The organism is Bacillus sp. FSL W8-0645, from assembly GCF_038007905.1.
Classification (GTDB): domain Bacteria; phylum Bacillota; class Bacilli; order Bacillales; family Bacillaceae; genus Bacillus; species Bacillus pumilus.
The window spans coordinates 1,901,893-2,017,235 of the sequence record NZ_JBBOYC010000001.1 but is presented as its reverse complement, the minus strand read 5'-3'; the positions used below and the strand labels follow the sequence as shown (position 1 = coordinate 2,017,235).

Below are 115,343 nucleotides of genomic sequence, written 5' to 3'. Positions count from 1 at the left end.
TCGGTGAATCTGTTTGGTGTGATTTTGACTTTGTGTACAGTTCTCTAACAACGAGCAGGACTTACATACCTCTGAAACGGACGCATATTGTTTATAACCCTCTCTAGTCGTTGTACGATAAGAGAGGATTTGCCCGTTTGGGCAAATGTAACAATCAAAATGTGCGTCATACACATATTCATTCTTTTTCAAGTAACCAGCTTTTGTTCTCGGACGAGTGTAAGGCATGACAGGTCTTATCTCTTGATCCATTAAAAACTTAGCAATGTAAGGTGTTTTATATCCAGCATCTACTGCGACTACATTTGGTTTTCCGACTTTCTCTGTCACCTTTGATACAAGTGAATCCAACATACGACTATCATGAACATTTCCACCTGTGACCAGTGATCCTAAAATAAATCCTTTTGAATCACAAGCTGTATGAAATGAATAAGCAAATGATTTTTCACGTTCATCCTTTACATAATAGCCACTCTCTGGGTCAGTCGTACTGATCTTGATTTCTTTTGTTTCTTCTTTATTCTGTAGGGGTAAAGGCTTTTTTCCATGTTCTTCACGATCAATATTGATCTCCTCATGAAGCTGATTTTGATAACTTCTCGTCTCTACTCGAACGATTTTCTTTTCAAGTTTTTTCTTATTAGCGTTCGCTTTTACATGAGTTGAATCAATGAAGGCGATAGAAGGGTCAACGAGCCCTTTTTTCATCGCTTCTCTTAAGATTCGATAAAAAATTTGTTCAAATAAATCTGTATCGTGGAAGCGTCTCACATAGTTTTTACCGAAGGTAGAAAAGTGCGGAATTTTCTCGGAAAACCCATACCCAATAAACCAACGATAAGCCACATTGGTTTCGATTTCTTTAATGGTTTGACGCATGGAGCGAATGCCAAATAGATATTGAATTAAGACCATTTTAATGAGAACAACAGGATCAACACTTGGTCTACCATTGTCAGAACTATAATGATCTTTGACAAGATCATAAACGAAGTCAAAATCAATCGCTTGATCAATTTTTCGCACAAGATGATCTTCAGGCACTAATTCATCTAAAGCCACTACTTCTAATTGGTTTCGTCTTTCTTCTTCACGTTTCGATAACATGTTCATCCCCCACAGAATTGTGTTATTACCCTTATTATACAAAAAAGCTTGTAGACTTTGTCTACAAGCTGAGCACTCCTCATAAGAGGTGTGCTTTTTTGACGCTATTGACAAAAAAAGCAGGAAGTTGCAAGGAAAAAGCGAAACATGAAAGGACAGGAGAACGTGTGATGAAGATGATCAAGCCGCTGAAAATCCGGCAATAGATGCCGGTTTTTCGGCACTGAAAGTGAGGGGGAAAGAATGGGGAAGGTTGTCGAAAGAGCGGACTGGTTTGAATTAATTTTAGAAGCCATTGATGAAGCCATCCATGTTGTAGATGATCAAGGAATGACGATCTTTTACAATCATAATGCCGCTAAGTTTGACTGTTTACAAAAAGAAGAGGTGATTGGCAAGTACATCCTTGATGTGTATCCCTCTTTAACAGAAAAAACAAGTACACTCATGCATGTTTTGAGAACAGGGAAGCCCATTTATCATTCACTGCAAACCTATTTGAATAAAAACGGCGAAAGAATTGAGACCGTCAACACGACATTGCCTATTATTGAAGACAGTCAGTTAATAGGTGCGGTCGAAGTCGCAAAAGATGTATCGAAGCTGTCAGCCCTTTCTAATCGTTTAGATCAAAAAAAACGAATACACGATGCGGCTGGGGCTGAACAAATGCATGATTTTTCTTCATTTTTAACAAATGATCCACTCTTAAAAGAAATGCTTGAAAAGGCAAAAAAAGCTGCTGCTTATCCGTCATCAGTTGTTGTCTACGGGGAAACAGGGACAGGGAAAGAAGTGCTCGTTCAAGCCATCGTTCATGAATCTGACCGGAAAAACAAAGTGTTCATTCCGCAAAACTGTGCAGCACTCCCAGAATCGCTACTTGAGAGCCTATTATTCGGATCTGTCAAAGGGAGCTATACAGGCGCAATTGATCGCAAGGGGCTCTTTGAATTGGCTGATGGAGGCACGCTTTTTCTTGATGAGCTGCAAGCGATGCCGATCACGTTGCAGACGAAATTATTACGTGTGTTAGAAGATGGCGTGGTGCGTCGCATTGGGGATGCAAAAGCGATTCAAGTAGATGTAAGACTCATTACGGCACTCAATATGGACCCATTTGAAGCGGTGAAAAAGCAAATATTAAGAGAAGACTTATTTTATAGACTGCATGTGTCATCTTTTCATATCCCGCCACTTCGTGAGAGAAAGCAAGACATCCCGCTGCTTTCCCGCCATTTCATTCAAACCTATCATCAGCAGTTTTCAAAAAACGTCAAACGCCTTTCTGAAGAAACAAAGCAATTGTTTATGGCTCACCACTGGCCAGGAAACGTTCGAGAATTAAAACATACCATTGAGCATGCCGTATTGATGATGCCAAAGGAAGCGGAAGACATCACACCTTCATACCTTCCTGCTCATTTACGTACGCAGAATCTTGAGGAAGAAACACTCGATGCCTCCTTAAAAAGTCAGGTTTCTTCATTTGAACAAACACTTATTCAAGAAGCTTTAAACAAGCATCATGGCAATATTAAAAAAACCGCTGCCGCTTTAAAAATCCCTCGACAAACACTGCAATATAAACTGAAGAAATATGCAGATGCCGAAATATAGGCATCACCATCCATTGAATACCACGGGTAAAGCTCCTTTTATAAAGAATAGGGGCATTTCCCCATGTTGGCACATAACTTGCATAGTATAAGGTGAATGCTGATAGGGGGAATGGATATGAATCAAAAACTATATGAACCGGCGCGTCATTGGAAGGACATTGAGCTTTGGAAAGATGTCCCTGAGGAAAAGTGGAACGACTGGATTTGGCAGTTGACGCATACCGTTAAGACGCTTGATGATTTAGAAAAAATCGTAAACTTAACAGAAGAGGAAAGAGAAGGGGTGAAGATCTCCACCAAAACCATTCCACTCAACATTACACCCTACTATGCCTCATTGATGAATCCAGACGATCCAAGATGTCCAGTACGTATGCAATCTGTGCCAATTGCAGAGGAGCTTCATAAAACAAAATATGACCTGGAAGACCCACTGCATGAAGATGAAGACTCACCTGTCCCGGGGTTAACGCATCGGTACCCAGATCGTGTGCTCTTTCTTGTAACAAATCAGTGCTCCATGTATTGCCGCTATTGTACGAGAAGACGTTTTTCCGGCCAGATCGGTATGGGCGTGCCAAAAAAGCAGTTAGATGCTGCCATTGGATATATTAGAGAAACACCTGAGGTGCGGGATGTGTTAATTTCCGGCGGAGATGGACTCTTAATCAATGATCAAGTGCTTGAATACATTTTGAAAAACTTACGAGACATTCCGCATGTTGAAATCATTCGCATAGGCACACGCGCGCCGGTCGTCTTTCCGCAGCGCATTACAGATGAGCTGTGCGAAATTTTGAAAAAATATCATCCGGTTTGGCTGAATACCCATTTCAATACAAGCATTGAAATTACGAAAGAAGCAAAAGAAGCGTGCGAACGACTTGTAAATGCCGGCGTTCCTGTTGGTAATCAGGCCGTCATCCTCGCAGGTATTAACGACAGTGTGCCGATTATGAAGAAGCTGATGCACGATCTCGTGATGATACGGGTCAGACCTTATTATATTTATCAGTGTGATTTATCTGAAGGAATTGGCCACTTTAGAACACCAGTATCAAAAGGCCTTGAGATCATTGAAGGCTTAAGAGGGCATACGAGCGGCTATGCCGTGCCAAGCTTTGTTGTGGATGCACCAGGAGGCGGAGGAAAGATCGCCCTGCAGCCAAATTATTTATTATCGCAAAGCCCTGACAAAGTCGTTCTTCGTAACTTTGAAGGTGTCATCACCTCTTACCCTGAACCAGAGCATTACGTCGCAGGCCAGGCAGATGCGTATTTTAATGAAATTTATGAAGAGAAACAAGATCCCGCAATTGGTATTACCGCACTTTTTGAGGATGAAGCGAAATCGTTTACGCCAGAGAATTTAAGCCGGATGAAACGAAGAGAAGCATATGAGACAAATCCTGTGCATGACACACTCAAAAACAAACGTGAAAAACGAGATGAATTAAAAGAGAAAAAATATCAAGCGCAGCTCAAAAAAGATCAAACTGTAAAGGAGGAGAAATAACCTTGCTGACATGTGATTGGTGTGAAGAAAATAAAGCAAACGCAGAGCAGACAACCGTCTATTGGGAACTGATCACTGGCACACAATCCATTGAAATCATCGAAACACCGTCCATTTCCTGCATGCACTGCGGTATGACATATCAAAAGGATGAGACGGTCAAAGAGATAGAGGATCAATTAATTTTAGTGGATCAGACAAAACTTCCAGAAAAAATTTCATACGAAGAATTAATGAACATGGAGCGGTTATTAAAGCGAAATTACTTTGACTTTTCATCATAAGTTGTACCTCCGCCTATACAAGTCATCAAATTGCTGTATAATATAACAACAAAATAGAGTGTCGCGGAGGGAAAAACAGGTGAAGTCGTTTTACCATTATTTAATGAAGTACAGACATCCAAAACCGAAAGATGAAATCAGCCATTTTGCAAATGCTGCTTATGAGGATCACAGCTTCCCGAAAGCGTCCACTGATTATCATGAGCTGTGTGCCTATTTAGAATTAAACGGCGATTATTTAAGCTCAATGACAACATTTGACGAAGCGTTTGAGCAATATGATGTAGAAGTCAAAAAAAAATAACACACAACCGCTTTTTCCAGATGGGAGAAGCGGTTTTTTGATGAGAAATAAAATGGCGTTTTGCATGGTGTGGTTGCCCATGCAGAATTCCTTGCGCCGGCATACGATACGTTAAGACCAAAAGTCGGGCAAGGGGGAGACAGAATGAAGGCGAAAGCACCAAAATATCAAGTAGGGGATATTGTCGTCGTTGTCATGTACGGCACAGTCGGAACGATTACAAAAGTCCATCAAATTGACCAGCACTATTTGTATGAGGTCAATCATAATGAGGTGCTTTATTTTGAAACATCACTTCAGCTTTACGATGAGTACGAAGGGGTGATTGTGGATACAGAAAAGCTGGACATTGAATATGAGTTCCTCATTGGCGATGTTGTATATGTAAAAGATTACGGAAAAGAGCTATTTAAAATTATTGGTCATCGGACTGAAATATGGCGATACCTTGATGATGGCTGGGAAGATGTCATTTACGAACTCACAAGGCTAAAGGACGGAGAGTGGCTGGAAACAGAAGAGGAAGACTTAACGCTTGTCCTGAGGAAATATGAGATGGACCAGTTCGTGCATCAGCTTCTTTTTGTGCATTACGTCGGAGAAACCTCAAAAGAAATGGAAGAAGATATGGTGCAAACGGCTCTATTACAATTAGAAGAGAAACAAGAAAGCGAAGCATCACTAGAATTTCTCGCTGTATCTATAGTGGATGAGCTTCTTGATATTTATAATGACTATAAAATTCTCTACGAATTTTTCGAAGATCCAGAATACAAGGACATGATGGATTTTATATTGGAAAGTTTACACGAGCATTTTGGTTAAAGAAAGACTTGTCCTAACACGAATAAAAAATAAGGCACACAGAAAAAAACAATCACATAAAACCATCCCCTCAAGATACGGCCCATCACCTGATCAAACGTTTCTCCATCTAATATGCTGAACCATTTCATTGCCTCAAACCCCTTTTCTTTTTGTTTATTGCATTTATATGTATGGAATGAGCCATTATGACAAACTGTAATAAAAAACAGGCGTCGTTCATACATCATAAAAAAGGAGGCGGAATGTCATGAAAGAAGCAGATTTGGTGATCGATACAGAGGAAATTGCGGAATTCTTCTACATGGAGCTGGTCAAAAGAGGGTACATACCTGCTGAGCTGGAAACGTTTGAGCTGGCTGACATTACGTTTGAATATATGCTGAAAAAAACAATGATAGTTGAAGAAGAGGCGTGGTAGGCACTATACTTTGAAGAGATTCTGAAGAGAGAGGGAGGAGAATCTTTCGCGTGTATATCCTATTTCTTTTGATTTTATTTGGCGCCATAGCTGCGCTCATGGTATCTGGAGCGGGTCAAGCATTGGACAACCAGATCATCTTATGGTTTGAGAGCATCAGACTCCCTTTTTTAAATGATGTCATGCTGACTTTGACGGACTTTGGCATTAGTGCGCTTCTCGTGCCCATCATGCTCATTTTTAGTGTCGTCCTATTCATGTATAAGCGCTATTACTCTATCATGATGCTTTTTCTATTATATCTCACAGAAAAAACCATCAATCATGAACTAAAGGGGCTGTTTGCTAGAGAACGCCCGGCCTTTGATCATCTTGTCAATGAAACGTATTACAGCTTTCCGAGCGGACATTCGATGAATGCAGCCACAATCTATCCATTTATAGCTTATCTATTCGTTGAACTGATTCCATGGCTGAAAGAAAGACAAAAAATCGTCTACTTGATCACAGGGATCTGTGTTCTTATGATTGGGATCAGCAGAATGTATATCGGCGTTCATTTTTTGACAGATGTTGCAGGCGGTTTTGCGATAGGACTTGCTTTATTTCTCATTTGTAAAAAGATTGACGGAAAATTGTCTGTCATTCGACAAAAATAGAAGAAGGAAATTGACAGATCCCAGCCAATTTTATATAAAAGGGGAGGGATTTGAATGCAATTGACGTTGAGATTTTTTCAAAAGAAACCTTCAGCATTTCACTTAACCATTTATCAGACACCTGAATATGGCGCTGCAAGCGGGCATCAGCCTGTGTACCGGACAAAGATTGGCGGCAGAACACACCTGGATGTTCTGGAAAAAGCATTCTCGACATTTAATGTACATGATACAGTCCCTAGTGATTACAATGCACGGTTTATGACAACAGGCGATATTGTTGTGATTGATGATAAGAAAAAAGGAAAGTGCTATTATCAGCTTTTTCCGGCAGGATGGAAACGCAGTGAGCGACTGTTGACGATGAGTTAAATAGAGATTTTCGATGCCAGCTTGAGCTTCAGCTGGTATTTTCTTTTTTGGGCTCAATCGTTTATACTAAATAGGACAAATCACATAGTAAACGTAAGTGGAGGCTAAAAAAATGAGTGTACATATTGGAGCAGAAAAAGGACAAATTGCAGAAACGGTATTGCTGCCAGGCGATCCGCTTCGTGCGAAATATATTGCAGATACATATTTAGAAGATGTCGAATGCTATAACGAAGTGCGCGGAATGTATGGTTATACTGGGACCTACAAAGGAAAGCGCGTTTCTGTACAAGGGACCGGAATGGGCGTACCTTCTATTTCGATTTATGTGAATGAACTCATTCAAAGCTATGATGTTCAAAACTTAATCCGCGTCGGATCTTGCGGGGCTATCAAAAGGGATGTCAACGTACGTGATGTCATTTTAGCTCAGACATCTTCAACAGATTCACAAATGAATCGTGTGGCGTTTGGACCGATTGATTACGCACCTTGCGCTGATTTTGGACTGCTTAAGAAAGCATACGACACAGCAGAAGCAAAAAATGTCGCTGTACGTGTCGGTAATGTATTTACAGCAGACCAATTTTACAATGAAAAACCACTTGAGCTCATGGCTCAATACGGAATTCTAGCAATTGAAATGGAAACAACCGCTCTATATTCGCTTGCAGCAAAATTTGATCGAAAAGCGTTATCCATTCTGACAGTGAGTGATCATGTTCTCACAGGAGAAGAAACAACGGCTGAAGAGCGTCAAACGACATTTGACGAAATGATCTTAATTGCGCTAGACTCCGTTTTATAATAGTATAAAGGGTGTGCTACGATGTAGCGCATCTTTATTTTTTTAGAAGAGCAAAAGGAAGGTATGTCATGAAGAAAAGCTATAAAATACTCTCAATCGCATCGATTCTTGGTTTGACAGCCGCACTATCGGGCTGCCAGTTGCTGGATCAAAAAAGCGGTACATCTGAATCGAACAAAACAAACGAACAAAAGAGCGCAGCAAATTCATCTACCCAGCAAAACTCAAACAATACAGCAGATTCATCGGATCAAGAGCTGACGTTAAAGAGTGAATATTTCAATGACATCAAAGTGGTAAGCGGGCTGAAAACCATTCAAAATCCTGCAAACGTGCTAGCACTTGTCAACAAAGAATACGCATTACCAGGAACCTATAAACCTTCTGATCTCGTTGTACCAAAAGTAGAATTCTCTTTTTCAGAGAATATTGAAAAACGATATATTCGTAAAGAAGCAGCGGAAGCACTTGAGACATTATTCAAAGATGCGAAAAAGAAAAACTTCGAGCTGGCTGCCGTATCTGGCTATCGCTCCTATGACCGTCAAAAGGTCATTTTTGATAGTGAAGTCAAGTTAAAAGGCAAAGACAAAGCGCAAGAAGCAGTAGCTTTACCAGGCGAAAGTGAGCACCAAACAGGCCTTGCAATGGACATTTCCTCAAAAAGTGCCGGTTTTGACATCTCTGAAAAGTTTGGTGAAACACCTGATGGCAAATGGGTGGCTAAAAACGCCTATAAATATGGTTTTATCATTCGTTATCCAAAAGGAAAAGAAGACATTACAAAATATGAATATGAACCGTGGCATCTGCGCTATGTTGGAAAAGAAGCAGCAAAAGCGATGCATGATCACGATTTAACATTTGAAGAGTACATGAACAAAGTGAAGAAAATTTAATCAAAGTAAAAGGCCTCCCAGCTATTCGGGGGCCTTCCAGATTGTTGACAAAGGGCTAAAATGATTTTTATTTTAGCCCTTTGTCTTCTTTTTCAGCGTGATAGAAAACCTTTGCAGTCTAGGAAGGACGAGCACTGGCGCGGAGCGAATTTGTCATTCGTGAGCACCAGCGCGCAGGACTGACACCGAATGCGAGGGTTTGTCTACACGCTGAAAGGCCTCCCAGCTATTCGGGGGGCCTTCTTTATTCTTCTTTTAAAAAAAGAACAATCCTGCTAATGCGAAACCTGTAATGAAACCAAGCCCGATGCCATAAGCGGCACCCCAGCCGTAATACCCTCCGTAATAACCAAAGCCAAAGCCGCCGCGAGAACCGCCGACTGGACGAATATACACTTTGCGGTTTGTCACCCGCTCAATGCGTCCGACATGTACTCTGCCATTATGATCTGTGATTCTAGCGACTTTCCCCATATGCTGCTGACAAAGCTTTTGATAGCGCTCCATATTTTTCCTCCTTATGACAAACTCTATTCACTCTTATCCTATGCGAGAGACCTCATAGAGTTTGGACAAAACATATAGGAGATTCGCTCATTTTATACGGTACATTCAAATAGAATGTGGCTTAGCTGCTTTCGGTGCGCTTGAATCAGATCGTAGTGTGTTTGCATCGTTTCGTAAAGAGAAGGTGGGATATATTCAGATAATTCCATTTCTGTCGGCTCCTCTTGTACCATGTGTTCATCAAATGAGAGAATGCGAACGTCATGAAATCCTGCTGCTTTTAGCTGCTCCTTCCATTCTTCAAGTGAAAAGAGTGCGTGAAACCCGTAAAAATCTCGAACGGCGGCAAGCTCCTTCTGTGTAAGGGGAGCTTTTAATACTGCTTCATTTGCAATCAGTTGACTTCCAGGGGCAAGCACGCGTTTGACCTCAGCAAGTGCAACAGGAAGGTTGGTGAAGCTCAAAACAGATTCACTGATCAGAAGAGTAAACGCTTCATCTGGAAATGGCAACTGTTCAATCGATGCTTGCAATGCGCGGATCGGCAGTTCTTCTCGCTCAAATCGCAAATTGGCCTTTTCAATCATCAAAGGGTGTGTATCAATCGCCTCCACCTGATAACCGATATTGCCTAAATATGCCGCCGTTTGTCCTGTCCCGCATCCCGCATCCAGTATGCGCGCATCCGGCGTCAATTTTATATGCCCAAGCATCGTTTTTGTTAACTCAATTCCACCAGGATGGGCACTAGATACGCCAAAATAGGCAAGCATTTCTACATAATCACTCATAAAATCCCTTCTTTCCTTATCAAGTTCCTCTTTAAAGATTATGCAATGTAAGGTCAAATGGCTTATCTTTTCAAAGAGAACTTCGATCCTTTGGTTGACGGATGATGCATCGTCCTTGATAATAATGAAAGGAGATAAAGGTGGTGTTTTTTTGAAAAAACAATTTAAGATCGTCATCGCTATTTTGGTGACAGCGGCACTGTCCTCAGCGATTACATTTGTGATCACAAAACAAGGGACTGTCAATGTCTCAGGAGATGAGAAGTTTAGTAAACTCATGGCTGCGTATACGAAAGTAAAAGATGAGTATTACGAAAAAACGGATGATCAAAAACTAGTAGATGGTGCGATTCAAGGAATGATCGCATCACTTGATGATCCATACTCTACATATATGGATCAGGAGGAAGCCGAAGGATTTAACAACACCATTTCTTCATCATTTGAAGGAATTGGTGCACAAGTAGAAGAGAAGGATGGACAAATTTTAATTGTCGCACCGATAAAAGGCTCTCCTGCTGAAAAAGCCGGGTTGAAACCTCATGATCGTATTTTAAAGGTGGATGGAAAAAGCACAAAAGGCATGTCGGTCAATCAAGCAGTCTCTCTCATCAGAGGGAAAAAAGGAACGGATGTCAAGCTGCACCTTAACCGTCAAGGAGTGGGAAATGTTGATGTGACCATCACAAGAGACACCATTCCAGTTGAAACAGTGTATGCAAAACTCACAAAAGACAAAATAGGGGAAATTCAAATTACGTCCTTTGCTGAAACAACGTCAAAAGAGTTAGATAAAGCCATTGATGACCTCGAGAAAAAAGGGGCAAAAGGGTTTGTCATTGACCTGAGAGATAATCCAGGCGGCATTATGACAGAAGCGATTGAAATGAGTAATGACTTTATCGATAAAGGGAAAGTCATCATGCAAGTTGAAGAAAAAGGGAAGAAAGAAGAGTACAAGGCTGAAAAAGAACGTAAAGTTCATCAGCCGGCAGTTGTCCTTGTAAATGGTGGCTCAGCCAGCGCTGCAGAAATCATGGCGGCGGCTCTGCACCAATCTTCAGGTATCAAAATTATTGGTGAAAAGACATTTGGTAAAGGAACTGTTCAAAATGCACAAAGCTATAATGATGGTTCTAGCGTCAAATTAACCATTGCCAAGTGGCTGACACCGAATGGTTCATGGATTCACAAAAAAGGAATTGAACCACAGGTTAAAGCATCGCTCCCAAGTTATGCAAAGCTGCCATACTTAAGCCCGAAAAAAACGTATCAGTTGAATGACAATGGAGATGAAGTCAAAGCGGCTCAAAAAATGTTTCAAGCGCTTGACTACAAAGCAAAAGCAAATGGTGAGTACGATCAAGCCTTCCAGACGATCGTCAAAAGCTTCCAAACAGACAACGATCTGAAAGCAGACGGAATTCTGACGGGAGATACAACGACAGTACTGATGACAAAGATCCAAAATAAGCTAAAGAACAATGATACTCAAATGAAAAAAGCGATTGAAGTCTTGAAAAAAGAAATGAAATAAAGAAAGAGCAGTCCTCTTAGGGGGACTGCTCTTTCTATGTTTACGCGTTGTTTCCAATCGCTTCTGTTTTGTCTTGATCTTTTTCAAATAGATCATTCATGACAGAATTGGATGTGACCTTCTTTTGGAAGAATGGATTTAAGATTAGGATGACCACAACGTTTGCTAGTAAACCAAGAAAACCTTCATAAAGACCGAACGTGACTTGTGAGATATTGGCTGTAAAGGTGACAATGATGCCAACAACTAGCCCCGCAATCGTTGCTTCTCTCGATTGTTTTTTCCAGAACAAGCTGATCGCAATGGCTGGGAAGATTTGAACCATCCCTGAAACACCAATGAGCTGAAGCGTCACAAGTGCTGTTGGGAAGAGCATTCCGAATAGAAGAGCCAGTCCGATCACGATAAACACCATTGAACGAGTGATGATGGTCAATCTTTTAGGTGATACATTCGGATGAATTAAGTCACGATATAAATTATTGGCAAATAAATTCGATGCACCAATGGCCATGATCGAGCATGGAATAAGGGAAGCCAGTGCAATCGTTGAATAAGCAAGACCCTGCATCACGCCGCCATATGATGTTTGAATTAAATGAAGAAGTGCAAATCTTGGATTCGTATCTTCTGGTAAGACCAAAAAGGCAATAAATCCAAGGAAGATGACCAAAATCAATACGATGTTATAAAGAGGCAAAAACATGCTGTTTTTACGGATAGCATCTGCACTTTTTGCTGTAAATACGCCTGTTGCCGCATGTGCCCACATAAACAAAGCAAGGGCAGAAACACCTGAAGCGGTAATGAACCATAAAATGCCTTTAGGACCCCCGTCAGGAATTGTCAGAAGCTGTGGCGCTTCCTTAGCTAACGTATTCATCATCGGAGTCCAGCCGTTAAAATGAATGATTGGCAGTGAAACCACCATAAACAGCATGATGACCCAAACGAGAATATCCTTAATAATGGCTGTATATGTAGGGCCTTTAATCCCGCTGAAAAATGTATAAAGTGCGACTAAAATAAATGAAATAATAACAACTGCATTCACATTAATATAACTAGTTCCAGCGACAGTTAACGTATCTTGAATCCCGCTCAGTTGAAGACAAATATAAGGAATGAGCATAAGTACTCCAATAATTGCAATGAGACTGGATAACAGCTTGCTGTCAAAGCGCTCACGTGCATAATCAGCGAGCGTTGTGAGATTGTGATTTTTCGCCACCGCCCATAGCTTTGGTAAGAAGAAATAAGCAATAAAATACGCTAGAACTGAATAGGGGATAGCGAAAAAAGCGACACTTCCAGCTGTATAGGCTGTACTAGTGAGCCCTAAAAAGGTATAAGCTGTATATAAATCTGCACCAACGAGGAACCAGACGAGCAGCCCGCCAAATTTTCTCCCGCCGACAGACCATTCCTCTACTGACTGTCTGGATGATTTATCACGGCCAGCGGCAAATCCAATGACCACGACGATGAAAATGATACTTGCTGTAATCAATAAAGCTGTCAAATTTCCTTGCATTAGTCAGTTCCTCCATTTGAATGTTGCATCCGGTAAATGATGAATGTACAGACTGGTGTGAGAACAATCCATAGTAAGAGCCAGAAGTGGAAAAAAGGCAGGCCTATTACAAATGGATGGATACGATTCGCAAAGGGCAGCAGTGCGAGCTGTCCGATGAATGGAATCGCTATAAGTAGTGCGAGCATCAATTTTTTATTCATGATTTCCTCCTGAATTTTTTGTAATTTCATAATAATAGCAGTTGTCAGATTAGATCACAAGACCATTTTCAGAAAAAACAATCATTTTGAAGAATAGCATACTAATATAACGCTTTCATTCTTAAAAAGGAGAAAAAGTGGAGGTGAAAAGGGATAAAGCGAAAAGAAAATATGCAGAAATAATATTTAAACCAAATAAAAAAAGCCCCAGCATGAAAGCTGAGGCCTTGCCATTTTTTAAAGAAAATCAGATACTTCTTCGATGTCGAAACGATTGCTTTTATGAGCTTCTTTCGCTGCTTTACCAACTGAAATCAGCATGACTGGCTCATAACGGCCGCTTACATTGAATTCTTTGATGAAGGCTTCTTTACTGAAACCACCCATTGCACATGTATCATAGCCCATAGCTTTTGCAGCAATCATTAATTGCATAGCAGCTAATGAAGCATTTGAATACGCAGCTTCACGTGCATACTGCTCGCTTTGGTATGCGCCATTGATTTGAGTCATCAATGTTTCTTTGATGTCCTCAGTAATGAACCCTTGTTCTGCCAGCTCACCATAGATTTTTTCTCCATTTTGATTCGCTTCAAGATCACCTAGTACAGCAATAACAGCTGATGCTTGTGAGATTTGCTTTTGGTTATAAGCGATTGGAAGTAACTTCGCTTTGGATTCAGCACTGTGGAAAACAGTAAAATGCCAATGCTGAAGGTTCCACGCAGATGGTGCTTTTGTTGTGATATCAAGTAGCTCTGTTAGCTCTTCTTTTGTCATTTCATGAGTTGTATCATACTCTTTTACTGAAGCTCTTTGTTTTAAAATGTCAATCGTTTTTTGATCAGTCGCCATATGGATATTTCCTCCCGTTTTTGCAAATAGTATGGTACAATAACTAAAAAAGTGAGAAACTTACTTATTGTAACTAGAGATATTTTAAATTGTATACCGTTAGTTTGTCAAACAATCATGAAAAGAAAGGCTGAAATTTATGGAATTTCAATTATGTCCACACATTCAGCAAGCTTTTTTACTGCTAGGCAAAAGGTGGAATGGTCTCATAATTCATGTATTGCTTGATGGTCCAAAGCGATTCAAAGACATGACGGACATTATCCCATCTATCAGTCAAAAAATGCTCGCAGAGCGTTTAAAGGAACTTGAGCAAGAAGGGATTATAAAGCGAACTGTATTGCCTGAAACGCCTGTTAAGGTCATTTATTGTTTAACTGAAAAAGGAAATGCGCTAAATGATGTGTTTCATGAGGTATCTAGGTGGGCAGGGGAATATACAGAATCTCATGAAAAAAAGGAACAAGCCTAGTTTCAGGTTTGCCCAAACGTTTTGACTCCTGATGAATATGCTGATCTTAGGCACATGACAAAGGAGGAGAAATGCATGTACCCTCATACTCCGTATTTCCGAGGCGGCGCCCCTGGCATTCCGCCATATGAATCCAGAGTCCCTTTGTTTTTTGGTTTTGGCGCTCCTTTAGTCGGCGGACTGCTTGGCGGATTTTTAGGAAGTGCGATTTTTAATTATCCCCGTCCCTATTACCCACCACCACCACCGCCTGTTCCACCACCTTATGGCGGAGGATATCCACCATACTATTAAGAAAAAGAGTAAGCCTGCTTCTATATCAAAGCAGGCTTTTTATAATGGAATATCGATTTCAGAAATCCCCGGATCATCATGCTTTAAAAACATAATCTCCAAAATACCGTCCTGATACGAAGCCTTCGTTCCTTTTCTTTTGACAGCTGCAGGGAGGACGACTTTCTTCTGCGTGCCTTCCTCAGGAAAATGATCAATAAACAGCAGGTTGGCTGTATGTTTGATTTTTACTTTTTCTGTGCTCGGCCGAGCAAGCTCAATCTTAACGAACACGTGATCAGTGGTTTCGAACACTTCCACTTCGGGTTCTTTTTCTTTTTTAACGTCTGTTTCTCTCGTTTTTTGATGTTGAGAGAGTGGGTCCTGAAAAGGGAACTGAGCAGGATAATTGGATCCGAATACACTTTCCATCACTTGATTGACGTACTGCTCGACGTCTTTAGGGTCTGAATTCTTTAAGGCTTCTTTTGAAAATTGCTTTTGAAAAGGGAATAATCGGTTCCAGTCAAACATGCAAATCATCCTTTCTAAATGCCCTGAATTAGTATATGCCCATTCGCTTGAGTGCGTGCTATAATATACGATAGGTTTAGAAAGGAATGGTTAGATTGAACGAACAACAGCAATCAAAAGGTGTTCTCTACACGGCAGCATCTTTTACATTGTGGGGATTATTCCCGTTATATTGGAAACTGATGGAACATATTTCGTCAGGCGAAATTTTAGCGCACAGAATTTTATGGTCATTTGTTTTTATGTGCGGTATTCTTCTGTATTTAAAACAAGTCCGGCCGGCAATGCAGACAGTGAAGGGTCTCATGCTCGATGGTAAAGCACTTTTTTCATTACTATTATCTGCTATTTTAATATCGGTTAACTGGTATGTGTACATTTGGGCAGTCAACCATCATCTTATGCTAGAAGCTAGTTTAGGGTATTATATTAATCCGCTTGTCTCTGTTTTACTAGGGATCATTTTCTTGAAAGAACGGCTCAATAAATTACAAACCGTTGCAATTCTAATTGCCGCCGCTGGGGTGATTCTTTCTACGATTCAGTACGGTTCATTTCCTGTCGTTGCAATATTACTTGCCTTTAGCTTCGGTTTTTATGGATTGATTAAAAAAAGAATGAGCTTCACGAGTGCCATTGGTTTGACAATTGAAACGCTGCTTCTAGCCCCGGCAGCTCTTGTGTACTTATTGTTCTTCTTAAAAGAACCTGTGGTGACAATGAATCCTAACAGCTTCGGATCGCTTGGTCTCTTATTCTTTGCAGGGGTCTTTACTGCGGTGCCGCTTCTTTTATTCTCTGAAGGGGCAAAAAGAATTCCTCTTTATCAAGTGGGCATTTTGCAATACATTGCACCAACGATTACGCTGTTTTTGGGATTGTTTGTGTATCACGAGCATTTATCTTCAGCTAAAATCGTGACGTTTCTTTGTATCTGGGTGGCGATTTTATTGTTTACGACCTCTCAATTACGCATGAAAAAAACAGCGAATTCTCATTAAGTCCTACGAGCAGTTTGCTTTTTTTTGAAGGCGGATCATGTCATAATAAGTTGTTACCAAAACTGTAGAGGTGATTACATGTCATCAGCCGAGCTTACAGCTGCTTATCAATCTTTATGGAAAAATCGTCAGCTTGATGTCGATGATATGTCTTCTTTACACGAGGCAATATGTGATGATTTAAGCGATGCGCGCACTCATCCGAGGGCGAGAAAATCATTCCATCAAAAATATGTACTCGCTGTAGAGAGAATATTAGAAAGTGGGCTTCGGCATGATCATCAGCTGCAGCTGATCAGCTTACATACAAAAAAGCTGCGCGAATTAATTCAAAATGAAGGAAGGAACCACTCATGAAACCAATTCAAACGGAAGATGTCACAGCACATCTTGAATCGTTTTTAAATCGTCCAGTCTTCGTTCATCTTGAAACGACCACTGGTTCTTATTCAGCTCATGTAAATGAACAAAATATGACGGTCGTTGCCTATATCCGCAATGCGAAAGTCGTCTATTCACAGGCGAAAATAAAAGGACAAGGTCCGTACCGTGTTGGAATGAAAACAGAAGATGGCTGGATTTATGCAGAAGGATTAACCGATTATGAGTTTGATGACCATGGCCGCCTGCTGTTAGCAGGGCACTTGCCAGACGGGAAACTAGCGATCTCATTACAAATTAGTGAAACACCATTTCAGGTGTAGAAGAAAGGGTGACGAGTCATGAATGAACATGTACTAGTGATGCTGCCTCACCCAGATGATGAATCGTTTGGGGTTGCAGGTCTCATTGCACAAAGCAGAAAACGCGGCATCCCAGTCACGTATGCATGCGGGACACTTGGGGAAATGGGCAGAAATATGGGAAGCCCAACATATGCCAATCGCGAAACACTTCCTGAGTTAAGAAAACAGGAATTAATCAATGCCTGCAAAGAAATGGATATCACAGACTTACGTATGCTTGGACTTCGTGATAAAACATTGGAATTTGAAGACGACGAGTATTTAGCTGATGTGATGGAAACCATCATTGATGAAGTCAAACCTACACTGATTGTGACGTTTTATCCTGGACACGGTGTACACCCTGATCATGATGCGACAGGGGAAGCAGTTATTCGCGCTCTTTACCGTAAGAAAAAAGAAGACCGTCCTGTCACATACTGCATGGCCATTACGAAAAATAGAGAAGAAGTGCTGGGTAATGCAGACATTACGATCGACATTACAGATGTAGCAGATATCAAATTAAATGCACTGAGAGCACATAGAACGCAAACAGAAGGCATGCTGAGAGAGCTTGAACAGAAGCTGAAAAACAAAGAACCTGTTGTTCAAAAATGGTTCGATGAAGAAATTTTCTGGACGTACCAATGGAATGACTAAATAAAAAAGCAGCTGACATTGATCAGCTGCTTTTTTTGTGTCGTATTTAGTGATTGGGCGCTTGCTGAAGCAATCGTTTTTCCATCAATCTGAGACGGATAAAGAGGACAATGGCACCTGCGGCAAGTCCGGCAATGAGACCAATCCAATAGCCAAATGCTCCAAATGAAGTATAGGTGCCAATCAGATAGCCGGAAGGAAGACCGATCACCCAGTATGAAACAAATGCGGCAATGAGCGTATAGTTCACATCTTTATAGCCTCGCAGTGCCCCTTGAATGGGTGCAGCAATAGCATCTGACAGCTGGAAAAAGATCGCATAAATCAAAAAGTGCTGTGTCATTTGTAAAACAGCCGATTCAGCTGTGTATAAACCAGCAATCTCTGGTCTAAATAATAAAATGAGTGCTGCCGTACACAAGGAGAATAATACCGCCGTTCCAATTCCGATATAGCTATAGCTTTGCGCGTCTTTATAACGCTTGGCACCGGCTTCAAACCCAACGACAATCGTTAAAGCCATCGAGATACTGAGCGGTAAAATATATAAGATAGAAGCAAAGTTCATTGCAGCCTGGTGACTTGCAATCGTCACAGTATCAAAGTGACCCATTAATAGTGTGACTGCTGCAAAGATACTCGTTTCAAAAAAGATCGCAAACCCTATAGGAAGACCGATTTTCAGTATTTGTCCCATACGGGAGATATTGATTCGAGGCAGTTTTTGAAACAAACAAAATGAGGCAAATGGTTCTGCTTTCATGACAATACAAATACTCATGATGAAAATCGCCCAATATGTCATCGCAGAAGCAAGACCAGCTCCCGCGCCGCCAAGCTTTGGGAAGCCGAAATTCCCAAAAATAAATACATAGTTTAAAACAAAGTTAATAGGAAGTGCTGTTAACGTGATGAACATCGTTACACGTGTTTTCCCCAATGCATCAATAAATGACCTGAGCACCGAATAACCAAACAGCGGGATGATACCAAAAGCAAGAAAACTTAAGAAATGCCGCGCAATATCTTCTACGGATTGCTCAAGTCCAAGTCCCCCTAATACGTAAGGGATGCTAATTGTTCCAATAGCAATCACACAGATACTTAAAAGAAAGGATAAATAAAGCGCCTGAAAGACAGCCTTGGGAACATCCTTTTTATGCCCTGCGCCCATCAGCTGAGCGACAATTGGCGTAACGGCCATTAATATACCAGCAAGCCCTGTATAAACGGGTGTCCAAATACTTGAACCGATCGCAACACCCGCAAGGTCTTCTGCACTCACTTTTCCAGACATCACAGTGTCTAAAAACGTAATAAGCGAAAGACCCGCTTGAGTGATTAAAATCGGAATTAAAATGGTTAAAAATAGTGTCACCTTGGCTCGAATGCTATTTGTTTCTCTCATCATAAGTTCCTCTCTGAACAGAAATAACGAGAGGATTATATCATGCTATGTAAAAAAATCAATTCTCTGTCGGATTATTTTTCTTAGTTGGCTTCGTTTTTTTAAACATTTGGGCATAAATAAAGGAAAGACTGACAACACCTAAAATGCTGCAAGCATATTGAATCACTTTCTGAATGGTCATATTAAGTCACCTCCATAACAATAGAATGCGCATAACTTGTTATTTTATGACAACGAAAAGGAGGAGGGAAAAGGTCCAATGATCAATCGTACGAATGAAGAAGTCCAATTTAAAGTGGGCATGAGAACACACTTGATGAAAATCATGAAGGAGGCAAGTGACATTATCGATTCCCTTGATGAGATTGAGCAATGTCTACTTTGTGATCTCGAATCATTACATGATGAGTTTAATGAAATGCATGCAGAGGCTTCCTCGTTTTATTTGCAATCGTATATGGAAGAATTCACACCTGGATTTGCGCAATTTTCGTTAGCCATTGAGAATTTATCAAAACAAAAGCACGGGGCACTGATTGTGATTCAAAGGCGGGATGAGGTCGAGGATTTTATTCAAAAAGGGACAAATCTTCATGCGAAAATTAGTGCTTCATTAATAGAAAGTATTTTCTACCCAGGAAATCCACTTCATGATGGTGCTCTTTTAGTCAAAGAAAATACACTTGTATCTGCGGCAAATGTGCTGCCGCTTACTTCAAAAAAAGTCAGTCCTTCTCTCGGGACAAGACACAGGGCTGCGATCGGACTCTCTGGTATGACCGATGCACTTGTTCTCGTCGTTTCAGAGGAAACGGGAAAAATGTCATTTGCGAAAGAAGGAATCCTTTATCCGCTCACTGTAAAAGAACCTGAAATAAGGAAATAAAAATGAATCGCTGCATTCTTCATTCGGAAGAATGCTTTGTTCATTCAAGGAGAAAAAACAGGCAATTGAGTAAAAAGTCATTTGATACAGAAAAATTTGTCATGTAGAATAGAACTATGAAACTAGCAGTGTGCTTGTTTTGACAAATTTCTAAACGTCAACTTAAAAATTCCTTAAAAAATGTTTATAAATAAAGCAAACTGCCGATAGAAACGATATGGCTTTGTTTTAGCATTTTGAGTTGACTGCTTTAGCCTATTTGTTATTGCCCAACGTCTACATGTCTAGTAATATAATAGAAATAAAGATAAAATAGTGCAAGAGAAGCAGAATCATTAAATGCCAAACTTAAAACTAGTACATAAGTCTTATTGAATGAAATCATGAAAGGCGGAGATTCATCTATGAAGAAAAAAGTAGTAACCGGCCTCACAGTTTCAGCGATCGCTGGCTCAGCTGTGTTTGCTGCACCGGCAGAAGCACAGACGATCAAGGTGAAAAGCGGTGACTCACTTTGGAAGATTGCCGAACAGTACAATACAAGTATTTCGGAGCTTCAATCTCTTAATCAACTAAAAACGACGATGATTTTTGCAGGACAAAGCTTGAAAATTCCTGGCGCAAAAAGCAAAAAATCTAGCTCGTCAACTGGATCAAAAGCAACGAAATCAAATGTTTCAACGACATCAAGCTACACTGTAAAGCTTGGAGATTCTTTATGGCTCATTGCAAAAAATCATAAAATGTCAGTCGCAAGTTTGAAAAGTCTAAACAGCTTAAACAGTGACTTAATTCGTCCTGGACAAAAGCTAAAGGTATCTGGAAGCACGAAGACAAGCGGGGGCCAGTCATCAAACTCCTCTTCAAATTCCAGCACAAACAATAAGACAACGAACTCAAATAGTTCATCATCAAGTACATACAAGGTCAAATTAGGGGATTCTCTCTGGAAAATTGCGAATTCGCTCAATATGTCGATTGGTGAAATCAAAACATTGAATGGGATAAAATCTGATATGATTTATCCAAATCAAGTATTGAAAGTAAAAGGGACGGCTGCATCAAAACCAAGTCAGCCGAAAGCACCTGCTAAACCAAGCAACCCGCCTTCAAACGGGAAAGCGACATCTTATACTGTAAAATCAGGCGATTCTTTATGGAAAATTGCGAATCAATTTAAAGTGCAGGTTCAATCCATCCGTACAGCTAACAGCTTAAAAAGTGATGTGCTTAGAATTGGACAAGTTCTCAAAATTAATAGTGCAGCTTCAGGGTCGAATGGTTCTACGTCTAACGGTTCGACAACGCCGGTCAACAATAACAAAAATGATGTGCCGATGAATGCAAAAATCACGACGATGATCCAAGAAGGGAAAAAGCTGACAGGCATTCCTTACAGATGGGGCGGCAATACACCATCTGGATTTGACTGCAGCGGCTTTGTTTATTACCTCATTAATAAAGTTTCGTCTGTATCCAGATTAAGCACAGCAGGCTACTGGAGTATGATGAAACCTGTGAGCACACCTCAAGTTGGCGATTTTGTTTATTTCACAACGTACAAAGCGGGTCCATCTCATATGGGGCTATACCTTGGCGGAGGAGATTTCCTTCATGCAAGTGACAGCGGTGTGGGGATCTCGAACTTAAGCAACTCATATTGGAAAAAAGCCTACTTAGGTGCAAAACGTTTCTTCTAAAAAAGCCGATTTTCGGCTTTTTTTGTTTGCCTATTGATCAGGTTGTCCATACTGATATCAAAAGGGGGCAGTCATATGAAAAAGTCAATGTGGTTGATCATGATGTGTCTGGTCTTTGTCGCAACAGCATGTCATGCACCGCCGAAAAAAGAAACGACAGAAGAAACCATTGAAGTTGCAGCGCCTAAACAAGCACCAGTTACCACGTCACTCATCAATGAAAACGGCCAAAAAATAGGAAGTATCGAAGTAAGAGACTCCTCAGAAAACGGGCTGGATTTACATGTGAAAGCGAAAAATCTGCCGCCAGGTCCTCATGGCTTCCATATTCACGAAACAGGAAGATGTGAAGCGCCAGATTTTGAAACGGCAGGGGCTCACTTTAATCCAACACACCGGGAGCATGGCTTTGATAACCCAAAAGGCCACCATGCTGGAGATATGCCTAATTTAGAAGTTGGGGCAGATGGACAAATTGATGTTGTCGTGAATGTACCAGATGTGACGTTAAAGGGAGGGCCAAACCAATTAATCGATCAAAATGGGCGAAGCTTTATCATTCATGCAGAAGCAGATGATTACTTAAGCAACCCTTCTGGAAACTCAGGGAAACGCATCGCATGCGGAGCGATCACAAAAGAAATGGTAAAATAACAGATGTCTAGCCTTTATGTATTGAGTGCATAAAGGTTTTTTTAGTATACTTGGTGAGGAAAATGATCGAAGAGAGGAATTAATCATACATGTTTAACGAACAATCGCTCCCAGAAGAAATTCAAGCAATGATTGAAGCAAAAGCAAAAGGACTAGAAGAAGAATTCCGTCCGCTTATTGGAACAGGCGGCTATGAATCACAGGACACGTCTATCATACAAGATGCGATGATTGCACTAGCACTCGGCAAAAACGTTCTTTTAAAAGGGCCGACCGGTTCAGGTAAAACAAAACTAGCAGAAACTTTATCTGCTTTCTTTCAGCAGCCGATGCACAGTGTGAACTGCTCGGTTGATCTTGATGCAGAAAGCTTGATTGGCTATAAAACCATTCACAATGATGGTCAAGTTGCTTCTATTGAATTTATTGAAGGACCCGTAACGAAAGCAATGAAAAAAGGCCATCTTTTATATATTGATGAAATCAACATGGCAAAGCCAGAAACTCTGCCTATTTTAAACGGTGTACTCGACTACAGAAAAATGATGACAAATCCATTTACAGGAGAGGTCGTTCGAGCAGATGAAGGCTTTGGCGTGATAGCGGCAATCAACGAAGGCTATGTCGGCACAGTGCCTCTAAATGAAGCGTTAAAAAACCGTTTTGTTGTCATTGACGTTCCATATATCGGCGGCGGCATCTTAAAGGATGTACTGCAATCTCAATCTGTATTAAAGGATGAACGTTTAATCGATCAATTCGTGCAGCTCTCATCAGACCTCATTACACAGGCGCACAACGGGCAGGTAAGTGAAGAAGCAGCATCCATTCGCGCACTCCTAGACACATGTGATCTTGCGCAATACATCCCGCCACTCCGTGCAGTTGAACGAGGGATTGTTGAAAAACTAGAAGATGACCGGGAAAAAGCAGCGGTAAGAAATATTGCCCAAACATTATTCGAGTGAGGTTCTGAGTTTTGAAATTCATCAAATTTAATGACAGCAGAATCGATTCATTTTTATTTATGGAATTAACGGATTTAGCCAAAACGTTAGCAAAAAGTGATGATGTCGAGCTTGAATACGGGGTGCAGTCCTACTATGATCCTTTTGAAAAGAAAATTTTCATCAGTCATTTTTGGGATGACCGTAAACAAGAAGACATGACAGCCGGACTGAAAAGTGATGTATTCCTCCGTGCAGTAGGAACCGTTTATAGTGATCTGACTGTCTTTCAGGAAATCATTCGCTATGCTCATACAATGTCCATTCCTGGCCTGTGTAAACAATTGTTTATGCTCTTTGAAGATATCCGGATTGAAGAGCAGATTAAACGAGACCGCCCAGGAACAAAAAAGGTATTTAAACGAAGAAGAGAACTGTACCGGCGTCATTTTAAGACGCAATTAACGATTAACCAAGAGCGGAGCATTTTAACGGATGCACTCTATTGTGCAATGTATGTGAAGCTGACAGCGGATTCACCGCTAGAAGAAATTCCGCCTCTTCACGAGCGGATCAACCCAATGATTCCATTTATTGAATCAAGTCTTGAGCGTGTATATGAAGCGCGTTCAACCGGAGATATCGCGGTCATCGTCAAAGAATTAATGGAAGGCTTTGATGAGCTTCTTGATAAAGATATGCTGAATACGTACTTTTTCTTCCCAGAATTGGACTATGAAAAAGCGGCAAAAGAACCGCTGTTTCATGACTTAAAAAGAAAACCTAAATTAAGTGAAGACATCAAAGTCGACCGGGAAAAAGAGGGCGATGAAGACATCCACCAAGAGTATATGGAAGTGTGGCATCGAGAAACAGAAGCGCCGTCAAAAAGCTTCCTTCAATTTGATTTAGAGCACGGCGGGAAAAGTGATCTAGGGAAGGATGCAGCAAGAGAAGGCGATGACGGAGATCAAGCACTTGGCACTGTCCAAGGCTCTGCCAAGCAGACTCACCGAAAAGATTATTCAAAGCTTGAGGCGCTGGAAGAGGCTGAAGGCGAGGAAAGCGGAGCGGATGCTCATGAGAATGGAAAAGAGAACAAATATGCGTTTCCAGTCATGATGTCACCAGATCCTCCCGCGCCAGAACAAATCGATGTATACAAGCAGTACGCCAAGGAGATTGAGCCTTATCAGAAACGGTTAAAACAGATGATTCAAAAAACGCTCGAACATAAAAAAACATGGCCAAAAACAGATCTTCATGCAGGACGTCTGAGTAAAAAGCTCATTCGTTATTTTACAGAGTCGAATCCGCGTCTTTTCTATAAAAAACAGGCACCTTCTTCGGAGATTGATGCTGTTTTCACTTTATTAGTGGATTGTTCTGCCAGCATGTTTGACAAGATGGACGAGACGAAAAAAGGCATTGTTCTATTTCATGAAGCCTTAAAGTCCGTTCAAGTCCCACATCAAATTGTGGGGTTTTGGGAAGATACAAACGATGCATCAGAAACAAGTCAGCCGAACTATTTCAACACAGTCGTGTCGTTCAAAGATTCTTTATTTGATGCAGGTCCTTCCATTATGTCTCTTGAACCAGAAGAGGATAACCGGGATGGCTATGCAATTCGCCAAATGACAAAAATGATATTAAAACGAAGAGAAGAGCAAAAGTTTCTCATTGTTTTTTCCGACGGAGAGCCAGCTGCATTCAGCTACGAACAAAATGGGATCGTCGATACACATGAAGCAGTTCTTGAGGCGAGGAAAAAAGGCATTGAGGTAATCAATGTGTTTTTATCCAATTCACCGATCGAAGAAGCGCAGATGAAAACCATTCAAGATATGTATGGCAAGTTCAGCATTTTTGTACCAGATGTCGATACATTGCCAGATGTTTTATATCCATTACTGAAGAAATTACTGCATAAAAGCATTGGGGCATAAGGTTTTGCCCCTTTCTTCAAAATATTTTTCGGAATGATTTAAATTTTTTGTTTTTCTGTGAATTTTTTATCTTTAATTGAACAAAGAATGTAGAAAGTAATCCGAAACAGTGGTAGAATATTATTGGAAGCGTTTTATTACATAAATTTGGTCATTGTGTTCTGGAAGTTATATCGAGATAGTGTTCAATCACTTGATGATCAAAGTTGGGGGTAGTGTTCAAAATGTTTCAAAATGATGTGAAACAACCGTTGAGTTGGGAAGAATTTCATGGTCCGAACCTCGGCTATGTGCTCGAGCTCTACGATCAGTATGTCCAGGATCCTACTAGTGTTGATGAAGATCTAAGAGGCATATTTGATGAACTTGGTGCACCACCGAGTGAAATGAAGGAGGAAATTGGGAAAAAAGAAAATAGCGTAGTTACTTCTGAACAAATCCAAAAGATAGCATCAGTCGTTAAACTGGCAGAAGACATCAGAACGTATGGCCATTTAAATGCTTCCGTCAATCCTCTTCGCAAAGAAAAGGAATTACAAGAGCTGTTTCCTTTAAAGGAATACGGTTTAACAGAAGATGACGTCAAGAATATTCCAATCTCTATTATTAGTCCTGACGCACCAAAACACATTTCAAACGGCATAGAAGCCATTAACCATTTGAGAAATACGTATAAGCGTACCATTTCATTTGAGTTTGATCACGTACATGATTTCGAAGAACGGAACTGGCTCTCAAAATCAATCGAGTCTGGTGAACTATTTAAGAAAAAACCAGCCGATAAACTAGTTTCTGTATTCAAGAGATTAACAGAAGTTGAGCAGTTCGAACAGTTTCTTCATAAAACATTTGTTGGGCAAAAGCGCTTCTCGATAGAAGGTTTAGACGCACTTGTCCCAGTACTTGATGAAATTATTTCAGAGTCTGTTACACAAGGGACTTCAAATATTAACATTGGAATGGCACACAGAGGCCGTTTAAATGTATTAGCACATGTGTTAGGAAAACCATATGAGATTATTTTCTCAGAATTCCAGCATGCGCCAAATAAAGAGCTTGTTCCATCAGAAGGCTCTATTGGCATCAGCTACGGGTGGACAGGTGATGTAAAGTACCATCTTGGAGCAGATCGTCAAATTAAAGACGAAGATACAAAGAGTGCGAGAGTCACGCTTGCTAATAACCCAAGTCACCTGGAATTCATTGATCCAATCATTGAAGGAAGCACACGTGCTGCTCAGGAATTACGTACTCAAAAGGGCTATCCAGTACAAGACGTTGAAAAGGCATTATCCATCTTAATTCATGGTGATGCGGCATTTCCTGGAGAAGGAATTGTGGCAGAAACATTAAATTTAAGTCAACTTGTAGGCTATCAAGTTGGTGGAACCATCCATATCATTGCAAACAATATGATCGGGTTCACAACGGAAAGCAATGAATCTCGTTCGACGAAATATGCAAGTGACCTTGCAAAAGGGTTTGAGATTCCAATTGTTCACGTCAATGCAGATGATCCGGAAGCATGTTTAGCGGCTGTTCAATTAGCTGTAGAATACCGCAAACGCTTTAAGAAGGATTTCTTAATTGACTTGATTGGTTACCGCAGATACGGTCATAACGAAATGGATGAGCCTTCTACAACTCAGCCAATGCTATATGATGCAGTCAGAAAGCATAAAACGGTCAAGAATATCTTTGCAGATAAACTTGTCACAGAAGGTCTTCTGACAAAAGAACAACGAGAAGAAATCGAGCAGGCTGTAGCGACAAGAATAGAAGAAGCCTATCAAAAGGTGCCTTCAAAGAAAGAGCATACGATTCAAGAAATTGAACTGCCAGAACCAGTATCAAATGGCTTCCCAGCAGTGGATACATCCGTAGAGTTTGATGTATTACGAAAGCTGAATGAAGAATTGATCAGCTGGCCGGACGATTTCCAAGTATTTGGTAAGCTTAAACGGATCCTTGAAAAACGTGCAAAAGTGTTTACAGATGACCGTAAAGTAGAATGGTCACTTGGGGAAGCACTTGCATTTGCATCTATATTAAAAGACGGTACGCCAATTCGAATGACCGGACAGGATTCAGAGCGCGGTACTTTTGCTCAAAGAAACCTTGTTCTTCACGACAGTCAAACTGGAGATGAATTTATTGCTCTTCATGAGCTGAGTGATGCAAACGCATCATTTACTGTTCATAATAGTCCACTGTCAGAGGGCTCAGTCATCGGGTTTGAATATGGTTATAATGTCTATTCTCCTGAAACGTTAGTCATTTGGGAGGCTCAATTTGGAGACTTCGCAAATGCGGCTCAAGTGTATTTCGATCAATTTATTTCAGCTGGACGCGCAAAATGGGGACAAAAATCAGGTCTAGTGATGCTCTTGCCTCATGGATATGAAGGACAAGGTCCTGAGCATTCAAGTGGAAGAACAGAGCGATTCCTGCAATCAGCTGCTGAGAATAACTGGACAGTGGCGAACTTGACTAGTGCAGCGCAATACTTCCACATTCTTAGAAGACAGGCGAAAATGCTGCTTCGTGAAGAGATTCGTCCGCTTGTCATCATGACACCGAAGAGTTTGCTTCGTAACCCGAACACATTGTCTGAAGTCCAGGAATTAACGGATGGACAGTTCCAACCAGTTCTTGAACAACCAGGCCTTGTGCATGATCACGAAAAAGTAACTCGACTCGTGCTATCTAGCGGGAAGGTATCAATCGATATTAGTGATCGTTTTACTCAAATGGAAGAGCAGAAAGATTGGCTTCACATTGCGAGAGTGGAACAACTATATCCATTCCCAGCCAAAGATATTAAAGCGATTTTATCAAAACTAACAAACTTAGAAGAAATCGTATGGGCGCAAGAAGAGCCACAAAATATGGGGGCTTGGGGATACATTGAGCCATATTTACGTGAAATTGCGCCTGAAAAAGTAAAAGTACGTTACATCGGCCGAAGAAGACGTTCAAGTACGGCTGAGGGTGATCCAACTGTGCATAAAAAAGAACAAGAACGAATTGTATCTGATAGCTTGACTCGCAAAAACTAAGGGGGAAATGAAAAATGGCGGAAATTAAAGTACCTGAATTAGCGGAATCGATCTCGGAAGGAACGATAGCTCAATGGCTAAAGCAGCCGGGCGATTATGTGGAGCAGGGAGAGTACCTGTTAGAACTTGAAACAGATAAAGTCAATGTCGAACTGACAGCAGAAGAATCTGGTGTACTCAAAGAAGTGCTGAAAGATTCTGGTGACACTGTACAAGTTGGAGAAGTGATCGGAACAATTGCAGCGGGTGAAGCTGGCGGAAGCGAGTCCGCAGCTCCAGCACCTGAGCAAGAGTCTGCACCAGCTCCGAAAGATGAACCGGCAGCTGCTCAAAAAGAAGAAGCAGTGAAAGAAGAGCCGAAATCTGGTAATGGCAGAACTATCGCTTCTCCTGCAGCTAGAAAACTAGCGAGAGAGAAGGGACTAGACTTATCTGAAATTCCAACCGTAGATCCGCTGGGCAGGGTACGAAAGCAGGATGTCGCTTCTTATCAAAAGAATGAAGCACCTGCAAGTGCACCAAAAGCCGCGCCAAAAGCAAATGCTGCGGTGCAAAATGAACAACCAGGAAAGCCAATTGAACGTGAGAGAATGTCGCGCCGCAGACAAACGATTGCAAAACGTTTAGTTGAGGTTCAGCAAACGGCTGCAATGCTGACGACATTTAATGAAGTAGATATGACGGCTGTGATGGACTTAAGAAAACGCCGTAAAGATGCCTTCCTTGAACAAAATGATGTAAAGCTTGGCTTCATGTCTTTCTTCACAAAAGCAGTTGTAGCAGCACTGAAGAAATATCCGCTGCTTAACGCAGAAATTCAAGGTGATGAGCTCGTCTTGAAGAAATTTTATGACATCGGCATCGCTGTTGCTGCTAACGAAGGACTTGTCGTACCGGTTGTCCGTGATGCAGACAGATTGTCGTTTGCAGGGATTGAAAAGGAAATTGGTCATCTTGCGAAAAAAGCACGAGATAATAAATTGTCTCTAAATGAGCTGCAAGGTGGATCATTCACGATCACAAACGGCGGAACATTTGGTTCACTGCTTTCGACACCAATTTTAAACAGCCCTCAAGTTGGAATTTTAGGGATGCACAAAATTCAGCTTCGACCTGTGGCAATTGATGAAGAACGTTTTGAGAACCGACCGATGATGTATTTAGCTCTTTCTTACGACCACCGGATTGTCGATGGTAAAGAAGCAGTTGGATTCCTTGTCACGATTAAAAACTTACTTGAAGATCCAGAGCAGCTATTGCTTGAAGGATAATCTTCAATTTGAAAAGCTAGCACCCATTAAGGTGCTAGCTTCAGGCTGTCGAGAAAATCTCGACAGCTTTATTTTTTCCCTTAAAGTTTCCATTCCCCCGTTTTATAATAGAGAAAAGCATACTAAAGGAAGGTGTTTTTCTCATGTTCCACACTAGAAATTCTTCTCAGCACGAAGCCGAATTTGTATTGCTAGATCAACTGGTCGAAGAGGATCACCTGCTTCGTAAAATTGATCAGTACATTATTATAGCGAGAATAAAGGTCGCCCTTCTCTTGATCCACTTATTTTGTTCAAAATGATGTTTATCGGTTACCTGTACGGTATCCGTTCTGAAAGACAACTTGAAAAAGAAATTTACTATAACATGGCGTATAGATGGTTTTTAGGTTTGAACATCAATGACCCCGTTCCCCACCACTCGACCATTAGCTGGAATCGTCGTACTCGATTCAAAGATACAACGATTTTTCAAGACATTTTTGATGAAATTGTGCTTCAAGCCATCAATCATGATATGGTAGGAGGCCGCGTTCTTTTTACTGATTCGACTCATCTTAAAGCCAATGCCAATAAACATAAATATACGAGAAAAACGATTGAACAAGATACCCAAAGCTATATAAATGAATTAGAAGAAGCGGTCCAAGAAGATCGGGTGGCACACGGAAAAAAGCCCTTAAAGGTAAAAGAGGAGGTGCAAACGAAAAAAGACATTCGCCAAAGTACGACTGATCCTGAAAGTGGCTATCTTTATCGTGAAAACAAGCCAGAAGGCTTTTTCTACCTAGACCACCGTACAACGGATATGAAGTACAATATCATCACGGATGCCCATGTCACGCCCGGCAATATCCATGACTCTGTTCCGTATCTTGATCGATTGGATCACCAAATCGCCCGATTTGGTTTTCAAGTAGAAGCGGTTGCCCTTGATTCTGGTTATTTGACAACGCCAATCTGTAAAGGTTTATCCGATCGCCGTATTTTTGGTGTCATCGCACATAGACGCTTTCATCCAACAAGAGGATTATTTGAGAAGTGGAAATTTCAGTATGACTCTGAACATGATCACTACATATGCCCAAATGGTGAGAAGCTATTATATACAACAACTGATCGAAAAGGTTATCGGTTCTACAAATCAGACCCTAAAAAATGCGTATCGTGTCCTTTCCTAGAGAGCTGTACAAGGTCGAAAAATCATCAAAAAGTGATCTCAAGACATGTATGGGAAGAACATAAAGAAAAGATCAGACAAAATCGTCTGTCTGCTTCTGGAAAAGAGCTATATCAAAAAAGAAAAGAAAAAATAGAGCGAAGCTTTGCAGATTCAAAACAACTGCATGGGCTTCGCTACTGCCGGTTGAGGGGAAAACAAAATGTGAGTGAGCAAGTGCTTCTCACAGCTGCCTGTCAAAACATGAAGAAGATTGCCACACACCTAGCGAAGCTAGGCTAGGTGTGTGGGAGGCCTTTTTCATTAAATCTCATCCATCATCATTACGATGAAAATAAAAAAGATTGTAGAAAAACATGAGTTTCTCTACAATCTGAAGCTAGCACCCATTAAGGTGCTAGCTTTTTTTCTTTTCATTTTCAGCATTTCCTCTCTTTGACCAATACGTCGCAAGCCAGGAACCAGATAAATTATGCCACACACTAAAAATGGCACTTGGTACGGCTGCAAGTGGCGAGAAGTGTGCTGTCGCTAGAGTTGCACCAAGTCCAGAGTTTTGCATGCCTACTTCAATCGAGACGGCTCTACGAGAAGGGATATCCATTTTGCACCACTTTGCAATAAGGTAACCAAATAAAAGACCAAGTCCATTATGTAAGATAACAACGGCCAATATCAGCAGCCCAGATTGAAGAATCTGCTCTTTATTTGCACTGACAACCGCTGCAATGATCACTACAATTCCGGCGACAGACACAAGCGGCAGTGCTTGAACTGCATAGGTCACTTGTTTTTTGAAAAACAATTTAACGATGATGCCTAAGATAATAGGAATTAACACAACTTGTACAATTGACAAAAATAGCGCTTCTGGCGATACAGGTAACCATGATCTTGCAAAGAGTAAAATAAAGACAGGTGTTAAAAATGGAGCAAGAAGGGTCGATATGGTGGTGACGGCTACAGATAATGCCGTATTTCCTTTCGCCAAAAAGGTCATCACATTGGATGCTGTACCGCCTGGGCAGCAGCCCACAAGAATAACGCCTACTGCAATTTCAGAAGGAAGCTGTAATCCGTAAGCTAATAGAAAGGCGATAAGCGGCATGAGTGTGTACTGCGCCAGAACCCCAATCAGCACATAGAGAGGTTTTCGAAACAGCTCTTTAAAATCTTCAGCAGACAGGGTAAGCCCCATCCCAAACATAATAATACCGAGTAAAAAAGGAATATAAGGTCCAATCTTAGAAAATTCGGCAGGAAAGGCAAATCCAAGACACGCAAATAAAATGACCCAAATCGCAAAGGTTCTTCCTGCAAAGTGACTAATGGTTAATAAAATCTTCATTCATTGCTTCAGCTCTCTTTCCTCACATATCTTTCTTATTTTAAATGAATTTTCTGAAAAAACAACCCGTTCTTTAGATTGGTGACAATAATAAAATTATGTATACTAAAAAAGCGCCACATAAGCATTTGCCTACATGGAATAAAGTCTCAAAAAGGTGTTCATTTGACTTGTTGCGCTTGATCAAGTTGTGCTTCAGGTTCACACCAATCCATTTCTGCCTGTTTGTGCAAAATCCTCACTTATCTATAACGAAAATAATTAAATCCAAGCAAGAATTCTGTTTTTTTGTATTGTAGAACTTTTGACTGTCCAGAATTAATGAAAAACGAATCATTTTTGAAGTTCGAATAATATATTCGTGACTTGACATGACTAAGAGGTGGAAATATAATAGTCGTGACAACTATAATCACAACTACTATATAGGAGGGCAACCTTGAAATTAGAAAAATATATTGGCGTTAATGTACAGCGCGCGGCACTAAAACTGAATAATTACTACCAAAAGGTAGTCAATCCGTTTGACATCACAGTGGATCAGTGGGAAATACTAATCGTCCTATGGGAAAAAGAAGGGATTACTCAAAAAGAACTTGCCGAGAGGCTACACAAGGACCAAACAAATGTTGCACGAATGCTGTTTAAGCTTGAAAAGAAGGGATTTATTTATCGTGTGGTTCATGAAACGGATAGAAGGTCTTTGCGTTTATATTTAACTCCTAAAGGACGAGATATTAAAGATGAAATTCTTGCTCCTTCAATTGAAGCATATAATAACACCATACAGGGGTTATCCGAAAAAGAAGTTGAAATGTTTAGAAGGGTTCTTAGTGTAATGTATAACAACGTAAAAGATCTATAGCCCAAAGAGAAGTCTCTCTTGAAGTGATTCTCTCCACATTGAGGGGAGAATCACAATTGGACATCATATTTAACTTTTCAGGCTATATAGTTGCTGCAACAATTATAGCTTCGACAATTAAAATCTTATTCTAAAGGAGAGTTACAAGATGAAAATAAAACTTAAAGAAATAGGGGTTTTCGACGCCAAATACAGAGCTTTGACCATCGGGATTATTCTTGCTGTAACTACCGTTGCGTTTGAAAGTTTAGCTGTTGTTACGATTGCTCCGAGCTTAGCTCAAAAATTGAATGGGCTCCATTTGTACGGCTGGATATTCAGCTCTTTTCTTTTGGCACAAATCCTTGGAACGATGATTATAGGAACACGGATTAACAAAAACGGCGTATTTGCGTCGTTTGGCATATCGATACTGTTTTTTGTGATCGGCATCGTGATTGCCGCCACTTCCGTGAATATGATTACCCTAATTATAGGGAGAGTGTTTCAAGGTTTTGGTGGCGGCGGCATCATTACGTGTGTGTATTACAGCATTACTTTAGGTTATCCCGATAAGCTAAGAACGAAAATACTTGCTTTGTTTTCCGGCGCATATATTTTACCTGCACTAATTGGTCCTTATATTGCTGGGCTTATAGCGGAGCAAATATCTTGGAGAGTTGTTTTTTGGCTTGTGCTTCCCTTCATTGGTTTGGCTGTCATGCTGACGCTTCCTGCTTTTCGTAAATTTTCAGTTAGAGTAACTACCCCTTCCAAGAATAACCGAAAAGAAGGTTTTGCAGTGCTACTGACTATTGGAACGGGAATGTTTCTGGCTGGGCTAAGTTTTATAACCGATTGGAAAGGAATCGTACTTTTGGTAGCGGGCTTGTTTATCATGATACACCCTTTGCGAAAGCTGCTGCCTGAGGGTACCTTAAGTGCAAGAAGAGGTTTACCGGCTACGATTGCTTCAAGAGGATTCTTTGTTGCTAGTTATAATGCGACCGAGAGCTATGTTGTCCTGGCTTTAACAGATGTGAAAAAGCTTCCTGCAGATATGGCGGGGTTAATTGTAGCTGCGGGTGCATTAAGCTGGTCAGCGGCAGCCTGGCTTCAGTCAAAGTTAGATGCTAAAGACCATGGGATGGGCCGAAAGAAACGAGTAACCGTTGGTATTGGATTTATGATCATTGGAGTTGCTGCGGTCATTCTCGCTGTTAGCCTCCCTGAAGGGGGGATCGTATTTGCAGTGATTTCACAGCTTTTCACTGGGTTTGGTATCGGTTTGGCACATCCTACGACTGGAGCGATTGCACTGCAACACACGAAAACAGGTGAAGAAGGAGAAATATCTGCCAGTCTTCAGTTTACAGATGCATTTAGTCCGGGGCTAAGCATAGGAATCGGCGGAGCCCTCATTGCTGTTAGTCAATCACTAAATTTGGGGATGTTGACGGGAATTATATTGGCTCTGTCTCTTCAATTTCTTTTCGTTCTCTTGAGCTTTACGATTTCCTTTCGTATCAAGCAAGCGAAAGCCTCGAAGGATTAACCGATTCTGTTCTGAATACCGAAAAATTGAATATGCCCCTACATTGAATGGGCGGTGCGAGGCAGTTTACAGTCGGACGTGAATATTGTGGTGGTTAAAAAAACGTTCAGGTCATCCTGGCATGATGGGCTAGATGCTACCAAGGATAATCTTACAAAAAAATAGCACCATATGATGTAGGCGGACAGTCAAAAGCTCCACATTTTTTCTGTTGTCCCAAATGATTGATAAAATGGTTTTAAGTGCATGGAAAAATGAACGATTTAAGAATCATATTAAAAAGCTTATAAAGAAGCCGCATATTTTTTACGGGTGACAGCGCATCGAATTAGGGAGTTAAATTGAGATGACGGAAGTACAGTGCTATATTCCGTTTTACCCTTGTATGACCATTTGAACGGGATATTCGGGTTTCTCAAAAATCGCTGAATCCCTTGTTATATATTGGGACAATTTAAAGGTCAAAGGTTTCAGAAAATGGCTCGTATAAAAAAGTATTCATGTGCCTACTTGCCACATGCAATCACAAAAAAGCCGATGACATTGCCATCGGCTTTGCTGAGTGTACATTAATCTTGGAGGTTAATCCATACACTTTTCACTTCAGTGTAATTATTCAACGCATACGAACCCATTTCTCTGCCTAAACCTGATTGCTTATATCCTCCAAACGGGGAGGCAGCATCAAAGACGTTATAGCAGTTGACCCAAATCGTGCCTGCTTCAAGACGTGCAGCAATATCATGGGCATGCTTTAAGTTTTCTGTCCAAAGTCCTGCGGCTAATCCATAGTCAGACTGGTTGGCTCTTTCGACCACTTCATCAATGGAATCGTAAGGAATCGCAGATAGGACAGGTCCAAAGATTTCTTCTTTTGCGATGGTCATGTCATCTTCTACATCTTTAAAAACAGTAGGGGAGACAAAATAACCAGCCTCATAAGGGCAATCGCCACCGACAACGGCTGTTGCACCTTCTGATTTACCTTTTTCAATATAGCCTAACACGCGCTCGTGCTGTTCTTTACTTACGAGAGGTCCGATTTGCGTATCTTGATGAAGACCGGCTCCTTGTTTGAGGGATGTCGCATATTCAGCCATTTGATCGACAACCTCATCATATTGACTCCGGTGAACAAAGACCCTCGAACCTGCAGAGCAAACCTGACCTTGGTTAAACATGACGCCGTTTAAAGCACCTGGAATGGCTTTCTTTAAATCTGCATCTGGTAAAATAATGTTTGGTGATTTTCCGCCAAGTTCTAATGTGACCCTCTTAATGGATTTGGCTGCTTTCTCCATGATGAGTTTCCCAACACTTGTTGACCCCGTGAAGGCAAGCTTATTCACATCAGGGTGATCGGTTAACGCATTCCCGGCTGTTTCGCCAAATCCAGGTACGATGTTAATCACACCTTCTGGGAAGCCGGCTTTATCCACTAATTCAGCTAAATAAAGCGCAGAGAGGGGTGTTTGTTCTGCTGGTTTTAATACGATGGTGCAGCCTGTCGCAAGTGCAGCACCCATTTTCCACATGGCCATAAGTAGCGGGAAGTTCCAAGGTATGATTTGTCCAACAACGCCAACAGGCTCATGACGGGTATAATTAAAGTATCCTTGGCTGACAGGAATGGTTTGCCCACTTATTTTGGTTGTCCAGCCCGCATAATAGCGCATATGCTCGATTGCGAGAGGGATATCTGCATTGGTTGTTTCATTAATTGGCTTTCCGTTATCTAAAGTTTCGAGCTGAGCGAGCTCTTCTTGGTTTTCTTCCATTAAATCGGCAAGCTTGAACATGAGCCGGGCGCGTTCTGCGGCAGACATGGAGCGCCAAGGACCATGAAAGGCTTTTTTGGCTGCTTTTACTGCCTCATCAATGTCTTTTGCACCTGCTTCATATACATCAATAAGGGTTTCACCTGTGGCTGGGTTAGGAGTTGAAAAGGTTTTGTTATCGTGACTTGTGACAAACTGACCATTAATGTAGAGTTTTTTCGTCCCTTGGAGAAAATATTCGAGTTTTGAACTAATTTGAAGTGTTGTAGAGCTCATAAATAAACAAACCTCCTTAAAGATATGGATTGTTCTGCGAGTTCTAGGTGAAAAAGCGGACCTGAAGCAAATGATCTAGTATACGCACATGGATGTAAACGTATACATTCATCATATTACACCACATGTACGAAAGCAATCCATAACACTCATTGCATTTCATGAAAAATTGGCTACAATAAATGTATAGATGAAAAAAGGAGTTTTTAAATCATGATCCATCAAAACTGGCAAACGGCTCAAACGTTAAAACAAGTAAAATGTATACATACGAATGCGAAAAAATATATGGTCGACCGTGCACTAACGGTTGGAAGTACATATGAAGTGAAAAATGAAACAGAAGAATTCCTGTTTGTCGTTGATAATACAGGTAAAGTAGGCGGGTATTATAAAGAGTATTTCGAAGACTTTTCTGCTGAATGATTTTGGTGATCATCACTCATACTAAGAAAAACAGTAAAGGGTGATGATGATGAAAAAGAAGCAAACAGATGAGCAGAATCAACAAAATGCTTGGCATGATAACGAAGATGCTGATATGGCAATTACGCTTGAGCAGATTTCCGATGTATATGCCGAGGGAACCATTGAAACACCAAAAGACGAATAGTCCAGATTGTTGACAAAGTGCTAAAATGATTTTTATTTTAGCACTTTGTCTTCTTTTCAGCGTGACATGAAAACCTTTGCAGCCCTAGGAAGGACGAGTACCGGCGCGGAGCGAATTTCACATTCGTGAGCACCGGCGCGCAAGGACTGACAAAGAATGCGAGGGTTTGTCTACACGCTGACAGTGATTTGAAAAAATCACTGTTTTTTTATTGGTCACAATTCAACCATTTTTCTCAAAAAGAACTGAAACTTTTTTCCTGCTTTAACTGTCTAAATAAGTAGAGGAAAGAGCATCGAATCAAAAAGAAAAAGTTAAATGAAATTTAATCTATTCGTAATGGAATAACGACTATTTATAGCGTATTCTATAAGTGAGAACAAAACGTATCCACAGAGCGTGTGGGCGTTTTTTCATAAAGGAATTTGATGGAGGAAGAGGGGGTTTACGTGGGTATTTTTTCTGTCAGTAAACAAAATGATAAGAAATTCGAATCCTTACTAATTGAAGGGGAAAGAATTGAAGCTGTTTACAGACTGCGTCACGACCAAATTTGTTTCACCAATAAACGACTGATCTTTGGCGATAACCGCGTATTTTCTAAGAAGAAAGTCAGGGTCTCCTTGCCGTATCGATCAATTGAAAGTTTTGCCATTCAAGAAGCTGGCGTGTTTGATCAGGACACAGGTATGCTGCTTGTCACAAGCTCAAAAGTATTTGAACTCGATTTTTCAAAAGAGACGGATTTGAGTGATGTGCAAGCCATTTTGACAAAACATCTTTGCTGATCAACCTTGCGATTACATAGATCACATGCACTTTTCTCATTCTACTTTTTTAATAGATCGCACATTGCTTGAGCCCTTCCCCATATTTTCTGGGAAGGGCTATTTTGTTTAGGTGTTTGAATGATAGCAAAAAAGGATAAAGATGAAACAGATACAGAAAGGAGAATGAACAATGAAAGTATTAGTTGCTGGAGCAAATGGACATACAGGTAGACTCGTCATTCGTTATTTAAAAGAAAAAGGACATGAGCCGCTTGCTCTCATTCGAGATGAAAAACAAGTGGATGCGCTAAAAGAACTAGGTGCAGCGCCTGTCATCGGTGATCTTGAAAAGGATGTGACAGATGCTGTGAAACAAGCAGATGCTGTCATCTTTGCAGCTGGTTCAGGCTCAAAAACAGGTGCAGATAAGACGATTGCAGTGGATCAAGAAGGTGCAAAACGTCTTGTTGACTCAGCAAAAAAAGAAAACATTCAGCATTTTGTGATGCTCAGTTCCTATAATGCCGATGATCCAAACCAGGGAAAAGGGCAAGGTAGTATGGAAATTTATTATGAGGCAAAAAGAAAAGCAGATGAACACCTAAAACAGTCTGGGCTTTCCTATACCATTGTCCGTCCTGGTGCCTTGCTGCATGAGGAAAAGACAGGAAAGATCGAAGCAGCGGAGCATATTCCAGATGATCAAAACATTGAGATTTCAAGAGAGGACGTAGCCACTGTGCTTGTGGAAAGCTTAACAGAATCCAATGTGAAAAATAAATCCTTTGACTTAATTAAAGGAGATAAACCATTAGAAGAAGCACTTCGTACCTTGTAAGAGAAGAAAGCTGCTGCCAATAAGGCGGCGGCTTTTTTGATGTTTTCAATTCCCTTGCAGCGGGAAGGTAATAAGAAAGGAGTGATTGACCGTGGGCTTAACGAAAGAACAAAAAGCTGATTTATACGAAAGATTGAATCAATTAAAGGAAGATGTAAAAGGGTCAAAAAAGAAAGAAGAATCTATGCTAAGTGAATCCAGCGAGATTTCAAATGGTGTTGGAAATCATATCGCTGATCATGGGAGCATCTATTTAGACCGCATGACCGAACAAACACTGGACCAAGTTGATGGCCAGCTTGAAGCTGAAATTGATGCAGCCCTGAAACGAATGGAAGACGGAACATATGGGGTCTGTGAGAAAACAGGGAAAGACATTCCGTATGAACGTTTAAAAGCAGTTCCCTATACACGCTATTCAATCGATGCGAAGAAAAATGAAGAAACCACTCAAGACCCAAACGAGTTTGACCGTAATTTCTCTGATCAAATGCGTGATTTAACAAATAGACAAACAATGGATCAGATGCATTCAGATACGTATGAACGATTAGAGGAAGAGCAGGATGTTGACATAGACGATGAAAAATAGGGTAATAAGTGTAAGTTACATTTTTTTAGAATAATTTTTTCTTATGTGTACAAGGACAAAACTTTTGTATACACGAGTCTTTTATAGAAAAAAGATCTCTTGAAATTTAATAAACTTTCGTGTAATATAGTTTAAAGGTTGCGATGCGCGTAATGTTAATTAAGTTTTAACCTTTAAGCTGTAATAGGGAGTTTTATATTGAAGCCGGAATGTCATGCCTCTTTAGAGAGGAAGACAGGAACGTTTCTGCAAACACCCACTTTGAGGAGTGGTGGTTTAAAACTTTCTTACTTAGATTACGGCATCCGCAGCTTTTCCTAGGATGATTCAAGCCATTTTCCATTTCGGAAAATGGCTTTTTATTTTGTAAAAAGACGAAATTCAACTGATCGCCTGTAGAGGCAAGAATCTATGTTAAAATGGACAAAACAAATGACAGAGAGGGAATTGGATGTTAGAACAAGCAGAAGCACTCCTGAAACAATATTATGGCTTTGATGCCTTTAGAAAAGGACAGAAACAAGCCATTGAAGCGATTGTAAATAAACAAAAGGATACCGTCTGCATTATGCCGACAGGCGGAGGGAAGTCAGTTTGCTATCAGATCCCTGCACTAATGATGGAAGGTACAACGATCGTGGTATCTCCGCTTATTTCTTTAATGAAGGATCAGGTTGATGCGTTAAATGAGATGGGCATACGTTCTTCCTTTTTAAACAGCACTCTGTCCGCAGCTGAAATGAATGAAAGGCTGAAAAAATGCGAAAAAGGGGAATATGAACTGCTTTATATCACACCTGAACGCTTACAAAATGAACGTTTTTTTCAGCTGTTAGATCGGTTAACGATTCCTTTAATTGCGATTGATGAGGCGCACTGTATATCCGAGTGGGGACATGATTTTAGGCCAAGTTATCGCTTCATTCAAGAATGCTTGAACAAGCTGTCAAAAAGACCGGTGATTGTCGCATTAACAGCTACAGCGACGAAAAAGGTCCATCAAGATATATGTGAACAGCTTGGTATCAACGAAGAAGAAACCATCTTTACTGGGTTTGCTAGAGAAAATTTGTCCTTTCAAGTGATCAAAGGAGAAAACAGTGAACGTTTCATCACACAATATATGAAGAAAAACAGTCTTGAGTCTGGCATTATTTATACCGCCACTCGTAAAGAAGCGGATAACATTTATCATCGACTAAAAAAACAAAAGATCAAAGCTGGTGTTTATCATGGTGGATTGGATGATCATACGAGAGAAGAGCAGCAAAACCTCTTTTTAAATGATGATATCCAGGTGATGGTCGCCACATCAGCATTTGGCATGGGAATCAATAAGTCGAATGTACGTTTTGTGATCCATCATCAAATTCCAAGGGATATTGAAAGCTACTATCAAGAAGCTGGCCGTGCCGGCAGAGATGGGCTTGAAAGTGAATGCATTTTACTGTTTTCACCTCAAGGTGTAAGAGTGCAGCGCTTTCTCATTGAGCAGTCAATAGAAGATGAGACGCGCTACCAGCATGAGCTGCTTAAATTAAGGCAAATGGTGGATTACTGTCATACTGAGCAATGTCTGCAGCAATTTGTGATGGATTATTTTGATCAAACAGCTAGTTCGTCTTGCGGTAAATGCAGCAACTGCCTTGATGAAAGAGAGCGTGAAGAGGTCACAAGAGAAGCACAGATGGTGTTATCTTGTACAGTGAGAATGAATGAGCGATTCGGTAAAATGATGATCGCCCAAGTATTGGCAGGCTCTAAAAATAAAAAAGTGCTAGAGCTAGGTTTCGATCGTCTCCCTACATATGCTTTAATGAAACAACATTCGGCTCAGCAAATCAGTGACTTCATTGAATTTTTAATTACAGAAGAGTATTTGCACATGTCTGAAGGTGCTTACCCAACACTGAAGGTGACCCATAAAGGGAAGAAAGTGTTAGTTGGACAAGAGACAGTGTATAAAAAGCAGGCGATCAAAGCAGAGGCCATTCAAGAAAATGATGCATTATTTGAGCGATTGAGAGCGCTGAGAATGAAGCTAGCTAGAGAGCAAGGCGTCCCGCCATTTGTTGTATTTTCTGATCAAACATTGAAGGAAATGTCAGCTGTAGAGCCTAAAACAGATGATGAATTACTCCAAATTAAGGGGATTGGCGCTCAAAAAAGAGAGAAATATGGAGATGTTTTTTTAGAAGAAATTCGTTTATTTATAGAAAAAGAGAAAAAATAAAGAGTTTGAAGAAGAAAAATAAATTTTTTTCGCTGTACTTGGACGCGTTTTCATCAGGTCATTTTCAATCCTTGTAAAACCTTGATATGGCGGGGAATCAAGCCGTTTTGTGGTCTGATTTACCAATGGAGAGAGATGTTTCATGTAAAGGAACTGTAATCTAAAACATATCGTTTTGTTATTGAATTGACATTTACATATGTTACGATAGCACTCGTTAGCCGCCATAAAAAGCTAACAAGGGAGGATTTACTTTATGAAGAAGACTATTATGTCCTTGGTTGCTGTTGCAGCAATCTCAACAACAGCATTTGGAGCGCAGCAAGCTTCTGCAAAGGAAATCACTGTACAGAAAGGTGATACACTTTGGGGAATCTCACAAAAAAATGATGTGTCTCTAAAGGACCTAAAGGGTTGGAACAATTTATCTACTGATATGATCTATGTAGGTGATAAATTGACAATCTCTTCAAAAGAGAAAACTCAGGAGCAGTATAAAGTCCAGAAGGGGGACAGCCTCTGGAAAATCGCTCAAAAATTCAATGTGTCAATTAGCGATATTAAGTCTTGGAATAACTTAAACTCAGATATAATTATGGTTGGTTCAACACTAAGTGTTGCTGGCCAAAGCTCGGCTCCGGTAAGCTCAGAACCTGTTCAAAAACAGGAACCTGTCCAAAAAGAGCAAACAACGAAAAAAGCTGCTCCTAAAAAGGAAACAGCTAAAGCAGAATCATCTTCTGCTAGTCAGAGTGTACAAAAAGAAATGACTGTTACGGCTACGGCTTATACAGCAAATGATGGTGGCATCTCAGGTATCACTGCAACAGGGGTAAACTTAAACAAAAACCCAAATGCAAAAGTAATTGCAGTAGATCCTAATGTCATTCCATTAGGAAGTAAGGTTTATGTTGAAGGCTACGGTGAAGCCATCGCAGCAGATACTGGCGGCGCAATTAAAGGTAACAAAATTGATGTACATGTACCAAGCAAATCCCAAGCGAAAAATTGGGGCGTAAAATCAGTCAAAGTAAAAGTACTTAACTAGTAAACAATTGTTTTTTGGAAGAAAGCATCAGGTGGCGGCCTGATGCTTTTATTATACCTTTTTTTGGTCAGAAATACACATATTTTTCTGAAAAATTTGCATTTTCGACAAAAAGCAGCGCATATCTTATGATACACGCTGGTTTTTGTCGTTAGCTGTCCACCCAATAAATTTCTCCGCTTTGTTCTTTCCAATTGATCTGGACATCAAATTGATGCTTTTCATAAAAATGAATCAAGCGATCCACGTGATCCCAGTCTCTTTTGACGAGGTCGCCAGTAATCACTGGGATGTTCTGATCTCTTGCGATTTCTTTTAAATGCTTCATGCAGATGGAGCCATACCCATTATCTGGCGGACCTTTAATATCGGCAATATGAATCTTTCCTTCTTCAGGATATTCCGCAATTAAGGAAAAATCAGATTGTCCGCGAAAAGCTTTTTCACAATCGCTGAGCATAATTTTACATGTATCTGCACTTTCAATGGCAGAGACGATCAGCCACTCATCTTCTTTCGCTTGATCGATGCCAATGATTTTTGCTTTTTTCGAAATATCTTTCATCTTTTCTTGCATTCGATACATTTGGAACTGCAATTGCTGTAATTCTTGCTCTAACGTCTTCACATCTTTGGCTGTTTCCTGTAAGATTGACAAGTCCATTACTCCTTTCCTATCAGCAATGATAAAAATCACATAAATTCCAATTTTAAAGGAAGTGGATGGATCTTTCAAGCCGTTAGAACGCCTGCAACCTGCAAGTTTGTCTAAAATTCGACGAAGACAGCGAATTCATTGACTTTATAGAGAAATTTAAATAACATACTCTTAGTCGGAACTAATAAAGAGAGGTTTTCAAACATGAACGAACAGAATCAGAAACCGAAAAATTTCACTGGTGTTGTGATCATTTTAACAATTGCCATCAACGGATTAATCGCTTTATTATTTTTAATGCCAAAATCAGATAAATTTAGCCATCTGGATATTACATTTTTGCCGTTACTTAATGCCGTGATGAACAGCTTTACGTTTATCTTTTTACTTTCAGCACTCATCATGATTAAACAAAAGAACATTAAAGCGCATCGACGATTTATCTTTGCTGCATTTTCAACGACACTTGTCTTTTTAATTTCGTATGTGACCTATCACTCAATGGCAGCTGATACCCATTTCGGAGGAGAAGGGATCATCCGTCCAATTTACTTCTTTATTTTAATCACACATATCGTCTTATCAGCTGTCATTGTACCGCTTGCCCTGATTACGCTGTTTAGAGGTGCACAGATGCAAGTCGAGCGTCACCGTAAAATTGCTCGCTGGACAATGCCGCTATGGCTTTATGTCAGTCTCACTGGCGTCATTGTGTATATGATGATTTCTCCATACTACAGCTAACGTATGTCCAACTGGACATACGTTCTTTTATTTACAAGATGCAGTGCTTTGGATAAAATGGGAATTGGGTATCCGACTTGCACGGTATCTTCCCATCTATAGACTCACATCATTTCTGGCCGTTTGCTCGTTTGGAGAACAACAATTGAACGAAACGGGGGTTATATGATGACTGAACAACTGCAGTATAAACCGGGGCTTGAAGACATTGTGGCAAGCGAAACGTCTATCTCATACTTAGATGTGCAGCAAGAAGAGATTGTAATTCGCGGGTATGACCTCATCGAGTTGGCACAAAAAAAGACCTATTTAGAAACAGCCTATCTGCTTATTTATGGAAGATTGCCAGATGCGATGGAATATCACCAATTTCAGCAAGACATTTCCTCACAAACTAACTTACATCCAACCATTCAAACCATTTTAACAAAGCTGCCAAAAACCACCCATCCGATGGATGCCATGAGAACATGCCTATCTGCTCTTAGTGGGTACGATGATGCATTACAAGATCGATCAGAAGCATGCCAGCAAAAGCGTGCTGTTCGATTACTCGGCCAGCTGCCGGCCATTGTCGCTGGAAGCTATCATATTCTCACAAAAGACGCCGCTATTTCTCCAGATCAGACCAAATCCTACACTGAAACCTTTTTAACCATGCTAACAGGACGTACGCCAACCCAAGACGAAATCACCGCTTTTGACCAAACACTCACATTATATAGTGAACATGAGCTGCCTAATTCAACGTTTGCCGCTAGAGTCATCGCATCCACACATTCTGATATGTATGGTGCTTTTACTGGAGCAATTTCTTCATTAAAAGGTGACTTGCACGGAGGAGCGAATGAAGCTGTCATGCATATGCTTCTCGAAGGGAAAACAACGGAAGGCTTCCTTGCGCTGATTGAGCGGAAATTAGCAGCAAAGGAAAAAATGATGGGCTTTGGCCATAGGGTATACATGAGAAAAATGGACCCAAGAGCCGCTCTTTTAAAACGATCATTGAAAACGCTTACGGAATCAAAGGGAGATACAGCGCTTTATGACATGTGTGTAGCAGGAGAGGCATACATGAAAGAGAAGAAAAACCTCTATCCGAACCTTGATTATTACGCCGCACCTATTTATTACGAGCTCGGGATTCCAATTTCACTTTATACACCGATTTTCTTTGCTGCAAGGGCAAGTGGATTAGCTGCTCATGTCATTGAACAGCATTTGCATAATCGCATTTTCAGACCGAGAGTCCGTTATTTAGGGCCAAGAGGATTAAAAGTTTCAGATGATGATGGAAAAATGGGGGAATGAACATGAATAAAACAGCAGTCGCCAATCAAACGGATCAGCTATTAGAAGAAATCGCAGCCTATGCAGTAGACGGGGAAATTACGAGTAAAGAAGCCATTGAAACGGCACGCTATGTGCTCATAGACACACTTGGCTGCGGAATGCTGGCGCTCAATTTTCCTGAATGTACGAAGCATCTTGGACCGATTGTACCTGGAACAGTTGTACCTAATGGAGCAAGAGTTCCAGGTACTTCCTTTGTGCTAGATCCTGTTCAAGCGGCTTTTGATATAGGCTGTATGATTCGCTGGTTAGATTATAATGACACGTGGCTTGCAGAGGAGTGGGGACATCCGTCAGATAACTTAGGCGGAATATTAGCTGTAAGTGATTACATCAGCAGAACACGGCTTGCAAACGGAGAAGAGCCGCTTTCGATGAATGACGTACTACATGCGATCGTCAAAGCACATGAAATTCAAGGCGTGCTGGCTTTAGAAAATTGTCTGAATCGCAATGGCTTGGATCATGTGCTATTTGTCAAAGTAGCAACAAGTGCTGTTGTATGTGCATTGCTTGGTGGAACAAAGGAAGATGTGCAGCATGTTTTATCGCAAGCGTTTGTTGATAATTCACCGCTTAGAACATACCGTCATGCCCCGAACACAGGATCAAGGAAATCATGGGCAGCGGGTGATGCAACAAGCCGCGGGGTGAGACTCGCAATGATGACACTCAAAGGGGAAATGGGCTATCAAACGCCGCTTAGTGCAGAGAAGTGGGGCTTTGAAGATGTTCTGATGAAAGGGAAATCTCTCACACTTGCTCAGCCGCTAGGATCATACGTCATCGAAAATGTGCTTTTCAAAATTGCTTATCCTGCTGAGTTTCATGCCCAAACGGCTGCAGAGGCTGCTATGATCCTGCATGACGCTGTAAAAGGTCGATTAGATGACATTGACCGAGTAGAGATTACAACACATGAATCAGCGATTCGGATTATCGATAAGAAGGGACCGCTGTATAATCCAGCAGACCGCGATCATTGCTTGCAATATATTACTGCGATTGGATTGATCTATGGTGAGCTCACAGCTGACCATTATGAAGAAGAAACAGCGCAAAATCCGGTCATTGATCGTCTCCGGGATCAAATGGTCATCAAAGAAGATAAACAATATACAGCGGATTATTTAGATCCGAAAAAGAGATCCATTGCAAACAGTGTGCAGATCTTCTTTAAAGACGGGACGATGACAGACCGAATCGAAATTGAATATCCACTTGGTCATCGCAGAAGAAGGCAGGAAGGGATTCCTCTGCTTGAAAAGAAATGGCTCTATCATTTGAAGACGAGATTTCCACAAAAACAAGTGGATCAAATTGTTTCACTCTGTCAAAATCCAAATCAATTAAAAACAACAACCGTACCAGCATTTATGGACCTATTCGTCATATAAGGGGGAACTAGTGTGTGGATCGTGAATGATGAATCAAGTCAAGCAGAATTAGCCTCAGCCTTTCAAGAACAAATGCACAAATCAGCTTTATTTCAAATTCCAGGCGTTCACGATGGAATGTCTGCGCTCTATGCAAAAAAAATGGGCTTCCAAGGGCTCTATTTATCCGGAGCCGCTTTTTGTGCCAGCAAAGGATTGCCTGATCTCGGCATGATCCATTCAACGGAAATGGCTGAAAAAGCGAAGGAAATCATTCGAGCTTCTCAGCTGCCGCTTTTGGTCGATATGGATACTGGCTATGGCGGTGTATTGAATGCTGCAAGGGCGGCAAAGGAAATGGTAGAAAGTAAGGTGGCAGCTGTTCAAATTGAAGATCAGCAAATGCCAAAAAAATGCGGACATTTAAACGGAAAATCGCTCGTTCCAGTAGAAGAAATGGTCGCAAAAATCAAAGCCATCAAACAAGCGGCACCAACGCTTTTGGTGATTGCGAGAACCGATGCAAGGTCCGTAAATGGGATGGAGGATGTCATCCGCAGGGCCAATCTTTACGTAGAAGCAGGAGCTGACGCTATTTTTCCTGAGGCACTCATCACAGCAGAGGACTTCACGCATGCGTCAAACAATATTAAAGGACCGCTTCTTGCAAATATGACGGAGTTTGGTAAGACGCCTTATTATCATGCAGACGAATTTTCTGTATTTGGCTTTCAAATGGTCATTTACCCTGTGTCATCACTCAGAGTCGCTGCAAAAGCGTATGAGCGTTTATTTACAGAAATCATGGAGAAGGGGACGCAGCAAGGAATGCTAAAGGACATGCAAACGAGACAAGAGCTGTATGAAACGATTCATTATGATGAATATGAGGAAATGGATCAGCATTTGGCGAAAACGATCCTGCCGGAAATCGGAAAAGAACAGCGATAAAATGAAAAGCACTTCCATTTAGGAAGTGCTTCAGCATGTAGACAAACCCTCGCATTCGTTGTCAGGTCTGCGCTCCGGTGCTCACGAATGTCAAATTCGCTCCGCTCCGGTACTCGTCCTTCCTAGACTTCAAAGGTTTTCAAGTCACGCTGAAAAGAAGACAAAGTGCTAAAATAAACATCATTTTAGCACTTTGTCAACAATCTAAGCACTTCCATTTAGGAAGTGCTTTTTTTACGATGATGGTGAGGATGACGAAGCCAATTTCATCTTTTCTTCAACTGTTTTCGTTTTTTCTTTAACTTTTTCAGCATATGTGAAGTCACCGAAGCAATATGGGTAGCGGAAGTTATCTTTGTTGCCTCCGCACGTATAGACTTCTGGGTTTCGTTTCACTTGCTTTTTAGAGTATTGCTTTGCCAATTTCTCGGAATGTTTTCCCCCGTTTTTTGCAACAAAATCAATATAGCCAATTCCCATATTATAGCTTTGGATAATGGTTTCCAAATCAACGCCTTTTTTCTTCCCATGCTTGTACATAGTAGAAAAATGATGGACTCCTTGTCTAATGCTTTTCTGAGGGTCATTGATTTCATTTCGTTTCAAACCAAGAGATTCAGAGGACTGCATTGGATCTCCGCCTCTGCCTTTTGATTCTTGATACATCATACCGAGGATTAACGCGGTATATTGATCTAAATCTTGATCTCTTAACTCTGTTTCTACAAGCGGTTTGAAATCATCCAATCTCGACAAAACAATTGATTCCGTATCAATCGGCAGCTTTTTTAACTCCTTTTGATTAAAGGACATGACAATGGCTACTAATACGAAAACAAACAGAAAAATCGTGAAGCAGCCTGAAATGGCAAAACATCCTGTTTTTTTCTTTTTCAAGGTCAGTTCACCCCTGTTTTGCCCCGCTTTTAAAAGGGAAGTACAGCCTTTTTATTATGCCATATCCTGCACAAGATACCAAGTGAAAACCTTTTAATCAATCGTACCCAAATGTAAATTCGGGTCTTGTTTTCAGTCTGTAGCAGAAATAAACAAAACCGATAATTAGCCAAAGCAAACCAATGATTAATGCATTTGTACTGATGCTCGTTAACAGCCATATACAAAAGGCCGTCCCGCACAGAGGAATCACTGCGTATCTCAATGTATTGAGTACACCTCTTTGTTTTTGTCTAATGAAATAGTACGCAAAAACAGATAAGTTCACTAATGTGAATCCAATCAACGCGCCGAAGCTGATAAAGGAATAAATGACTTCAAGTTCGCCAACGACTGCGGTTAAGGAGAAAGCGCCAATTAATAAAATATTAAAAACAGGGGTTTTTAATCTCGGATGAATATATCCGAAGAAACGCTTCGGTAACGACTCATCTCTACCCATTGCATATAATAGCCTTGCTGCACTTGCATGTGACGATAAGGAAGAAGAGATAACAGCGACCATTGTGCCAGCTAAAAAGAACGAGTGGAGAAAGGCACCGCCCACAAATTCCGCAATTTCAAGTGAGGCCGCATCGGGATGCTTGAACTGCTGAAAATTTGGAAATACTTGCTGCAAAAAATAAGACGTCAAGGTAAACAGTACGCCTCCAATGGCGACGGTTAAAAAGATGGCAAGTGGGATCGTCTTTTTTGGCTTAATGGTTTCCTCAGAAAGGGTCGAAATCGCATCAAATCCTAGAAACGAAAAACATAAAATGGTTGCTCCTGAAAAAATAAGCGCTGGATCTAAGCTCGCCGAATAAAAAGGCCGGGCGGACAATAATTCTCCGCTGCCTGCATTTTGCGTGAGCCCATACATAATAAACCCAACAAAAGTGACGGCGACAATGACCTGAAAGGTCACAAATAGTGCCGTGATGTTGGCTGTAAGCCGGATACCGATTACATTGACAGTCGTTATGGCGATAGCAAGTATGATGATCCAAATGTAATGAGGTACATCAGGAAAGGCTGCGGTTAAATAAGCACTTCCAATCGCAAAATTCACCATAGGCAAAAATAAATAATCCAGTAAAAGTGTCCAGCCTACAAGAAAGCCAACATGAGGATGTATACTTTTTTGCGCGTATGTATAAGCAGATCCTGCTTTTGGAAAAGCCTTCACCATATTCCCATAGCTAAGCGCTGTCAATAGTAATGCAAGTAACGTAAATATATAAGCTGTAGCAACGTGTCCTTTCGTCAGTTGAGCCACAATGCCGTATGAATCAAATACGACAAGTGGATCCATATAAGCAAGCCCGATCACAACAAGTGGAAAGACAGTCAGGCTGCGTTTTAGTCTTGGCTCTTCAGTCAATTTGCCTATCAGCTCCTCTAAAAAAATGAATAAATAATGCTCATTTTAAAAAGAATGCTACCAAGTGTCAATGCTATTTGAGTAAATCTTTTTTCTAAAGTGTGCTCTCTTTGCACGCCGGACGTTTTGGTATATGATGATACATAGAATAAGTCGTGATTTGACGGACAAGAAAGGTGAAGAAAAATGAAGGAAGAACTGAATACAAATCAAGAACAGGAAAGGATGGAGCTGGATGAAGAAAGTCTATTTCTTGTCTCCCAAACCTTTAAAGCTTTATCTGATCCGACACGTATTCGAATTCTGCACCTGCTGTCTCAAGGTGAACACTCGGTAAATGATATAGCAGAAACACTGAATCTCATGCAATCAACCGTTTCTCATCAGCTGCGCTTTTTAAAAAACCTTCGTCTCGTGAAATCTAGACGAGCAGGGACCTCGATTTTTTACAGCCCTGAAGATCAGCATGTGATGGAAGTGCTTGAACAGATGATTCACCATGCACAGCACGATTGATAAAAAACCTTCCTACTTTCATATAGGAAGGTTTTTATGCATGATGCACATGAGTTGATCTTTTATTTGCTTTCATCATGTGATAAGAAAAAACAATATAGTAAGCAGCTAGCAGAAAAAAGCTGAGCATGGTCAAGGCATCATCACTCACTATATGCTGATACAATTCAATGACATCGATCTTTGTCATTGAATGTTTTGTCAGTTCAACCAATTTAAAGGCAAATCTAGATAAAAACAAACATAAAATGAAGCTTTCAATCCATTTACTCGTTTTCATATACAGCCGGCCATTTTCTTCTTTCATGCGAATCGTCTGATAGGCATGAACAGCGAGGCTGCTTCCAAAAAGCATACCAATAGCGGCATAGATGATGATACTATGATTTTGCCATCCTTCTGATAGGAGAATAAGGGCAGAAAGTCCAAAGAGATACATTCTCAACAAAAGCCTGATAGGGCGTACAAGCTGATAGCGTCTCATTCGATTCATTCGAATGATCATGCAGATCAATATGATGATCCCAATCATGAACAACTGCCACACGTTATGTGTCATGATGCAACCTCCTCCTGCACGTGCAGGGATGTAAACGAATGCTGGCTGTTACTTATCTTTACCATTCTTTCTTTTTTTATCAAATCAAAACCTACATTTATGAAAAAGAGGAAAAGTCATGAAAATTGATCGCATTTTGTCTATTGTGATGCTGCTCATTAGCAAGAAGCAAGTTCAAGCGAAAGAGCTTGCTGAACTTCATGAAGTGAGCGTGAGAACCATTTATCGTGATATTGATACCATCAATCAAGCTGGGATTCCTGTTGTGACAACGCAAGGAGTAGGAGGGGGCATTTCACTTGTTGAGGACTATCGTTTAGAGAAAAAATTATTTACTGATGATGACATCGAGGTCATTTTAACAGCCCTCGAAAGCATGACGAGTGCCTATTCCTTTAAAGAAAGCGAACATGTACTGAAAAAAATCAAATCGCTTATTCCCACGCATACGTGTGAAAACGAAAAGCAGCATCATGTCTTCATTGATTTAAGCTCCTGGGGAAAAGACAGCCAGGCAGAAAAGAAGCTTCAGCTCATTCATACAGCTGCGTCAGCGCACCAATACATTCAGTTTACTTACCGCAATGCGAAAGGTGAAACACTTCCACGCAAAGTGGAGCCTTATACGCTCGTTTTAAAAGGGAGGCATTGGTATTTGTATGCGTTCTGTTGTGTAAAAAAAGCTTTTCGTCTGTTCAAGCTAACTAGAATGACGGGTCTTGTCATCATTTCAGGTTATTTTCAACCGAAAAGAATCAAAAACGAAGAAAAGCCTTGGAATGATTCTTGGCAAGAACAACCGTCGGTCAGCTCTGTCACGCTCAGGTTAACGGAAGCATCAGTGGGGAAAGTGAAGGAATGGGTAGATGAGAACGAATTGAATGTTTGTTCAGACGGCACTTACCTTGCCACCATTACCGTACCTCTTGATGATTGGTTAAATAGTTTCCTATTCCATTTAGGTCCAGATGTTGACATTCTTTCCCCGAAGCATGTCAAAGAAGCGTTTGACATTCAGTTGAAACAATTTCTCAAACGAATAGAAACTTGACACAATGTTGTCAGGTTTCTTTTTATATGATAGAAAAAAAGGAGATGAGAATGTATGTACGATATCGTGACATTAGAGAAACAATGGATGAAAGGGTTGTCTGTTCGAACAACAAACGAAATGGAGCAAACAAAAGAGCGGAAGATTGCTCCACTCTGGCAACAATTTTTTGCGCAGCAGCTTCACGGAGGGCAAGCGCCCGTCATAGGATTATATTCAGATTATGAAAAAGATGAGCATGGCTCTTATTTATTTACTGCTGGGCAATTCGTGGATCAGCAGGTAGAACATGTCATAGAGGTTCCTTCATCGACCTACGCAAAATTCCGAACGAGAAAGGGACCTATTGAAGAGGTTGTGTTGGAGACATGGCAGCAGATTTGGGCGTGGGATGAGCGCCATTACCGCACATATACAGGCGACTTTGAATGGTATGATGAAAGATCTATAGATCCAAAAGAAGCGCAAATTGATATTTATATTGCGGTTGATGAAGAAATGCTTGCTAAAACTAATATCATTAGTTAATATAAAACTAACAACATTAGTTTTAGGAGGACATATGATGAGATTGACAACTTTTGATCGCCTGCACCAGCTCACATTGATGCCGCGTCTATTTCCGGTAAATTGCTATGTATTTGAGGAAGAAAATGGACTGATATTAATTGATGCTGCTTTAAAAATGGCAGCAAGCTCGATCATTGAATTTGCGCACAAAAAAGACAAGCCAATCGATAAGATTATTCTCACTCATAGTCATATGGATCATATCGGTGCACTAGATGAAGTGAAAAAGGCTTTTCCAGAGGCAGTCGTTTATTTATCAAAACGCGATGCCCTCCTTTTTGAAGGTGATTTTTCCTTGCTTCCTGGTGAACCTCAGCAAAAAATTAAAGGCAGTTTTTCAAAAAACATTCACACAAAACCAGATGTGCTTGTCGAAGAAGGGGACGAGATTGGGTCACTTAAAGTCATCGCAACACCAGGACATACACCTGGAAGCATTTCTTTATACGATGAAAGGTCAGGGGTTGTCATTGCAGGAGATGCACTTGTGACAAAAGGCGGTTTATTCGTAACGGGTGAGTTTCGCTTGACCTTCCCGTTCCCGGCTTTTGCCACTTGGGATGCAGAAACAGCACTCAAAAGTGCCGAAAAATTGCTGGCACTTCCCTTATCTTGTCTTGCAGTAGGACATGGTGATCTTATCATGGAACCTCATGCAAAGCTTCAAGCTGCTATTACAAAAAGGCAACATCAGTTAAAGAAAGGGAGGCAGTAAATCGTGTCTCCAAGAATGGGTATCACGCAAGAAAAAATCATGGATACAGCTGCTGAATTTGTTGATGAAGAGGGCTTTTCCGCTTTGACAATTGCTACATTGTCTAAACGGCTGAACATCAGGCCACCCTCCCTTTATAATCATGTATCCGGTCTTCATGAGATTCAGGCGGCTCTCTCAGTCAGAGGGCTGTCAATGCTTTGTGAAAAAGGAATTCAAGTAACGGAAGGGCTAGAAAAAGAAGTCGCCGTTTTAGCCTTTGCAAGACAATATGTTCAATTTGTCCGTGAACATCCAGGTCTTTATGAAGCCGCCTTTTCACAGATGAATGAAAAAGAAGTGAGTGTTGCTGCCGAGCGCCTTACTGAGTTTGTCCAATCCATCATGTCACGATTTGGTGTAAAAGAAGATGAAATGACGCATGTAGTAAGAGGACTCAGAAGCTTACTGCACGGCTTTGGAGACATTTCAAATAAAAAGGGATTTCAACGAAAAGAACAGCTTGAAGATAGTGTGAGTTATGCGGTCCGTCTTTATATCGCAGGCGTACAGCAAAAAGAAGATCTGTCTCATTGACAGGTCTTTCAGATTGTTGACAAAGGGCTAAAATGACTTTTATTTTAGCCCTTTGTCTTCTTTTCTGCGTGATAGAAAACCTTTGCAGTCTAGAAAGGACGAGTACTGGCGCGGAGCGAATTTGACATTCGTGAGCACCAGCACGCAGGACTGACACCGAATGCGAGGGTTTGTCTACACGCTGGAAGATCTGTCTCATTGACAGGTCTTTTTTATGTAGTGAACCGATATCATGAAGGGGACGGCAATGTGGAGACCAAATTCCTTTGACAGAAAACCAATAAAGATTTGACAGTTTTGTGAAACATGGTATGCTTGTTATGTGAAATAATTCACATAGAGGAGTAGAGGCAGATGAAAAGAAAGCCTGTTTATGTGGAAACAACCATTCATGCACCGATAGAGAAAGTATGGGAATATACGCAAAATCCAAAGCTTCATGAACAATGGGATTTGCGCTTTTCAACCATTTCATTAAATGAACCTCAAAATGAACAGCCCCAATCCTTTTTGTATGAAAAGCATCTTGGGTTTGGTTTAAGTGTCACAGGGACAGGAGCTTATCGAACAAGAATGATGGATGAACGGAATGAGCGGGCATCCTCACTTCATTTCAAATCGTCACACCCATTGTCTTTTATCAAAGAAGGCAGCGGCTACTGGAAGTATATGAAAACAAGCGACCACATTGTGTTTCAAACTCAATTTGATTACAAAACGAAAGAAGGAAAAGGATGGACATGGGCAGACCGGATTCTTTTTCGCCCGATGATCGGGTTTATGACAGCCTTTAGTTTTGGTGCATTAAAGACGTGGCTTGAAAAGGGAACGCATCCTCGGTTATTACTAGAGAGAACACTTGCTCATTACGGGATTTGTTTGCTGTTTGCCATCGTCTGGCTATGCCAAGCGGTCATTCCTTTTTCACATTCGGCTTTTGATCATAGCACGAGTTTTCGATTGTTTTATGCGCTTTTAGGCGTATCATGGCTAATTCCCAAACTATCAAAGAAATATCTCTACATTTTACAAAGTTTGTTTCTTCTCATTATGCTTTGTATAGGCATCCTATCCCCGCAAACGACGCTTCATGAGCCGCTTGTGTTGAGTGCATTTTTCATTTTGTCGATTGCAGGTATGATCAACCTAAAAGATTGTGTAGATGTATTTTCTATCAAACGAAAAAGGGGAGGTAGACATGGTCGTTCATCGTCATCAAGTAAAGGATTACGATAAACTGCATCCAAAACTAAAAGAGAGATACAACCGCGCGTTTACTGCCGAAGGTACGATGGAGGAAATAGGCGGCGGTTCAAGACTCATTCGATTGATCTTCAGAATGGGTCCACTGTTTCGTTGTTTTTTCCCCGAGAGAGGGAAAAATATTCCTTTCCAAATTGTCAACGAGCCTTTTGTGACAAATAAGGGGGAGGAAGGGATGCACTGGTATCGAACGTTTTATTTCCCAAAGAAGGAGCGGCACTTTGATGCTGATATGATCATTGATCAGAAGAGTCATACAGTACTAGACTACTTTGGAAAGCCTAGACTTCTTGTGTCAGAGCTTCATTTTACAGTAACAAAGCATGGTTTCTTGCACATCCAATCCGGCCGGCAGAAGTTTTTGATGTTCGGCAAGGAATGTCCGCTGCCTTCATGGCTTTATGGTGTGTCAGCTGTAACGGAAGGCTACGATGAGCATGCAGGTGAATATACCATTGATGTCCACGTGAAAAATCGACTGTTTGGTACTCTTTTTACATATAAAGGCCGTTTTACAGAAAGGGTGTCTCATGATGAATAAGTGGCATTTGATATCCAGTCTGATCTTCATGTCTTGTTTTATCGCCACCCGTTTCATGACAGGCCGGGTAGCAGAATTTTTTGTTCTCATGGCAATTCTATTTTTTCTTCCCGCTGCCTTACACTTTTTTGAGAAAGAAGGGAAGAAACACAAGCCAGAGAGGCTGATCGACTTTTTAATGAAAGCCTTTCCACTAGCAGCTCTTTGTGTAACCGCTGCTTTTATCTATCATTCTGCTTGGTTTGCATCGGGATGGCTTTTATATACAATGTTATTGGCGTTATTTGGCTTTTGTCGTTTGCTGAAAAGAGGAATCTTTCCGCTTCATGAGCTGATGATTGATGGCGCATGGATGTATCTCGCTTTAGGCGGTCTGTGGTTTTGGCTGTACACAGCAGATATACAGGTGATGACATTTTCGCCGATCATTGTTCTTTTGACCGCTATTCATTTTCATTACTCGGCTTTTTTTATCCCGTTTTTTTATGGATTATTAGGAAGGCAGCAAGCAAAAGAGACAGCTTTATACAAAGCGGCGGGCTGGGTGATTTTGCTGTCGCCTGTGATGATTGCTGTGGGGATTAGCTTTTCCCGTCTATTTGATACGTTCAGCGTCATTCTTTATGTGATGGCCCTCTACATATATGGCATCCTTTGTATGAAAACAAGATTTCGGTCGACTTTGGCAAAAGGACTTGTTGTGTTTTCTAGCTTAGTTTTAATGGGGACGATCGTGTTATCACTTCTTTATTCCGCTGGTATGCTGATGCGTGTGACCTACATCAGCATTGATCAGATGATTTGGTTTCATGGCAGTATCAATGCTTTTTTTGTGATTTTGCCGGGTTTGATTGGCTGGCTGATTGAAGGGCCGAAGGATCAATTAAAGCAGAAGAACTTTCCGATTTCGAAAGTGCATGGCCGGTTTCAAATGATCTCTTTTCAAGAGGAAAGCGTGCATAACCCTGAGAAGCTGGGTTTAGTCGATTCGCTTGATGAATTAAATGGAACGACGTTTTCAGCTGATAGGGTCTCACCTGTGATTCGCAGATTTTATGAAGACCCTATGGCTTTTACATTAAAAGCAGCTGTCAGCTTTCATTGGTGGGTAAGGCCGTTCGTCTTTTTACTTCAGCCACTGTTTAAGAAAATAGGTCAGCTATATTTGGGGTTATCTCGTCATCCATATGAGATGAAGGGACGTCTGACTAGATTTCAACATCCGAAGGAAGAAAGGGAAAATGTTCGGGCTTGGATACGTCACAATGTAAAAGGAGAGCAAGTCTTTTTTGCACTTTATGCTCTTCATTACGATGCAGCTGCGGGTTATATGAATATTGCGCTGCCACTTCCGTATTCTCAGCTGACAGCTATTTTAAAACCTTTTAATGAGAAAGAAGATTTTCTATTAAAAAGCGCATGTCCAAAAGGCAGTACCGGTGACGAAGGATTGTATTTGCATACGCCTTTTATCACCATGAAACTGCCAATGGAAGAAAGCTTTCATATGAAGCCGCAGACGGATCAAAGTCTCACAGCGGTACATCAAATGAAGCTGTTCAGTATTCCTTTTTTAACGATTCATTATCATATTGACAGTGAAAGTCATCATGTTAGTCAATGATGTCACATGGTTCACCGTGCCGAATGATGTTCACAATCGCTTGCCCATCACTCGGATGATGATCTGCATACTGGACTGGCAGCAGTGCAAAAAATACATAGTAGACTGAGAAGTAAGCAAATTGATAGAAAAATTGGTGCTCTGGCAGGAAATCATTGGCGATCATTGTATTCAGTATGAGAACACTGAGCAGGTTGCATAATGAACCGCCTAAGTAGACAAGAATGTGCGACAATCGGTTGTTTTTCCTCATTTCTTCATAGTGGCAAAATGCATCTAGAAAATAGATTCTTCTAATTTCAACGACGCCTACTTTCAACACTTTTTTCCCTCTGCCAAGCGCAAAGGAAACCTTTGCCCCAAACATCCACGCGACCACAATATGGCCAAGCTGATGCAGGATGGCAACAATAGGAAGAATGACAAAAAACGACCAGCAAAACGTCCACATATCTGATAGTGTAAACAAGTGTGAACCCTCCCCAATATATTCGGGAGGAAACAGTAGGATTATTTGCCATTTTACTGAATTCATTTTCAGGATGCAAACATTTAATACACGACAATAAATTTATTATGTAAACTATAAAGGAGATTTTAGCGCTTTATAGGCTTTTTGAACCTCCTCTATGACAAAATGAATGTGCTACAATGGATAATCAATAGATGACGTTACCTTTTACGAAGGGGAGAGAGTCAGATGGCAGATATTGAACAGTTTTTGGCGTTAGACATTCGTGTTGGGACGATCATAGAAGCAGAATTTTTTGCAGAGGCAAGAGTACCTGCGTTGAAGCTCAAGATTGATTTTGGTGAAGAAATCGGTGTAAAGCAATCTAGTGCTCAGTTGACGAAGCGTTATACTGCGGAGAATCTTACCGGCAAACAAATCGTAGCGGTCGTTAATTTCCCGCCAAGAAGAATTGCGGGGTTCAAATCAGAAGTGCTTGTCTTAGGAGGCATGCCGTCAAAAGAAGACGTGGTGTTGTTAGCGACAGATGAACCGGTTGAGAATGGAACAAAAATAGGATAAGAAAAAAGACATCTTCCTAAGAAGATGTCTTTTGCGTATTGAGGCGGAATAACCACACGCCACATTCGTGTGTGTCTCAAAGAGACATGTTACCCGACTTACACAATTCAGCTCATCGCTTGATTAATATAGCATGGGATGAGCTTGAATGCAACCTTTAAATGAATTCTTTCACATTTTCTTGTCTTTTCACAAGACGAATGACAAGAAATCGATTATTTGGATTATTTTTTCAAAATATATTGAAAAGTCAGATCAGATTTTATAAAATGAATTCATCTTAGTTTGTTTGGTCGATAAACTAAGATGAATTTCAAGTATTGATCCTTATATTGAAGGAGATGATTCTGTCATTCGACTGTTTTGCTGCGCATTTGGGCTAAGCTGAAAGGAAGAGATGTTCAGCTACATTTTTATAACAAATTGAAAGCGCTTTATATTCCCTGTATTGATTGCTGTTGCCCTCCGTCATCTGTTCGTTAGAAGAGGCTAAGTGAAGAAGGGAGAAAGCTCATGGTTAGTGAGAATTTAAAGAAGATTCGTATGTCTGAAAAAGTGGGATATGCTTCAGGGGATTTCGCATGTAATTTGATTTATGCAACTGTCTCTACGTATCTATTATTTTTCTATACAGATGTGTACGGTTTATCAGCGGCAGCAGCAGGGACGATGTTTTTGGTTGTTCGCGCCATCGATGCGCTTGCAGATCCATTTATTGGTGCAATGGTGGACCGGACGAACAGCCGTTTTGGTAGATTCAGACCTTATTTGTTATTCGGTGCGTTTCCTTTTGTCGTACTTGCCATTCTTTGCTTTACAACACCTGATTTTTCCGAAATGGGTAAACTCATTTATGCCTACATCACGTATGTTGGTTTATCGCTTACATACACATTCATCAACGTTCCTTATGGTGCTTTAACTTCTGCAATGACAAGAAATAACCAAGAAGTTGTCAGTATTACGTCCGTTCGTATGGTGTTTGCCAATCTAGGCGGTCTAGTTGTGGCTTTTTTTGTACCTTTTCTTGCGACCTTTTTAAGTGATACGACAGGAAATACAGCACTTGGCTGGCAGATGACGATGGCTTTTCTCGGCGTTCTTGGCGGCGCATTACTGATTTTCTGTTTTAAAAGCACGAATGAACGTGTCACGCTTCAAAAGCCAGAGGAAAAGATTAAATTCAGTGATATCTTTGTCCAGTTACGAGTGAATCGCCCGCTTGTTGTATTAAGCATTTTCTTTATTATTATTTTTGGTGTGAACTCGATCAGCAACTCTGTTGGGATCTATTATGTGACGTATAACCTTGGCAGAGAAGATTTAGTGAAATGGTATGGACTCATTGGCAGTCTGCCAGCTTTAATGGTGCTGCCGTTTATTCCGAAGCTGCACAAGCTGTTAGGAAAGAAAAAGCTGCTGAATTATTCTTTATCGCTGAATATCGTAGGTCTTCTTGCCTTACTTGTGATACCGCCGAGTCAAATCACTTTAATACTGATTTTCAGGCTCGTTGCTGCTGCTGGGAGTATTACAGCCGGTGCTTACATGTGGGCACTCATTCCTGAGACTGTTGAATATGGCGAATATAAAACTGGAAAAAGGATGGGCGGACTGATCTACGCAGTCATTGGATTTTTCTTTAAATTTGGAATGGCATTAGGCGGAATTGTTCCGGGGCTTGTACTCGATCGATTTGGCTATGTTGCAAACCAAATACAGACGCCAGAAGCATTGCTTGGCATTTTAATCACGGTAACAGTGATTCCTGTATGCTTACTGATTTTAGCGATGATTGATATTAATTTTTATAACCTAGATGAAGAAGAGCACCAAAAAGTCGTGAGGGAGCTTGAGAATAGGGATCAAGTATATATCGATCATATGGACGATTTTAAAATGTAGGTCGTGAAAGAGGAGGAAGTTGAATGAAAATTACCAATCCAGTACTCAAAGGATTTAACCCAGATCCAAGTATTTGCCGTGTAGGAGAAGATTATTACATGGCGGTCTCTACATTTGAATGGTTTCCAGGGGTGCAAATTTATCATTCGAAGGATCTCGTCCATTGGCGGCTTGCTGCGCGTCCTTTGCAAAAAACGTCGCAGCTGGACATGAAAGGGAATCCTGATTCTGGCGGAGTATGGGCACCGTGCCTAAGCTATGCAGATGGTCAGTTTTGGCTCATTTATTCAGATATTAAAGTAGTGGATGGTCCATTTAAAGATGGTCATAATTATTTGGTTACGGCAAGTGAAGTTGACGGTGATTGGAGTGAACCGGTTAAGCTTAATAGCTCTGGCTTTGATCCCTCTTTATTTCATGACCAAAGCGGGAAGAAATACGTCTTAAATATGCTGTGGGATCATAGGGAAAAGCACCATTCCTTTGCGGGTATTGCTCTGCAGGAATATAGCGTGACGGAAAAGAAACTCATTGGTCAGCGGAAGGTCATTTTTAAAGGCACACCGATTAAATTGACAGAAGCACCGCATCTTTATCACATCGGTGATTACTATTATTTATTAACAGCAGAAGGAGGCACCAGGTACGAGCATGCGGCAACAATTGCCCGTTCCCCGCAGATTGAAGGGCCTTATGAGGTTCATCCTGATAACCCAATTTTAAGTGCTTTTCACACGCCTGAACATCCGCTTCAAAAATGCGGTCATGCTTCCATTGTTCAAACGCATACAAATGAATGGTATCTCGCCCATCTGACTGGCCGCCCTATTCAATCAAGCAAGGAATCTATTTTTCAACAGAGAGGGTGGTGTCCTTTAGGAAGAGAAACAGCGATTCAAAAGCTTGAATGGAAGGATGGCTGGCCGTATGTTGTGGGCGGAAAAGAAGGAACGCTGGAGGTTGAAGCGCCAGCGATCAACGAAAAGGTTTTTGCTCCTACCTACCATACAGTCGATGAGTTTAAAGAATCAACGTTAAATAGACACTTCCAAACATTAAGAATTCCTTTTACTGAACAGATCGGTTCATTAACGGAAAAACCTCAGCATTTAAGGTTATACGGTCAGGAATCTCTAACATCTAAGTTTACTCAAGCTTTCGTTGCAAGGCGCTGGCAAAGCTTTTATTTTGAAGCAGAGACAGCTGTGTTGTTCTTTCCAAAGAATTTTCAGCAAGCCGCTGGTCTTGTGAATTATTACAATACGGAAAATTGGACAGCGCTTCAGGTGACATATGACGAGGAACTTGGACGCATTCTTGAATTATCTGCATGTCAAAACCTTTCCTTTTCTCAGCCATTGACACAAAAAATCGTCATTCCAGAGGAGGTCACCTATGTGTATTTAAAAGTGACCGTTCAGAAAGAAACATATACCTATTCTTATTCTTTTGATCAAAAAGACTGGAAGGAAATTGATGTGATATTTGAATCTAGCCATCTATCTGATGACTTCATTCGAGGAGGAGGATTTTTTACAGGGGCATTTGTCGGCATGCAGTGCCAGGATACAAGTGGTGAGCGTCTTCCTGCTGATTTCAACTATTTCCGTTATGAGGAAACAGATAAATAAAAAAGACAACACGGTAAGAGCTGTCTTTTTTATTTATGAATCTGTCACGGTGAGAGGGTGGCATCTTGCAGAAAAGCTTCAATGACGAGAGATGTCATCCCTAATACCGGTGCGTTGTGTCCTAATGACGAAGGAAGCAGCTCGACATGTGAACTGAATAGAGTGTCTATCCTTGAGGATACCTCCTCTTGAATCACACGTAGAACCGTCGGCTGCGCTTCAATCACTTTGTTTCGTAAAATAATCGCTTGCGGGTTAAAGGTATGCAGGACGTTTGTGAGGCCGACTCCAAGATAAAAACCAAAGTTGCGCAAGGCATTGAGCGTTTTCATGTCATTTAACATTGCCAGCTGTTCCACATCTTGGTGAGAGATGGGCTGATCATTTGTTTGAAGGGACTGAAACAAGGCTTTCTCAGATGCATACAGCTCCCAACATCCACGGTTTCCGCAGCTGCAAGTTGGTCCATTAAAGTCGATGGTCATATGTCCCATTTCACCAGAAAAGCCGTATGCACCTCTGTATAAATGATGATTGATAATGATCCCGATTCCAATGCCAGTGCCGATGCTGGCATAGATCAAATGATCATAATGTTTAGCGGCACCAAAGATTTTTTCACCATATGCACCAGCATTTGCTTCATTTTCAATGAATACGGGTACTTGGAATGCGTCTTGGAGCGTTGTTTTTAGGTCAACATTTTTCCATTTAGAATGCGGCGTAAACACGATTTGTTGATCGGCATCCACTAGCCCGGGTATACATAGGCCAATACCTATGAGCCCATATGGGGAAGAGGGGATTTGTGCCATCAACTGCTGGATTAATTCAGTTAATATGCGTATGGTCACATCAGGAGCGCTTGATGGGAGCCTGATCTGCTCTTCTTGAAGGATGGACCCTTCAAGGTCGGTTAAAATGCCATTGACATAATCAACGCCGACATCAATCCCGATGGAGCAGCCAGCACGTTTATTAAACATCAGTAAAACCGGTCTTCTCCCGCCGCTAGACTCACCTTGGCCGATCTCATAGACGAGTTGCTCTTTCATTAATGTACTCACTTGAGAGGAAACAGTCGATTTATTTAACCCAGTGCGTTCAGATAATTTGGCTCTAGAAATTGGCGCATGCTGGAGAATTTCTTTTAATAATAGCTTTTGATTTATTTTTTTCACAAAGTTCTGATCAGCGATATCCATGTTATCCACTCCATTTGTTTCGTCTTTAGATTAAGTGAAGAAAAAAGCTGTTTTTCTTCGCCTGTAATCTGTAAGAAGGATGATTTTAACTTTATTATAACGAAAATATTTCTAAAAAACTAAAAAATGTGGAAAATTCAAAGTGAATTGATCATCAATTGAACATTAGTTTGTTGGATCAACTTACAAAGATATTCATAGGAGGAATGAAAGATGGCCAACTCAAATATGAAAACGTTACACAGCTTAGAAGGAATCGGAAAAATACAATTTGAAGGAAAACAATCAAAAAACCCACTCGCTTTTAAACACTATGATCCAAGCGAAGTGATTGGCGGAAAAACTATGAAAGATCATTTGCGCTTCTCAGTCGCTTATTGGCATACATTGACTGCTGATGGAACAGACATGTTTGGAACTGGTACGATGCAGAGGGCCTGGGACTCCTATAGTGGGATGGATTTAGCAAAAGCTAGATTGGAAATAGCCTTTCAACTGTTTGATCTATTGGATGTTCCGTATTTTTCCTTCCATGACCGTGACATTGCACCGGAGGGAGATACGCTTCAAGAGACGAATCAGCAATTAGACATCATTTTAGAAAGAATGAAAGAATACATGCGTGATAGCGGAGTCAAGCTGCTGTGGAATACGGCCAATATGTTTAAGCATCCTAGGTTTGTACACGGCGCAGCGACATCTTGTCATGCAGATGTCTTTGCTTATGCAGCCGCACAGGTGAAAAAAGGCATCGAAACAGCTAAAGAACTTGGCGCAGAAAATTACGTTTTCTGGGGAGGACGAGAAGGATACGATACTCTGCTGAATACTGATATGAAAAGAGAGCTTGACCACATGGCGTCATTCTTGCATATGGCTGTTGATTATGCGAAGGAGATTGGATACACTGGCCAATTTTTAATTGAGCCTAAGCCAAAGGAGCCAACCACTCATCAATACGATGCAGATGCAGCGACATCTATTGCCTTTTTAAAGCAATATGGACTAGATTCACATTTTAAATTGAATATCGAGGCCAATCATGCGACGCTTGCTGGTCATACGTTTGAGCATGAATTACGCGTCTCAAGAATACATGGATTGCTCGGTTCTGTAGATGCGAACCAAGGGAATACGCTGCTTGGCTGGGACACGGATGAATTTCCAACCGATTTATATGCCACAACTCTTGCCATGTATGAAATTTTGCAAAATGGCGGACTAGGAACTGGCGGTCTCAATTTTGATGCAAAAGTGAGAAGAGCTTCTTTTGAGCTTGAAGATATTTTGTATGCCCATATTGCGGGTATGGATGCATTCGCAAAGGGACTGCGGGTCGCTCATAGACTCATAGAAGATCGTGTGTTTGAAGATGTGATCAAGCACCGGTATCGCAGTTTTTCTGAAGGGATTGGCCGTGACATTTCAGAAGGAAAGGCAAACTTTCATACATTAGAAGAGTATGCGCTCAAACACCCTTTAATCAGAAACGAATCGGGAAGAGAGGAACAGTTGAAAGCCCGGTTAAATCAATACTTGTTAGAAGATTGATTGAAGAAGCGGACCTGTTTTGAAGGAGTGAAGACATGAAGTATGTGATGGGAATTGATCTTGGAACGAGCGGAGTCAAAGCCATATTAGTCGATGAGGATGGAAAGGTGTGCGGCGAGGCCACTAAGCCTTACCGCCTCATTCAACATAAACCTGGATATTGTGAACAGAACCCAGAGGATTGGGTTGAGCAGACAGTGGCTGCGATGAAAGAACTGATGGCAAGACAGCCTGTCCTTTCAAAGAAAGTAGAGGGCATCAGCTTTTCTGGACAGATGCATGGTCTTGTTCTTTTAAATGAATCCCGCGAGGTGCTCCGCCCTGCGATTTTATGGAATGATACACGAACGACAGCGCAATGTACACATATTACAAAAAAACTGGGGGAACGGCTCCAACAGATCACGAAAAATCAAGCGCTTGAAGGATTCACACTGCCAAAATTATTATGGGTAAAGGAGCATGAACCAGAAATTGATCAACAAATCGACATGTTTTTACTCCCAAAAGATTATGTCAGATTTCGATTAACAGGTTCTGTTCATATCGATTATTCTGATGCGGCTGGCACCTTGTTATTAAATATTGGAGAGCAAGCGTGGAGTGAAGAAATTTGTCAGGCATTTGATATTCCTCCTCATATTTGTCCGCCGCTGATCTCATCAGAGGAAGAGGTTGGTACACTATTTCCGCACATTGCACGTGAGACGGGGATCGAAGAGGGGGCAAAAGTCTTTGCTGGCGGGGCAGACAATGCTTGCGGAGCAATTGGTGCTGGTATTTTATCCTCTGGCCGCACGTTATGCAGCATTGGTACATCTGGCGTCATTCTCTCTTACGAAGAGGATCATGAAAGAGAGCTTAAAGGAAACTTGCATTTGTTCCATCATGCAAAAAAAGATGCTTTCTACACAATGGGTGTCACCCTTTCAGCAGGATATAGCCTTAATTGGGTAAAACATTTACTGGCTCCAGAGGAATCGTTCCAATCACTTTTAGAGGGTGCAGTTGATGTCGCGCCAGGAGCGAATGGATTGCTCTTCACGCCATATTTAGTAGGGGAGAGAACACCTCATGCGGATTCTACCATTCGTGGAAGCTTGATTGGTTTAGACAGCCGACATGAAAGGGCGCATGTCGTCAGGGCTGTGCTAGAAGGGATTACCTTCTCGTTAAATGAATCTATTGCCTTATTCCGGCAAGCAGGAAAACACATAGATTCTATTGTCTCCATTGGGGGCGGTGCAAGAAGCCGGACATGGCTTCAAATGCAAGCAGACATTTTTCAGGCTGAGGTCATCCAGTTAGACAATGAACAAGGGCCTGCTTTAGGTGCAGCTATGCTGGCCGCCGTTGGTTGCGGCTGGTATCCATCGCTTGAGACATGTGCAGATCAGTTTATTCATCAAGCTGCTGTCTATGAGCCAGAGCAGCAACATGCAAGTATATATGCTGATCTATTTCATCTGTATCAAAAGATCTATACACAAACAAGAGACATCCATGCCGGGTTAGAACAATACCGTTCCGTCTAGCAGAGAATGGTGATATGAGAGGAGGTGATGAGCTCGCTTCATCTTAGAGAAGGCAGAACAATTTTAATGAAAAAGGAGAGGGATGGAAAATGAATTTGAAAAGATTGAGGCTGTTGTTTGTGATGTGTATTGGGTTTGTGTTGACACTGACTGCTGTACCAGCTTATGCGAAAACGATTTATAATAATGAAGTAGGTACACATAGCGGGTATGATTACGAATTATGGAAGGATCATGGAAACACCTCGATGACACTTAATAACGGCGGGGCATTTAGTGCAGGCTGGAACAATATTAATAATGCTTTATTTAGAAAAGGAAAGAAGTTTGATTCCACTAAAACTCATCATCAGCTTGGCAACATCTCTATCAATTACAACGCAAGCTTTAACCCAGGTGGGAATTCCTACTTATGTGTCTATGGCTGGACACAATCTCCACTAGCAGAATACTACATTGTTGATTCATGGGGCACATATCGCCCAACAGGAACGTATAAAGGATCATTTTATGCAGATGGGGGCACGTATGACATTTATGAGTCGACCCGTGTCAATCAGCCTTCCATTATTGGAATTGCGACCTTCAAGCAATATTGGAGTGTACGTCAATCGAAACGTACGAGTGGAACGGTATCTGTCAGTGCACATTTCAAAAAATGGGAAAGCTTAGGGATGCCAATGGGCAAAATGTATGAAACGGCATTTACTGTAGAAGGCTATCAAAGCAACGGAAGTGCGAATGTAATGACCAACCAGTTGTTTATTGGTCAATAGAAAGCATTAAAAAGCCAGCAGTTTTTGCTGGCTTTAGATTGTTGATAAAGGGCTAAAATGATTTTATTTTAGCCCTTTGTCTTCTTTTCAGCGTGATAGAAAACCTTTGAAGTCTAGGAAGGACGAGCATCGGAGCGGAGCGAATTTGACATTCGTGAGCACCGGAGCACAGGACTGACACCGAATGCGAGGGTTTGTCTACACGCTGAAGCCAGCAGTTTTTGCTGGCTTTTCTTCTGTCTATGATCATTTTTCAACTTCCACTCTACCAGAAAAGAACGTCGCACCGCCGCCCATATCTGCTAGCCGATCAGGTGTTAGTCCGTTGACTAGCTGTTTTTTGCCTTTTTGATCTGCCCATAATCCTTGACTGACCACAACACCAGGTAATACATTGTGACCGACTGACACGACAAGCTCGCATTCTCCGCGGTCATTCAGCACACGCACCATGTCACCATCTTCAATCTCTCTTGCCTTTGCATCAACTTCATTCATGTGAAGCTTAGGAAACTTCTCGAGCTTTTGATGCTTTTCATGAAGTGAGAAGGTCGAGTTAAGGAAATTATGATTTGGTCCCGGTATAAAGGTAAGCGGATATTCGCTTTCCTGATAAAGGGGCACGTAGGTTGGCAGTGCTGGATATCCGTCTTTTTTCATTTGTTCAGAATAAAGCTCAATTTTGCCGCTCGGGGTAGAGAGCTTTAAGTCTTGGAAAGGTCCTCGTTTTGCTTTGATCCATTTCTTTTCTTTTAATGCCTCGTATGAAATGTCCTCATAATGCGGATTTTCTGGATGATGAAGGGCTTGTTCCATGAGTTCCGCATCTGTCTCGCGGAAGGCTTCATCTTCAAAGCCCATCGCATGGGCTAACAAGCGGAACACTTCTGTATTGGATTTGCTTTCTCCATAGCGTTCAATCACTGGCTCTTGAATTTGAATATAATGGTGCCAGTATGATGTATAGAAATCCTCATTTTCAAAAGCGGATGTTGCCGGCAGGACAATGTCTGCATACTTAGCTGTCTCTGTCAGAAATAGATCATGAACGACTGTAAATAAGTCATCTCTCAGCAAACCTTCTCTTACTTTATTTGCTTCAGGCGCGACAACGGCTGGGTTAGACGAGTAAACAAAGAGTGAATCAATGGAAGGCGCTGCATTTGTCAGCACACTGCCCAGCTGATTCATATTAAATGATCTAGGCGTGCGTTCCTTTAATAAATCCGGCCGCTGAAGAGCTGTTTCATTATAGCTGAGAAAAGAAGAGTTTGATTTCATCGCACCGCCGCCCTTGTGGAGCCACTGACCAGTTAGGGCAGGGAGGCAGGAAATGGTTCGAATACTCATCCCGCCATTATCATGGTGCTGCAAACCATTGCCAATACGAATAAGAGATGGCGATGTTTCTGCGTACATTCTTGCAAGTTTATGGATATCCTCTTTAGAAACCCCAGTGATGCCCTCAACAGTGTCTGGATCATACTGCTTCACATGCTCACGTAGCTCCTTATGACCGGTTGTATAAGATTCTAAAAAGGCTTCATCTGTCAGTCCTTCTTTAAAAAGGACATGCATGATGCCAAGGGCAAGTGCACTGTCAGTACCAGGTCGAAGCGGAATGAACCAATCTGCCATCCGTCCAGTTTGGTTCTTGTGAACATCAATCACGACAATCTTTGCTCCTTGCTTTCGCGCTTTTTGTGCAAGGGTGATTTGGTGCATATTGGTCGACACGGCATTGATGCCCCAAAAGATGAATAGTTTCGTATGAATGGTCTCTTCTGGATCTGTCCCAATGCTTGCACCCATTGTATATTTATAGCCAGTCGTTCCTGCTGACTGACAGATGGTCCGGTCTAATTGACTTGAACCAAGACGATAGAAAAAGCGGCGGTCCATGCCTTCTGCATTCAGATTGCCCATATTCCCATAAAAGCTGTAAGGCAGAATACTTTCTGGACCTTTTTCTTCAATCAGTTTTGTCCATTTTTGCCGAATGGTTTCAATGGCTTCTTCCCACGTAATCGGGGCAAATTGTCCATCGCCTTTGCGGCCAACACGCTTCAAAGGAGTGGTCAGTCGCTTTTCATCATATAAACGGGCTGTGACATTCCTCACTTTGTTACATATGTTGCCTTGGGTGACGGGGTGGTCTGGATCTCCCTGCACTTTTACGATCTTTCCATTTTCTTTATGTATCAAAAGACCGCACTGATCTGGGCAATCTAACGAACAAACTGATTTGAATATTCCGTCTTTCATTGCTGTATAATCGGTCATGAATTTTTGGCTCCTTTTCTGAAATCCGTTATCACTTTATATGGACTTTATTTTAGCATGTTCGGGGGTGGAAGGTAAGAAAGAGATGATGAATTGAAGAAAATGAAAAAAAGCCCCTCAAGAGGGACTTTTAAAAACGGATGGCCTGTACAGGAAATTCTTTTACCCCAAAAACAAATGTGCTTTGAATAGGTTTTAGCTGATCTGCCGCACAGGTGATGTCTTGAAACGTCTGGAGTAAGACCTCAAGGGCAATGTTACTTTCAAGGCGGGCAAGCGGTGCACCGAGACAAAAATGAATACCAAAGCCAAAGCTCATATGTGGGTTTGATTTCCGGTCAAGACGGAACGTATCTGGATCGTCAAATTTCTGTTCATCGCGATTTGCTGAAGCGACCCAATTAATGAGATAGTCTCCTTTTTTAATTTTTGAGCCTGCAATCTCAACATCCTCGGCCGCGATTCGCCCAATGGCTTGAACAGGCGGGTAATAGCGCAACGTTTCCTCGGTCAATTGAGGAATAAGAGAAGGATCTTGCCGTACTGCTTCGGCGATATGCGGCTGCTCTGTTAGCAGTCTTACTGTATTTGTAATCAAATTGGTCGTTGTCTCATTACCAGCAACAAGTAATAGAATACAAAAACCAAGTAGTTCATTCTCGGTTAAACGCTCACCGTCGATTTCTGCTTGAATAAGAAGTGAGATCAGGTCATCAGCAGGGGATTCTTTTCGTTTTTGGATCAAGTGAGCAAAATAAGTGGACAGCTCTTCCTCTGCGCGTTTCTGCATATCGACTACTGCTTGAAGGGCTTCTTTTGATTCATCCTTTGCACCTGCTACTAGGGCATCAGAATGTTTCTTAATGAACGCTCTATCCTTTACCTCTGCGCCGAGAAGCTCAGCAATAATCATGACAGGCAGGGGAGCTGCTAGATCTTCCGCGATATCAAACGTACGCTGATCCTTGACTTGTTGCAGCAGGTCATGTGTCAGGTCTTTAATGTTATCTTCTAATTGTTTAATCGCTTTTGGCGTGAATGCTTTATTGACGAGTGCTCTCATTTTTGTATGCTTTGGTGGGTCCATCGTTAAAATACTCGTTTTTGTCGTGCTTCTTCCTCGCTGTGATGAGAACACTTTTGGCTGCTTCAGAACAGACTGGATATCCGCATATCGAAAGAGATCCCAGCACTTTCTTGTTTCATCATATCTAATATCACTCTGCGCACGTAGCTCATTGTAAATAGGGAACGGGAAAAGAAGGTCATCGGTCGAACGGATTTCTCTCATTGGAATGACATTGATATAGTTTTCTTTCACTTTCATTATGAACGCTCCTTTTTCACTTAGTTTCCCTTTCACGGTATCACCCGTAAAATATCATTTCAACGGACATGTTTTCTAAAATATGTCAATAGTCTAATCGGGAGATTCAAGCACATTCGTCATATAGGAAAATAGAAATCCATTAGAAATGATAGCGCTTTCTATAAAATAGAATTGAAGTCACCGAAACCAAAAATAAAATGGGGAATTCAGTCGAACGAAAGGGTACTATGATGCAAATGCATATAGTTCTTTAGATCTAAATTATTGTTTTGCAAAAGTGCAGTCAGTATACATACAGCAAGCGGTTGAACGCGTATTCGGGACTTTTGAAAAGCGCTGGCTCTTTCTTGACACGATTTCTCATCATGTTACGATAACTAACGTGCGAAAAACACGAACAAAAAGCGAACAAGGGAGAGGATCAATATCATTGATCAAAAGAAAGTTGCTTTCATTGGAGCAGGTTCTATGGCGGAAGGAATGATTGCAGGGATTGTGCGATCAGGACAAATGCCGCTAGGCCAAATTTACGCAACAAACAGACAAAATCAACTTCGATTGAATGAACTAACGACACGTTACGGAATACAAACAGCCACAATGGATTCTTTTCCTTTTGAAGAAATGGATATGTTGATCCTGGCCATGAAGCCAAAGGATGCTGAAACAGCACTTGAATCGTTAAAACCTCATATTCAGAGAGACCAGCTGATTATGTCTGTCCTTGCAGGCGTGAAGCAATCGTATATTGAAGATATGTTGCATGAAGGGCAGCCCGTGATGAGGGTCATGCCGAATACGTCAAGTACGATCGGGGCTTCAGCGACCGCTTTATGTGCTGGACGTTATGTGAAAGACGACCATATCAGCATGAGTCAGGCTCTTTTATCTGAAATGGGCGAAGTGTATACCATTCAGGAAGAGCAAATGGATATTTTTACTGGAATTGCCGGAAGCGGACCAGCCTATTTTTATTTCTTAATGGAAAGAATCGAAGAAGCAGGAGAAGAAGCAGGTTTATCTAAGGAATTGTCTCGCCAAATTGGCGCGCAGACACTTCTCGGCGCTGCGAAAATGCTGCAAGAAACAGAGGAAAACCCTTCTACTCTGAGAGAGAAAATTACGTCACCAAATGGAACAACAGCTGCAGGACTGAATGCATTAGATGATTTTGGCGGAGGAGAAGCAATCAAGCAGGCCGTCAAACATGCTACCAATCGATCAAAAGAGATCAGCAAACAGCAAAAACAAAAAGTATCTATATAAATAGAGCTCAGGTACAGGAGTGATAAGGTGTACGCAGATAAAGAGAGAAAACGAATTGTTGTAAAAATCGGAAGCAGCTCTCTTACTAGCTTTCAAGGAGAGATTAGTTTAAAAAAACTAGAAAACCTCGTCAATCAAATTGTGAAACTCAAAGATGAAGGGCACGAAGTCATTTTGGTTTCATCTGGTGCGGTTGCAGCTGGCTACCGAAAACTAGGATTTATCGATAGACCCAAAACACTGCCGGAAAAACAGGCATCTGCCTCAATCGGGCAAGGCCTTTTAATGGAATCATATTCTACTTTATTTTTATCACACGGTTATATTGCCTCACAGCTTTTAATCACAAGAAGTGATTTTTCAGATGAAACACGCTATCAAAATGTGCGCAACACGATGAATGTGTTATTAGATCGAGGCATTATTCCGATTATCAATGAAAATGATACAGTGACGATTAACCGCTTGAAGTTCGGAGATAACGATACATTGTCTGCAAAAGTAGCTGGACTCATTGATGCGAATTTCCTTGCCATTTTATCTGATATTGATGGCTTGTATGAAGATAACCCGCATACAAACCCAAATGCGAAGCGAATTCTGGAAGTCACAGACATCACAGAAGACATCGAAGCAGCGGCTGGAGATGCAGGCAGCAGTGTGGGCACAGGCGGAATGAAATCAAAGCTCGATGCGTTTAAAATTTCAATGGCCGCTGGTATCAATGGCTTTTTAGGAAAAGCGGATACGCCTCACATTTTAGACAAAGCCATTAATGGAACAGAGGACGGCACTTATTTTACTGCTGATGAAAATTTAGCACCGCTGAATTACAAGAAGCAGTGGATTGCCTTTCATTCTGGACCAAAAGGCGAGATCGTCATTCGTGAGAAAACACAGGAACTCCTCATGCACCGTGAGAGAAGCCTCGATTCCGATGGCATTGTCAATGTGAAGGGTTCGTTTAAAAAAAGGGATGTCGTCCGTATTTTAGATCAAGATGAAAGAGAAATCGGACTGGGCATTGTGAATTATTCGTCAGATGAACTCATCCAAAAGCGTGACTTCTTGCAGGATGAAGTAGTGCATGTCGTCGATCTTGAAGCATTTGTTTGTCATTTAGATCTATCGATACCAGTTTGCTAACCAAAAGGGAGGAATTCCATGACACTGACAGCTGAAGTTGTCACATCGGTCAAAGAAAAAGCAAAAAAAGCAAAGTACGTTTCAAAAAAACTAGGTTTACTTCATACAGAGGATAAAAACGAGGCACTGCTGAAACTAGCAGAAGCGTTAGAACAAAATAGCACGTTCATCTTGCAAGAGAATCAAAAGGATATAGATGCCGGGAAGGAAAAGGGCTTTTCAGAGGCACTCTTGGATCGTTTAATGTTAAATGAAGAAAGAATTCATGAGTTTGCCGAAAGCTTGCGGCTTGTGACGAGATTAACAGATCCTGTTGGAGAAATATTGGATGAATGGACTCTTGAAAATGGCTTGCATGTGAAAAGCCGAAGAGTACCGCTCGGCGTGATCGGGATGATCTATGAAGCGAGACCGAATGTCACTGTCGATGCAGCAGGGCTTGCCCTTAAAGCAGGTAACGCAGTGATTTTAAAAGGCGGTTCCTCCGCTATTTCTTCCAACAAAGCCATTGTGAGTGTGATTCATGAAGCATTGGATCAAACAAAGATCCCGCGTGATGCGGTGCAATTGATAGAACAAACAGACCGTTCATCGGTTCAAGCGATGTTTCATCTAAAAGAATGGATTGATGTCTTAATTCCGCGAGGCGGAGCTTCTTTAATCAAAACAGTGGTTGAACAATCTACCATTCCCGTTCTTGAAACAGGAACAGGAAACTGTCATGTCTTTATTGATCAAACAGCCAATGTGAAAAAAGCCATTGAGATTGTCATCAATGCAAAAACGAATCGTCCAGCTGTATGTAATGCACTTGAGACGCTAATCATCCATCGCGATTGGCTGAAAGAAAATGCGGCATCGCTGAATGAAGCCCTGCTGGAGCACCATGTCACCGTACATGGCGACGAGGCTGCATTGTCTCATTTTTCAAATGCCATTCCTGCTGAGGAAGTGGACTGGACAGATGAATATTTAAGTCTTGATCTTGCCGTAAAGGTAGTCGATTCCATCGAGAATGCGATCGACCATATTGAAAAGTACGGTACAAAACATTCAGAAGCCATCGTGACAGAGGATGAAGAGCAGGCACTCACGTTTTTAAACGAAGTCGATGCGGCGGCGGTTTATCATAACGCATCTACACGCTTTACAGACGGCGGTGCACTTGGATACGGGGCTGAAATTGGTATCTCCACTCAAAAACTGCACGCCAGAGGTCCAATGGGGCTTTCAGCACTCACAACAACGAAGTTACTTCTGTCTGGTGACGGTCAGATTAGAAGCTAGATGAGATTCAAAAAACACTACCTTTTTTCATGGGGTAGTGTTTTTTTGGTGCAGATATTTATTGGCTAGAGCAGGTTTTCTTCATCACTTTCTCAAACTTAAAAAATTCAAATTCTTCAGGTGCAGTATGCTGATTTTCTTGATCAGTTTCATGAGGTGCGTTCGGATCTGGATGTTTCATATGATAAAACTCCACAATTTGAAAGCCGCACTTATTGACATAGAAATGAATGTTGCGTTTTTCAAAATACGGAGTCACAACTTCCCAAACAATCGTTTCTGGATATTGCGCCTCGATGGCTTTCCATGCTGCCTGACCAATGCCTTTTCCGTGTGAGGATGAAGAGATGTATAATAGGTCAACTGAGTTGTGCTGGGTCTCTTGGTTGATTTTAATGACAACGCCGCCTGCCTTTTCGTCATTTAGCATAATATGATAAACAATGTGTTCATTCAATTGAAAAGATTCATCAATCACTTCATCTGGAGGAATCGATCCATCATGCGCATCGCCAAATGCATCGATCACGCCAGCTGTAAAAGCTTTCTGTAGCTCTTTTTTCATTGAAGGGAAGTCCTCTTTTTTTGCCAGTTCTAATGTCACTTCATGTTGAGTGATGTTGTTCATGTTTTTATCCTTTCCAAGCGTAGTAGTGTTCTGCATGTTATCATAAAGGGTGGAGTAACTCCATAGTCAAGAGAGGAGCCTTAATGATGATGAATGATGTGCAAAAAACATTTTTCACTGGAGAATTTGCCAAGCTATTTGATGTAAAGAAAGATACCTTGTTTTATTACGATAAAATTGATTTATTTAAGCCAGCTGGTGTTCATGAAAATGGGTACCGTTACTATACACTTGAGCAATTTGATCATTTTATAGCGATTCAATCCCTTCGAGCTGTGCAATTTCCGATAAAAGAGTTAAAACAATATTTCACTGAGCCGTCCCGCGAAAGGCTCCAAAGCCTAGCAGCAGAACAAATAGACAAGGTCAAACAAGAGATTGAAAAACTTCAAGATATCCAGTCTTTTCTTATGCGGGTCATGGAGACGACGCATGAACTATCATCTGTAAAAATAGGGGAGGTGCTGTTTCAAGAGCTCCCAGAAGAACCAGTTGTATTAAGTGCATCGAACCCGATTGACATGAATACATCCGTAGAAGAAATATCTCGAATTGTTGGACATTTTCTAAAGGAAATTGGCATAAAAGGGGCTGCCGCAAATGGTGCTGTCTTAAAAAAAGAGCAGTTCCTTCAGCGTCACTATCATCAGTCAGATCAGCTGTTTTGCCGAATGGAAGCGCCGGAAGCAGTTAAAAAACCTGCGGGCCTTTATGCGGTGATGTATGATCAAGGATCATATGAAGAGATTGAATCTGCTTATTCGCGCTTGTTAGATGTAATCGAGAAAGAGGACATGGCGCTGGATGGAGATGTCTTTGAGGAGTATTTGCTTCATTCACTCTTGTCTAAAAATGAAGCAGAGTATATAACGAAACTCAGTGTAAAAGTGAAAAAGCGTTTAGATTAACCAAAAAAGGATAGACCGCATGGATACGTGTCTATCCTTTTTTATATTTAACCGACTTGATTCTCCGTAAATTGGCTCATATATAAGTCTGCATAGAAACCATTTTGTTTTAAGAGTTCTCTGTGCGTTCCTTTTTCAATGATGGTGCCATCTTTCATGACTAGAATAACGTCGGCATCCTTAATCGTCGACAGTCTGTGTGCAATGACGAAGCTCGTTCTGCCTTTCATCAATTCATTCATCGCTTTTTGAATGTGCATCTCTGTCCGTGTATCCACACTGCTCGTCGCTTCATCTAATATTAAGATTTTTGGATCAGATAAAATCGCACGGGCGATGGTTAACAGCTGGCGCTGACCTTGGGATAGATTGCCGGCATCTTCTGTTAAGAGTGTGTCATATCCGTCTGGAAGCGTGCGGATGAAGTCGTTAGCATAAGCATGTTTGGCGGCTTTGATGACATCCTCTTTTGAGACGTTCTGCCTGCCATAGGCAATATTATCATGAATCGTCCCTTCAAAAAGCCACGTATCCTGAAGAACCATTGCAAATAAGTCGCGTACTTGCTGACGGCTGAGATCAGTTGTTTTGACGCCGCCGATACGGATCGAGCCTTGATCTAATTCATAGAAACGCATTAAAAGATTGATGATGGTTGTTTTTCCAGCGCCTGTTGGCCCGACAATCGCAACTGTTTGACCTTCTTTGACATCTAAAGTCAAATCTTTAATAATTGGATGGTCTTTTTCATATCCGAATTGAACTTGTTCAAAGCTCACATCGCCTGAAAGTGATTCAAGATCAATTGCTGCATCTTCCTCGGGACTTTCTTCTTTCTCATCCAGGATTTCAAACACCCTTTCAGCAGAAGCAATCGCTGATTGAACCAAGTTGGCGACGCTTGATGCTTGCACGAGCGGTTGAGACATTTGCTGCGTGTATTGGATAAACGCCTGCACATCTCCGACACGAATATTCCCGTTAATCACAAGAATACCGCCGGCTACACTGACTGCCACATAGCCAAGGTTCCCGATAAACGTCATCAATGGCATCATTAAACCGGATATGAACTGCGCTTTCCTCGATGATTCATACAGCTGTTCGTTTAATTGATCAAATGTATCGATCGCTTTCTTTTCGTAGCCATACGCACGAACCGTTTGATGCCCTGTGAACATTTCATTAATATGTCCATTGATCATCCCCAGCTCTTTTTGCTGCGCTTTAAAATGCTTTTGAGAAAATGACGTAATGCCGCGAATCGCAAACAGGCTGAGCGGCAGTGTTAAACAAACAAGCAAGGTCAGCAGCGGACTAATCAATAGCATCATGACGACAATCCCAATAACTGTAATAACAGATGTAATCACTTGGGTGAGTGCCTGCTGAAGCGAAGTATTAATATTATCGATATCATTCATTACACGGCTCAGCGTGTCCCCGTGGGTTGTTTTATCAAAATACCGAAGGGGGAGACGTGTGAGCTTGTCATTTGCTTCTTGCCGTAATTCAGCAATGGTCTGTTGGGAGACACCCGCCATGACATATTGCTGTACGAATGAAAAGAGAGCAGCAACGACGTATAGCACGACAAGCAGCCATAAGATTCGTGAAATGACATCAAATTGTACAGCTGTTCCTTGTGTAAAGCTGTCAAACAGGGAAGAGGTGGCATCCCCGAGCAGCTTTGGACTAATGACGTTAAAGACGGTTGAACCGACTGCTGCAATGAAGACAATGATCAATTGAATCTTTCTTGGTTTTAAATAGCCAATCAAACGAAGCAGTGTTTTCTTAAATTCCTTTGGTTTTGCGACAGGTCCTCTAGGGTGGCCGCCTTTATGGCCCATGCCGGAAGACATTTTTTTACTCATCCTCGCTCCACCTCCTGACCTTCCTGTGATGCAACAATCTCTTGATAGACAAGGTTGTCCTTCAGTAATTGTTCATGTGTTCCGATACCTGCGATTTTCCCATCATCTAGTACGATGATTTTATCACTATGCTTCACTGTGCTGATTCTTTGCGCCACAATGATGAGGGCTGCATGCGCTTTTTCAGCTTCTAATGATGCCCGAAGCTTCGCATCTGTTTTGTAATCAAGTGCTGAGAAACTATCGTCAAACAGATAGAATGACGGTTTTCTCACTAGCGCTCTTGCAATAGACAGACGCTGCTTTTGACCGCCAGATAGATTCGATCCGCCCTGGTCAATTTCCGCATTGATTCCGCCATCTTTTTGCAAAACAAATTCTTCTGCCTGCGCCGTGCAGAGCGCCTGCCAGACGTCTTCATCGCTTGCATTCTGCCTGCCGAAGCGTACATTATCGGCAATGGTTCCACTAAATAAAACCGCTTTTTGAGAAACGTAGCCCATCTGGCCTCTTAGTTTCTCCTGAGGCAGCTTTCTAATGTCTACACCATCTAGTGTAATCCGGCCTTCAGTTGCTTCGTAGAAGCGCGTCATTAGCTGGAGAAGAGTGGTTTTCCCTGAACCTGTACTTCCGATAATAGCTGTCGTTTCGCCAGTTTTGGCTTCAAACGAAATGTTTTGAACTGCCGGCTTTTCAGCATTTGAGTAATAAAATGACACATCCTCAAAGCGAATGGATTGTGCGGGCGCGTGCAGGTCAGTAACCGTTCCTTCATTGTCTTGAATTTTCGGTTCCATGTTTAACACTTCATTCATCCGTTTAGCTGATGCTTGTGCTCTTGGGACCATAATAAAACTCATCGACAGCATAATCAGTGCCATTAAAATCATCATCGCATATTGGATAAAGGCAATAAGATTCCCTACTTCCATCTCTCCGGCATCAATTCGGTTTGCACCTAGCCAGACAATGCCGATATTTGTGAAGTTCATGATGATGAGCATAAATGGAAACAAGTAAGCCATTAAACGGTTGACTCTCAGACCAGTATCCTTGTAGGATGTGTTGGCTTCTTGAAAACGCTCCTTTTCATCATCTACACGGTTAAAAGCACGAATGACCCGGATGCCTGAAAGAGATTCTCGCATAATTAAATTCAGCCGATCTGTTTTTTTCTGAAGCTGACCGAATAAAGGAATGGCTTTTCTCGACACCAAATAGATAAATCCGCCAAGAAGGGGAAGCGCTGCTAAAAAGATGAGAGACAGGACAGCATCTCGGGATACAGCCAAAATAATTCCGCCCACAAGCATGAGTGGTGCTCTCGTCATCATTTGTAAGATCATGATCGTGACATCTTGGACTTGTTTCACATCATTTGTTGATCTTGTAATAAAGGAAGACGTCCCGATCCTTTGAAATTCTTCTAGTGAAAATTGTTCGACATGCACAAACAGCTGTCTTCTCATATCACGCCCGAAGCCAAGTGCAGTCTTTGATGACAAGTAAGACTTCCAGATCGTGAGTAAGATGGCAAGTAAAGAACAAGCCACCATCCAGCCGCCAACCTTCCATATGTAAGCAATATCTCCTTGGACGATCCCGACATCGACGATATCTGCCGTAAGCGTCGGTAAATATAGCTGGAGCATACTGCTTAAAAAGGTGAGGATCACAATGGACACAACGGATAGCCGATACGGCTTTAAAAACGATAAAATTGATTTCATACGAATACCTTTCTTCCATATAGTGTGTTGTTCTGTAACCCATCATATACAAAGAGGGATTATTTCCACAAATGAAATGTCTTGTTTTAATAAATTATTTATATTGTTCAATTTTAGAAAAGAAATCCTTCACAAACACATAAAAATCATGAGCAGAAGGTGACATTTCTCGTGATTTAGAAGCAATAATTCCAACGGTTCTTCTCACTTGCGGAAAATCGATCGGAATCTTCGCTGTAAAGCGCGGTGTGGTTTCATAAAAGGCACTTTCGGGTAATAAGGTAACGCCCATACCAGCTGATACGAGACCTTTAATGGCGTCTAAATCTTCTCCTTCAGATGAAATGGTTGGCTCATAGCCTGCCTGCTTACAAGCATCAACCGCAATTTGTCTCAGCACATAACCTTCTGGAAATAACACGAAATGATCTTTTCTTAAATCACTTAAATGAATACTCCTTTGTCCGCTAAAGGGGTGACTGACAGGCAGCAAGGCATAAATGCTTTCTGAAAACAAAATATTTCCTTCTATTTGAGGATCGTTTGTCGGTACAGGTCCTAAAAAGGCGAGATCAATATCTCGATTTTTTACAGCTTCAATGAGAAATTTATAGGATCCTTGACGAAGTAAAAAATCGACCTCTGGGTATTCCTGCTTAAAGGCGGAAATAACAGAAGGTAGCACTTGGCTTGCTAGGCTAGTAGGAAAGCCGATATTGACGGTTCCTTTGTGCGGATCTAAATATTCATCAATTTGCTCTTTCGCATAATCAATGGCTTTTAGTGCCGTTCTGACATGATCTAAAAATTGTCTGCCGATCTTCGTTAATTTGATATTTCGTCCTTCTCGTTCGAATAAGGCCACTCCAAGTTCTTCTTCTAAATTCGCAATCTGCCGGCTGATCGCAGATTGGGCAACATGTAAGTTTTCAGCCGCTTCTGACACGTGTTCACGGTCTGCGACTTCTACAAAATAACGCAACTGACGAAGCTCCATTTTTACACTTCACACCCATCTATCTCAAAAAGAGATTGTTTTCATCTAAATTATATATTGTTTATATTAATTTGAAAACTTAAAATAAGTTACAGAGTTTGTGAGATTTTATTACTGTGAAAAAACGGATCTTTTAAACGGGGGAGAGAAACGATGACTTATAATCAACTACCACAACCACAAGGTCTCTACCGTCCTGAATTTGAACATGATGCATGTGGGATCGGACTGTACGCTCATTTAAAAGGGGAAGCGACACACAGCATCGTCAAAAAGGGATTACAAATGCTGTGCCAGCTTGATCACCGCGGCGGGCAAGGCAGTGATCCGTATACAGGTGATGGTGCCGGCTTAATGGTACAACTACCAGACGCTTTCTTTAGAAAAAGCTGCAAAGACTTTGCACTTCCTGAAAAGGGCCGTTACGGGGTAGGAATGGTCTTCTTTTCAAAAGAGGATGACGAGAAAACGCGCCAAGCCATCGAGCAAAAAATCAACGGGTTCATTAAACAAGAAGGTCAAACATTAATTGGCTGGAGAACAGTTCCTATTGATGCCGGGAAAATTGGTACTGTCGCAGCAAAGAGCTGTCCGGTTGTGAGGCAAGTCTTTATCGGGGCAAACGACAAGATCACAGATCGTTTGTCATTTGAAAGAAAATTATATGTCATTCGTAAGCAGGCTGAGAACTGGGGAACAGCAGAGGAAAAACAATTTTACTTTGTCAGCCTGTCGAGTCAAACCATTGTATACAAGGGGCTTTTAACATCAGATCAAGTCGATGCTTTTTATCTTGATCTTCAGGATGAAACATTTGTTTCTGCATTTTCACTTGTTCATTCACGATTTAGTACAAATACATTTCCAACATGGGAAAGAGCCCATCCAAACCGCTATTTGATTCACAACGGTGAAATTAACACACTAAGAGGAAACATCAATTGGATGAGAGCAAGAGAACAACAATTCGTATCTGAAGCTTTCGGAGACGATTTAGACAAGATTTTGCCAGTGCTGAATGCAGACGGAAGTGATTCATCCATTCTAGACAATGCCTTTGAATTCTTTGTGCTTGCAGGCCGTACACCTGCTCATACAGCCATGATGCTGATTCCAGAGCCATGGACTGAAAACACGCACATGTCGAAAGAAAAACGGGCATTTTATGAATACCATAGTTCTCTCATGGAACCGTGGGATGGGCCAACAGCTATTTCCTTTACTGATGGTAAACAAATCGGAGCCATCTTAGACCGAAACGGATTAAGACCGGCAAGATACTATGTCACAAATGATGATCATATCATTTTCTCTTCTGAGGTCGGTGTGATCGACACAAATGAAGAGGATGTGAAGTATAAAGATCGTCTTGAGCCAGGTAAAATGCTCTTAATTGATTTAGAAGAAGGGCGAATTATTTCTGACGAAGAAGTGAAATCGACGATTGCCAATGAACTTCCTTATCAAAAATGGCTTGATGAAGAAATGGTGCACGTCAATCGCTCGGAAGAAAATTCAGAAAATTCTAGTATAATGGATGATTTATTGACGCGCCAGCGTGCCTTCCATTATACGTACGAGGACATTCAAAAGTATTTAATTCCTTTACTAGAAGAAGGCAAGGACCCAATCGGTTCAATGGGAAGCGACACTCCGCTTGCTGTGTTATCAGATCGTGCGCAGTCTCTGTTTTCTTACTTCAAGCAGCTGTTTGCACAAGTGACGAACCCGCCGATTGACGCCATTCGTGAGCAGCTTGTGACATCTACGATGACGTGGTTAGGTGCTGAAGGAGATATTTTACATCCGAATGAATATTCATGCCGACGAATTAAACTGTATACACCCGTCTTAACAAGCGGACAGTTTAACGGTTTGAGAACAATTGTTCATAATGCCTTTAAAAGCAAAACGATTCATACTCTTTTCACCGATGATTTAAAGCGCGGGCTGGATGCGATGTTTGAAGAGGCGGAAAAAGCGATCCGTGAAGGTGTATCTTTATTAATTCTTTCCGATCGTGAAATGACGGAAGAAAAAGTGCCGATTCCACCACTTCTGGCGCTAAGTGCACTGCATCAGCATCTTGTGCGTCAAGGCTTACGGACAAAGGTTAGTCTGATCGTTGAATCTGGCGAAGTCAGAGAGGTTCATCATTTTGCCGCACTGATTGGCTATGGAGCAGATGCGATCCATCCTTACCTTGTCTATGAAACGTACAAACAGTTGATTGCAGAAGAAGCGATCTCTTTCAGCTTTGATGAAGCAGTCACAAAGTTTGGTAAAAGCGTAACCGAAGGTGTCGTCAAAGTCATGTCTAAAGTGGGAATCTCCACTGTGCAAAGCTACAGAGGAGCGCAAATCTTTGAAGCCGTCGGCATTAGTGAAGACGTCATTCAGGCGTATTTCACGGGAACAGCTTCTCAGCTTGGCGGGATTGACCTTGAGACCATTGCACATGAAGCAAAACTTCGTCATGAAGCAGGGTATCAGGCAGCGACTGACCAAACACTCGAATCAGGAAGTGACTTCCAGTGGAGAAAAAATGGTGAGCACCATGCCTTTAATCCAAAAACGATTCATACGCTTCAGTGGGCATGCCGCAATGAAGATTACGATCTATTTAAGCAATATACAAAGGCAGCGGACGAAGAAAGAATCGGCTTCCTTCGAAATTTATTTGCTTTCCAGCCAAAACAAAAACCAGTTCGTTTGGAAGACGTTGAATCTGCTGAATCCATCGTGCGCCGATTCAAGACAGGCGCCATGTCATTTGGATCTTTAAGTAAAGAAGCGCACGAAGCACTTGCCATTGCCATGAACCGAATTGGCGGTAAAAGTAACAGCGGAGAAGGCGGAGAAGATCCTGCTCGCTTTACAGTTGATGAGCGTGGCGATGATCGCAGAAGTGCGATTAAACAAATTGCTTCTGGACGCTTTGGCGTAAAGAGTCATTATTTAGTCAATGCAGATGAACTGCAAATTAAAATGGCACAAGGGGCAAAGCCGGGAGAAGGCGGACAGCTGCCAGGAAATAAAGTATACCCTTGGGTCGCCGATGTACGCGGATCTACACCAGGCGTCGGATTGATTTCACCACCGCCGCATCATGATATTTATTCCATCGAGGATTTAGCGCAGCTGATCCATGATTTGAAAAACGCGAACCGTGATGCCCGCATCAGTGTCAAGCTTGTGTCTAAAGCAGGTGTTGGTACGATTGCAGCAGGTGTTGCAAAAGGGACGGCGGATGTCATTGTCATCAGTGGATACGACGGCGGTACAGGAGCTTCGCCGAAAACGAGTATTAAACACACAGGACTTCCTTGGGAACTCGGTTTGGCAGAGGCGCATCAAACCCTTGTGTTAAACGGCCTTCGCGAAAGAGTCGTTCTTGAAACGGACGGAAAGTTAATGACTGGCCGCGACGTGGTCATGGCTGCGATTTTAGGAGCAGAAGAATACGGCTTTGCGACAGCTCCACTTGTCGTATTGGGCTGTGTGATGATGAGAGCATGTCATTTAGATACTTGCCCAGTCGGCGTTGCTACACAGAATCCAGAGCTTCGCAAAAAATTCATGGGGAATCCTGACCACATTGTGAATTTCATGATGTTTATTGCTGAGGAAGTAAGAGAAATCTTAGCGGAACTTGGCTTTACATCAATGGATGAATTAATTGGACGCACGGATGTTCTAGGAGTTAGCGAACGAGCAAAAGCTCACTGGAAAGCAGGCCAGCTAGACCTTGAAACACTGCTTTATCAGCCAGAAGGAGCTCGTACATTCAGAACACCGCAAAATCATAAAATTGATGAATCACTGGATATGAATGAAATCCTCCCTTATGTACAGGAAGCGCTGAATCATCAAACACCGGTTGATCTATCATTGAATATTCGCAATATCAACCGTGTGGCCGGAACCATTACTGGAAGTGAAGTGTCTAAGCGCTACGGGGAAGAAGGCTTGCCAGAGGATACGATCACACTAAGGTTCACTGGTTCCGCAGGACAAAGCTTCGGTGCTTTTGTGCCAAAGGGCATGTCTCTCTATTTAACAGGTGATTCAAATGACTATATCGGCAAAGGACTCTCTGGAGGCAAAATTGCAGTCAAAACATCTGATCACTTTGTACAAAATGGACATGAAAATGTGATTGTCGGAAACGTCGCATTCTACGGAGCGACAAGCGGAAAAGCCTTTATTAACGGGCGTGCAGGTGAGCGCTTTGCCGTTCGTAATTCAGGCGTGCAGGTGGTTGTTGAAGGAATCGGTGATCATGGATGTGAATATATGACTGGCGGACGTGTCGTCATTTTAGGAGACGTCGGGAAAAACTTTGGCGCAGGCATGTCTGGCGGCGTAGCTTATGTCCATACATCCGATGCGAAACAGTTCAAAAGAATGTGCAACATGGAAATGATCATGTTTGAAAAACTCACAGATCACGATGAAGAGCAAGAAGTGAAACAGCTGATTCAAGAGCACCTTCACTATACAAACAGCGCAAAAGCTTCGGCACTTTTAGAAAACTGGGCGCAAGAAAAGGATCAATTCATCAAGGTCATTCCGAGAAATTACAAAATGATGCTTCAAAGCATTGAAGAACAAAAACAAGCGGGCCTTAGTCATGAGGAAGCGGTCATGTATGCCTTTGAAGCAAACACGAAACCGAAAAATCAAGAAACGGCAAACGGGCAAAAAGCAGCCCTCGCTCATTAAGAAAGGGGAGAGGACAATGGGCAAAGCAACAGGTTTTATGGATTATAAAAGAGAAAAGCCAAATGAACGTGACCCTCTCACTCGTCAAAATGACTGGAAAGAATATTCAGCCCCTTATACAGATGACGTATTGAAGAAGCAGGGCGCTAGATGTATGGATTGCGGCACACCATTTTGTCAAATTGGGATGGAGATCAAAGGCGGCGTGTCAGGCTGCCCGATCTACAATTTAATTCCAGAATGGAACGACCTTGTGTATCGCGGGAGATGGAAAGAAGCGCTCGAAAGACTGCAAAAAACAAATAATTTCCCTGAATTTACTGGGAGAGTATGTCCAGCGCCTTGCGAAGGGTCATGTACAGTCGCCATCAATGATCCAGCTGTTTCAATTAAAAATATCGAACGCACGATCATTGATAAAGGCTTTGAAAATGGATGGATCACACCGAGAATTCCTTCAAGCCGTACAGGCAGGAAAATTGCCATTGTCGGCTCAGGACCAGCAGGACTTGCAAGTGCTGATCAATTAAACCAAGCAGGTCACGCCGTCACAGTGTTCGAACGGTCTGATCGCCTTGGCGGACTGCTGACATACGGCATTCCAAACATGAAACTGGACAAAGAAATAGTGGAGCGAAGAGTCAAACTGTTGAGACAAGAAGGCATTGATTTTGTAACGAACACAGAAATCGGCGTGGATGTCACTGCCGATGAACTGAAAGAACAGTTTGATGCGGTCATCCTGTGTACAGGTGCACAAAAGCAGCGTGACCTGTTGATTGAAGGCCGGGAAGCTAAAGGGATTCACCTTGCGATGGATTATTTAACCCTCGCAACAAAAAGCATGCTGGATTCAGGATTTAAAGACAAAAACTTTATTGATGCAAAAGGAAAAGACGTGATTGTCATTGGCGGAGGAGATACAGGTGCGGATTGCGTTGCAACTGCCCTTCGCCAAAAAGCAAAAAGTGTTGTTCAGTTCGGGAAGCATCCGAAGCTTCCGGATACACGTGTAGGGGATAACATGTGGCCTGAACAGCCTTACGTCTTCTCACTCGATTATGCTTATGAAGAAGCACAAGCTAAATTCGGGGAAGATCCGCGTCAATATTCCATTCAAACCACAAAAATTGTGGCAGATAAAAATGGAAAATTAAAAGAGCTTCATACGATTCAAATGGAAAAGGTGAAAAACGAACATGGGAAGTTTGAATTTCATGAGATTCCAGGGACAGAAAAAGTATGGCCGGCTCAGCTAGTCTTTATTGCAATTGGTTTTGAGGGAACTGAACAGCCACTCGTGAAACACTTTGGCGTGGACAGCAAAAACAATCGCATTGACGCAAAGTATGGGGAGTATACAACAAATGTAGAAGGCGTATTTGCAGCGGGAGATGCAAGACGCGGGCAAAGCTTGATTGTCTGGGCAATTAATGAAGGCAGACAAGTGGCGCACGAGGTAGACCGTTATTTAATGGGGAGTTCGGTTCTGCCAAAATAGGTCAAACAAAGGGTGTTTATGATATAGAAAAGCCATGATCCAATAGTGATCATGGCTTTTTATGATTCAGATATGGTTTGATTTACTATCACTTTTTCCCGCTCTAGTGGAGATGCAGCTAAAAGAACGAACTAAAGGCAGCGTGCTGGCTGAAGGAAGGGTGAGCTGATTGGAAAATCTATCTTTCATCAGGTAACGTTCAAGCACTAGATTTACGGGTATGTCAAAACGTGTGACATATTGGTTAGGAAGACGACGTTTTGATTTTACTGCCTTTGTATAACCGGTTTAGATCCTTCCTTTCATGTACATGCTGTAGATAAATGCAGTAAGAAAGGAAGGTAAGCTTGTGCCGTTTTTTAACATTTTGATTGAACTGTTTATCGGGTTTTTCGCCTTATTTTCTATTACAAAATTATTAGGAAAAACACAATTCGCACAAATCACGCCATTTGATTTTATTTCTGCGCTGATTTTAGGGGAAATGGTCGGAAACGCCATTTTTGACCCAGAAGTCAAGATTCAGCATATTTTGTTTGCTGTTGCGGTATGGGGCATTCTCATCTATACAGTTGAATGGTTTTCACAGCGCTTTAAAGGTATTCGAGCCTTTTTAGAAGGAAGACCGACACTTGTCATTGATCAAGGGAAGATTCACTACAATCGCTTGAAGAAAAATATGCTTGATCTCAATCAACTGCAGACACTGATTCGTGCGAAGGGTCATTTTGCCTTGAATGAAATTGAATATGCCATTTTGGAAACAGATGGATCGGTGAGCGTTCTTCCGAAAATGAAATACGCAACAGCCACCGCAGAAGATGTGAACGTGAAGGGAAAAGAAGTCAAATTGCCTAGAACGTTTATTATTGATGGTGAAATTTTAAAAAAAGATTTACAAGAAGCTGGCTTCGATGAAACATGGCTGAGTGAGCAATTAAAAAAGCAGCACATTTCTTCTTATCGAGACGTTCTATTTTGTGAATGGATTGAAAATGAAGGGATTTATGCAATGAAATATGAAAAGTCTAAAAAACATCCATAACATTTATAAGTGGGTGTTTTTTTGTGCGTGTCATGAATAGGATCAAAAAGAATGTTTGATTGAAAACGTTCACAAAGAGGAGGAGATGTACGATGAAGTATGGAAAGGTATGGCTTGTAGTCGTCTTGTCTTTATTACTATTGAACTCAGCTTCACTTCAAGCAATCGGACATCAGAATCAAACAAATCGCGTCCTTGTGGTCGATCAAAAGGGAAATGGCTCGTTTCGAACCGTTCAGTCTGCCATTGATACGATTCCAGTGAACAATCAACAGCGCGTAACGATCTATATTAAAAATGGTGTGTATAAAGAAAAAATCCTGCTTCCGCAAAATAAACCTTACGTGTCCTTTATCGGGGAAGACCAACACAAGACGATTCTGACGTATAATGATACAAATGCAAGTACTGGTAGCACAACAAATAGCTCAAGCACAATGATTCGTGCGAACGACTTTTACGCAGAAAATATCACCTTTCAAAATACGGCCGGCAGACATGCTGGTCAGGCGGTTGCACTATACGTGTCCGGTGACCGGGCTGCGTTCAAACAAATACGGGTCTTAGGCTATCAAGATACGCTTTATGCTACAGGTACAGGCCGGCAATATTATGAAAACTGCTATATCGAAGGCACGGTCGATTTTATTTTTGGATCAGCTACAGCCGTGTTTAAAAGAGCTGAAATAAAAAGTCTTGGAAATGGGTATATTACTGCAGCATCCACAACAGAAGCTCAAAAGTATGGATATGTATTCATCGATTCTACGCTCAAAAAGGGGACGGCTGCTGTTCAATCAGTTTATTTAGGACGTCCGTGGCGGCCTCATTCTGCTGTGACATTCCTCTATACAAAAATGGATGATCATATAAAGGCAGATGGATGGCATAACTGGGATAACCGTGATAACGAAAGAACAGCTAGATATAAAGAATACGGATCGACAGGGGCAGGAAGCAATTCGACAAACCGCGTAAAATGGTCCAGCATTTTAACGAAAAACGAAGCAAGTCAAATCACAGTGCAAGCTGTTCTTAGCGGAACCGATGGCTGGAATCCAGAAAAAAGGTAAAGAGCTTGTCAGTTTTCGTCAAAGAAAGCTGACTTTTCTGTTTAAAAAACCTTTGAGAACAAATGTTCTTTTGTGTATAATGAACATATTCTTCTAAAATTAGTGCGACAAAAAAGGAGGGATTGGGTGAAGCGTTTTTCACAGATCTTGTTTTTACAAATATGCATCCTGTCGATTTTATTTCTCCCTTTTTCGGCAAAAGATGATCAACTTACAGCTCGTGACGACTCACTGCCGTGGGTGACAGCTTTAGATGAATTTATACGAACAGTACCTGATTTAGAGGGCGCGATCTCCGGCATCAGCGTCCGCGATACTTCTGACTCCTCTCTTCTTTATGAACATCAAGCCGATATTCGTCTTACTCCTGCTTCTAATATGAAACTGCTCACATCAGCCATCGCTCTTGATATACTAGGAGAAACACACACATTCCCGACAGACATCTGGATAGATGGTTCTATTCAAAAGAAAACGTTACATGGCAACCTTTATCTTCGCGGCACTGGAGATCCGACTTTATTAGAAGAGGATTTTGCAAAACTTGCCAAACAAGTCAAAAAGGCTGGAATACATACAGTTCGCGGGCAGCTTGTGGCAGATGACACTTGGTTTGATGACACGAGATATTCCATTGATCTGCCGTGGAGTGATGAGGATCAATACTACGGCGCACAAATATCTGCTCTCACAGCTTCGCCGAATCAAGATTATGATGCAGGAACCGTGATTCTCGAAATAAAGCCAGGCAAAAAAGCAGGGCAAAAAGCGACCTATGACATGATTCCGAAGACTTCTGTCCCTCAAGTTATCAATCAAGTAAAAACCGTGCCAGAAGGAGGGGAAAAGAAGATTTCTTTTAAGCGCTCTCACGGCACAAACAAGATTACATTGACTGGAACCATTCCACTTAAAGCAAGTTCATCTAGACAATGGGTAGCATTATGGGAGCCGACGACCTATGCTTTAGACTTAATGAAACGAGCGCTAAAAGCTGAAGGGATTCAGGTGAAAGGACCACTCAAAACAAAACACGTTCCTAAAAAGGCTAAGAAAATCGCTTCCCATTCATCTATGCCTTTATCAGAGCTGCTTGTTCCCATGATGAAATTAAGCAACAACACTCATGCGGAAATTCTGCTAAAGGAGCTTGGCAAGCAGGTGAAGAACAAAGGAAGTTTTGAAGATGGGCTGGACGTGATGAATGAACGGCTTCCTGCTTTTGGCATGGATCCATCACTTACTGTGTTAAGAGATGGATCAGGCATATCACCTATTAATCTTGTCTCTGCAAACCAATTCACTTTATTTTTGACAAACATTCAACAGGAAAAATGGTTTAAGACCTATGAACATGCGCTTCCGTTAGCAGGGGCAAGTGACCGAATGGTCGGAGGGACGTTAAGGAACAGATTAAAAGAACCTGCTACACTAGAAAAAGTTCGTGCAAAAACAGGTTCATTAACTACGGTCAGTACACTTTCTGGATATATTGACACAAAGAGCGGAAAGACGGTCGCTTTTTCCATTTTATTAAATCATCTTGTTGATGACGAGAAAGGGAAAGAGATAGAAGACCACATTGTCAGCATTTTAGCTGAGAATCTTTAGATAGAGAAGGAGAACCATCATGACGTTAGATAACAATCAATCTTTAGTAAAAACCATGTCCATTTTTCTCGTCCCGCTTTTGCTTAGCAATATTCTGCAATCAATCGGACAACTTGTATCCATCGTCCTTGTCGGCAGATGGATTGGAGAGGATGCAGTAGCTGCCATTTCTGCATTCTTTCCGCTTTTCTTTTTACTCGTTTCTTTTTCCATCGGAATTGGATCGGGAAGTTCAATCCTTATTGGACAAGCGTATGGAGCAAAAAATGAACAAAGATTAAAAGAAATTATTGGCACAACACTTTCATTCACTTTTTTGATCGGACTTTCTTTAGCAATCATTGGAGGTTTTTTTGCAACAGATATCTTAAATCTCATGGGAACACCTGCGAATATCGTGGAGGAAAGTGCGGCTTATGCCAGAATTCTATTCATCTCAATGCCGATCTTATTTCTTTATTTTGTTTACACGACTTTCCTGCGAGGGACAGGGGATTCAAAAACGCCTTTTTATTTCTTAATGATTAGTACGGCAACGAATATTTTAATGCTGCCCATTTTATTATTTGGCTGGCTGGGGCTGCCGGCATTTGGTTTATACGGCGCTGCGTATGCTTCTGTGATATCAACAATTGTGACATTTATCATTCTACAAATCTACTTATATAAAACAAAACACCCGCTTCGCATCGATGCATCGGTTAGAAAGCATTTTTTAATGAAAGGGGATCTACTAAAAACATTATTAAAGCTCAGCATTCCATCGAGCATTAATATGATCCTTATTTCTTTATCAGAAATTGCTGTTATTTCCTTTGTCAATGATTATGGATCACAGGCGACTGCTGCCTATGGTGTTGTCAATCAAGTTGTGAGCTATGTGCAGATGCCGGCAGTAAGTCTTGGCATCGCGGTCTCTATCTTTGCAGCACAATTCATCGGCGCAGGGAATATCAACCGATTGAAAGATGTGATAAAAATCGGGTTAGGGCTCAATTTTGCCATAGGCGGATTCATTATTATCATTGTTTATCTCTTCGCACCGCAGATTTTATCTATCTTTTTAACAGATTCTAAGACGATCGACATTGCCTATAGTTTAGTCGTCATTACATTATGGAGCTATCTTATTTTTGGAACAGCCCAAATTGTCGCAGCCACGATGAGAGCAAGTGGAACAGTTTTATGGCCAACAATCTTTAGTATTTGCTCGATTTGGCTTGTAGAAGTGCCAGTCGCTTATGTGCTATCGCACTACACAACCCTTGGCATCAAGGGCATCTGGATTGGCTATCCTGCGGCTTTCTTTGTGAACTTACTCCTTCAATACGGCTACTATCAGCTCGTATGGAAGAAAAAACAGATTGTAGCGCTAGTGCAGTCATAATGTAAAAGTGTGAAGCAGCATATACATACGAAGATCTATCACTTTTAAGGAGGTATGATTTTCTATGTATTTGAATCAAAGAAGTGAACTGAACTTGTACAATATCGGTGATTTTTCTTATGCCGGACCAGATTTCCAAGTGCTAACGTGGGGGGAAGGAACGACATTAAACATCGGAAAGTTTTGTTCCATCGCAAACGAAGTAAAAATTTTCCTTGGCGGTGAACACCGTACAGATTGGGTCACAACGTATCCGTTTAATCAAATTTTCAAGGAAGCTGCCCACATTAAAGGACATCCGAAATCGAAGGGAGATGTACACATAGGGCACGACGTATGGATTGGGTATGGCGCGACGATTATGTCAGGAGTATGTATAGGGAACGGAGCAGTGATCGGAGCAAATAGTGTAATCACAAAAGATGTGCCGCCATATGCAATTGCCGCAGGAAACCCTCAGAAGCTAATGAAATATCGTTTTTCTTCTAACACAATTGAAAAACTCCAATCATTGGAATGGTGGAATCTAGAGTTTTCAAGCATACAGTCCATTTTTCAGCTCTTACAATCAAATGATATCGAAACCTGTATAAACGCAATAGAAGAAATAAAAATGAAAGGCTAAAGTAGCTTTTCCAGATTGTTGACAAAGGGCTGAAATGATCTTTATTTTAGCCCTTTGTCTTCTTTTCAATGTAATAGAAAACTAAGAAGGACGAGCACCGAAGCGCAAGACTGACAGCGAATGCGAGAGGTAGTATACGTCCTGAAAAAGCCCGAGATGGGCTTTTTGTATTTATTCCAATCGTATGATGGTTAATGCCGCTCCTACCGATCCTCCGCCAAGTAATACAACTGCTGCGATCAATCCGAATATTTGGAGAGAAAGTTGGTTACCTGCTACAAGTGTTGTGATGAGAGATACGTTGTAGCTAGACGCAGATAAAGCGGGCGTTAAAATAGATCCAGGAATGGCAGAACCGTTGTTAATCACCCTTGTTCCAGCAAGAAGTCCTGCACTTGCATTGACTTGATACGTGATGAAATACCGACCTGAGACAGGTACAGTAAACACCGTATTTCCACCACCTACTGTAAATCCATCTAAACTTTGATTATTGGGTAAAGAAACTGACGTTCCACCTAATACAACTAGTACTGTACTTCCCGATGTATTGGACGCGTACATCGAATTAGCAGTTAAACTGGTACCTGTTGCACCCGTAGGGCCAGTTGCACCAGTGATACCCGTTGCGCCAGTAATACCTGTCGCACCAGTAATACCTGTTGCGCCAGTAATACCTGTCGCACCAGTGATACCCGTTGCGCCAGTAATACCTGTCGCACCAGTAATACCTGTTGCGCCAGTGATACCCGTTGCACCAGTAATACCCGTAGCTCCAGTGATACCCGTTGCGCCAGTAATACCCGTTGCACCAGTAATACCCGTCGAACCAGTGATACCTGTAGCTCCAGTGATACCCGTCGAACCAGTAGGACCTGTTGGTCCCGTGCTGCCTGTAGCACCAGTAATACCCGTTGCGCCAGTAATACCAGTTGCACCAGTGATACCGGTTGCGCCAGTGATACCCGTGGTTCCAGTAATACCCGTAGCTCCAGTGATACCCGTTGCGCCAGTAATACCCGTTGCACCAGTAATACCCGTCGAACCAGTGATACCTGTAGCTCCAGTGATACCCGTCGAACCAGTAGGACCTGTTGGTCCCGTGCTGCCTGTAGCACCAGTAATACCCGTTGCGCCAGTAATACCAGTTGCACCAGTGATACCGGTTGCGCCAGTGATACCCGTGGTTCCAGTAATACCTGTAGCTCCAGTGACACCCGTTGCTCCAGTAGGTCCGGTTTCTCCAGTAATACCCGTTGCGCCAGTAATACCTGTCGCACCAGTGATACCCGTTGCGCCAGTAATACCTGTCGCACCAGTAATACCCGTTGCGCCAGTAATACCAGTTGCACCAGTAATACCTGTGGCTCCAGTAGGTCCGGTTTCTCCAGTAATACCCGTTGCGCCAGTAATACCTGTCGCACCAGTGATACCCGTTGCGCCAGTAATACCTGTCGCACCAGTAATACCTGTGGCTCCAGTAATACCTGTGGCTCCAGTAGGTCCGGTTTCTCCAGTAATACCCGTTGCGCCAGTAATACCTGTCGCACCAGTGATACCCGTTGCGCCAGTAATACCTGTCGCACCAGTAATACCTGTGGCTCCAGTAATACCTGTGGCTCCAGTAGGTCCGGTTTCTCCAGTAATACCCGTTGCACCAGTAATATACCTGTGGCTCCAGTAATACCTGTAGCTCCAGTGATACCCGTTGCACCAGTAATACCTGTGGCTCCAGTAATACCTGTAGCTCCAGTGATACCGGTTGCGCCAGTAATACCCGTTGCGCCAGTGATACCTGTGGCTCCAGTAGGTCCGGTTTCTCCAGTAATACCGGTTGCGCCAGTGATACCCGTTGCACCAGTAATACCTGTGGCTCCAGTAATACCTGTCGGTCCAGTAGGTCCGGTTTCTCCAGTGGTACCCGTTGCACCAGTAATACCCGTTGCGCCAGTAATACCTGTCGCACCAGTGATACCCGTTGCGCCAGTAATACCCGTTGCGCCAGTAATACCTGTGGCTCCAGTGATACCCGTTGCGCCAGTAATACCAGTTGCACCAGTAATACCCGTTGCACCAGTAGGTCCGGTTGCGCCAGTGATACCCGTGGTTCCAGTAATACCTGTAGCTCCAGTAATACCGGTTGCGCCAGTAATACCTGTAGCTCCAGTGATACCCGTTGCGCCAGTAATACCAGTTGCACCAGTAGTACCCGTTGCGCCAGTAATACCTGTAGCTCCAGTGATACCCGTTGCGCCAGTAATACCAGTTGCACCAGTAATACCCGTTGCACCAGTAGGTCCGGTTTCTCCAGTGATACCCGTTGCGCCAGTAATACCTGTGGCTCCAGTAATACCTGTCGGTCCAGTAGGTCCGGTTTCTCCAGTGGTACCCGTTGCGCCAGTGATACCCGTGGCTCCAGTAGGACCTGTTGGTCCCGTGCTACCTATCGCACCAGTGAGACCCGTTGCACCAGTAGGTCCGGTTTCTCCAGTAATACCAGTTGCGCCAGTAATACCAGTTGCACCAGTAGTACCCGTTGCGCCAGTAATACCTGTAGCTCCAGTAATACCCGTTGCACCAGTAATACCTGTGGCTCCAGTAATACCTGTAGCTCCAGTGATACCCGTTGCACCAGTAATACCTGTGGCTCCAGTAATACCTGTAGCTCCAGTGATACCGGTTGCGCCAGTAATACCCGTTGCGCCAGTGATACCTGTGGCTCCAGTAGGTCCGGTTTCTCCAGTAATACCGGTTGCGCCAGTGATACCCGTTGCACCAGTAATACCTGTGGCTCCAGTAATACCTGTCGGTCCAGTAGGTCCGGTTTCTCCAGTGGTACCCGTTGCACCAGTAATACCCGTTGCGCCAGTGACACCCGTGGCTCCAGTAAGGCCGGTTTCTCCAGTAATACCCGTTGCGCCAGTAATACCTGTGGCTCCAGTGATACCCGTTGCGCCAGTAATACCCGTTGCACCAGTAGGTCCGGTTTCTCCAGTGATACCCGTTGCGCCAGTAATACCTGTGGCTCCAGTAATACCTGTCGGTCCAGTAGGTCCGGTTTCTCCAGTGGTACCCGTTGCGCCAGTGATACCCGTGGCTCCAGTAGGACCTGTTGGTCCCGTGCTACCTATCGCACCAGTGAGACCCGTTGCACCAGTAGGTCCGGTTTCTCCAGTAATACCAGTTGCGCCAGTAATACCAGTTGCACCAGTAGTACCCGTTGCGCCAGTAATACCTGTAGCTCCAGTAATACCCGTTGCACCAGTAATACCTGTGGCTCCAGTAATACCTGTAGCTCCAGTGATACCCGTTGCACCAGTAATACCTGTGGCTCCAGTAATACCTGTAGCTCCAGTGATACCGTTGCGCCAGTAATACCCGTTGCGCCAGTGATACCTGTGGCTCCAGTAGGTCCGGTTTCTCCAGTAATACCGGTTGCGCCAGTAATACCCGTTGCGCCAGTGATACCTGTGGTAGGTCCGGTTTCTCCAGTATACCCGTTGCACCAGTAATACCCGTTTGTGGCTCCAGTAATACCTGTCGGTCCAGTAGGTCCGGTTTCTCCAGTGGTACCCGTTGCACCAGTAATACCCGTTGCGCCAGTGACACCCGTGGCTCCAGTAAGGCCGGTTTCTCCAGTAATACCCGTTGCGCCAGTAATACCTGTGGCTCCAGTGATACCCGTTGCGCCAGTAATACCAGTTGCACCAGTAATACCCGTTGCACCAGTAGGTCCGGTTGCGCCAGTGATACCCGTGGTTCCAGTAATACCTGTAGCTCCAGTAATACCGGTTGCGCCAGTAATACCTGTGGCTCCAGTGATACCCGTTGCGCCAGTAATACCAGTTGCACCAGTAGTACCCGTTGCGCCAGTAATACCTGTAGCTCCAGTGATACCCGTTGCGCCAGTAATACCTGTGGCTCCAGTAATACCCGTTGCACCAGTAGGTCCGGTTGCGCCAGTGATACCCGTGGTTCCAGTAATACCTGTAGCTCCAGTAATACCGGTTGCGCCAGTAATACCTGTAGCTCCAGTGATACCCGTTGCGCCAGTAATACCAGTTGCACCAGTAGTACCCGTTGCGCCAGTAATACCTGTAGCTCCAGTGATACCCGTTGCGCCAGTAATACCTGTGGCTCCAGTAATACCTGTCGGTCCAGTAGGTCCGGTTTCTCCAGTGGTACCCGTTGCGCCAGTGATACCCGTGGCTCCAGTAGGACCTGTTGGTCCCGTGCTACCTATCGCACCAGTGAGACCCGTTGCACCAGTAGGTCCGGTTTCTCCAGTAATACCAGTTGCGCCAGTAATACCAGTTGCACCAGTAATACCTGTGGCTCCAGTGATACCCGTTGCGCCAGTAATACCTGTAGCTCCAGTGATACCCGTTGCTCCAGTGATACCCGTTGTACCAGTGATACCAGTTGCACCAGTGATACCCGTCGAACCAGTAGGACCTGTTGGTCCCGTGCTACCTATCGCACCAGTGAGACCCGTTGCACCAGTAGGTCCGGTTGCGCCAGTGATACCCGTGGTTCCAGTAATACCTGTAGCTCCAGTGATACCCGTTGCGCCAGTAATACCAGTTGCACCAGTAGTACCCGTTGCGCCAGTAATACCTGTGGCTCCAGTAATACCTGTCGGTCCAGTAGGTCCGGTTTCTCCAGTGGTACCCGTTGCGCCAGTGATACCCGTGGCTCCAGTAGGACCTGTTGGTCCCGTGCTACCTATCGCACCAGTGAGACCCGTTGCACCAGTAGGTCCGGTTTCTCCAGTAATACCCGTTGCGCCAGTAATACCCGTTGCGCCAGTAATACCAGTTGCACCAGTAATACCTGTAGCTCCAGTGATACCCGTTGTACCAGTGATACCAGTTGCACCAGTGATACCCGTTGCGCCAGTAATACCAGTTGCACCAGTAATACCCGTTGCACCAGTAATACCTGTGGCTCCAGTAATACCTGTAGCTCCAGTGATACCCGTTGCACCAGTGATACCCGTGGTTCCAGTAATACCTGTAGCTCCAGTAATACCTGTAGCTCCAGTGATACCCGTTGCGCCAGTAATACCTGTAGCTCCAGTGATACCCGTGGTTCCAGTAATACCTGTAGCTCCAGTAATACCGGTTGCGCCAGTAATACCTGTAGCTCCAGTGATACCCGTTGCGCCAGTAATACCAGTTGCACCAGTAATACCCGTTGCACCAGTAGGTCCGGTTGCGCCAGTGGTACCCGTTGCGCCAGTGATACCCGTTGTACCAGTGATACCCGTCGAACCAGTAGGACCTGTTGGTCCCGTGCTACCTATCGCACCAGTGATACCCGTGGCTCCAGTAGGGCCGGTTTCTCCAGTAATACCCGTTGCACCAGTAGGTCCGGTTGCGCCAGTAATACCAGTTGCACCAGTAGTACCCGTTGCGCCAGTAATACCAGTTGCACCAGTAATACCTGTCGGTCCAGTAGGTCCGGTTTCTCCAGTGGTACCCGTTGCGCCAGTGATACCAGTTGCGCCAGTGATACCGGTTGCGCCAGTAATACCAGTTGCACCAGTAATACCTGTGGCTCCAGTGATACCCGTTGCGCCAGTAATACCAGTTGCACCAGTAATACCCGTTGCACCAGTAGGTCCGGTTGCGCCAGTGATACCCGTGGTTCCAGTAATACCTGTAGCTCCAGTGATACCCGTTGCGCCAGTAATACCTGTCGCACCAGTGATACCCGTGGTTCCAGTAATACCTGTAGCTCCAGTAATACCGGTTGCGCCAGTAATACCTGTAGCTCCAGTGATACCCGTTGCGCCAGTAATACCTGTGGCTCCAGTGATACCCGTTGCGCCAGTAATACCAGTTGCACCAGTAATACCCGTTGCACCAGTAGGTCCGGTTGCGCCAGTGATACCCGTGGTTCCAGTAATACCTGTAGCTCCAGTAATACCGGTTGCGCCAGTAATACCTGTAGCTCCAGATACCCGTTGCGCCAGTGATACCAGTTGCGCCAGTGATACCGGTTGCGCCAGTAATACCAGTTGCACCAGTAATACCTGTGGCTCCAGTGATACCCGTTGCGCCAGTAATACCAGTTGCACCAGTAATACCAGTTGCACCAGTAATACCAGTTGCACCAGTAGGTCCGGTTGCGCCAGTGATACCCGTGGTTCCAGTAATACCTGTAGCTCCAGTAATACCGGTTGCGCCAGTAATACCTGTAGCTCCAGTGATACCCGTTGCGCCAGTAATACCAGTTGCACCAGTAATACCAGTTGCACCAGTAGTACCCGTTGCGCCAGTAATACCTGTAGCTCCAGTGATACCCGTTGCGCCAGTAATACCTGTGGCTCCAGTAATACCTGTCGGTCCAGTAGGTCCGGTTTCTCCAGTGGTACCCGTTGCGCCAGTGATACCAGTTGCGCCAGTGATACCCGTGGTTCCAGTAATACCTGTAGCTCCAGTGATACCCGTTGCGCCAGTAATACCTGTAGCTCCAGTGATACCCGTTGCGCCAGTGATACCCGTTGTACCAGTGATACCAGTTGCACCAGTGATACCCGTCGAACCAGTGATACCAGTTGCACCAGTAATACCTGTAGCTCCAGTGACACCCGTGGCTCCAGTAGGTCCGGTTTCTCCAGTGGTACCTGTAGTTCCAGTAGGACCTGTTGGTCCCGTGCTGCCTGTCGCACCAGTGGCACCCGTAGGACCAGATGGGCCTGCTGGACCTCTTCTTCCAATCGTATGCCTTGGCCTTGGGTCATTTTCTCCTTTTGCAATGTGACAAGGGTGATTAACTTGAGGAACGCTTTGTTTTGGGTGTTTTTGTTTAACAAATGGACAGTCTCTTTTTTGAGGACGGTCATGACGTGATCTTTTGTAATGAGGCTGTTCATGATATTTACCGCAAAAGGGACATTTGTGATCGAATTGATTGTACAAATTGCCCATCTCCTAAAATTGATATTTCATTCTATGAGCAAATTTTTAAATTGGAAGTAAAACCTAGAAAATCATCATTTCGAAAATCATCGAATCAAATCATTTAAATGTTTGATGATTTTATGTTATGGTGTTGAAAGTATGGAACTAGTATGATTTTTGACAGAAATGGGGACATCATTTATGAGTCAATCAGTTTTACAGCGCACAGCTTATTCCGTTTTAAATTTATCCTCTGTAACAGAAGGCGGCACCATTAAGGAATCTTTTGAACATAGTATGGATTTAGCAAAAAAGGCGGAGAAGTGGGGTTATCATAGATACTGGCTGGCAGAACACCATAATATGGAAGGTGTTGCGAGTTCTGCAACGTCCGTTTTAATTGGGTATATTGCTGGCGGAACCGAAAAAATTCGAGTAGGATCTGGCGGAATTATGCTGCCAAACCACTCTTCACTTGTCATTGCTGAACAATTTGGGACACTTGAGACATTATATCCGGGGAGAATTGATTTAGGTCTTGGCAGAGCACCAGGGACAGATCAGTTAACGGCAAGGGCGCTTAGACGTAATCTTCATAATGGAGAAGATTTCCCTGAGCAGCTAGAAGAACTTCGGCAATATTTTAAACCAACCGGACAAGTCAAAAAACATGTAAGAGCCGTTCCGGGAGAGGGTCTAAACATCCCGATTTGGCTGCTTGGTTCAAGCGGTTTTAGCGCAAGACTTGCAGGAGAACTTGGATTGCCATTTGCCTTTGCCGCACATTTTTCACCTAAAAATACAATTCCTGCTTTAGAGTTGTATAGACAGTCATTTAGACCTTCTGATGTGTTAAAAGAGCCTTATGCCATGGTGGGTGTGACAGCTTTTGCTGCACATCAAACAGAGCGAGCTGAATATTTGGCAACCTCTCATTATCAGCGATTTTTGAGTCTCATTCGAAATACTCCAGGGAAACTCAAAGCGCCTGTCGACAGTATGGACGGCCTTTGGAGTCCGTATGAAAAAGCGATGGTGGATGAACAATTAAGTTCGACAATGATCGGGGATAAAGAAAAGGTGAAAAAAGAATTGGAAGCCTTTGTTGAAGCCACTCAAGCAGACGAAGTGATGATTAATTCGGATATGTTTGACCATCAAGAAAGAATGCGTTCATATGAAATCATCGGCGAGATCTTCCAAGAAGCACAAGAAAAATAAACATAAAAAAGAACTGCACAAAGCAGTTCTTTTTTTACTTATGCTTTTGTAAAAATACGAAATGGTTGTCCAATTGGCAGTACAGTACGGCCAAAATGAGTATTGAGCACAACTGCTGCTGAACCATAAAATGAAAGTAGGGAAATGATCAATTCAGCAATGCCGGCAATGGTATGAGTCACGTCGTACATCACACCAAATGAGCTTAGGGAAAGACCAAGGAATAAGAAATCAATAAAGACGAAAATCAAAAATAATACTTTATGTGTTTCCATTGCACCAATCGTCATAAACAAGCTGAAAATTAAATACCCGATAAACGCAAAACCTAGTTGTTTTGGATCTGCTGCTCCCGCAAGCGTTTTCCCAAAAACGCCCGCTTGAATGAGCCAAGTCGTTCCAACGCCCATCCAAAAAAGACCGAATGCGCCAAAGGCAGTGGCTCCAAAAATATTGTGGTGCTTTGAATCTTGTATGGACGCGATCAGCTGCGCGATGCCTCCAAGGAAGATAGCCCAAGGTAAAATAAGGGAAGTGCCATCTGTAATTCCTAGTTTTTGTGAGGACGCAACGAGCGTCACCATTGCTAAACCAAACAAACCAAGTGGTGTTGGGTCTGCAATTGATAATCGATAAGCTTGAACATTCTGTTTTTCCATAATGACCTCCTACAATTTGCACTTACAAAAGATACTCGAATTCCACCGAAACGTCAAGCTCTTTTTTAGTAGACACTTGCAACGTCTTCCAAATAAATCTATATTTAATACATATCAAATGTGATAGAAAAAGAGGGATAAAATTGAGTAAAGGCTTAGCTGGAAAAACGATTGCCATTTGTGGAACGAGAAAAACAGAAGAAATGCGTACACTTGTCGAAAAACAAGGGGGACAAGCCGTTATTCGTTCTCTTCAAGGAACCGTATTTTTAGCCAAAGAGGAGTTAAAGCCAGGCATTGAAACCTTTGTGAAAAAAGGCGCCGATTGGGTGATTTTAACAACGGGTATCGGGACTGATACATTAATTGAGAGTGCAGAAGAGCTTCATTTAGGGGAAGCATTTATGCACATTCTATCAAATGCACAGATTGCTTCAAGAGGATACAAAACCTATGCTGCACTCAAAAAACGCGGAATTCAGCCAGACGTGTCTGATGAAGATGGAACGGTGCGTGACCTAATCTCAAAGCTTGAAGGCAAAGAGTTTCAAGACAAACGTGTCATGGTGCAGCTGCACGGAGAAAACGCTCCGGCTCTCATGAAGTTTTTACATGACAAAGGGGCAGATGTATTGCAGCTTTTACCTTATCAGCACACACCACCTGAACCAGAAGCTGCAGAAACATTACTTCAAGAAATGAAAGATGGAAAAGTCCACGCCGTCTGTTTTACAACCGCTGTTCAGGTGCACGCCTTTTTCACACTAGCGGCAAAATGGGGAAGAAAAGAAGAACTCCAAGCGCTATTTGAGCATCACGTACTGGCAGTAGCTGTTGGAAAAGTCACAGCTGAAGCTTTAAAAGAAGAGGGAATTGACCGGATTCTTGCCCCGTCACTTGAGAGAATGGGTGCAATGATTATGGAATTATCCCAATATATGAAAAAACAATCCTTACACTCATAGAAAAAATGCCTTTCACTAGATCAGTGGAAGGCGTTTTTCATTAGATTGTCCTTTTTCGGTTCGTACGAATTTTTTTAAAGACGAAATAGAGAACGATCAGGCCGATCGCAATGGCCATAATAGGGGTTGTATAAGCGTGAGCAACACTTTGAATGTGATCCCATTTTGTCCCGAGCTGCATGCCAAGATAAATAAACAAGATAGACCAAGGGATGGCAGCTAATCCCGTCAAGAGAACAAATTTCAAAAAAGGCATTTTGGCAATACCCGCTGGAATGGAGATGGCATGGCGCACAACAGGAATAAAGCGTGCTGTAAACACTACACCGGTGCCATATCGATCAAACCAGCGCTCTGCAGTGGCGATATGATGCTCATGGATGAATAAGTATTTTCCGTACTTTGTTAAAAAAGGTCTTCCGCCATAAAGACCGATCCAGTATATAAAACACTGTGCGAGCGTACCTCCGATGACGCCAGCGATAACAGCTCCAACAAAACCGATTGTTCCTGTCGACACCATATATCCGCCATAAGCAAGAACAATTTCACTCGGAATGATTTCAATCATCAGACCTAGTGCTACACCTACATAACCAAGGCTTGTCAGCCAAGTTAAAATTTCATTAAACAAGGTTCCCATTCATTTCACTCTGCCTTTAAATACGAATTTTCTTCAAGCATCCTTTTAAAAGCCTATGCTTGTTTTACTTTTCTCATGAGTCTGCTTTCCGCTTACCTCTCTGAAGGTCAAACCGAAAAACGCCCATCTAGCAAACTTTATCATACCATATTTGCTCGCACCTAGACGATCTACTTGCTGAACACTTGTTATCATGATATCAGGAAAGAAAATATGAACAGGCGGCTTCCGTTTTTTTCAACAGATCTGATATAATTTGTTAGATGAAACGAACGGGTGGTGCATAAACATGTATTTAACAATCGAAGAAACAGCTGAATACTTAGAAGTATCAGAGGCGTATGTTGAGAAATTAATTCAGCAAAAAAAGATCCGCTTTGTATTTGACGGAGAATCATATCTCATTTATCAAGGACAGTTTCAAACGCATATGAAGCAGCTTGAACAATACAAAGAGCTCGTCCAAGAGATTTTAAATGAACCGATTCCTGAAGATATAGATGTAAAGGACGAAGATTAGATTCAAAGGAAGTGAATGGAGTGGAAAAAGTCGTCTTATGTGAAGCCTGTCAAAAAAACGCAATGGATGTGGTAGAAGATACTGCTGAACCGAAACAACCTTATCAATTATGTCAACCGTGTCACAAGAGACTACTCAACAATTCTTTACGACCGATTGAATGGTATAACTTAGCCGTTCTCCATTCTCCTAAACAATTTTTACTGCATGATGATTTTTATGGAGAGGATGGACAGGCTTTCCAATCAGAGGATGATGTCATCGTCACCAAAGAAGATAAAGCCCCCACATTACAAGACGTGCGGCAAGATTTGGCGTCTTTAATAAACTTCTCAATTACTAGGTGGTTTCTTGAGGATGATGTCATTGATTCGCTGAAACAGCATGATCAGCAAAGGACCTTAGACTCTGTTCAAAGCCGGTTCGATGAGACTCAGCATATCGAAGTGAAATCACGCATGTTAGAAATTGTGGCTGATGTTTTAGGTACATCTGCCGTTGGGTGGGTAAGGGAACTGGTGAATCAGGCTGACGAAGAATTTCTTTATCCACTTTCATGGGCAGCGGCCAGCAGTTTGCCAGAAGATGAAGGTTTACAACATGTAATAGAAAAATTGAAATCGATCAGTGAAAAAGAATTACCGACAGCTGCTTTTATCTGTCTGTACCGTTTCCACTCTAACAAAGTATTAAATTGGATGGAGGTCACTTGCACTCATTTTCACGTTCATTGGGGAAGGCTGGCAGCCTTAAGCTGTCCAACCTGGGATAGAATGAAAACATGGCTAGACAAAGGAAGACCTTTCAGTTTAATTGCCCTTGAAACAATGACACACTGTGCTAAAGGGAATAGACCGGTCCTTGTGGAACAATGTTCACCTAAGATCCTTCACACAGATAAAAGTGAAGTAGAGAACACTTTAAATGACTATCTTCAAAAAGATGGCGTTCCAAGAGTCAAAACGAACGTGTCTACCATATTGAACAATAAAGAAGATATTTTTGAATAATTTTCAACTCCTTTATTGACTGACACCAGTTTGCACAATTTTCATATGGCATTTAACTTGTACATCCGCATCAGGATAGATTTCCTGCCATTTTTCTGGTGTCATGGCTTTGTCTTTTGATCGATACTTTAAGCCTAGCCCAAGCGGATCAATATGTTGCTTTTTAAAGGACTGAACAAGGTCTTGTCCTTGCTGAACGACACGTTTTTCTACTTCTTTTTCGACTTGGTCCAATATATTCGGTTTATCAATTTTCTTGGACTTCATGAATTCTTTTAATTCGCCCTTCAGCTTGATATCAATCGTGATATGAGGCTTTTTTGTTAGGTTATTCGTTGGTTTGACCTGGTAGGACACATGTGATTTTATATTTTCAATGACGACATGGGTCTTTTCTTGATCAGCCAATTGAAACTCGTAGATACCATTTTTATGATTTTCAATCATCGCTTTAAATGTGAACGTGTCTTCTCCAGGGATATGACCGACCATTTTTTCCTGATCAAACAGAGCAACTCCTGTGACTTTAATGGCGTTGCTCGTTTTCTTGATGTAAGGCAGGTAAGCATCGACTCCTTTTGCCAGCATCTGATTCATGAAAATATGCTGATTAGTGACAGGTTGATTGCCATTTCGCATATTTTGGGACAACAGATCAGAGAGATACACACCTATATTTAAGTTCGTTTGATTCATTTTTGTATATAGTAAATCTTCAACTTCTCCGCCTACAATCGCAAACACTTGGCGTGAACCAATGATAGGATCACGATAAATGTAATTCATTAAATCGATCATGCCGACTTCCTTTGCTAATTTTTCACTGACTAAAATAACGAGCACCTGACCCATGACGACTGGAAAAGGTGATTTTTCTGATACGAGAAACTGAATATTACTAATGGTATTTGACCTTGCGCTTAATATTTGATAACTTCCTTGCTCCTCACTTTTAAAGACAGGGAAGACAAAGAAGCCCTTCATTTCTCCATCTTCGATTAAATCAAATCCTGCCGCCTGAGAGATATTTAATTCATCTAAAAGGCGAGGCTGTGCACAGCTAGTTAAGAATAGACTAAACAACATGAGACCCGTGAGTATATAACGTTTCATGCTCGTTTTTTCACCCACCTTTTTTTTTCAGCATCAGTCCAATAACCATACAGACAATCAAGCCATATACAAGAAAGTATCCGCTATATTCCACCCATTGGTTAAAGGTTTCAAAAGAAGTCGCCCCCGTAAAAAATGAAAACATGACCAGAATGAGGATGCTGAGCGCGATGAACGTGACGCGCTGGCTTGTATGAAGCACTTGTTTTGCCATTCGGCTCGCGGCCCATAGTGGAATCGCGATATTCGGAATGATTAAAAGCAGCCAAAGAGACACTTCGATAAATTCAAAGCGCTGGATAAACGGGAGCTTCACAATACTTGTTAACGTTAACGTCGGCCATTTTGTTAATTTAAGCTGAGCACTTGAGTAATACGCAATGGAGACGAGAAAGACGAGTAAATTTAAGCATGTCGTAAATAATGCCCCCATGTGAGCAAATTTTTGAGACGTCTGCGCATGTTTAATAAAGGGATAATAGACAAGCAGTGTGCCAAAACCAAACATGGATAATGAAGCATCTTTGACTCCCACTAGCAGCTGCGAAAAAGTATGATCAAACATCGGGAACATGAAACGAATGTGACTATATTTCATGGCATAAAAACAAATAAACGTCATCCAATACGTCAGTACAATACTAAAAAATGCCCATCCAGCAATCGTTCTAAACCCGCCGGTATGAATGTAATACACGAGCAGCAGAAGTACAGACGCAAACAATAGACCAGGAATTTCTTTAAACAGCCATACATGGATCACATCCATATAATGGACGAGAACGGTCAACGACAAAGAAGCAAAATATAAGATATAGAGAATGTTGAATAATTGCCCAACCCACTTGCCAAATACATATTGCGTGATATCACCAAATTCATCCGAAGGGGCCTTTTTAAACATCATGTACATAAGAAAGATCATGACATTGACACTGAAGCCAGAAATCAGAATGGCGATCCATCCATCATTATTCATAGAACGAACAAGGTTTGTTTGAAAGTTTAAAATGCCGACACCAACTTGATTGGCATTAACGAGAAAAAACACAAAAAAAGGGGAAACTTGAAATTTCTCTTTTACAGAAGAAGAACTCATGCTTTCACTTCCTTATTCATAAAAATCATTTTTCCCCTTACGGCCTTGCTTAGGCTTTTGCCGATGGATGGTTTCATTTTCCGGGCGTAAATTTTCCGGTCTTTTATTCAAAAATCGAAGCTGAGGACGAATCAAGCTGCCTTTTAAATCAGCTAGACGCAATGGGAAAATAGGCTCTAGATACGGACGTCCAATAGACGTTAATTTCATTAAATGGGTGAGAAGGAATGATCCCATCACTGCAATACCTAATGCGCCCCACACCTGTGCCGCAAGTAGAAATGGAAATCGCAGCAGCCGAATGGCACTGCCCATTTTGTAAATAGGGGTGACAAATGAGGCAAGAGCAGAAAGGGCAACAATAATGAGTAAAATATTACTTGTTAATCCTGCTGCCACAGCAGCCTGTCCAATGACAATCCCTCCAACAATCCCGAGCGTCTGACCGACTTTAGCTGGAAGCCTTGAACCTGCTTCTCTTAGTAATTCAATCGAAACCTCTAAAAACAGAGCCTCAATGATTGGAGGAAATGGAACAAGATAGCGGGAGGACACAATGGTTTCTAATAAGTCTTTTGGAATTAGCTCATAATGAAACGTTAAAACGGCTACATATAAAGGTGTCGCAAAAATGGAAAATATCACAGCAAATATGCGTAACAGTCTAAAGCAAGAAGCCGCAATCCACGACATATTGTAGTCTTCCATAGTGGAAAAATACTCAAGTAAAATCGTCGGGGCAAGCAAGACATGAGGCGAGCCATCCACTAATATGGCAATTTTCCCTTCTGATAAACCTGAAGAGACGCGGTCGGGTCTTTCTGTATTTAAAAACAACGGAAAGATCGTATTGGACACATCATAAAGCATCTGTGCAAGGTAATTTGCATCTAAAATTTGATCAAAATCAATGTCTTCAATACGCTGGAGAACGGTTTCAATGTTTGCCGGATTAGCAATCTCTTCAATATATAACACCGCTACTTTTGTTTGCGAAAGCGTGCCAACCGTCTTTTCTGACACTTTCAGGTTCGGTGTCGGCAGCCGCCGTCTGACCAAATTTAAATTGGTATCCAAAACCTCCACAAATGCTTCCTGTGCACTAATAATGCCAAATTCTATCTCGGGCGGACCTACTTGTCTGCCTTTCTTTTCTTCAATCGGGATCAGAAGCGCTTTACCCCAGTCCGTTTCAAGACGAATGGCCATATTCCCTTGATGAAGCGCTTTTTCCACTTCCTGAAGATCGGTCGTGATGACAGACTGTTCAATGGGAATTCGTTCTTTCAGCTCCTCAAGAGTGGGGGTGAGATGTAATTCTTTCATGCAGGGCAAAATTTGTTCATGGAGTAGATGCCCATTAATTAAAGAACGAAAAAAAGAAATTCGATAAAGAAAACCTTCACTTCGTGACAACTCGTTTGTAAAATCAGAGGAACGTGACAATGCCTCAAATACTGAATTTGGGTCCTTTTGATGTTGGTTGTTTTTCTTCAGCACTTGAACCATCTCCTTCCGCAATTTTCCTCTATTATCCAACCAATTGCCGGAAGATATGCATGAAAAAAAAGCGTTCAGCTTGATGTGCTGGACGCTTCTTTTCCATATTGAACCGCTTCTAATAATAAATCTACGAGATGAACAGCACGCATGCTGTTCGATTGTCCTGAACGTTTGATACCTGCTGCCATTTGCAGCTGGCAGCCTGGATTGGACGTGACAATAGCAGCCGCAGCTGTTTGACTAGCTTCTGTCATTTTATGATCTAAAATTTGCATCGACATTTGTGGCTGCAAGATATTATAAATTCCGGCGGATCCGCAGCAGCGGTCGGCATCCTTCATTTCTTTAAATGATACCCCTTGAATTGCTTTCATGAGCACCCTTGGCGCTTGCTGTACACCCATTCCGTTCCGCAAATGACAGGAATCTTGATAGGTGATGACTTGCTCTGGCAAAGCAAGCGGCGTACGGCCGTGAAATTCCAGCTCCACGAGAATGTCTGATATATCCGTGATTTTCTGTGAGAAGGCTTCACCTCGCTTTTGAAAAGACGGATCATTCTTTAGTAAATGATCATAATCACTTAAAAAGGCACCACATCCGCCCGCATTCATGACAATGGCATCTGCCTCAATCTCCTCAAATGCTTCAATATTCCGCCTTGCTAGCTCTTTCGCTTGCTCTTTTTCTCCACTATGACCATGAAGTGCACCGCAGCACGTCTGAACAGGAGGGACGACAACGTCACAGCCGGCCAGTTGCAAAAGCTGGATGGTCGCTTCGTTTGTGCTGGAAAAAACGGTATCCATTAAACAGCCAGTAAAAAAGGCGACACGTTTTCTTGCTGTGCCAATGGCTTTGTATTCTAACGCACGGCTTTTTTGTTGACGCGGCACCTTTGGAAGAGCCTCTTCCATCAGCTGTAAATGCGGCGGAAGTACCTTTAGCATGCCAGACTTGCGGGCGGCCGTTTGCAGACCAGAGGTTTGATAAAATCGCAGTAGTCCAGCAGCTTGACGCATCCGGCTTTGGGAAGGAAAGAGTCCTTTAAACACAACACGTCTCACAAATTTGACAGGAAGGGATTGTTTTTTGTGCTGCTGAATGATGTCTCTTGCATCCTCAAGTAAACGTCCATATTTGACGCCTGAGGGGCAGACCGGTTCACATGCACGGCAGCCAAGACAAAGGTTCAATGAATGTTCGACATCTTCATCAGGCTCAATCACGCCGTCTCTTACAGCCTTCATTAAAGCAATTCGGCCGCGGGGCGAGTGTGTTTCTTGTTGACCCGATTCAATATAAGTAGGGCAGGAAGGAAGGCAAAAGCCGCAGCGCATGCAATTGAGCAGCTCCTTTTCATCCATTTGCTGTTGAAATGTTTGCTGAATCTTTGTTTGTTTAGAGGAATTCATGAGATCACCACTCGCTTCCTTGCTGCTTTTCCAAACACCTTATCAGGATTCATGATATTTGCCGGATCTAGCGCTTGTTTGATCGCTTTCATTGCAGCGATTCCTTCTTTTTTGACCTTTAGCTCCAAATAGGGGGCTTTCATTAGACCCACACCATGCTCACCCGTAATGGTGCCGCCGAGGGAGACTGCTTTTTCAAAAATGGCCTGAAAGGCTTCTTCAACCCGCTTCATTTCTTCTTCATTTCTTGCATCAGTTGCACAAGTAGGATGCAGATTTCCGTCACCTGCATGACCAAATGTACAGATTTTCACGTCGTACTCTCTCGCAATGTCTTCGATCGCGCGCACCATGTTCGCAATTTCAGATCGGGGAACTGTGGCATCTTCTAAAATCGTCGTAGGGCTTAAACGGGCGAGGGCAGATAAAGCGGCTCGCCTCGCTGTTAAAAGGGCACTTGCTTCTTCTTCAGAGTGTGCGATATTCACTTCTTTTGCACCGTGCTGCTGACAAACCTTTGCAATGCTTTGTATATCACGGGAAACCGCCTCAGGATTGCCGTCCTGTTCAATTAATAGCACCGCTTGAACGTCAGTCGGCAGGCCGATTTTGGCGAAGTCTTCGACGACTTCTAGTGTCGGCTGATCCATAAATTCTAACGTGGCGGGGATGATCCGCTCTGCAATAATCGCCGAAACTGATGCAGCTGCTTCCTCAAGGCTTTCATATAAGCAAAGCATCGTTTGTTTGGTTTCTGGAAGCGGTAAAAGCTTCAGCGTCGCTTCTGTAACAATGCCGAGTGTTCCTTCTGATCCAACGAATAAGCGGGTCATATCATACCCGGCCACGTCCTTTGCGAGCTTACCGCCCGTTTTGATGATGTCACCGTTTGGCAAAACCACTTCAAGTCCAAGTACATAATCTCTCGTCACACCATATTTTAACCCCCGGAGCCCACCTGAATTTTCATTAATATTGCCGCCTAACGTCGAAATTTTCATCGAGCTTGGATCTGGTGGATAGAAAAGGCCTCTTGCCTCTACTTGGTGAATGAGTTCCTGTGTGATCAAACCAGGCTGGACCGTTGCAGTCAGGTTTTCTTCGTCAATTTCGATGAATCGGTTCATTCTTGTAAACAACATCACAAGTCCGCCTTGTGTAGGACAGGTTCCTGCACAAAGGTTCGTTCCGGATCCTCTTGGCACAATTGGCATCTTATATGAGGCGCAGAGCCGAACAATTTGCTGGATTTCCTCAGCCGTGCGTGGGCTTACGATAACATCTGGCATATGCTGAAAATTAGGCGTTGCATCATAAGAGTAGGCAAGCCGATCGGCTTTACTGCCCTGTACATGAGACGCACCGACAATCTTTTTTAATTGACTAAAAAATTCAGAATTTAACATACGCATTCACTCCTACTGATTAGACATACCGTTTCTTTCAGTATAAAAAAAGAATCGCCTCATGCCTATGGACGATTCTACAAAATATCGGGCTTCTCGCCTCGTTTATTTGGATGATGATCTAATAGCATCAAGGCTAAATAAAAGAGCATCGCATCTTGCATGCGTTTCGGATCAAGTGTTGTTAAATCTTGGATACGTTTTAGCCTGTAATGCAGTGTATTGATATGTACGTGCATCGCTTCCGCAGTATATTTCAATGAGCAATCTGACGTCATGAGTACACGCAATGTTTTCACTAGCTCAGGGTAGGGGAGAAGCGGGACAATCGTTCGATCAAGGAACACTTCTTTTGTTTCCTGACTCACTTCTTCTATAAAAAGTTCAAGTGTTAAATCTTCATCAAACACAATCGGTGTATCTGCATTCGCCATTTTTAAGGCACGAAAGGCTTGATGAAATGATTGCTTCATCATCTGTCCAGCTGCAGGTTTTCCCGCACCTATCAAAACCTTTGACTTAGGACGTGCGGTGAGCGCAGCATGGATGTGAAAAAGACGCTGCCGCAAAGTATCACGATCATTTGCCGAGGTTTGCAGCATGAGCAAAAAGCGGGCATGTCCCCAGCGGACGATCATTTCCTGATTGGTGAGATGCAGCATTTCCTTCACTTTTTTATATTGATCCTGCTTCATAAACGATTCATTGTGACAATCAATGAGGACGACCACACGCTGCTTATTGATATCAAGCTGAAGCCGCGCTGCTTTTTCAGTGAGATCGATGGCTGTCTCTGGCAGGTGAAGCCAGTCGAACACAAACGCTTCAAGCTGCCGTTCATCGGTTTCCGTTTCTAGAAAAAATTCATGTTCTTGAATGAGCAATTCGGTCATTTTTCGTAATATTTCGCCAAATGGAGAGACATGGACGGGATTTCCTGTCATCCCAATCACACCAATGACCTCTTGCTTAAAATAAATAGGCAGATTGATGCCAGCTTTGACCCCTTTCATTCGTTGCTCATCATCCTTTGTGAGGATTCGTTTTTGTCCTTCAAAGGATGTCAAATATGCCCCTTCATGAAATTGACCAATGCGCGCTGGATCTGTTGCCGCTATGATGGTGCCGTTTGTTTGTGTAATGATGATTTCCTCAGTCAGCACCTTTTTGACCTCGTCTACGATTTTTTCTGCCAATGTCATTGTGAGCAAAACGTACCCCTCCGAGATGTATCTTTTGACACTATCATACCATCATATGCTGAGTCATATCTTTCTTTTCATGAGTTATGCTAAAATAATACACGCACGTGAAGGAGAAGAAAGGAGACATAGCCATGTCGCTACAAAATCGCTTACAAGATTTATTGAAAGAAGGACAAGCGCTGACAGACTTTGAATATGACGAAGCGGCGCGCTACAATTGGCCTTTAGAGGGTGCAAGAATAAAGGAAGAGGCACGCTTTAGCGATGTATATATAGAGCGTGTAGACAAAGAATCCGAGGACATGATTCAATCAGAGGGCGCCACATTTCTAAACACACCGCTTACATATGTAAAACAACATCAAAAAGAATTCATTTATATCGAATCAAAGTGGTTTGATGTGGTGAGAGTCGATGGATTAGCCATTGAATGGGACGAAGTATTTCAAACGTATACCGTGTTATTCGGCTTCAAACGTCCTAAAAAAGACACAGGCATTCTAAAGGACATGCTGGCTTCATTAAATGGTGCGCAGCTTCAATTTAATGGGCAAGACGGCTTATTCGATGTGAATTTACAGCTTCTTGAGCTTGAGGACATCTATGAAGATATGCCTTTCATTGAAGTTGTCTTAGCCGTGTACCGCTTTTTATTCCGCTTGATCATGCAGCTTGAAATGAATGAATCAAAAAACGGCTCAAATTCCTGAGCCGTTTTTTTGTGATCCATCTATTTTGATGAAGGCGCGACAAACTGTACATCATGCTCTTTTCCATATTGAAGATAGTCTTCACTTGGCTGTTTATTCGTTACGACGACATCAAGATCTTGTAAATGACAAAACGTGGTCAAAGCGTAATGATTAAATTTACTATCATCCACTAATAAAAACGTTTTGGCACTTTTTTCAACAACCGTCTTTTTAATATCCGTTTCAAGCGGGGACGAATTCGTGACGCCGTGATCAATGGATAAACCAGTTGATGCGATAAAGGCTTTATTGACATTGTAGGCTTTCAAACGCTCTACACTTTGATAGCCAACGAAAGAATTCGTTTTTCTCTCAAGCATCCCGCCGGTGGAAAAGATAGTGAGATTCTCATAAGGCATCGCCTGTGTAATAAAATCTACATTATTGGTCACAACAGTCACCTGTTTCTCAGTCAAATAGGGAAGCATCTCAAGTGTTGTTGTACCAGAATCAACAAAAATCATATCCCCATTCTCCACAAAAGCAGCAGCCGTTTGACCAATCAATTGCTTTTTATTCAACTGACGGGTCTTTCGCTCCTGATATACTACTAATGTTGAATGATTCACAGCCACTCCGCCATATACTTTTTTGAGCACGCCGGACTCGACCAATGCTTGTACATCTCGGCGTATCGTGTTTTTTGAAACGCCAAAATGCGCCACAAGCTCATCCAGCGAGGCAGATTCCCGGTCAAACACATACTCTTTGATTTGCTGAATCCGTTTTGTTTTGATCATGCTACATATCTCCAATCCAACTGTATGTTCTTTTCCATTATACCAAATGGCTTTTCTTTTCCCCATCTCGATAAAAGCGTATGATAGAGAAAAGAACGTAACGGAAAGGACTTTCACTTCTATGAATCAATCAAACAACCCATTTTCAAAGCTTGCGAATTTTAGAGAAGTAGGGGGACTTCACACAACAGATGAGATGATGATCAGGGAGGGGATGATTTATCGATCCGCAGATTTGTCTCGCCTGACAAAACAAGATATCGAGACGTTTTCAACCCTTGGCGTTCAAACCGTTTGTGATCTCCGTACAGCCTCAGAACGCAAATCACATCCGCCAAAAATCAAGGAACATGACAAAATCGTCCATATCCCCATGCATCCTGACAGTAAGATGCCAAGTAAATGGGCCATGTTCCGTATGCTGATAGCAGAAGGGAAATCTTTCACTTTCACACCGATTATGAAAGATTTATATCAAAGCATGCTCACAGAGCGTAAAGAAGAGATTCAGCAGCTGTTCACACTGCTTTCAGATAAAAATAACTACCCGCTGATGCTTCACTGCACAAGCGGTAAGGACCGGACAGGCTTTTTATCTGCCCTCATTCAATTAGCAGCAGGTGTACCGGTATCTGCCGTTTTAAGTGAATACATGCGCTCTAACGAAGGGGTGAAAATGCTTGTCAGAAGGCAGCAGCGATTTGTCCGGATGATGAGTTTATACCGGGTGTCAAAAAAGCAAATTCAGCCGCTTCTCGGTGTGCAGCAAGATTATCTGGAAGATGTGCTAAACGAGATGATGGAGACATACGGGAGTGCACAGCGGTATTTAATCGAAGCTTGCGACATACCTGAAGCCCAGCTCAATGAAATGAAAAACATCTTGCTGACACCATCTGCTGGCATTCGATCTCAAACAGCGGAATAAACTGATGATGAGGTGATGCAAAAAATGGTGAAAAAGATCAGTATGACGTGTCTAACAATAACTTTGATGTTTGTATTCTTATTGATTCCTTCTAGCAGTCTAGCTCGTCCAATGCCAAAAGGGAAGCTTGAAAGCACAAGAGAGATGCGCGCGGTATGGATCGCATCGGTTTATAATTTAGATTGGCCTTCAAAGAAAGGACTGCCTGTCAAAGAACAGAAAGAAGAGTTTATTCATTTGTTAGATGAGATCAAAGCGATGAATATGAATGCCGTGATCATGCAAATTAAACCGACAGCAGATGCCTTTTATCCTTCGGCATACGGTCCGTGGTCCGAATATTTAACCGGCACGCAAGGGAAAGATCCTGGGTATGACCCGCTTGAGTTCATGATCGAAGAAGCTCATAAACGCGGCCTCGAATTTCACGCTTGGTTTAACCCGTATCGTATCACAATGAATCATACAGACCTCAGCCGTTTATCAGCCGATCACCCAGCAAAAAAGCATCCTGATT

101 protein-coding genes, 1 other RNA gene and 3 pseudogenes (2 of these 105 only partly in view) are annotated in these 115,343 nt (G+C 42.2%); 71 read left to right on the top strand and 34 right to left on the bottom strand.

Features of this window, described 5'->3' with window-relative positions:
* Positions 1–1,110, bottom strand: the 5' portion of a protein-coding gene (locus NST39_RS10065) for an IS1182 family transposase (protein WP_341028175.1). 246 nt of this gene lie to the left of the window's left edge; 1,110 of the gene's 1,356 nt are visible here — the first part of the coding sequence; its start codon is at positions 1,108–1,110; the stop codon falls past the left edge of the window.
* A gap of 243 nt (positions 1,111–1,353) precedes the next feature.
* Here NST39_RS10065 and NST39_RS10060 point away from each other — a divergent pair, with 243 nt between their 5' ends.
* The 10 genes from NST39_RS10060 to NST39_RS10015 all read left to right on the top strand — a co-directional run bounded on the left by NST39_RS10060 (position 1,354) and on the right by NST39_RS10015 (position 8,820).
* Positions 1,354–2,730 (top strand): sigma-54 interaction domain-containing protein, encoded by a 1,377-nt coding sequence (locus NST39_RS10060; protein ID WP_065098201.1) that lies wholly within the window; start codon positions 1,354–1,356, stop codon positions 2,728–2,730.
* A 117-nt stretch (positions 2,731–2,847) separates the two neighbouring features.
* Entirely contained in the window at positions 2,848–4,248 is a 1,401-nt protein-coding gene (gene ablA, locus NST39_RS10055; RefSeq protein ID WP_341028173.1) for a lysine 2,3-aminomutase, read from the top strand.
* Between the two features lie 2 nt (positions 4,249–4,250).
* Positions 4,251–4,532, top strand: coding sequence for a YokU family protein (locus NST39_RS10050; protein WP_341028171.1), 282 nt, complete (start codon positions 4,251–4,253; stop codon positions 4,530–4,532).
* Positions 4,533–4,611: 79 nt separating this feature from the next.
* Positions 4,612–4,836: a YozE family protein gene (locus NST39_RS10045; protein WP_044141194.1), complete on the top strand. Its 225-nt coding sequence runs from the start codon at positions 4,612–4,614 to the stop codon at positions 4,834–4,836.
* Positions 4,837–4,980: 144 nt separating this feature from the next.
* Entirely contained in the window at positions 4,981–5,661 is a 681-nt protein-coding gene (locus tag NST39_RS10040; protein ID WP_341028169.1) for a hypothetical protein, read from the top strand.
* A 250-nt stretch (positions 5,662–5,911) separates the two neighbouring features.
* Positions 5,912–6,082 carry a YozD family protein gene (locus NST39_RS10035; RefSeq protein ID WP_003216084.1) on the top strand — a complete coding sequence of 57 codons (171 nt, stop codon included), beginning with the start codon at positions 5,912–5,914 and terminating at the stop codon, positions 6,080–6,082.
* A 50-nt stretch (positions 6,083–6,132) separates the two neighbouring features.
* Positions 6,133–6,741 (top strand): phosphatase PAP2 family protein, encoded by a 609-nt coding sequence (locus NST39_RS10030; RefSeq protein ID WP_106065449.1) that lies wholly within the window; start codon positions 6,133–6,135, stop codon positions 6,739–6,741.
* A 54-nt stretch (positions 6,742–6,795) separates the two neighbouring features.
* On the top strand, positions 6,796–7,113 hold the full coding sequence (locus NST39_RS10025; protein ID WP_044141196.1) for a YodL domain-containing protein: 318 nt from the start codon (positions 6,796–6,798) through the stop codon (positions 7,111–7,113).
* 112 nt (positions 7,114–7,225) lie between these two features.
* Positions 7,226–7,921 (top strand): purine-nucleoside phosphorylase, encoded by a 696-nt coding sequence (deoD, locus tag NST39_RS10020; protein WP_012010274.1) that lies wholly within the window; start codon positions 7,226–7,228, stop codon positions 7,919–7,921.
* Between the two features lie 68 nt (positions 7,922–7,989).
* On the top strand, positions 7,990–8,820 hold the full coding sequence (locus NST39_RS10015; protein WP_341028167.1) for a M15 family metallopeptidase: 831 nt from the start codon (positions 7,990–7,992) through the stop codon (positions 8,818–8,820).
* Positions 8,821–9,075: 255 nt separating this feature from the next.
* Here the strand turns inward: NST39_RS10015 and NST39_RS10010 are convergent, their stop codons facing one another.
* Positions 9,076–9,327: a hypothetical protein gene (locus tag NST39_RS10010; protein ID WP_341028165.1), complete on the bottom strand. Its 252-nt coding sequence runs from the start codon at positions 9,325–9,327 to the stop codon at positions 9,076–9,078.
* A 92-nt stretch (positions 9,328–9,419) separates the two neighbouring features.
* The gene (locus tag NST39_RS10005; protein WP_341028163.1) at positions 9,420–10,118 is read right to left on the bottom strand and encodes a class I SAM-dependent methyltransferase; all 699 of its coding nucleotides are present in this window, start codon (positions 10,116–10,118) and stop codon (positions 9,420–9,422) included.
* A gap of 151 nt (positions 10,119–10,269) precedes the next feature.
* Between NST39_RS10005 and NST39_RS10000 the strand changes: the two genes are divergently transcribed.
* Positions 10,270–11,655, top strand: coding sequence for a S41 family peptidase (locus NST39_RS10000; RefSeq protein WP_340911210.1), 1,386 nt, complete (start codon positions 10,270–10,272; stop codon positions 11,653–11,655).
* A 40-nt stretch (positions 11,656–11,695) separates the two neighbouring features.
* Here the strand turns inward: NST39_RS10000 and NST39_RS09995 are convergent, their stop codons facing one another.
* The 3 genes from NST39_RS09995 to NST39_RS09985 all read right to left on the bottom strand — a co-directional run bounded on the left by NST39_RS09995 (position 11,696) and on the right by NST39_RS09985 (position 14,247).
* Positions 11,696–13,189: a sodium:solute symporter family protein gene (locus NST39_RS09995; RefSeq protein WP_341028162.1), complete on the bottom strand. Its 1,494-nt coding sequence runs from the start codon at positions 13,187–13,189 to the stop codon at positions 11,696–11,698.
* Positions 13,189–13,392, bottom strand: a complete 204-nt coding sequence (locus NST39_RS09990) for a DUF3311 domain-containing protein (RefSeq protein WP_044141201.1) — start codon at positions 13,390–13,392, stop codon at positions 13,189–13,191. Before NST39_RS09990 ends, NST39_RS09995 begins: the two co-directional genes overlap by 1 nt.
* A gap of 237 nt (positions 13,393–13,629) precedes the next feature.
* On the bottom strand, positions 13,630–14,247 hold the full coding sequence (locus tag NST39_RS09985; protein ID WP_058014891.1) for a nitroreductase family protein: 618 nt from the start codon (positions 14,245–14,247) through the stop codon (positions 13,630–13,632).
* A 139-nt stretch (positions 14,248–14,386) separates the two neighbouring features.
* Here NST39_RS09985 and NST39_RS09980 point away from each other — a divergent pair, with 139 nt between their 5' ends.
* Positions 14,387–14,719: a winged helix-turn-helix transcriptional regulator gene (locus NST39_RS09980; protein WP_044141203.1), complete on the top strand. Its 333-nt coding sequence runs from the start codon at positions 14,387–14,389 to the stop codon at positions 14,717–14,719.
* A 75-nt stretch (positions 14,720–14,794) separates the two neighbouring features.
* Entirely contained in the window at positions 14,795–15,013 is a 219-nt protein-coding gene (locus tag NST39_RS09975) for a hypothetical protein (RefSeq protein ID WP_003215921.1), read from the top strand.
* 39 nt (positions 15,014–15,052) lie between these two features.
* Here the strand turns inward: NST39_RS09975 and NST39_RS09970 are convergent, their stop codons facing one another.
* Positions 15,053–15,526 carry an Hsp20/alpha crystallin family protein gene (locus tag NST39_RS09970; RefSeq protein WP_003216069.1) on the bottom strand — a complete coding sequence of 158 codons (474 nt, stop codon included), beginning with the start codon at positions 15,524–15,526 and terminating at the stop codon, positions 15,053–15,055.
* 95 nt (positions 15,527–15,621) lie between these two features.
* Between NST39_RS09970 and rarD the strand changes: the two genes are divergently transcribed.
* The 4 genes from rarD to bshB2 all read left to right on the top strand — a co-directional run bounded on the left by rarD (position 15,622) and on the right by bshB2 (position 17,915).
* Positions 15,622–16,527 (top strand): EamA family transporter RarD, encoded by a 906-nt coding sequence (gene rarD, locus NST39_RS09965; RefSeq protein WP_080773006.1) that lies wholly within the window; start codon positions 15,622–15,624, stop codon positions 16,525–16,527.
* A gap of 78 nt (positions 16,528–16,605) precedes the next feature.
* Positions 16,606–16,884, top strand: coding sequence for a hypothetical protein (locus tag NST39_RS09960; RefSeq protein WP_341028159.1), 279 nt, complete (start codon positions 16,606–16,608; stop codon positions 16,882–16,884).
* A complete protein-coding gene (locus NST39_RS09955; protein ID WP_044141206.1) occupies positions 16,881–17,231 on the top strand; it encodes a YojF family protein in 351 nt (116 codons plus the stop codon). Before NST39_RS09960 ends, NST39_RS09955 begins: the two co-directional genes overlap by 4 nt.
* A gap of 18 nt (positions 17,232–17,249) precedes the next feature.
* On the top strand, positions 17,250–17,915 hold the full coding sequence (bshB2, locus tag NST39_RS09950) for a bacillithiol biosynthesis deacetylase BshB2 (RefSeq protein ID WP_012010261.1): 666 nt from the start codon (positions 17,250–17,252) through the stop codon (positions 17,913–17,915).
* A gap of 46 nt (positions 17,916–17,961) precedes the next feature.
* Here the strand turns inward: bshB2 and NST39_RS09945 are convergent, their stop codons facing one another.
* Positions 17,962–19,323 carry an MATE family efflux transporter gene (locus NST39_RS09945; RefSeq protein WP_341028155.1) on the bottom strand — a complete coding sequence of 454 codons (1,362 nt, stop codon included), beginning with the start codon at positions 19,321–19,323 and terminating at the stop codon, positions 17,962–17,964.
* A 58-nt stretch (positions 19,324–19,381) separates the two neighbouring features.
* Positions 19,382–19,507: a hypothetical protein gene (locus NST39_RS09940; RefSeq protein ID WP_258395179.1), complete on the bottom strand. Its 126-nt coding sequence runs from the start codon at positions 19,505–19,507 to the stop codon at positions 19,382–19,384.
* 78 nt (positions 19,508–19,585) lie between these two features.
* On the opposite strand from NST39_RS09940, the gene cdaS reads away from it, so the two are divergent.
* The 8 genes and pseudogenes from cdaS to NST39_RS09900 all read left to right on the top strand — a co-directional run bounded on the left by cdaS (position 19,586) and on the right by NST39_RS09900 (position 31,254).
* Entirely contained in the window at positions 19,586–20,212 is a 627-nt protein-coding gene (gene cdaS, locus NST39_RS09935) for a sporulation-specific diadenylate cyclase CdaS (RefSeq protein WP_341028153.1), read from the top strand.
* Between the two features lie 404 nt (positions 20,213–20,616).
* Positions 20,617–21,912, top strand: coding sequence for a C40 family peptidase (locus NST39_RS09930; RefSeq protein ID WP_341028151.1), 1,296 nt, complete (start codon positions 20,617–20,619; stop codon positions 21,910–21,912).
* A 75-nt stretch (positions 21,913–21,987) separates the two neighbouring features.
* Positions 21,988–22,566 carry a superoxide dismutase family protein gene (locus NST39_RS09925; protein WP_044141308.1) on the top strand — a complete coding sequence of 193 codons (579 nt, stop codon included), beginning with the start codon at positions 21,988–21,990 and terminating at the stop codon, positions 22,564–22,566.
* 89 nt (positions 22,567–22,655) lie between these two features.
* Entirely contained in the window at positions 22,656–23,534 is an 879-nt protein-coding gene (locus NST39_RS09920) for an ATP-binding protein (protein WP_003215912.1), read from the top strand.
* 11 nt (positions 23,535–23,545) lie between these two features.
* Positions 23,546–25,462 carry a vWA domain-containing protein gene (locus NST39_RS09915; RefSeq protein ID WP_341028144.1) on the top strand — a complete coding sequence of 639 codons (1,917 nt, stop codon included), beginning with the start codon at positions 23,546–23,548 and terminating at the stop codon, positions 25,460–25,462.
* Between the two features lie 224 nt (positions 25,463–25,686).
* Positions 25,687–28,521, top strand: coding sequence for a 2-oxoglutarate dehydrogenase E1 component (gene sucA, locus NST39_RS09910; protein ID WP_341028141.1), 2,835 nt, complete (start codon positions 25,687–25,689; stop codon positions 28,519–28,521).
* A gap of 14 nt (positions 28,522–28,535) precedes the next feature.
* On the top strand, positions 28,536–29,792 hold the full coding sequence (gene odhB, locus NST39_RS09905; protein WP_111912805.1) for a 2-oxoglutarate dehydrogenase complex dihydrolipoyllysine-residue succinyltransferase: 1,257 nt from the start codon (positions 28,536–28,538) through the stop codon (positions 29,790–29,792).
* A gap of 143 nt (positions 29,793–29,935) precedes the next feature.
* Positions 29,936–31,254: pseudogene (locus tag NST39_RS09900) on the top strand (IS1182 family transposase).
* A 115-nt stretch (positions 31,255–31,369) separates the two neighbouring features.
* Here NST39_RS09900 and NST39_RS09895 read toward each other — a convergent pair.
* On the bottom strand, positions 31,370–32,320 hold the full coding sequence (locus NST39_RS09895; protein WP_341028139.1) for a bile acid:sodium symporter family protein: 951 nt from the start codon (positions 32,318–32,320) through the stop codon (positions 31,370–31,372).
* A gap of 439 nt (positions 32,321–32,759) precedes the next feature.
* Between NST39_RS09895 and NST39_RS09890 the strand changes: the two genes are divergently transcribed.
* A complete protein-coding gene (locus NST39_RS09890) occupies positions 32,760–33,185 on the top strand; it encodes a MarR family winged helix-turn-helix transcriptional regulator (protein ID WP_044141302.1) in 426 nt (141 codons plus the stop codon).
* A gap of 148 nt (positions 33,186–33,333) precedes the next feature.
* Positions 33,334–34,719, top strand: a complete 1,386-nt coding sequence (locus NST39_RS09885; protein WP_341028136.1) for an MFS transporter — start codon at positions 33,334–33,336, stop codon at positions 34,717–34,719.
* 569 nt (positions 34,720–35,288) lie between these two features.
* Here the strand turns inward: NST39_RS09885 and NST39_RS09880 are convergent.
* A complete protein-coding gene (locus tag NST39_RS09880) occupies positions 35,289–36,773 on the bottom strand; it encodes an aldehyde dehydrogenase family protein (RefSeq protein ID WP_340960984.1) in 1,485 nt (494 codons plus the stop codon).
* 213 nt (positions 36,774–36,986) lie between these two features.
* Here NST39_RS09880 and NST39_RS09875 point away from each other — a divergent pair, with 213 nt between their 5' ends.
* The 8 genes from NST39_RS09875 to NST39_RS09840 all read left to right on the top strand — a co-directional run bounded on the left by NST39_RS09875 (position 36,987) and on the right by NST39_RS09840 (position 42,867).
* Positions 36,987–37,199 carry a DUF6501 family protein gene (locus NST39_RS09875; protein ID WP_003215772.1) on the top strand — a complete coding sequence of 71 codons (213 nt, stop codon included), beginning with the start codon at positions 36,987–36,989 and terminating at the stop codon, positions 37,197–37,199.
* 49 nt (positions 37,200–37,248) lie between these two features.
* Entirely contained in the window at positions 37,249–37,386 is a 138-nt protein-coding gene (locus NST39_RS09870) for a DUF4025 domain-containing protein (protein WP_223250615.1), read from the top strand.
* A 449-nt stretch (positions 37,387–37,835) separates the two neighbouring features.
* Positions 37,836–38,174 carry a PH domain-containing protein gene (locus NST39_RS09865; RefSeq protein ID WP_024422682.1) on the top strand — a complete coding sequence of 113 codons (339 nt, stop codon included), beginning with the start codon at positions 37,836–37,838 and terminating at the stop codon, positions 38,172–38,174.
* 172 nt (positions 38,175–38,346) lie between these two features.
* On the top strand, positions 38,347–38,994 hold the full coding sequence (locus tag NST39_RS09860; protein ID WP_340960985.1) for an SDR family oxidoreductase: 648 nt from the start codon (positions 38,347–38,349) through the stop codon (positions 38,992–38,994).
* Between the two features lie 91 nt (positions 38,995–39,085).
* On the top strand, positions 39,086–39,586 hold the full coding sequence (locus NST39_RS09855) for a TraR/DksA family transcriptional regulator (protein ID WP_340960986.1): 501 nt from the start codon (positions 39,086–39,088) through the stop codon (positions 39,584–39,586).
* A gap of 132 nt (positions 39,587–39,718) precedes the next feature.
* A non-coding RNA gene (gene ssrS / locus NST39_RS09850) (6S RNA) lies at positions 39,719–39,904 on the top strand.
* 133 nt (positions 39,905–40,037) lie between these two features.
* Positions 40,038–41,819, top strand: a complete 1,782-nt coding sequence (recQ, locus tag NST39_RS09845; protein ID WP_340960988.1) for a DNA helicase RecQ — start codon at positions 40,038–40,040, stop codon at positions 41,817–41,819.
* Between the two features lie 256 nt (positions 41,820–42,075).
* Positions 42,076–42,867, top strand: a complete 792-nt coding sequence (locus tag NST39_RS09840) for a LysM peptidoglycan-binding and 3D domain-containing protein (RefSeq protein ID WP_003216022.1) — start codon at positions 42,076–42,078, stop codon at positions 42,865–42,867.
* A gap of 151 nt (positions 42,868–43,018) precedes the next feature.
* Here the strand turns inward: NST39_RS09840 and NST39_RS09835 are convergent, their stop codons facing one another.
* Positions 43,019–43,525, bottom strand: a complete 507-nt coding sequence (locus NST39_RS09835; protein WP_340911169.1) for a hypothetical protein — start codon at positions 43,523–43,525, stop codon at positions 43,019–43,021.
* A gap of 204 nt (positions 43,526–43,729) precedes the next feature.
* Between NST39_RS09835 and NST39_RS09830 the strand changes: the two genes are divergently transcribed.
* The 4 genes from NST39_RS09830 (at position 43,730) to prpB (ending at position 47,949) form a co-directional block, all read left to right on the top strand.
* Positions 43,730–44,269, top strand: a complete 540-nt coding sequence (locus NST39_RS09830) for a DUF420 domain-containing protein (protein ID WP_044141297.1) — start codon at positions 43,730–43,732, stop codon at positions 44,267–44,269.
* 168 nt (positions 44,270–44,437) lie between these two features.
* The gene (gene mmgD, locus NST39_RS09825) at positions 44,438–45,580 is read left to right on the top strand and encodes a citrate synthase (protein ID WP_340911166.1); all 1,143 of its coding nucleotides are present in this window, start codon (positions 44,438–44,440) and stop codon (positions 45,578–45,580) included.
* Between the two features lie 2 nt (positions 45,581–45,582).
* Positions 45,583–47,019 (top strand): bifunctional 2-methylcitrate dehydratase/aconitate hydratase, encoded by a 1,437-nt coding sequence (locus NST39_RS09820; RefSeq protein ID WP_044141295.1) that lies wholly within the window; start codon positions 45,583–45,585, stop codon positions 47,017–47,019.
* 12 nt (positions 47,020–47,031) lie between these two features.
* Positions 47,032–47,949, top strand: a complete 918-nt coding sequence (prpB, locus tag NST39_RS09815) for a methylisocitrate lyase (RefSeq protein WP_185108868.1) — start codon at positions 47,032–47,034, stop codon at positions 47,947–47,949.
* Between the two features lie 234 nt (positions 47,950–48,183).
* Here the strand turns inward: prpB and NST39_RS09810 are convergent, their stop codons facing one another.
* Together NST39_RS09810 and NST39_RS09805 are read right to left on the bottom strand one after the other, a co-directional pair.
* Complete coding sequence (locus NST39_RS09810; RefSeq protein ID WP_044141293.1) at positions 48,184–48,846, bottom strand: lysozyme family protein; 663 nt, start codon at positions 48,844–48,846, stop codon at positions 48,184–48,186.
* Positions 48,847–48,943: 97 nt separating this feature from the next.
* Positions 48,944–50,269 (bottom strand): APC family permease, encoded by a 1,326-nt coding sequence (locus NST39_RS09805; protein ID WP_044141292.1) that lies wholly within the window; start codon positions 50,267–50,269, stop codon positions 48,944–48,946.
* A 186-nt stretch (positions 50,270–50,455) separates the two neighbouring features.
* Between NST39_RS09805 and czrA the strand changes: the two genes are divergently transcribed.
* Entirely contained in the window at positions 50,456–50,785 is a 330-nt protein-coding gene (gene czrA, locus NST39_RS09800) for a Zn(II)-responsive metalloregulatory transcriptional repressor CzrA (protein ID WP_007500691.1), read from the top strand.
* 34 nt (positions 50,786–50,819) lie between these two features.
* On the opposite strand, the gene NST39_RS09795 is transcribed toward czrA, so the two are convergent.
* Positions 50,820–51,344, bottom strand: coding sequence for a mother cell-specific membrane sporulation protein (locus NST39_RS09795; protein WP_111912793.1), 525 nt, complete (start codon positions 51,342–51,344; stop codon positions 50,820–50,822).
* 118 nt (positions 51,345–51,462) lie between these two features.
* Here NST39_RS09795 and NST39_RS09790 point away from each other — a divergent pair, with 118 nt between their 5' ends.
* From NST39_RS09790 to NST39_RS09760, 7 genes are all read left to right on the top strand, one after another.
* Positions 51,463–52,395, top strand: a complete 933-nt coding sequence (locus tag NST39_RS09790) for a helix-turn-helix transcriptional regulator (RefSeq protein ID WP_341028133.1) — start codon at positions 51,463–51,465, stop codon at positions 52,393–52,395.
* 54 nt (positions 52,396–52,449) lie between these two features.
* Entirely contained in the window at positions 52,450–52,923 is a 474-nt protein-coding gene (locus NST39_RS09785; protein ID WP_050943935.1) for a GyrI-like domain-containing protein, read from the top strand.
* Between the two features lie 37 nt (positions 52,924–52,960).
* A complete protein-coding gene (locus NST39_RS09780; RefSeq protein WP_341028131.1) occupies positions 52,961–53,680 on the top strand; it encodes an MBL fold metallo-hydrolase in 720 nt (239 codons plus the stop codon).
* A gap of 3 nt (positions 53,681–53,683) precedes the next feature.
* Positions 53,684–54,256, top strand: coding sequence for a TetR/AcrR family transcriptional regulator (locus tag NST39_RS09775; protein WP_341028129.1), 573 nt, complete (start codon positions 53,684–53,686; stop codon positions 54,254–54,256).
* A gap of 354 nt (positions 54,257–54,610) precedes the next feature.
* Positions 54,611–55,492, top strand: a complete 882-nt coding sequence (locus NST39_RS09770; RefSeq protein WP_341028128.1) for a hypothetical protein — start codon at positions 54,611–54,613, stop codon at positions 55,490–55,492.
* Positions 55,455–56,060, top strand: coding sequence for a DUF4166 domain-containing protein (locus NST39_RS09765; protein ID WP_268508621.1), 606 nt, complete (start codon positions 55,455–55,457; stop codon positions 56,058–56,060). The genes NST39_RS09770 and NST39_RS09765 overlap by 38 nt, the downstream gene beginning before the upstream one ends.
* Entirely contained in the window at positions 56,053–57,684 is a 1,632-nt protein-coding gene (locus tag NST39_RS09760) for a YndJ family protein (RefSeq protein ID WP_341028127.1), read from the top strand. The genes NST39_RS09765 and NST39_RS09760 overlap by 8 nt, the downstream gene beginning before the upstream one ends.
* Here the strand turns inward: NST39_RS09760 and NST39_RS09755 are convergent.
* Complete coding sequence (locus NST39_RS09755; protein WP_003216048.1) at positions 57,674–58,153, bottom strand: site-2 protease family protein; 480 nt, start codon at positions 58,151–58,153, stop codon at positions 57,674–57,676. The genes NST39_RS09760 and NST39_RS09755 overlap by 11 nt on opposite strands.
* A gap of 231 nt (positions 58,154–58,384) precedes the next feature.
* On the opposite strand from NST39_RS09755, the gene csaA reads away from it, so the two are divergent.
* The 3 genes from csaA to NST39_RS09740 all read left to right on the top strand — a co-directional run bounded on the left by csaA (position 58,385) and on the right by NST39_RS09740 (position 62,253).
* Entirely contained in the window at positions 58,385–58,717 is a 333-nt protein-coding gene (csaA, locus tag NST39_RS09750) for a chaperone CsaA (RefSeq protein WP_003215734.1), read from the top strand.
* 513 nt (positions 58,718–59,230) lie between these two features.
* A complete protein-coding gene (locus NST39_RS09745; protein WP_065098176.1) occupies positions 59,231–60,622 on the top strand; it encodes an MFS transporter in 1,392 nt (463 codons plus the stop codon).
* Positions 60,623–60,645: 23 nt separating this feature from the next.
* Positions 60,646–62,253 carry a glycoside hydrolase family 43 protein gene (locus NST39_RS09740; protein WP_341028125.1) on the top strand — a complete coding sequence of 536 codons (1,608 nt, stop codon included), beginning with the start codon at positions 60,646–60,648 and terminating at the stop codon, positions 62,251–62,253.
* A gap of 44 nt (positions 62,254–62,297) precedes the next feature.
* Here the strand turns inward: NST39_RS09740 and xylR are convergent, their stop codons facing one another.
* Positions 62,298–63,458, bottom strand: a complete 1,161-nt coding sequence (gene xylR, locus NST39_RS09735) for a transcriptional repressor XylR (protein WP_065098174.1) — start codon at positions 63,456–63,458, stop codon at positions 62,298–62,300.
* Positions 63,459–63,671: 213 nt separating this feature from the next.
* Between xylR and xylA the strand changes: the two genes are divergently transcribed.
* The 3 genes from xylA (at position 63,672) to NST39_RS09720 (ending at position 67,320) form a co-directional block, all read left to right on the top strand.
* Positions 63,672–65,009, top strand: coding sequence for a xylose isomerase (xylA, locus tag NST39_RS09730; protein ID WP_065098173.1), 1,338 nt, complete (start codon positions 63,672–63,674; stop codon positions 65,007–65,009).
* Positions 65,010–65,044: 35 nt separating this feature from the next.
* Positions 65,045–66,544 carry a xylulokinase gene (gene xylB / locus NST39_RS09725; RefSeq protein WP_341028122.1) on the top strand — a complete coding sequence of 500 codons (1,500 nt, stop codon included), beginning with the start codon at positions 65,045–65,047 and terminating at the stop codon, positions 66,542–66,544.
* 89 nt (positions 66,545–66,633) lie between these two features.
* A complete protein-coding gene (locus NST39_RS09720; protein ID WP_265208266.1) occupies positions 66,634–67,320 on the top strand; it encodes a glycoside hydrolase family 11 protein in 687 nt (228 codons plus the stop codon).
* A 246-nt stretch (positions 67,321–67,566) separates the two neighbouring features.
* Here NST39_RS09720 and NST39_RS09715 read toward each other — a convergent pair whose 3' ends face one another.
* Both NST39_RS09715 and NST39_RS09710 read right to left on the bottom strand, forming a co-directional pair.
* Positions 67,567–69,603 carry a molybdopterin oxidoreductase family protein gene (locus NST39_RS09715; protein ID WP_341028119.1) on the bottom strand — a complete coding sequence of 679 codons (2,037 nt, stop codon included), beginning with the start codon at positions 69,601–69,603 and terminating at the stop codon, positions 67,567–67,569.
* 130 nt (positions 69,604–69,733) lie between these two features.
* Positions 69,734–70,930, bottom strand: coding sequence for a cytochrome P450 (locus NST39_RS09710; RefSeq protein ID WP_341028117.1), 1,197 nt, complete (start codon positions 70,928–70,930; stop codon positions 69,734–69,736).
* Positions 70,931–71,401: 471 nt separating this feature from the next.
* Between NST39_RS09710 and proC the strand changes: the two genes are divergently transcribed.
* Genes proC through NST39_RS09695 form a run of 3 tightly spaced genes read left to right on the top strand, consistent with a single transcriptional unit; the run spans position 71,402 to position 74,632 of the window.
* A complete protein-coding gene (gene proC, locus NST39_RS09705) occupies positions 71,402–72,199 on the top strand; it encodes a pyrroline-5-carboxylate reductase (RefSeq protein WP_419762306.1) in 798 nt (265 codons plus the stop codon).
* Between the two features lie 27 nt (positions 72,200–72,226).
* Positions 72,227–73,345 carry a glutamate 5-kinase gene (gene proB / locus NST39_RS09700; protein ID WP_341028116.1) on the top strand — a complete coding sequence of 373 codons (1,119 nt, stop codon included), beginning with the start codon at positions 72,227–72,229 and terminating at the stop codon, positions 73,343–73,345.
* Positions 73,346–73,363: 18 nt separating this feature from the next.
* The gene (locus NST39_RS09695) at positions 73,364–74,632 is read left to right on the top strand and encodes a glutamate-5-semialdehyde dehydrogenase (protein ID WP_340960996.1); all 1,269 of its coding nucleotides are present in this window, start codon (positions 73,364–73,366) and stop codon (positions 74,630–74,632) included.
* A 58-nt stretch (positions 74,633–74,690) separates the two neighbouring features.
* On the opposite strand, the gene NST39_RS09690 is transcribed toward NST39_RS09695, so the two are convergent.
* Positions 74,691–75,260 (bottom strand): GNAT family N-acetyltransferase, encoded by a 570-nt coding sequence (locus NST39_RS09690; protein WP_340960997.1) that lies wholly within the window; start codon positions 75,258–75,260, stop codon positions 74,691–74,693.
* Between the two features lie 86 nt (positions 75,261–75,346).
* Between NST39_RS09690 and NST39_RS09685 the strand changes: the two genes are divergently transcribed.
* Positions 75,347–76,168 (top strand): MerR family transcriptional regulator, encoded by an 822-nt coding sequence (locus NST39_RS09685; protein WP_341028114.1) that lies wholly within the window; start codon positions 75,347–75,349, stop codon positions 76,166–76,168.
* A gap of 47 nt (positions 76,169–76,215) precedes the next feature.
* Here NST39_RS09685 and NST39_RS09680 read toward each other — a convergent pair whose 3' ends face one another.
* From NST39_RS09680 to NST39_RS09670, 3 genes are all read right to left on the bottom strand, one after another.
* Positions 76,216–78,045 (bottom strand): ABC transporter ATP-binding protein, encoded by a 1,830-nt coding sequence (locus tag NST39_RS09680; protein ID WP_341028113.1) that lies wholly within the window; start codon positions 78,043–78,045, stop codon positions 76,216–76,218.
* A complete protein-coding gene (locus NST39_RS09675) occupies positions 78,042–79,775 on the bottom strand; it encodes an ABC transporter ATP-binding protein (protein ID WP_341028112.1) in 1,734 nt (577 codons plus the stop codon). Before NST39_RS09675 ends, NST39_RS09680 begins: the two co-directional genes overlap by 4 nt.
* Positions 79,776–79,869: 94 nt before the next feature.
* Positions 79,870–80,772, bottom strand: coding sequence for a LysR family transcriptional regulator (locus NST39_RS09670; protein WP_044141269.1), 903 nt, complete (start codon positions 80,770–80,772; stop codon positions 79,870–79,872).
* Between the two features lie 153 nt (positions 80,773–80,925).
* Between NST39_RS09670 and gltB the strand changes: the two genes are divergently transcribed.
* The 7 genes from gltB to NST39_RS09635 all read left to right on the top strand — a co-directional run bounded on the left by gltB (position 80,926) and on the right by NST39_RS09635 (position 92,739).
* Positions 80,926–85,497 (top strand): glutamate synthase large subunit, encoded by a 4,572-nt coding sequence (gltB, locus tag NST39_RS09665; protein WP_065098165.1) that lies wholly within the window; start codon positions 80,926–80,928, stop codon positions 85,495–85,497.
* Positions 85,498–85,513: 16 nt separating this feature from the next.
* Positions 85,514–86,998 carry a glutamate synthase small subunit gene (gene gltD / locus NST39_RS09660; protein ID WP_265208251.1) on the top strand — a complete coding sequence of 495 codons (1,485 nt, stop codon included), beginning with the start codon at positions 85,514–85,516 and terminating at the stop codon, positions 86,996–86,998.
* A gap of 349 nt (positions 86,999–87,347) precedes the next feature.
* On the top strand, positions 87,348–88,043 hold the full coding sequence (locus NST39_RS09655) for a DUF421 domain-containing protein (protein ID WP_044141266.1): 696 nt from the start codon (positions 87,348–87,350) through the stop codon (positions 88,041–88,043).
* A gap of 92 nt (positions 88,044–88,135) precedes the next feature.
* Entirely contained in the window at positions 88,136–89,116 is a 981-nt protein-coding gene (locus NST39_RS09650; protein ID WP_126741855.1) for a pectinesterase family protein, read from the top strand.
* Between the two features lie 126 nt (positions 89,117–89,242).
* Positions 89,243–90,727, top strand: a complete 1,485-nt coding sequence (dacB, locus tag NST39_RS09645; protein ID WP_341028111.1) for a D-alanyl-D-alanine carboxypeptidase/D-alanyl-D-alanine endopeptidase — start codon at positions 89,243–89,245, stop codon at positions 90,725–90,727.
* A gap of 19 nt (positions 90,728–90,746) precedes the next feature.
* Positions 90,747–92,114, top strand: a complete 1,368-nt coding sequence (locus tag NST39_RS09640; RefSeq protein ID WP_065098161.1) for an MATE family efflux transporter — start codon at positions 90,747–90,749, stop codon at positions 92,112–92,114.
* Between the two features lie 64 nt (positions 92,115–92,178).
* Positions 92,179–92,739, top strand: a complete 561-nt coding sequence (locus tag NST39_RS09635; protein ID WP_126741856.1) for a CatB-related O-acetyltransferase — start codon at positions 92,179–92,181, stop codon at positions 92,737–92,739.
* Between the two features lie 171 nt (positions 92,740–92,910).
* Here the strand turns inward: NST39_RS09635 and NST39_RS09625 are convergent.
* A pseudogene (locus NST39_RS09625) lies at positions 92,911–95,414 on the bottom strand (beta strand repeat-containing protein).
* Between the two features lie 980 nt (positions 95,415–96,394).
* Positions 96,395–99,443, bottom strand: a pseudogene (locus tag NST39_RS19990) (hypothetical protein); the annotation flags it as partial.
* 405 nt (positions 99,444–99,848) lie between these two features.
* Here NST39_RS19990 and NST39_RS09615 point away from each other — a divergent pair.
* Positions 99,849–100,868: an LLM class flavin-dependent oxidoreductase gene (locus NST39_RS09615; RefSeq protein WP_044141316.1), complete on the top strand. Its 1,020-nt coding sequence runs from the start codon at positions 99,849–99,851 to the stop codon at positions 100,866–100,868.
* 38 nt (positions 100,869–100,906) lie between these two features.
* Here NST39_RS09615 and NST39_RS09610 read toward each other — a convergent pair whose 3' ends face one another.
* Positions 100,907–101,527, bottom strand: a complete 621-nt coding sequence (locus NST39_RS09610) for an acetate uptake transporter (protein WP_044141318.1) — start codon at positions 101,525–101,527, stop codon at positions 100,907–100,909.
* Positions 101,528–101,670: 143 nt separating this feature from the next.
* On the opposite strand from NST39_RS09610, the gene NST39_RS09605 reads away from it, so the two are divergent.
* Positions 101,671–102,492, top strand: a complete 822-nt coding sequence (locus tag NST39_RS09605; RefSeq protein WP_268484933.1) for a uroporphyrinogen-III synthase — start codon at positions 101,671–101,673, stop codon at positions 102,490–102,492.
* Positions 102,493–102,532: 40 nt separating this feature from the next.
* Here the strand turns inward: NST39_RS09605 and NST39_RS09600 are convergent, their stop codons facing one another.
* Positions 102,533–103,135, bottom strand: a complete 603-nt coding sequence (locus tag NST39_RS09600; RefSeq protein ID WP_003211157.1) for a DedA family protein — start codon at positions 103,133–103,135, stop codon at positions 102,533–102,535.
* A gap of 289 nt (positions 103,136–103,424) precedes the next feature.
* On the opposite strand from NST39_RS09600, the gene NST39_RS09595 reads away from it, so the two are divergent.
* The gene (locus NST39_RS09595) at positions 103,425–103,655 is read left to right on the top strand and encodes an excisionase family DNA-binding protein (protein WP_044141321.1); all 231 of its coding nucleotides are present in this window, start codon (positions 103,425–103,427) and stop codon (positions 103,653–103,655) included.
* Between the two features lie 20 nt (positions 103,656–103,675).
* Positions 103,676–104,665, top strand: a complete 990-nt coding sequence (locus tag NST39_RS09590) for a hypothetical protein (protein WP_243632636.1) — start codon at positions 103,676–103,678, stop codon at positions 104,663–104,665.
* A gap of 12 nt (positions 104,666–104,677) precedes the next feature.
* Here NST39_RS09590 and NST39_RS09585 read toward each other — a convergent pair whose 3' ends face one another.
* The 6 genes from NST39_RS09585 to NST39_RS09560 all read right to left on the bottom strand — a co-directional run bounded on the left by NST39_RS09585 (position 104,678) and on the right by NST39_RS09560 (position 112,412).
* Complete coding sequence (locus tag NST39_RS09585; protein ID WP_111913508.1) at positions 104,678–105,778, bottom strand: Ger(x)C family spore germination protein; 1,101 nt, start codon at positions 105,776–105,778, stop codon at positions 104,678–104,680.
* A 10-nt stretch (positions 105,779–105,788) separates the two neighbouring features.
* Positions 105,789–106,877: a GerAB/ArcD/ProY family transporter gene (locus NST39_RS09580; RefSeq protein WP_243632637.1), complete on the bottom strand. Its 1,089-nt coding sequence runs from the start codon at positions 106,875–106,877 to the stop codon at positions 105,789–105,791.
* A gap of 12 nt (positions 106,878–106,889) precedes the next feature.
* Positions 106,890–108,377 (bottom strand): spore germination protein, encoded by a 1,488-nt coding sequence (locus tag NST39_RS09575; RefSeq protein ID WP_065098154.1) that lies wholly within the window; start codon positions 108,375–108,377, stop codon positions 106,890–106,892.
* A 74-nt stretch (positions 108,378–108,451) separates the two neighbouring features.
* Entirely contained in the window at positions 108,452–109,795 is a 1,344-nt protein-coding gene (locus tag NST39_RS09570; protein WP_044141326.1) for a (Fe-S)-binding protein, read from the bottom strand.
* A complete protein-coding gene (gene glcD, locus NST39_RS09565) occupies positions 109,792–111,201 on the bottom strand; it encodes a glycolate oxidase subunit GlcD (protein WP_341028106.1) in 1,410 nt (469 codons plus the stop codon). The genes NST39_RS09570 and glcD overlap by 4 nt, the downstream gene beginning before the upstream one ends.
* Positions 111,202–111,278: 77 nt before the next feature.
* Positions 111,279–112,412, bottom strand: a complete 1,134-nt coding sequence (locus tag NST39_RS09560; protein ID WP_106065400.1) for a CdaR family transcriptional regulator — start codon at positions 112,410–112,412, stop codon at positions 111,279–111,281.
* A 125-nt stretch (positions 112,413–112,537) separates the two neighbouring features.
* Here NST39_RS09560 and NST39_RS09555 point away from each other — a divergent pair, with 125 nt between their 5' ends.
* Entirely contained in the window at positions 112,538–113,116 is a 579-nt protein-coding gene (locus NST39_RS09555) for a branched-chain amino acid aminotransferase (protein WP_341028104.1), read from the top strand.
* Positions 113,117–113,136: 20 nt separating this feature from the next.
* Here the strand turns inward: NST39_RS09555 and NST39_RS09550 are convergent, their stop codons facing one another.
* Entirely contained in the window at positions 113,137–113,898 is a 762-nt protein-coding gene (locus NST39_RS09550; protein WP_106065398.1) for a DeoR/GlpR family DNA-binding transcription regulator, read from the bottom strand.
* A 121-nt stretch (positions 113,899–114,019) separates the two neighbouring features.
* Between NST39_RS09550 and NST39_RS09545 the strand changes: the two genes are divergently transcribed.
* Positions 114,020–114,826: a tyrosine-protein phosphatase gene (locus NST39_RS09545; RefSeq protein WP_341028103.1), complete on the top strand. Its 807-nt coding sequence runs from the start codon at positions 114,020–114,022 to the stop codon at positions 114,824–114,826.
* Positions 114,827–114,850: 24 nt separating this feature from the next.
* Positions 114,851–115,343 carry the beginning of a glycoside hydrolase family 10 protein gene (locus tag NST39_RS09540; protein WP_341028101.1) on the top strand. The gene runs 1,046 nt beyond the window's last position, so only the first 493 of its 1,539 coding nucleotides appear in the window; the start codon lies at positions 114,851–114,853; the stop codon falls past the right edge of the window.

Bases quoted from the DNA above. Each gene is read 5' to 3' on its own strand.
- NST39_RS10060 (WP_065098201.1), top strand. From the start codon at position 1,354: ATGGGGAAGGTTGTCGAAAGAGCGGACTGGTTTGAATTAATTTTAGAA.
- ablA (WP_341028173.1), top strand. From the start codon at position 2,848: ATGAATCAAAAACTATATGAACCGGCGCGTCATTGGAAGGACATTGAG.
- NST39_RS10040 (WP_341028169.1), top strand. From the start codon at position 4,981: ATGAAGGCGAAAGCACCAAAATATCAAGTAGGGGATATTGTCGTCGTT.
- NST39_RS10035 (WP_003216084.1), top strand. From the start codon at position 5,912: ATGAAAGAAGCAGATTTGGTGATCGATACAGAGGAAATTGCGGAATTC.
- NST39_RS10025 (WP_044141196.1), top strand. From the start codon at position 6,796: ATGCAATTGACGTTGAGATTTTTTCAAAAGAAACCTTCAGCATTTCAC.
- deoD (WP_012010274.1), top strand. From the start codon at position 7,226: ATGAGTGTACATATTGGAGCAGAAAAAGGACAAATTGCAGAAACGGTA.
- NST39_RS10015 (WP_341028167.1), top strand. From the start codon at position 7,990: ATGAAGAAAAGCTATAAAATACTCTCAATCGCATCGATTCTTGGTTTG.
- NST39_RS10010 (WP_341028165.1), bottom strand. From the start codon at position 9,327: ATGGAGCGCTATCAAAAGCTTTGTCAGCAGCATATGGGGAAAGTCGCT.
- NST39_RS10005 (WP_341028163.1), bottom strand. From the start codon at position 10,118: ATGAGTGATTATGTAGAAATGCTTGCCTATTTTGGCGTATCTAGTGCC.
- NST39_RS09995 (WP_341028162.1), bottom strand. From the start codon at position 13,189: ATGCAAGGAAATTTGACAGCTTTATTGATTACAGCAAGTATCATTTTC.
- NST39_RS09990 (WP_044141201.1), bottom strand. From the start codon at position 13,392: ATGAATAAAAAATTGATGCTCGCACTACTTATAGCGATTCCATTCATC.
- NST39_RS09985 (WP_058014891.1), bottom strand. From the start codon at position 14,247: ATGGCGACTGATCAAAAAACGATTGACATTTTAAAACAAAGAGCTTCA.
- NST39_RS09980 (WP_044141203.1), top strand. From the start codon at position 14,387: ATGGAATTTCAATTATGTCCACACATTCAGCAAGCTTTTTTACTGCTA.
- NST39_RS09975 (WP_003215921.1), top strand. From the start codon at position 14,795: ATGTACCCTCATACTCCGTATTTCCGAGGCGGCGCCCCTGGCATTCCG.
- NST39_RS09970 (WP_003216069.1), bottom strand. From the start codon at position 15,526: ATGTTTGACTGGAACCGATTATTCCCTTTTCAAAAGCAATTTTCAAAA.
- NST39_RS09960 (WP_341028159.1), top strand. From the start codon at position 16,606: ATGTCATCAGCCGAGCTTACAGCTGCTTATCAATCTTTATGGAAAAAT.
- NST39_RS09955 (WP_044141206.1), top strand. From the start codon at position 16,881: ATGAAACCAATTCAAACGGAAGATGTCACAGCACATCTTGAATCGTTT.
- bshB2 (WP_012010261.1), top strand. From the start codon at position 17,250: ATGAATGAACATGTACTAGTGATGCTGCCTCACCCAGATGATGAATCG.
- NST39_RS09945 (WP_341028155.1), bottom strand. From the start codon at position 19,323: ATGAGAGAAACAAATAGCATTCGAGCCAAGGTGACACTATTTTTAACC.
- NST39_RS09940 (WP_258395179.1), bottom strand. From the start codon at position 19,507: ATGACCATTCAGAAAGTGATTCAATATGCTTGCAGCATTTTAGGTGTT.
- cdaS (WP_341028153.1), top strand. From the start codon at position 19,586: ATGATCAATCGTACGAATGAAGAAGTCCAATTTAAAGTGGGCATGAGA.
- NST39_RS09930 (WP_341028151.1), top strand. From the start codon at position 20,617: ATGAAGAAAAAAGTAGTAACCGGCCTCACAGTTTCAGCGATCGCTGGC.
- NST39_RS09925 (WP_044141308.1), top strand. From the start codon at position 21,988: ATGAAAAAGTCAATGTGGTTGATCATGATGTGTCTGGTCTTTGTCGCA.
- NST39_RS09920 (WP_003215912.1), top strand. From the start codon at position 22,656: ATGTTTAACGAACAATCGCTCCCAGAAGAAATTCAAGCAATGATTGAA.
- sucA (WP_341028141.1), top strand. From the start codon at position 25,687: ATGTTTCAAAATGATGTGAAACAACCGTTGAGTTGGGAAGAATTTCAT.
- odhB (WP_111912805.1), top strand. From the start codon at position 28,536: ATGGCGGAAATTAAAGTACCTGAATTAGCGGAATCGATCTCGGAAGGA.
- NST39_RS09895 (WP_341028139.1), bottom strand. From the start codon at position 32,320: ATGAAGATTTTATTAACCATTAGTCACTTTGCAGGAAGAACCTTTGCG.
- NST39_RS09885 (WP_341028136.1), top strand. From the start codon at position 33,334: ATGAAAATAAAACTTAAAGAAATAGGGGTTTTCGACGCCAAATACAGA.
- NST39_RS09880 (WP_340960984.1), bottom strand. From the start codon at position 36,773: ATGAGCTCTACAACACTTCAAATTAGTTCAAAACTCGAATATTTTCTC.
- NST39_RS09875 (WP_003215772.1), top strand. From the start codon at position 36,987: ATGATCCATCAAAACTGGCAAACGGCTCAAACGTTAAAACAAGTAAAA.
- NST39_RS09870 (WP_223250615.1), top strand. From the start codon at position 37,249: ATGAAAAAGAAGCAAACAGATGAGCAGAATCAACAAAATGCTTGGCAT.
- NST39_RS09860 (WP_340960985.1), top strand. From the start codon at position 38,347: ATGAAAGTATTAGTTGCTGGAGCAAATGGACATACAGGTAGACTCGTC.
- recQ (WP_340960988.1), top strand. From the start codon at position 40,038: ATGTTAGAACAAGCAGAAGCACTCCTGAAACAATATTATGGCTTTGAT.
- NST39_RS09840 (WP_003216022.1), top strand. From the start codon at position 42,076: ATGAAGAAGACTATTATGTCCTTGGTTGCTGTTGCAGCAATCTCAACA.
- NST39_RS09830 (WP_044141297.1), top strand. From the start codon at position 43,730: ATGAACGAACAGAATCAGAAACCGAAAAATTTCACTGGTGTTGTGATC.
- mmgD (WP_340911166.1), top strand. From the start codon at position 44,438: ATGACTGAACAACTGCAGTATAAACCGGGGCTTGAAGACATTGTGGCA.
- NST39_RS09820 (WP_044141295.1), top strand. From the start codon at position 45,583: ATGAATAAAACAGCAGTCGCCAATCAAACGGATCAGCTATTAGAAGAA.
- czrA (WP_007500691.1), top strand. From the start codon at position 50,456: ATGAAGGAAGAACTGAATACAAATCAAGAACAGGAAAGGATGGAGCTG.
- NST39_RS09795 (WP_111912793.1), bottom strand. From the start codon at position 51,344: ATGACACATAACGTGTGGCAGTTGTTCATGATTGGGATCATCATATTG.
- NST39_RS09790 (WP_341028133.1), top strand. From the start codon at position 51,463: ATGAAAATTGATCGCATTTTGTCTATTGTGATGCTGCTCATTAGCAAG.
- NST39_RS09785 (WP_050943935.1), top strand. From the start codon at position 52,450: ATGTACGATATCGTGACATTAGAGAAACAATGGATGAAAGGGTTGTCT.
- NST39_RS09780 (WP_341028131.1), top strand. From the start codon at position 52,961: ATGAGATTGACAACTTTTGATCGCCTGCACCAGCTCACATTGATGCCG.
- NST39_RS09770 (WP_341028128.1), top strand. From the start codon at position 54,611: ATGAAAAGAAAGCCTGTTTATGTGGAAACAACCATTCATGCACCGATA.
- NST39_RS09765 (WP_268508621.1), top strand. From the start codon at position 55,455: ATGGTCGTTCATCGTCATCAAGTAAAGGATTACGATAAACTGCATCCA.
- NST39_RS09760 (WP_341028127.1), top strand. From the start codon at position 56,053: ATGAATAAGTGGCATTTGATATCCAGTCTGATCTTCATGTCTTGTTTT.
- csaA (WP_003215734.1), top strand. From the start codon at position 58,385: ATGGCAGATATTGAACAGTTTTTGGCGTTAGACATTCGTGTTGGGACG.
- NST39_RS09745 (WP_065098176.1), top strand. From the start codon at position 59,231: ATGGTTAGTGAGAATTTAAAGAAGATTCGTATGTCTGAAAAAGTGGGA.
- NST39_RS09740 (WP_341028125.1), top strand. From the start codon at position 60,646: ATGAAAATTACCAATCCAGTACTCAAAGGATTTAACCCAGATCCAAGT.
- xylR (WP_065098174.1), bottom strand. From the start codon at position 63,458: ATGGATATCGCTGATCAGAACTTTGTGAAAAAAATAAATCAAAAGCTA.
- xylA (WP_065098173.1), top strand. From the start codon at position 63,672: ATGGCCAACTCAAATATGAAAACGTTACACAGCTTAGAAGGAATCGGA.
- xylB (WP_341028122.1), top strand. From the start codon at position 65,045: ATGAAGTATGTGATGGGAATTGATCTTGGAACGAGCGGAGTCAAAGCC.
- NST39_RS09720 (WP_265208266.1), top strand. From the start codon at position 66,634: ATGAATTTGAAAAGATTGAGGCTGTTGTTTGTGATGTGTATTGGGTTT.
- NST39_RS09715 (WP_341028119.1), bottom strand. From the start codon at position 69,603: ATGACCGATTATACAGCAATGAAAGACGGAATATTCAAATCAGTTTGT.
- NST39_RS09710 (WP_341028117.1), bottom strand. From the start codon at position 70,930: ATGAAAGTGAAAGAAAACTATATCAATGTCATTCCAATGAGAGAAATC.
- proC (WP_419762306.1), top strand. From the start codon at position 71,402: ATGGCGGAAGGAATGATTGCAGGGATTGTGCGATCAGGACAAATGCCG.
- NST39_RS09695 (WP_340960996.1), top strand. From the start codon at position 73,364: ATGACACTGACAGCTGAAGTTGTCACATCGGTCAAAGAAAAAGCAAAA.
- NST39_RS09690 (WP_340960997.1), bottom strand. From the start codon at position 75,260: ATGAACAACATCACTCAACATGAAGTGACATTAGAACTGGCAAAAAAA.
- NST39_RS09685 (WP_341028114.1), top strand. From the start codon at position 75,347: ATGATGAATGATGTGCAAAAAACATTTTTCACTGGAGAATTTGCCAAG.
- NST39_RS09680 (WP_341028113.1), bottom strand. From the start codon at position 78,045: ATGAGTAAAAAAATGTCTTCCGGCATGGGCCATAAAGGCGGCCACCCT.
- NST39_RS09675 (WP_341028112.1), bottom strand. From the start codon at position 79,775: ATGAAATCAATTTTATCGTTTTTAAAGCCGTATCGGCTATCCGTTGTG.
- NST39_RS09670 (WP_044141269.1), bottom strand. From the start codon at position 80,772: ATGGAGCTTCGTCAGTTGCGTTATTTTGTAGAAGTCGCAGACCGTGAA.
- gltB (WP_065098165.1), top strand. From the start codon at position 80,926: ATGACTTATAATCAACTACCACAACCACAAGGTCTCTACCGTCCTGAA.
- gltD (WP_265208251.1), top strand. From the start codon at position 85,514: ATGGGCAAAGCAACAGGTTTTATGGATTATAAAAGAGAAAAGCCAAAT.
- NST39_RS09650 (WP_126741855.1), top strand. From the start codon at position 88,136: ATGAAGTATGGAAAGGTATGGCTTGTAGTCGTCTTGTCTTTATTACTA.
- NST39_RS09640 (WP_065098161.1), top strand. From the start codon at position 90,747: ATGACGTTAGATAACAATCAATCTTTAGTAAAAACCATGTCCATTTTT.
- NST39_RS09635 (WP_126741856.1), top strand. From the start codon at position 92,179: ATGTATTTGAATCAAAGAAGTGAACTGAACTTGTACAATATCGGTGAT.
- NST39_RS09615 (WP_044141316.1), top strand. From the start codon at position 99,849: ATGAGTCAATCAGTTTTACAGCGCACAGCTTATTCCGTTTTAAATTTA.
- NST39_RS09610 (WP_044141318.1), bottom strand. From the start codon at position 101,527: ATGGAAAAACAGAATGTTCAAGCTTATCGATTATCAATTGCAGACCCA.
- NST39_RS09600 (WP_003211157.1), bottom strand. From the start codon at position 103,135: ATGGGAACCTTGTTTAATGAAATTTTAACTTGGCTGACAAGCCTTGGT.
- NST39_RS09595 (WP_044141321.1), top strand. From the start codon at position 103,425: ATGTATTTAACAATCGAAGAAACAGCTGAATACTTAGAAGTATCAGAG.
- NST39_RS09585 (WP_111913508.1), bottom strand. From the start codon at position 105,778: ATGAAACGTTATATACTCACGGGTCTCATGTTGTTTAGTCTATTCTTA.
- NST39_RS09580 (WP_243632637.1), bottom strand. From the start codon at position 106,877: ATGAGTTCTTCTTCTGTAAAAGAGAAATTTCAAGTTTCCCCTTTTTTT.
- NST39_RS09570 (WP_044141326.1), bottom strand. From the start codon at position 109,795: ATGAATTCCTCTAAACAAACAAAGATTCAGCAAACATTTCAACAGCAA.
- glcD (WP_341028106.1), bottom strand. From the start codon at position 111,201: ATGTTAAATTCTGAATTTTTTAGTCAATTAAAAAAGATTGTCGGTGCG.
- NST39_RS09555 (WP_341028104.1), top strand. From the start codon at position 112,538: ATGTCGCTACAAAATCGCTTACAAGATTTATTGAAAGAAGGACAAGCG.
- NST39_RS09550 (WP_106065398.1), bottom strand. From the start codon at position 113,898: ATGATCAAAACAAAACGGATTCAGCAAATCAAAGAGTATGTGTTTGAC.
- NST39_RS09545 (WP_341028103.1), top strand. From the start codon at position 114,020: ATGAATCAATCAAACAACCCATTTTCAAAGCTTGCGAATTTTAGAGAA.